Genomic DNA, 114,668 nt, shown 5'->3' on the forward strand with positions numbered 1-114,668 from the left:
ATTCTGGCCGAATACGCCGAATCGCATTTGTAACCCTTCACCCAAAACCGGGCGGCCCACCAGCCGCCCGGTTTTTTTATGCCTGGACACAAATCCAAATGTGGGAGCGAGCTTGCTCGCGAATGCGGTATGCCAGTCACCATAGATGTAGCCTGATGCACCGCCTTCGCGAGCAAGCTCGCTCCCACAGGATGCAACGGTGATTTCATAATCAATGATGCGGAAATTTGACCCGCAGGTTTACAATCGTCGCTCCTGATCAGGAGTAATCCCGTGCTGACTCATCTCGATTCCCAAGGTCGCGCCAACATGGTCGACGTCACCGAAAAAGCCGTGACGTTCCGTGAAGCGACGGCCCAAGCGCTGGTGCGCATGCTCCCCGAAACGCTGCAGATGATCGTCAGCGGCGGCCATCCCAAGGGTGACGTGTTCGCCGTGGCGCGCATTGCCGGCATTCAAGCGGCGAAGAAAACCAGTGATCTGATTCCCCTGTGCCATCCGCTGATGCTCACCGGCGTCAAAGTCGAACTCAGTGCTGATGGCGACGACACCGTGCGCATCGTTGCTCGCTGCAAGCTGTCCGGGCAGACCGGCGTTGAGATGGAAGCGTTGACCGCTGCCAGTGTTGCCGCCCTGACCATTTACGACATGTGTAAAGCCGTCGATCGCGGCATGACCATTGAAAGCGTGCGTCTGCTGGAGAAGGTCGGTGGCAAGAGCGGGCACTTTCAGGCGGAGCAGCCATGAACCTGACCGTGAAGTTTTTTGCCCGTTACCGCGAAGCGCTGGGCGTGGATTCGGTAAGAATTGAAGGTGATTTCGCCACCGTCGAGGACGTTCGCGCATTGCTCGCGCAACGTGACGGCGCCGAGGTGTTGAGCGAGCAGAACCTGATGTGCGCACGCAACGAAGACCTCTGCCAACTCGATGAGCCGGTGGTCGATGGCGACGAAGTGGCGTTTTTCCCTACCGTGACCGGGGGCTGATCCATGGCGATTCGCGTGCAGGCCACGCCGTTCGATCCGGGCGCTGAAGTCAACGCGATGCATGCGGCCAATGTCGGCGTCGGCGCGGTGGTGAGTTTTGTCGGCTACGTGCGCGACTTTAACGACGGCCTCGATGTAGCGGGGATGTTCCTCGAACACTATCCGGGCATGACCGAAAAAGCCCTCGGCAAAATCGCCAGCGAAGCCGAACAGCGCTGGCCGTTGCTGAAACTGGAAGTGCTGCACCGCATCGGCGCATTGGAGCCGGGCGAACCCATCGTGTTCGTCGGCGCCGCCAGTGCCCATCGCCAGGCTGCCTTCGATGCCTGCGCCTTTGTCATGGACTACCTGAAAACCCGCGCGCCGTTCTGGAAGAAAGAAAACACCAGTGATGGCCCGCGTTGGGTTGAGGGGCGCGACAGTGATCATGCAGCGGCGGATCGCTGGAAAAAGTAATTCCTGTAGCGTCCCTCAGTACGCCTTCGCGAGCAAGCTCGCTCCCACATTGGATCTGTGTCGTTCACAAATCCAATGTGGGAGCGAGCTTGCTCGCGAAGGGGCCATCTGTAACAGCAAAAACCTCGCAGACACTCTCTTCTCGTGGATTGACGGCTTGTACCTATAAGTCCAATATGGATTTCCAAGTACAAAAAAGTTTCAGTCTTGCCGCTCGTAGCTCCCCGCTAGCAGCTGCTCTTCTTCATCTTGCCAAACCAACAACAACCCCGCGAGAGAACGAACATGAAGAAACTACCCCTCATCACCGGTCTGGCCCTCAGCCTGTTGTCCTGCGCCAGCGTGTTCGCCGCCGAGCAAACCCTGCGCATCGGCATCGAAGCCGCTTACCCGCCATTCGCCTCGAAAACCGACAAAGGCGAAATCGTCGGTTTCGACTATGACATCGGCAATGCCCTATGCGCGCAAATGAAGGTCAAGTGTGTGTGGGTCGAAGGTGAGTTCGACGGTCTGATTCCTTCGCTGAAAGTGAAGAAAATCGACATGGCGCTGTCCTCGATGACCATCAACGAAGACCGCAAGAAGTCGGTGGATTTCACCCATAAGTACTACTTCACCTCGTCGCGCCTAGTGATGAAGGAAGGCGCCACGGTCGACGATCAATACGCCAGCCTCAAGGGCAAGAACGTCGGCGTGCAGCGCGCGACCACCACCGATCGTTATGCCACCGAGGTGTTCGAGCCGAAGGGCACTAACGTCAAGCGCTACAGCAACAACGAAGAAATCTACATGGACCTGGCAGCGGGGCGGCTCGATGCGATTTTTGCCGACACCATTCCGCTGAATGACTTTTTGTCGATGCCGCGTGGCAAGGGTTATGCGTTTGTCGGGCCTGAGTTGAAGGATCCGAAGTACGTGGGCGAGGGCGCAGGGATTGCAGTGCGCAAGGGTAATGCAGAATTGGTCAGCCAGTTGAATGGCGCCATCGATGGCATTCGCGCGAGTGGCGAGTACCAGAAGATTTCCGAGAAGTATTTCAAGTCCGACATTTACGGCGACTGATCTACCGCTTTCGCGAGCAGGCTCACTCCTACATTTGGAATGCGTTCCCCTGTAGGAGTGAGCCTGCTCGCGATGGCGTCAGAGAAATCACCGCAAATCTCTAGCCCTTCAATTCCTTCAAATGCTTGTACACCGTCGCCCGCCCCATGTTCAGCACGTTGGCCACATAGTTCGAGGCGCTCTTGCCCTTGAACGCGCCTTCGGCGTGCAGCGCCAGCACCAGTTCACGTTTGTGATCGCGGGTAAGCAGGTTCAGGCTCAGCTGCCGCTCGCGCAGCCAGGCGTGGAGGAAGGTGTTGATGCGTTCCTGCCAGTCATCGCGAAACAGTGAGTCCGGTTGCGGGATCAGTTTGCTCGGCGAGAGAAACAGGTCCAGCGCGGCCTTGGCATTCTCGAACAGCGAAATATTCAGGTTGATGCACAACACCGCCAGTGGCCGGCCTTCGCTGTCGCGCAGCACGGTGCTCAGGCTGCGAATCTTCTGGCCATCCCAATTGAGCTTTTCGTACGGGCCGATATTGCGGTCGCTGACATCCTCGCTGAGCATGTCCTCCAGTGACGAGTCGTCGCCGATCTCGCGCTTGGACAGGTTGTTGGCGATGTAGTCGACCTTTTGCGTGCGCAGGTCGTGCAGCACCACTTCGGCGTGGGGAAAGAACAGCGTGGCGATGGCGTCGGCAACAGCGCGGAAGTTATCCAGCGCCGGGTCGAATTCAGGGGCAGTCATGACAGTGGAGCTCCAGGCAGCGTCAACGCCCCCGTGATCAGGAGGCGCTGCGAGTGTGCCGCAATCCGTTGGGCGCGTCATCCGTGGACAATCAGGCGAGGCGAGCGGGGGCTAGCATGGCGCTGTCTAGCCCGAACTGCTGCAAGTGCTCGGGCAACGGCTCGCCGCGTACCAACGCCGCGCTGGCCTGGCCCATCGCCGGGGAAGTCTGAATGCCGTAACCACCCTGTGCCGCCACCCAGAACAGCCCCGGCACCTGTTGATCGAAACCGCTGAGCAAATCACCGTCGGCGACGAAGCTGCGCAGGCCGGCCCACGTACGCGTCGGACGGCGGATGGTCAGCGTGGTGGCCTCTTCGATCTGGTAGATGCCCATGGCGATGTCCAGTTCTTCCGGCTGCACATCGTGAGGCTCGACCGGGTCGGCGTTGGCGGGCGAGCCGAGAAACATGCCGGCGTCGGGCTTCATATAGAAGGATTCGTCGAGGCTGACCAGCATCGGCCAGTGATGAATGTCGACGCCTTCCGGCCCGGCGAAAATGAACGCGGCGCGGCGCTTCGGTTGCAGGCCCAGCGGTTGGGCGCCGGCCAGTGTGCCGATCTTGTCGGCCCAGGCGCCGGCGGCGTTGATGATCACTGGCGCGCTGAACGTCTGGCCGTTGGTCTGAACACTCCAGCGGCCCTCGGCATCGCGACTGAGGCCTAGCACTTCGCAATCGGTGTGCAATTCGCCGTTGTTGCGGCGAATCCCGCGCAGGTAGCCCTGATGCAAGGCGTCAGTATCGATGTCGCTGGCGCTCGGGTCATAGATCGCGCCGTGGACTTTTTCCCGACGCAGGATCGGCAGTCGCGCGCAGGCTTCGTCGGCGCTGAGCAGTTGCATCTCCGGCACGGTGGCTTTGGCGCTGAGATATTGGTTGTTGAGTTCGGCGGCATCACCGGTGAAATCCACGGTCATTTCACCGCGTGGGGTGAGCAGTGGGTGTTCGCAGAAACCGGCTGGCGGGTGGTCAAAAAACGCCCGGCTGGCCTGGGTCAGCGCGCGAACTTGTGGCGTGCCGTACGCGGCGGTAAACAGCGCGGCGGAGCGCCCGGTGGAGTGATACGCCGGGTGGGATTCACGTTCGAGCACGATCACTTTGCCGTGCGGCGACAGCCAGAAACCGGTGGATGCGCCGGCAATCCCGCCGCCGATGATGATGAAATCTGCCTGGCTCATGTAGGTCTCCTGATGCTCGAAATATGAAAATACACGCAATCCCTGTGGGAGCGAGCTTGCTCGCGAAAGCGATCTATCAGTCAACACATTCGGTGAATGTCAGACCGCATTCGCGAGCAAGCTCGCTCCCACATGGATTGCATCAGGCTTAATTCTGGTGATGGAGGAGATAAACCGCATTGGCCAGGGCGATGTCTTCCAGGCCGAGGCCAATTGAACGGAAAAACACGTGACGATCGTAATCGGGGCGCTGCACTTTCTCGCTGAGCAAGTCGGCGAGGTCGCCGACAATCGAATCCTTGCTCCAGCCATGCTGTTCACTGGCAATCAGCATCTCACCTGCCGAACCCGGCGTGGTCAGACGATAGTCGCAGAACACCTGCATGTCGTTGAGGCTCTGCGGCGGCACTTCATGGGCACGCGGGGCGTTGGTGCTGATCGAGGTGATCAGGGCTGATTTGCTTAGCGCGGCCGGATCGATCACCGGGCCGGCGGACGAGGTGCACAGCATGATCACGTCCGCCTCGACGAGGGCGGCTTCACGGCTGTCAACGATCCTCAGGTTGGGAGTGATGGCTTTCAACAGTGCCTTGGTTTGAGCGTCGGCGGACAGGCTTGGCGAATACAGGCTGATGTTCTGCCAGTCGCGCAGACCTTTCACATAATGCAGATGCGCCTGCGCAACCTTGCCACTACCGATGATTGCCAGTCGCGTGGCGTTTGTCGGAGCGAGGGTGTCGACCGCCACAGCCGTGGTCGCGGCGGTGCGCGCGGTGGTCAGTTCAGCGGCATCGCAGAGCAGCAGTGGCTGACCGGTTTTCATCGACATCAACAATGTCCAAGCCGTCACCAGTGCACCTTGTTCGCGAACGATATACGGCGAAGTTTTCACGCCGTACACGCCGTCTTCGGCCAGCACGCCCAGGTAATTGATGAAGTCGCCGGCACCTTGCGGAAATTCCACCAGTTGCTGCGCCGGTTGCACAGCGTTACCCGCCGCAAGATCACGGAACAGCTTGCGCAGGATTTGCGGCACATCAATGCGCGCCAGCAGCTCACGGGCCTGATGCTGGTCGATCACGTAGGGCGTACTGGACATATCAGGCTCCGAAAACGAAAAATAAACTTATTTGTCTATTATGGACTTTTAGTTTTCTCTCGCAAGCACCTGATGAAACACCGGGCGAAAAAAAAGCGCAGTCCGTTGCCGGCTGCGCTTTTCTTTAAACGTCGTTTACTGCGGACGCTTGCGTTCAACCGCGCGCAACAGATGCGTCGGCGGCGTTTCACAGCTGATCTTGCGACCGAGCTTCTCTTCGATGGACGGCAACTGGTAGGAGTCGTCCTCACCGGCGAAGCTGATCGACACACCGTCGGCGCCGGCACGACCGGTACGACCGATGCGGTGCACGTAGTCGTCCGGGACTTCCGGCAGGGTGAAGTTGATCACGTGGCTGATGCCGTCGATGTGGATGCCGCGACCGGCCACATCAGTGGCGACCAGTACGCGAATCTTGCCTTCGCGGAAACCCTCCAGGGTCTTGATGCGTTTGTGCTGCGGCACATCGCCGGACAGTTGCGCGGCGTTGATGCCATCGCGCACCAGGCGTTCTTCGATGCGGCGCACTTCGTCCTTGCGGTTGGCAAACACGATCACGCGTTCCCAGCCGTTATCGTTGACCAGGTTGTAGAGCAGTTTGTACTTGTCGGCACCGGCCACCGCATAGATGTGCTGCTCGACGTTTTCGTTGGCAACGTTGGTGATTTCGATTTCGACGATCGCAGGGTCAGTGGTCCACTGCTTGGCGAGGTTCATCACGTCTTCGGTGAAGGTCGCGGAGAACAGCAAGGTCTGGCGTTCGGACTTCGGTGGCGTCTGGCGAATGATCTGACGTACCTGCGGGATGAATCCCATGTCGAGCATGCGGTCGGCTTCGTCCAACACCATCACTTCGACCATGTCCAGGTGCACGTCGCCACGCTGGTTGAAGTCGAGCAGACGGCCGGGTGTGGCGACGAGGATGTCGCAGTGACGCGCTTCGAGGTGCTTGAGCTGCTTGTCAAAGTCCATGCCGCCAACAAACGTCATGACGTTGAGGCCGGTGTACTTGGTCAGGTCAGCGGCGTCCTTGGCGATTTGTACCACCAACTCACGGGTCGGCGCGATGATCAGCGCACGGGGTTCGCCCATGTAGCGTTCTTTCGGCGGCGGGGTCTGCAGCAGTTGGGTGATGATCGAGATCAGGAACGCGGCGGTTTTACCGGTGCCGGTCTGCGCACGGCCAATGGCGTCTTTGCCGGCGAGGGTGTAACCCAGCACCTGCGCCTGAATCGGCGTGCAGTACGGAAAACCCAGATCCTGGATGGCGTGCATCAGTTCTGGAGACAGCTTGAAATCGTGGAAGCGAGTTTTGCCTTCCTGTGGCTCGACGACGAAATCCTCGAGTTTCCACGGAATAACCGCTGCCTTGGGCTTCGGTTCGCGGCGCGGTCTGGCCGGTTTCGGCGCTTCGCTGCGGGCAGGTTCGGCGGCGATTGGCGCGGCCGGTGCAGGTTGTGGTTCTGCCTTCGGTGCCGCTACGTGAGCGGGGCGCTCGGCCTGTGGCGCATCGTTGCGATGACCGGGGGCGTGCGACGGCGCACTGGGAACTGGTGCGAGCTGCTCAGCCTCGCTTTTACCGAACATCTTCTTGAGTGCTTTGAGCACGGTCATCTCATCAATTGGTTAAGGAATGTACGCCGGCCAGTGTAATGCAAGAAACGGGCGCGGCGTAGTGGGAGGGATCAAAGGGCGGTTTTAATCTCGACGCTTAGCGCAAACGTTCGCTCAACCAGGCACCGATGTCGCGAATTTCCTCGGGTAACACTTCGTGCTCCATTGGGTATTCCTGCCATGTCACGGTGACACCATGCTTCACCAAATGCTCATAAGCACTGCGCCCCATCGAGTTTTGCACCACGCCATCGAACTGGCCGTGCAGGCATATCGCGGGGATCCGCTGCTGACTGGCTGACAGCTCCATCTCATCACTGAAGGTCGGCGCATATGTCGACAACGCCAGCACGCCGCCCAATGGCCCCTGCCATTTCACAAATGCAGTGTGCAACACCACCGCGCCACCTTGGGAAAACCCGGCGAGAAAAATTCGCGAGGCGTCTATTCCGCTGGCGCGCTCGTTTTCGACCAATTCGATGATGCGATCCGCCGACGCTTCCAGCTCATCACGATCGATCGCGCGCGCCGGGCTCATGGCTTTGATGTCGTACCAGCTTGGCATGGCATATCCGCCATTTATCGTCACTGGACGAGTTGGCGCCTGTGGCAACACGAAGCGCGTGCTCAGCAGGCTTTCCTGCAATGCCTCGGCCACCGGCAGGAAGTCGTAACGGTCGGCGCCGAGGCCGTGCAGCCAGATCACGCAGGCGTCTGCGGGCTTAACAGGCTGAAGAATCAAGGGCTCGGTCATGTCTGCTCCAAAAATGTGCGGGCGCTCTCATTAAGTGCGTGGTTCGAGTGCGCGTCCGGTTGATCCGTTAAGAAGATGTCGCAAGGTTACAAGTTTTGCTATTGACCTGTCGCCGAATCGATTCGGTGAGCGGTGTGGTACGGGCTTTGCTATGGCTTGAACCGTGCAACCGATCTTGCGTGGGCGGTAACACTATCAGTGTACGACCCGCGACGGGATTGCAAAGAATCCGGTGATGGATGTTCGCCAATGGCCGCTACGGGCTTAGCGAATGTGAAAGGGCTACAGCCCGTTCGGCCGATTGGTGAGAAGTGAGTTGTCCATGATGTGGATTTTCTCCTACTAGACTCATAGCGAAGGTCTTACGTCGGTTGACCCCAAAAAAAGCCAACACGGGTCAACAACGCCTCAAAAGGGTGCGACTGGACTCAAGCTCCGACACAACAAGAGCAAAACTGGAGGTTTGAATGAAGATGTTGAAATCCACTCTGGCGATCGTGACTGCAGCAACAGTTCTCGGCGTCAGCGGGTTCGCTCAGGCGGGTGCAACCCTGGATGCCGTGCAGAAGAAAGGTTTCGTGCAGTGTGGCGTGAGCGACGGTCTGCCGGGCTTCTCGGTACCGGACGCAACCGGCAAGATCCTCGGGATCGACGCTGACGTCTGCCGCGCTGTGGCCGCTGCCGTATTCGGCGACGCGACCAAGGTCAAATTCAGTCAGTTGAACGCCAAAGAGCGCTTCACCGCGCTGCAATCGGGCGAGATCGACATCCTGTCGCGCAACACCACCATGACCAGTTCGCGTGACGCGGGCATGGGCCTGAAATTCCCGGGCTTCATTACCTACTACGACGGCATCGGTTTCCTGGTGAACAACAAGCTGGGCGTGAAAAGTGCCAAAGAGCTGGACGGTGCAACCATCTGCATCCAGGCCGGTACCACCACCGAGCTGAACGTTTCCGACTACTTCCGTGGCAACGGTCTGAAATACACCCCGATCACCTTCGACACCTCCGATGAAAGCGCCAAGTCGCTGGAATCCGGTCGTTGCGACGTGCTGACCTCCGACAAGTCCCAACTGTTCGCCCAGCGCTCCAAGCTGGCCTCGCCGAAGGACTACGTGGTTCTGCCGGAAACCATTTCCAAAGAACCGCTGGGCCCGGTCGTACGTAACGGCGACGACGAGTGGCTGGCCATCGTGCGTTGGGTTGGCTACGCGCTGCTCAACACCGAAGAAGCCGGCATCACTTCGAAGAACGTTGAAGCTGAAGCCAAGTCGACCAAGAACCCGGACGTTGCCCGTATGCTCGGCGCTGACGGCGAGTACGGCAAAGACCTGAAACTGCCGAAAGACTGGGTTGTGCAGATCGTCAAACAAGTCGGCAACTACGGCGAAATCTTCGAGAAAAACCTCGGCAAGAGCACTCCGCTGGAAATCGACCGCGGCTTGAATGCCCTGTGGAACAACGGCGGCATTCAGTACGCACCACCAGTGCGCTAATGGTTCTATCGCCCGGCGGGCCAACCGCCGGGTGATGTTCTTGTTCCATTTCTTCCGGGGCACTTCATGCAAAATTCAATCGGCGCACCAAAGCAGAGGCTCAGCCTCAGCGATCCACGAGTGCGTGCGTGGCTATTCCAGATCATCACCGTTGTGGCGGTGGTCTCGCTGGGCTGGTACTTGTTCGACAACACGCAAACCAACCTTCAGCACCGGGGCATTACTTCCGGTTTCGGCTTTCTGGAGCGCAGTGCCGGATTCGGCATCGCTCAACACCTGATCGACTACACCGAAGCGGACAGCTATGCCCGCGTCTTTGTCATCGGTCTGCTCAACACCCTGTTGGTAACCGTGATCGGCGTGGTTCTAGCGACGATCCTCGGTTTCATCATCGGTGTGGCACGGCTGTCGCAGAACTGGATCATCAGCAAACTGGCGACCGTGTATGTGGAAGTGTTCCGCAACATTCCGCCGCTGCTGCAAATCCTGTTCTGGTACTTCGCGGTATTCCTGACCATGCCGGGACCGCGCAACAGCCATAACTTCGGTGACACCTTCTTCGTCAGCAGCCGTGGCCTGAACATGCCGGCCGCGTTGGCCGCTGATGGTTTCTGGGCGTTCGTGATCAGCATCGTGGTGGCCATCGTCGGCATCGTGCTGATGTGCCGCTGGGCCAACAAGCGCTTTGAAGAAACCGGCGTGCCGTTCCACAAGTTCTGGGTCGGTCTGGCGATTCTGCTGGTGATCCCGACCTTGTGCGCACTGATCTTCGGCGCTCCGCTGCACTGGGAAATGCCTGAACTCAAAGGCTTCAACTTCGTCGGCGGCTGGGTGCTGATCCCGGAACTGCTCGCCTTGACCCTGGCCCTGACCGTGTACACCGCGGCGTTCATCGCTGAGATCGTGCGCTCCGGGATCAAGTCGGTCAGCCATGGCCAGACCGAAGCGGCGCGCTCGCTCGGCCTGCGCAACGGCCCGACCCTGCGCAAGGTGATCATTCCGCAAGCCCTGCGCGTGATCATTCCGCCCCTGACCAGCCAATACCTCAATCTGGCGAAGAACTCCTCGCTGGCGGCCGGTATCGGTTACCCGGAAATGGTGTCGCTGTTCGCCGGCACCGTGCTCAACCAGACCGGTCAAGCCATCGAAGTGATTGCCATCACGATGAGCGTGTACCTGGCGATCAGTATCAGCATCTCTCTGCTGATGAACTGGTACAACAAGCGCATTGCGCTGATCGAGCGGTAAGGAAAAGCGCATGAGTACTCATACTTTCAAACCCGACATGCCCCCACCGAACAGCAGCATCGGTGTGGTGGCATGGATGCGCGCGAACATGTTCTCCAGCTGGCTCAACACCCTGCTGACCCTGTTTGCGTTCTACCTGATCTACCTGGTGGTGCCACCGATCCTCAGTTGGGCGATTGTCGATGCCAACTGGGTCGGCACCACTCGCGCCGACTGCACCAAGGAGGGCGCCTGCTGGGTGTTCATTCAGCAGCGTTTTGGCCAGTTCATGTACGGCTACTACCCGACGGAACTGCGCTGGCGCGTCGACCTGACCGTGTGGCTGGCGGTGATCGGCGCGGCGCCATTGTTCATCTCGCGTGTGCCGCGTAAAGCGATCTACGGGCTGAGCTTTCTGGTGCTGTATCCGATCATTGCCTTCACCTTGCTGCACGGCGGTTTTGGTCTGAGCAATGTGGCGACCAGCCAGTGGGGCGGCCTGATGCTGACCCTGGTTATCGCCACTGTCGGTATCGCCGGTGCGTTGCCGCTGGGGATTGTGCTGGCGCTGGGCCGTCGTTCGAACATGCCGGCGATTCGTGTGGTCTGCGTGACCTTCATCGAGTTCTGGCGCGGCGTGCCGTTGATCACTGTGCTGTTCATGTCCTCGGTGATGCTGCCGCTGTTCCTGCCTGAAGGCATGAACTTCGACAAACTGCTGCGGGCACTGATCGGCGTGATCCTGTTCCAGTCGGCCTATGTGGCCGAAGTGGTGCGTGGCGGTCTGCAAGCGATCCCTAAAGGTCAGTACGAAGCGGCCGCGGCGATGGGCCTCGGTTACTGGCGTTCGATGGGCCTGGTGATCCTGCCGCAAGCCCTGAAGCTGGTGATCCCGGGCATCGTCAACACCTTCATTGCGCTGTTCAAGGACACCAGCCTGGTGATCATCATCGGCCTGTTTGACCTGCTCAACAGCGTCAAACAAGCCGCTGCCGATCCGAAATGGCTGGGCATGGCCACCGAAGGCTACGTGTTCGCCGCCCTGGTGTTCTGGATTTTCTGTTTTGGTATGTCGCGCTATTCCATGCATCTGGAACGCAAGCTCGACACTGGCCACAAGCGTTAGGAGTCTGTAAATGAGTGAAGCAATCAAAAAGCCTGTAGGTCCTGAAGGCATTATTCAAATGCAGGGCGTCAACAAGTGGTACGGCCAGTTCCACGTGCTCAAAGACATCAACCTCAACGTCAAACAGGGCGAGCGTATCGTCCTGTGCGGCCCATCGGGTTCCGGCAAGTCGACCACCATCCGCTGCCTCAATCGTCTGGAAGAACACCAGCAGGGCCGCATCGTCGTCGACGGCGTGGAGCTGACCAACGACCTCAAGCAGATCGAAGCGATCCGCCGCGAAGTCGGCATGGTGTTCCAGCACTTCAACCTGTTCCCGCACCTGACCATTTTGCAGAACTGCACCCTGGCTCCGATGTGGGTGCGCAAGATGCCCAAGCGCAAGGCTGAGGAAATCGCCATGCATTACCTGGAGCGCGTACGCATTCCGGAGCAGGCGCACAAATTCCCGGGGCAGCTGTCCGGTGGTCAGCAACAGCGTGTGGCGATTGCCCGCGCGCTGTGCATGAAGCCGAAAATCATGCTGTTCGACGAACCGACCTCGGCGCTCGACCCGGAAATGGTGAAAGAAGTGCTCGACACCATGATCGGTCTGGCTGAAGACGGCATGACCATGCTCTGCGTGACCCACGAAATGGGCTTTGCCCGCACTGTGGCCAACCGTGTGATCTTCATGGATAAAGGTGAAATCGTTGAGCAAGCGGCGCCGAATGACTTCTTCGATAATCCGCAGAATGAGCGGACTAAGTTGTTCTTGAGTCAGATTTTGCATTGATGGTTTGTGCGTAAAAACAACCCGGCCTTGTGCCGGGTTTGTTTTTTGTGGGTCAGGAAACGGTCAGGGTTTCGTGTTCCTTGTGCACTGTGTGCGTGAAACCTCGCAGGTCTGCGCCTTCAGCCAAGGTCTGGATATCGACGAGCATGTAGGGATGACGATCCAATAAGCGCATCAGCAGCACCAATGCTTTGGGGGAAGTAACTCGCCCCGTTCGTAGCGAGAGAATGCGTTATGCCCGCCACCAGAGAGCAGTTGCACTGTCTCTTTCTGCGTCAGGTGCAATTTGCGTCGAATTCGTTTCATCTCGGCGCCGATCATTTGTCTGCCAGCGAGAACCAACTCGTCACCGGCATCACAATAACGCTCAGCACTATCGGTGTCGAAATCCCATTCCACTTCACCGCACTTCTGGCACTCCCAACCAGATAGATCGTCTACACGGCGCTCCATGCCTTTGACACTCAGGGTTTCTCCGCGACCCTGGAAATGCCTCATTCCCTCACGTGCACCGCAGCTGACACATTGCTGGGTTTTCATGGGTTTTTCTCCTTGAAGGAGATTACCGGTGGGCTGCCGCCGGGGCGATAGGTCACCTTGATGTAAATCTCCTGATCTCGTGAATTGATGTGATACACGTCTTGCCAGATTCGATGATCGTCATAAGTCGTCATCGATTTGTACAACATCCTGGTTTGTAGCTCGAAAACGATCTCTAGCATTTCGCTGAGGTTGAAGCCGAGCTTCTCAGCTGATTTAACCGAAGCTTTGGTGAAAGCTTTTTGACCTAACCGCCTCACCTCAGCCTTGATCACCGCCAATTCGTAATGGGGTGTGTTCTTTTCCATAAGAAACCAAAACCCTGTCCCTGAAATTACCCTTAAAGGGTAATTTTGACCAATCGAAAATCCCGCTCCATGTGTCTCCGATTGACCCTAGGTGGTTGCCGTCCTACACGGGTATGACTAACATGTCAGAAAATTCATCCTATGATTGGATGAAAGGGAAAATCCTATGTCAGACATTTCTCCACTCGTTAAGCGATCCCTGGTCGATCAGGCTCTGGATCAGCTTCGTCAGCGCATCAACAGCGGTGCCTGGCAGGTTGGCGAGCGTTTGCCGACCGAACCCGAACTGTGCGCCGAGCTGGGTATCAGCCGCAACACCGTGCGCGAAGCCATGCGCGTGCTGGCGTTTTCCGGACTGATCGAGATTCGTCAGGGCGATGGCAGTTACCTGCGCGCCGTGGTCGATCCGCTCGACACGCTCAAGGCCTTGTCGCGCTGCTCGCTCGATCAGGCGCGGGAAACCCGGCACATCCTCGAAGTCGAGGCCATCGGCCTGGCAGCGTTGCGCCGTACCGACGAGGACCTCGTCGCCTTGCGTGAAGCGCTCGGCACCAGCGGCAGCCACTACCACGGCGATCTCGACACCTATATCGCCTGCGATCTGGTGTTCCACCGTCGTCTGGTCGATGCCGCGCACAACCCGACCCTCAGCGAGCTTTATCGCTATTTCTCCAGCATCGTCGGCGCGCAATTGCGCCAGACCCTGAATATCGTCCCGCGCCGTCAGGAAGTGTTCGACTTGCATATCGAGTTACTCGATGCGGTCGAGCAACGCGACCCGGAACGGGCCAAAGCTTTGTCGAGGCAGTTGATCAATGAACCTTGAAACCGAGAAATCCATGTCCCGCAGTGAGCTATCCACAACCCCAAAGCGCACGGCAGAGCTTGAAGAGCTGCTGATCGACGCCGAGGCTGACGACGAGCAAGTGCAACAAAGCCACCCGCTGGTGCGCCGGCCGTGGTTGTTGCTGCTCGGCTTGATTCTGGTCGCGCTGAATTTGCGTCCGGCGCTGTCGAGCATGGCGCCGCTGCTCAGTGATGTGTCGAAAAGCCTCGGTTTGTCGGCGGCTCAGGCCGGTTTGCTGACCACACTGCCAGTGCTGTGCCTGGGATTGTTCGCCCCACTGGCACCGATTCTGGCGCGGCGTTTTGGCGCTGAACGGGTGGTGTTGGGAATTCTACTGGCACTGGCCGGCGGGATTATCTTGCGCAGCAACTTCGGCGAGATCGGCCTGTTCGCTGGCAGCGTATTGGGCGGCGCGAGTATCGGCATCATCGGAGTTTTGCTGCCGGGCATCGTCAAGCGCGACTTCGCCAAACACGCCGGCACCATGACCGGCGTGTACACCATGGCGCTGTGTCTGGGCGCGGCGATGGCGGCCGGTTCCAGTGTGCCGCTGAGTGAACATTTCGGTCACAGTTGGGCGATGGGCCTGGGTTTCTGGGTGATTCCGGCGCTGGTTGCAGCGGTGTTCTGGTTGCCGCAAGTCGGGCAGAAACATGGCGCGCACAACGTCGCCTACCGTGTGCGCGGGCTGCTGCGTGATCCGTTGGCCTGGCAGGTGACCTTGTACATGGGCCTGCAATCGTCGCTGGCCTACATTGTGTTCGGCTGGTTGCCGTCGATCCTGATTGGTCGCGGCCTAACGCCGACCCAGGCCGGCCTGGTGTTGTCCGGTTCGGTGATCATCCAGCTCGCCAGTTCGTTAGCCGCACCGTGGCTGGCGACGCGCGGCAAGGATCAGCGTCTGGCGATCGTCGTGGTCATGGCGCTGACCCTTGGCGGTCTGTTCGGTTGCCTGTACGCGCCGATCGAAGGCCTGTGGGGCTGGGCGATTCTGTTGGGGCTGGGGCAGGGCGGTACGTTCAGTCTGGCGTTGACATTGATTGTGCTGCGTTCGCGCGATTCCCATGTCGCGGCGAACCTGTCGAGCATGTCTCAGGGTTTCGGTTACACGTTGGCGTCGATGGGGCCGTTTGCGGTCGGCGTGGTGCATGACTGGACCGGCGGCTGGAATGCCGTGGGCTGGATCTTCGGCATCATTGGCACCGGTGCGATCATCGCCGGCCTCGGCGCCGGGCGTGCGTTGTACGTGCAAGTGCAAAGCGAAAAAATCTGACACATAACCCTTTTTTGGGGCCAGTGATATCCAATGTGGGAGCGAGCTTGCTCGCGAAGACGGTGGTTCAGGCAAAGATCATGTTGAATGTGCCGGCCTCTTCGCGAGCAAGCTCGCTCCCACAGTTTTTGGGGCACCTTGAAGATCTTGCGTGGTATTCGGTTTACGAATGCCGATAGTGTTTCTGCGCATTGCAGATTATGGTGCTGGCACTCTGTACCTATTTTGGAGTTTGCCCATGAGCGAAGCCCACGCCGCGTTGATCACCCGCTTCTACCAGGCCTTCCAGCGCCTCGATGCCGAAGCCATGGCCGCCTGCTACACCGACGACGTCGTGTTCAGTGATCCGGCCTTCGGCGAACTGCGCGGGCGCGATGCCGGCGACATGTGGCGCATGCTCACCACTCGAGCCAAGGATTTCTCGCTGACTTTCGACAACGTCCGCGCCGATGAGCGCAGCGGTGGCGCACATTGGGTCGCGACCTACCTGTTCAGCCAGACCGGCAACATCGTCATCAACGATATCCAGGCCCGCTTCGTCTTCCGTGACGGCAAGATCTGCGAACACCACGACCACTTCGATCTGTGGCGCTGGTCGCGTCAGGCCCTCGGTTTCAAAGGCCTGCTGCTGGGCTGGACACCGCTGGTGCGCAACGCCGTGCGCGCCCAGGCGTTGAAGGGACTGAAGGCATTTCAGGCCGGTCGCTGATAAGATCGCCGCCTGTTTCCTACACGTCTTGATCCCGAAGTGACCAGCCTTAGCGAAAAATCTGTCGAAGTTGCCGAACCCGTGAGCAAGTCCTGGTTCGTCTACCTCGTTCGCGCCGCCAATGGCTCGTTGTACTGCGGGATCAGCGACGATCCGGTGCGTCGTTTCGCCAAGCATCAAAGTGGCAAAGGCGCACGGTTCTTCCTCTCCAGCCCGGCGATGGCGCTGGTTTATACCGAACTGTGCCGCGACAAGAGCGATGCGCTGCGCCAGGAACGTTTGATCAAAAAACTCAGGAAGAGCGCGAAGGAATGTCTGGTCGCGTCTTATCAATCTGACTGATTGGTTTTCTTCAGTCTGGCCTGTCGTACCTGACGCTGGCATTCGTTTACTTGCCAGGCCGCGAAGGTCCAGAAATCTGCAAGCGTTTCAACGATCAGCACATCGGCAGCGATGTCACCGGTGTGGGTCGCGGCGTGTTCGACCTAGTGCGCGATTTCGACCCACGGGCCACACCGATCCGCTGCGCGCCAATGCACACCACGGCACCATTCCGCGTTTCAAACGCAATCTGTTGTTGCGTGCTTCATTCCATCGGCCGGATGCAGCGCTCAAACGATGGGCCGGTTGTTACTTTCAGCGCAAGCGCAATGTGTTGTGGCAGGTGTTGGAGCTTGAGCACCCGCCCGCGTTGAATATGCGGCGCAACGTGGGAGGAGGCTTTGTGATGTTGCTGCCTGATGGTAAGCAGCTGCACTTCGACGAAGAGGAGGTCGAGCACGTCATGGATTACGACGTGGCACAGAATATCTACGGGGTGCCGGATTACTTGGGTGGGATGCATGCGTTGCTGCTCAACGAGTCGGCGACGCTGTTTCGTCGTCGGTATTTCAATAACGGTGCGCATGCGGGGTTTGTGTTTTACACCAACGATCCGAACCTGACGGAGGAGGACAATGCGATGCAAGCGAAAATTGCCGGCAGTAAGGGCGTAGGGAACTTTCGGTCACTGTTCGTCAACATTCTCGGTGGGAGCGACAAAGTGATTCAAATCATCCCAGAGGGGGATTTGCGACCCAAGACGAGTTTGAGCGAATCAAGAACATTACCCGTAACGATGTTATCGCGGCGTGGCGGATGAATCCGGCACTTGCCGGTGGGATGCCGGAAAAAGCGGCTGGATTTGGAGATATTGAAAAAATTGATCGTGTTTTCATGAATAACGAAGTGCGCCCTATTGCTCAGTTGTTTATGCAAATCAATAACTGTTTAAGATGGGATAGAGTGGTTGGGTGGCGCTGACTTTTTCTCGTGTGGTAGAAGAGAAGTGATTGGAAGGTCTTGGGTCTCCCAATCACTTCCAGCGTGTAATCAAAGATTTTTTTCGGTCATGGCTCTGATTCCTGAGAGTGAGGGTTGGCTCGCTGTCATAATTCCATTTTTGAAAAACAACACTCCGTTCTGACCATTGTCTCCATATTTTTCTGATATTAATCTAGGATCTGTCAGGAGGGTGTGAACTTTGAGAATGGTTAAACGGTCACCATAGTCTATCTGGCAACCGTAGACTTCATCACTTTCTTCCTCTGAAGGAGAGTATTTCACTGTATACATTATTGCTAGCACAGACTCATTTTTTTCGATATATAGTGTGAGGAGATTTTCTTCGATTTCAGGTATTTGCACTCGATAGTACATATGTGCTCACTTTTAGTATGATGGAGTTGTAGAAATTCCAATGTGATTCTCTAAAAAAAAATAATACCTGTCACTGTCAGATCTGACAGGTTATTAGACCGAATTGTAATTATGCTGCGACGAATTGGTAATGATTGAGTAGGGTGTATTTATAGGCTTATTTGCTAAAATATCAGTATAAATCTGCTGAGGTAATACGATGCGTGTGAGTTGCAAGTCATGCGGGGAAAAGGGAAGGATTGTGTCTCGTGAAGAACTATCGTTAGAGTTTGCGCGACTTTACTGTCAATGCGGTTCTGTGGCATGTCGTCACACTTGGATAGCTAATTTGATGTTCTCCCATACGTTGAGTCTATCGGCTAAGGCGATTGATCGGCTGTTGTTTGATCGCTTGCGAAGTCTGTCGCGTGAAAAGCAGCGGGATTTGTTTGAACAATTGAATTCAGTCGTTTTGGGAGCAGCTGCTGTTGCGTTTGCGGTGTCGCGGGTGTTGATCAGGCAGTGATCGCTATATAAGTTCGTCAGTTATTTCTAATTGATCCTAAAAGCTGTCAACTATGACAGTGGTGGCCGGCTTTTCGACGTGTGAGTATTTGGGCTGTTCAGGCTGATGACCCTGAAGAGTACGAAATATTATCGAGGAACAAAAATGCTTAGCATAATAGATTTGAAAATCGAAAGCTCTGTTGATACAGAGGCTACGGTGCAAGAGCGCTTTTCTAAACAGTATCCCGACTGTAAGTTTGTTAGTGTTCGTCTGGATTGGAAGAAGAAAGTTGCGGTTGTTACCTATGAGGAGAGAGAGCGACCATTTATGGGGGGTATATTTAAAACTAGCGGTTAAGGGTGAGGTGCAGTCTAAGCACTCGCGCGAATAGGGGGGGGTAGTAGCGGCCAGAGAACAACTCTCACCGCTACGCACTCCTATTCAGTGGGCACTAACTTATCCAGCACCTGATTGACTGCCATTTCCGCCACCATGACGACTTGGGCAATGCCTTGCAGGGTTTTGCGGTGGGGACCTTCAAGCACTGCTGCAAAGTCGTTGAGCATCACGCTGGCGGATCCCAGGGTTTCGCACGCATCGACCAGCAACGGTTCGGTGCCGGATTGTGGGTTGGCCATGTAGAGGCGGTTGGGTTGGTAGGGCGTGGCCATGATCTGGGCGGTGGGTGGCCCTAGATAGTGGTTCAGTGCGCGTTCGGCGGCTTCGTTGAGTTTTTTCGAATCGAGGGATTCGTAGGGGGACGTCGGATTGGTGATGGTTGCCGGGTCTATTACCGGCGGGTTTGGCGTTACTTTGAACATTATCTGGGTCCTTAAGTAGGAGCCAACACCACTTCTCTACTAAAAGGAGGGGTGGCAGCTGTGCGCAGGTTAGTAGACCGGGGACCCAGGGAAGCCGGCGCGCTCGAGAGCGCCCTACGCACAGCCACCATAAAGTGCAGGCGAAAAATGCCTGACTTTTGATGCGCTATGCGCCCTGGATAGACCTCGGGCTACTAAACCCGATCACTGATGGGCAGTGACAGGTTCACGTTACCGATGGGATCCAAGGCGCACAAGCCGGCGGATTCTGGCGTACGCGTAGGCAGAGGCGCAAGAATTTGTGGGCCTTTGCGCGTAACACTGAGTGTCTTTAAACGGATGCGAAAAATGGCGTGTAATAACCGTTGAGGTCTATGGCTTTACCTGTCAGGCAGTACGCTGGCGCCATGTCTGGATGGCGCGATCCCTTTGGCGCTCTTATCAATCTGACTGATTGGTTCCCATCAGGCAGATCTGTAGGCTGCTAAGCAAATGCACGCTAAGCTGCTGGCTCACTATCTGAGCGGCGGAGCCGAGCATGTCCGAGTTGATTCTGCATCATTACCCGACCTCCCCATTTGCCGAGAAGGCCCGCCTGCTGCTGGGCTTCAAAGGCTTGTCGTGGCGCTCGGTGCATATCTCGCCGGTGATGCCGAAACCGGATCTGACCGCCCTGACCGGCGGCTATCGCAAGACCCCGGTTTTGCAGATTGGCGCTGACATCTATTGCGACACGTCGTTGATCGCTCGTCGTCTCGAGCAAGAGAAGGCTTTGCCAGCGTTCTTCCCCGAGGGTCAGGAGTTCACCACCGCCAGTTTCGCCACGTGGGCTGACTCGGTAGTGTTCCAGCATGCGGTGAGTCTGGTGTTCCAGCCGGAATCTGTGGCCGTGCGTTTTGCCAAGTTGCCGCCGGAGGCGATCAAAGCGTTTATTGCCGACCGCGCCGGTTTGTTCTCGGGCGGCAGTGCCACACGTCTGTCCGCCGAACAGGCCAAGCATCAGTGGCCGACGATCATGGCGCGTCTGGAGCAGCAGTTACAGCGCGAGCAAGGCGACTTCCTGTTCGGCGAACCGTCGATTGCTGACTTCGCATTGGCGCATCCGCTGTGGTTCCTCAAGGCGACGCATGTCACGGCGCCGCTGGTGGATGAGTATCCGGCGGTTTCGGCGTGGCTGAGTCGAGTGCTGGGCTTTGGTCATGGCGCGGCGAGTGCGATGACGTCGGAAGAGGCGCTTGAGGTCGCACGCAACGCTACACCGGCGGCATTGCCGGATGAGCAGTTTGTTGATCCGAACGGCTTCAAGGCTGGCCAGCAGGTGGCAGTCTCGGCGACGGATTACGGGGTTGATCCGGTGGTGGGTGAGTTGCTGTTTGCCGGCAGTGAAGAGCTGATCATTCGTCGCGAAGACGAGCGTGGCGGCGTGGTGCATGTGCACTTCCCGCGATTCGGCTTCCGCATCGAAGCCCGCTGATCTCTCAAGTCTGATGCAAAACTTTGTAGGAGTGAGCCTGCTCGCGATAGCGGTGTGTCAATGGCGGATTTATCGACTGACACACCGCTATCGCGAGCAGGCTCACTCCTACAGGTTATTTCAGGGCGGCGAGAATCTCGTCCGGGTCAAATCCGCGAATCAACGTGCCATTCACGTCGATCAACGGAATCCCGCGTCCACCCAATGCCTCATACGCCTTGCGCGCCTCTGCATCCTTCTCGATATCGAACTCCTTGAACGCAATTCCTTTGCTGTCGAGAAAGCGTTTGGTCTGCTTGCAGTAGCCGCACCAGTCGGTGGCGTAGAGCACGACATTGGCCTGCGCCCGCGTCTGCTCCGAGACCATTTGTGACGGGTTGAATACCCGCTCAATCTTGCCCCAGTTCTGATAGACCACCACGACAAGCAGTACCAGCAGAACCTTCTTTAGCACATTGCCGAGCATCAGTTGCGGCGCTTCAATTGATCGGTGAGCGACGTTGGCAGGCCCTTGATCACCAGGGTGCCAGCCTCTTCGTCGTATTCGATCTTCGAGCCCAGCAGGTGCGCTTCAAAGCTGATCGACAGGCCTTCGGCGCGGCCGGTGAAGCGGCGGAATTGATTCAGGGTGCGTTTGTCCGCCGGGATCTCCGGCGACAAGCCGTAATCCTTGTTGCGGATGTGATCGTAAAAGGCTTTCGGACGCTCTTCGTCGATCAGCTCCGAGAGCTCTTCCAGGCCCATCGGTTCGCCGAGTTTGGCTTGGCTGCTGGCGTAATCGACCAGGGTCTTGGTCTTCTCGCGGGCGGAGTCTTCCGGCAGATCTTCGCTTTCGACGAAGTCGCTGAACGCCTTGAGCAGCGTGCGGGTCTCGCCCGGGCCGTCGACACCTTCCTGGCAACCGATGAAGTCGCGGAAGTACTCGGAGACCTTTTTGCCGTTCTTGCCTTTGATGAACGAGATGTATTGCTTGGACTGCTTGTTGTTCTGCCACTCGGAAACGTTGATCCGCGCCGCCAGGTGTAACTGGCCGAGGTCGAGGTGACGCGACGGGGTCACGTCCAGCTCATCGGTCACCGCCACGCCTTCGCTGTGGTGCAGCAGGGCGATGGCCAGGTAATCGGTCATGCCTTGCTGATAGTGGGCGAACAATACGTGACCGCCGACCGACAGGTTCGACTCTTCCATCAGCTTCTGCAGGTGCTCGACCGCGACTTTGCTGAACGCGGTGAAGTCCTTGCTGCCTTCCATGTATTCCTTCAGCCAGCCGCTGAACGGGAACGCGCCGGACTCCGGATGGAACAGGCCCCAGGCTTTGCCCTGTTTGGCGTTATAGCTTTCGTTGAGGTCGGCGAGCATGTTCTCGATGGCTGCAGACTCGGCCAGTTCCGTGTCACGGGCGTGCAGAACTGCGGGCGTGCCGTCGGGTTTTTTGTCGATCAGGTGGACGATGCAATGACGGATCGGCATGGGCTTCTCGGCTGTAGGAAGGGAGGAGGGCTGGCTCCCCCGAAAAAGCGCTAAGTGTACCGCAACCACTGGTTTTGGCGCGGGTTGTAGGGCAAAACCGGGGCGCGCACTGACGCATATGCAGTTTTTTACCGATTTAGCGCAATAAAGCTGACCAAATGGGTAGCTAGAGGCGGATATTTCCCCGTCTCTGTGCTAGTTTTGCCCGGTCTTACGCGAAGTCACTGCGTTAAGCGTGCAATCAGCATTTGTCAGGTCGAACCAAACCCTGATTTCGGTATCTATAACCCGACTCGTCGTGGTTATCGCCGAGGGTGCCAGATCCAGAAGATCGGGCTCGATGGCTGACACTGCACTCTGCAATCCATATGAATTTGATAGGGAAGGAACACTACATGGCTCTTACTAAAGACCAACTGATCGCCGACATCGCTGAAGCTATCGACGCGCCGAAAACCACCGCGCGTAACGCTCTGGACCAACTGGGCCAAATCGTTGCCGATCAGCTGGAAAACGGCGGCGAAATCACCTTGCCAGGTATCGGCAAGCTGAAAGTGACCGAGCGTCCTGCCCGCACTGGCCGTAACCCTTCGACTGGCGCTGCCATCGAAATCCCTGCTAAGAAAGTGATCAAGCTGGTTGTGGCCAAAGGCCTGACCGACGCTGTGAACAAGTAAGACGCAGCAATAAAAAACCGTGCACCGGAGTGATCCGGGCACGGTTTTTTTGTGCCTGCGATTTGGCAAGCACTTAGATCCCATGTGGGAGCGAGCTTGCTCGCGAAGGCAGTGTGTCAGTCAGAGTTGAATTGACTGATGCTCCCCATTCGCGAGCAAGCTCGCTCCCACAATTGATTTGTGTCCGGTGATGCGGTGTTTAGCGAACCCAGCGCTCGCGGCGCCAGATCTGCTGCTCGGACTTGGTCTGGAAGGTCCAGGCCACAAAGCGGCTCTGCTTCTGGCCCTGAGACATCTCGACGACCTGGCTTTCCAGCACCCCGGCTTTTTTCAGTGCGGTTTCGATGGCCGGCAAGTTCGAAGCTTTCGACACCAGCGTGCTGAACCACAGCACCTTGTGCTGGAAGTTGGCGCTCTCGGCGATCAGTTGCGTCACGAAACGCGCTTCACCGCCTTCACACCACAACTCCGCCGACTGACCGCCGAAGTTCAGCACCGGCAGTTTGCGTTTCGGGTCAGCCTTGCCCAGTGCGCGCCATTTGCGCTCGCTGCCCTTGGTCGCTTCGTCCATCGAGGCGTGGAACGGCGGGTTGCACATGGTCAGGTCAAAGCGCTCGCCCGGCTCCAGCAAGCCAATCAGGATGTGCTTGCGGTTTTCCTGCTGACGCAGCTGGATGACTTTGTTCAGGTCGTTGGACTGAACGATGGCTCTGGCGGCCGCCACAGCAGTCGGATCAATCTCCGAGCCGAGGAAGTGCCAGCGGTATTCGCTGTTACCGATCAGCGGATACACGCAGTTGGCGCCCATGCCGATGTCCAGCACGTTGACGATCGCGCCGCGCGGGACCTTGCCGTCGTTCATGCTCGCCAGCAAATCGGCGAGGAAGTGCACGTAATCGGCACGGCCTGGAACTGGCGGGCAGAGGTAGTCTGCCGGGATGTCCCAATGCTGGATGCCATAGAACGACTTGAGCAGCGCCCGGTTGAACACGCGCACCGCATCGGGGCTGGCGAAGTCGATGCTTTCCTTGCCGTACGGGTTGGTGATCACGAACTTCGCCAGTTCCGGCGTGGTTTTGATCAGCGCCGGGAAGTCGTAACGACCCTGATGGCGATTGCGCGGGTGCAGGCTGGCCTTTTCACGCGGCTCGACGGTCTTGGCCGGGGTCGCGGAATCAGGCTTCTTGCGCGCAGGTTTGGGTGTGCGGGGGGCGTTCATGGGCGTGATCGATTCGGGTATGGCTGAAAGTGGCGGGTATTGTCCCACATCCAGCCGCTGCGAACTCAATATCAGCAACACCACCGATCTCTGTGGGAGCGAGCTTGCTCGCGAAAGCGTCCTCTCAGTCAACATCACTTTCGCCTGACACGGCCTCTTCGCGAGCAAGCTCGCTCCCACAGGGATTGGCATTGGATGAAGGAAAGTAGGCAATAAAAAAGGCGCGTCACCCGATCGGGTGGCGCGCCTTTTTAATGCGATTTACCAGTTACAGACTGGCAATCCGCGCGTGCTGCTCGGCCAGTTTGCCCAAGGCTTGTTCAGCCTCGGCCAGTTTGGCGCGTTCCTTCTCGATGACTTCGGCCGGGGCCTTGTCGACGAAACCGGCGTTGGACAGTTTGCCGCCAACGCGCTGGACTTCGCCCTGCAGACGCAGGATTTCCTTGTCCAGACGCGCCAGTTCAGCGCCCTTGTCGATCAGGCCGGCCATCGGCACCAGCACTTCCATCTCGCCAACCAGCGCGGTGGCGGACAGCGGCGCTTCTTCGCCAGCCGCCAGAACGGTGATCGATTCCAGGCGCGCCAGCTTCTTCAGCAGCGCTTCGTTCTCGGTCAGACGGCGCTGGTCTTCAGCGCTGACGTTCTTCAGGTAGATCGGCAGTGGCTTGCCCGGGCCAATGTTCATTTCGCCACGGATGTTACGCGTGCCGAGCATCAGTTCCTTGAGCCATTCGATGTCGTCTTCGGCAGCCGGATCGATGCGCTCTTCGTTGGCCACTGGCCACGCTTGCAGCATGATCGTTTTGCCCTGAATGCCGGCCAGCGGCGCGATGCGCTGCCAGATTTCTTCAGTGATGAACGGCATGAACGGATGCGCCAGGCGCAGTGCCACTTCCAGTACGCGAACCAGCGTACGGCGAGTGCCGCGCTGACGTTCAACCGGTGCGTTCTCGTCCCACAGCACAGGCTTGGACAGCTCTAGGTACCAGTCGCAGTACTGGTTCCAGATGAACTCGTACAGCGCTTGTGCTGCCAGGTCGAAACGGAATTGATCCAGCTGACGGGTCACTTCGGCTTCAGTGCGTTGCAGTTGCGAGATGATCCAGCGATCCGCCAGCGACAGCTCGTAGGCTTCGCCGTTCTGGCCGCAGTCCTCGCCCTTGTCCAGAACATAACGCGCGGCGTTCCAGATCTTGTTGCAGAAGTTGCGATAGCCTTCGACGCGGCCCATGTCGAACTTGATGTCGCGACCGGTCGAGGCCAGCGAGCAGAAGGTGAAGCGCAGGGCGTCGGTGCCGTAGCTGGCGATGCCGTCGGCGAACTCGTCGCGGGTCTGCTTCTCGATCTTCTTCGCCAGTTTCGGCTGCATCAGGCCGGAGGTGCGTTTCTGCACCAGTTCTTCCAGTTCGATACCGTCGATGATGTCCAGCGGATCCAGAACGTTGCCCTTGGACTTGGACATTTTCTGGCCCTGGCCATCGCGCACTAGACCGTGCACATAAACGGTCTTGAACGGCACCTGCGGAGTGCCGTCCTCGTTCTTGATCAGGTGCATGGTCAGCATGATCATCCGGGCAACCCAGAAGAAAATGATGTCGAAGCCCGTCACCAGCACGTCGGTGGAGTGGAATTTCTTCAGGAACTCGGTCTGCTCAGGCCAGCCCAGGGTGGAGAACGTCCACAGACCCGAACTGAACCAGGTGTCGAGTACGTCGTTGTCCTGCTGCAGGGCAACGTCCGGACCGAGGTTGTGCTTGGCACGCACTTCGGCTTCGTCGCGACCGACGTAGACTTTGCCCGACTCGTCGTACCAGGCCGGAATCCGGTGACCCCACCACAGCTGACGGCTGATGCACCAGTCCTGGATGTCGCGCATCCACGAGAAGTACATGTTTTCGTACTGCTTGGGCACGAACTGGATGCGGCCATCTTCAACGGCAGCAATCGCAGGCTCTGCCAGCGGTTTGGTCGACACGTACCACTGGTCGGTCAGCCACGGCTCGATGATGGTGCCGGAGCGGTCGCCTTTCGGCACTTTCAAGCCGTGGTCGTTGACGCTGACCAACAGGCCGGCGGCGTCGAACGCAGCCACGATTTGCTTGCGCGCTTCGAAACGCTCAAGGCCGGCGTACTCAGCCGGAATCGCGCCATCGATGCTGTCGTTCAGCGTACCGTCGAGGTTGAACACCTGGGCGGCTGGCAGCACGTTGGCGTTCTTGTCGAAGATGTTCAGCAGCGGCAGGTTGTGGCGCTTGCCGACTTCGTAGTCGTTGAAATCGTGGGCCGGGGTGATTTTCACGCAGCCGGTGCCGAATTCAGGATCGCAGTAATCGTCGGCGATGATCGGGATGCGGCGGCCAACCAGTGGCAGCTCGACAAACTTGCCGATCAGGCCTTGGTAGCGCTCATCGTTCGGGTTCACCGCGACGGCGGAGTCGCCGAGCATGGTTTCCGGACGGGTGGTCGCGACGATCAGGAAATCGTTGCCATCAGCGGTTTTCGCGCCGTCGGCCAGCGGGTACTTCAGGTTCCACAGGAAACCTTTCTCGTCGTGGTTTTCCACTTCGAGGTCGGAAATCGCCGTGTGCAGTTTGGTGTCCCAGTTGACCAGACGCTTGCCGCGATAGATCAGACCGTCTTCGTGCAGGCGCACGAACGCTTCTTTGACCGCTTCCGAGAGGCCGTCGTCCATGGTGAAGCGCTCGCGGCTCCAGTCGACGGACGAGCCGAGGCGGCGGATCTGACGGCTGATGTTGCCGCCGGACTGATCCTTCCACTCCCAGACCTTCTCGAGGAATTTCTCGCGGCCCAGATCGTGACGATTCTGGCCGGTGGCTTCCAGTTGACGCTCCACCAGCATTTGCGTAGCGATGCCAGCGTGGTCGGTGCCCGGCTGCCACAGGGTATTGCGACCCTGCATGCGGCGGAAACGGATCAGGGCGTCCATTATCGCGTTGTTGAAACCGTGACCCATGTGCAGGCTGCCGGTGACGTTCGGCGGCGGGATCATGATGGTGTAGGAGTCGCCCGCGCCTTGCGGGGCGAAGTAGTTCTCGGACTCCCAGGTGTTGTACCAGGAAGTTTCAATGGCGTGCGGCTGGTAGGTCTTATCCATGCGCGGCGGGACCCTATTGGCATTAATTCAGGAAAAGCCGACGAGTATAGCGGGGCATGGGGCCGAGGGCGAGCGGGGGAGGCCTGGCGGGGATCTAAATGTAGGAGTGAGCCTGCTCGCGATGCAGGCGCTGCGGTTTTTCAGGAAAACCGAGGTGCTGCTATCGCCAGCAGGCTGGCTCCCACAGGGGTTGGGGGGTTATTCGTATTGGCTGAGCAGTCGTTCCATGCGTGCGTCGAGGCGGCGCTTGATTTCGGTTTCGATGTGCGGCGCGAAGTCGTCGATCACGTCTTGCATGATCAATTGCGCGGCGGCGCGCAGTTCGCTGTCCAGGTGGAGCAGGGCGTCCGGGCCTTTATTCGCGTGGGGCGCAGGTTGCGCGGCCGGCGCCGGAGTTGGAGCGGGTTGCGGTTCGACTGCGACTGCGGCCGGTTCGGCGCCGACAGAGTCAAACAACATCGGAATCTGTTCCTGTTCGCCATCGTCGACCGTGTCGGTCAACAGCGGTGGTTGCAGGTTGTCATCGCCGAGCAACTGGCGGATCGATTCAAGATCATCCAACAGGTGTGCGGACTTTTGTTGCGGTTTCGGAGTGTCCATTGGAATGCTCAGAGTCGCTGTAAACGGTGGTCTTGCAGAGGATAGCCCTGTTCGCGGTAGAAACGGAAACTCTCCCGCGCGGCCGCCCGAATTGTCGGATCTTCCACCACCACTTCCGCCACACGGGCGAATTTGCTGGCGAAGGCCGGGACTTTCAGGTCGAGGTTGACCAGCAAATCCTGGTGCTGACCGCAGTCATCACCCAATCCCAACACAATCAAACCGTCCGGTTCGCTGTCAGCCGGGCCATGCGGCACGAACGTTTCGCCCTTGAATGCCCACAAGCGCGCATCGAGATCGTCGCGCTGAGCGGCATCGCTGCAATGCAGGTAGATGCGATGGCCCATGCGCCAGGCTTTCTCGGTGAGCTTGCAGGCAAAGTCCAGGCGCGCCGAAGGGTCAGCGCTGGGCAGGATATAGAAGTCGACTTTGGTCATTGCGGTTCCAGAGCAGCAAGCGGCGTCACCCGAAGGTAACGCCGCCCGTCAGCGGGTTCAGGCTTTGGCGCGATCCAGCAGGTACTGGGTCAACAGAGGCACCGGACGACCGGTTGCGCCTTTGTCCTTGCCGCCGCTGGTCCATGCGGTGCCGGCGATGTCCAGGTGCGCCCAGTTGAGGTTCTTGGTGAAGCGCGACAGGAAGCACGCAGCAGTGATGGTGCCGGCTTTCGGCCCGCCAATGTTGGCGATGTCGGCGAACGGGCTGTCCAGTTGCTCCTGGTATTCGTCGAACAGCGGCAATTGCCAGGCGCGGTCGTCGGCAGTCTGGCCAGCGCTCAACAGTTGGCTGATCAGTTCGTCGTTGTTGCCCAGCAGGCCCGAGGTGTGTGCGCCCAGTGCCACGACGCAAGCGCCGGTCAGGGTGGCGATGTCGATCACCGCTTGCGGCTTGAAACGCTCGGAGTAGGTCAGCGCATCGCACAGCACCAGACGGCCTTCGGCGTCGGTGTTGAGGATTTCCACGGTCTGGCCGCTCATGGTGGTGACGATGTCGCCCGGACGCGAGGCATTGCCGCTCGGCATGTTTTCCGCGCAGGCGAGGATGCACACCAGGTTGATTGGCAGTTTCAGCTCAAGCACGGCACGCAGGGTACCGAACACGGAGGCTGCGCCGCCCATGTCGTACTTCATTTCGTCCATGCCGGCACCCGGTTTCAGGCTGATGCCGCCGGTGTCGAAGGTGATGCCTTTACCGACCAGTGCGTACGGTTTCTCGGATTTCTTGCCGCCGTTGTATTGCATGACGATCAGGCGCGGCGGTTGCTCGCTGCCCTGGCCGACGGCGTAGAACGAGCCCATGCCCAGGGCTTTGATCTTCTTCTCGTCGAGGACTTCGACTTTCAGATCCTTGAACTCTTTGCCGAGGTTCTTCGCTTGTTCACCAAGGAAGGTCGGGTGGCAGATGTTCGGCGGCAGGTTGCCCAGATCGCGGGTGAAGGCCATGCCGTTGGCGATCGCGGTAGCGTGATTCACCGCGCGCTGCACTTCGGCCTGAGCAGCCTTGATGGTCAGCAGGGTGATTTTCTTCAGGGCGCGCGGTTCGGCTTTCTGGCTCTTGAACTGGTCGAAGGTGTATTCGCCATCAACCAGGGTTTCTGCCAGCAGACGGGTTTTACCGTAGCTGTCGCGGTTTTTGACAATGATTTCATCCAGTGCCAACACGGCGTCGCTGCCGCCCAGACCTTTCAGGGTGTTGAGAATGCCGGCAACGATTTTACGGAATGGACGGTCGCCCAGTTCCTCATCCTTGCCCACGCCGACCAGCAACACGCGCTCGGCTTTCAGGTTCGGCAGGCTGTGCAGCAGCAGGCTTTGACCGACTTTACCAGCCAGATCGCCACGCTTGAGGACGGCGCTGATCGCGCCACCGCTCAGTTCGTCGACCTGTTTGGCGGCGACACCGAGTTTGCGGCCTTCGCCGACGGCAACCACCAGGGTGGCGGTTTTCAACGTTTCTGGGCTAACGCTTTTTACAACCAGTTCCATGTCCGGATCCCTGAATGAATGGTCAACACGCAGGCGTTCGACGGTGTCCGCAGTCGCCTGCTTATAGAGAGAAGAGGCGCAGGCCAAAGCCTGCGACAAGGGCCGCAGTTTGAACCCCGCTCCCCGCGCCTGACAACCCTAGGGGGCGTTCTCAATTAGTTTTCACACCGCGTTGTCGCCTTAAAGCCAGCCAGGCAAGGCGCAGGCCGCTGGGAATGGTTGTTCCCTTTCCAAGGCCTGCAACGCAGGCTGGCCGGCTTTAAGGCACAACCCGAAGGGCCGGGCCTGCTGTTGTGCAGGGCTGCGTTGCTCGAAGCTTATTTGGAATGACCAAACCACGCTTCTCGCGCCTTGCCCAGCACAACAGCAGACCCGGCGCGGTGTGAAAACTAATTGAGAAAGCCCCCTAGGTTGTACGATCTGCAAAGGATTACAGACATGGATGAGTGTGCGCAGTGACAGGCGCCCTCAATCACAGGATAATGCCGCATCTTTTTTCGACGGCTCTGCGTTGCGGGCCGGTCGATGTGTTTGCTTGTTTGGCCGCCTTAGCCTGACAACCCTGGAGTGTCTGGTTTGATCGTCTTCCGTTATCTGTCCCGCGAAGTCCTGTTGACCCTCAGCGCCGTGAGTGCTGTGCTGCTGGTCATCATCATGAGTGGTCGCTTCATCAAATATCTGGCTCAGGCCGCTGCCGGCCAGCTCGATCCGGGCTCGTTGTTCCTGATCATGGGCTATCGCCTGCCGGGTTTCATGCAGCTGATTCTGCCGCTGGGTCTGTTCCTCGGGATCCTGCTGGCCTACGGTCGCCTGTATCTGGAAAGCGAGATGACCGTGCTCTCGGCCACTGGCATGAGTCAGCAGAAGCTGTTTCGCATGACGCTGTTCCCGGCGACGCTGGTGGCACTGGTGGTGGCATGGCTGAGCCTGGGCCTGGCCCCGCAAGGCGCCAATCAATTCCAGTTGCTGCTGAACAAGCAAGACGCCCTGACCGAATTCGACACCCTCGAGCCGGGTCGCTTTCAGGCCCTGCGTGATGGTACTCGGGTCACCTATACCGAGACCCTGAGCGACGATCGCGTCAATCTGGGCAGCGTATTCATTTCGCAGAAAAACCTCGGTGCCGATCAAAAGGATCGCGGGATTTCCGTGCTGGTGGCCGAAAGCGGTCGCCAGGAAGTGCGCCCCGACGGCAACCGCTATCTGATCCTCGATAACGGCTACCGCTACGACGGCAGCCCGGGTCAGGCCGATTACCGCGCCATTCACTACGAAACCTACGGTGTACTGCTGCCCAAGCCGGACGTCAGCGAAGAAGTCACCGATCGCGACGCCATGCCGACCTCGTCTCTGCTGGGCAGCGATGACATCCGCTCCAAAACCGAACTGCAATGGCGTGTGTCCCTGCCGCTGCTGGTGTTTATCGTGACCCTGATGGCGGTGCCGCTGTCGCGAGTCAATCCGCGCCAAGGGCGTTTCCTCAAGCTGCTGCCGGCGATTCTTCTTTATATGGCTTACCTGACCATTCTGATTGCCGCCCGCGGCGCCCTTGAAAAAGGCAAGATCCCGCCAGCCCTGGGCCTGTGGTGGGTGCATGCGATCTTCCTGTTCATCGGTCTCGGTTTGCTCTATTGGGAGCCGCTGCGTCTGAAGATGGCCAGCCGTCGCGCTGCAGCGCTGGAGGTGACCCGTGGTTAAACTCGACCGCTACATCGGCAGCAGCGTGTTCATGGCGATCATCGCCGTGCTGGCAATCATTCTCGGTCTGGCGACCTTGTTTGCCTTCATCGATGAGATGGGCGACGTCAGCGATACCTACACCCTCGTCGATGTCCTCAGCTTCGTGTTGCTGACCGCGCCACGCCGTCTCTACGAAATGCTGCCGATGGCGGCGTTGATCGGTTGCCTGATCGGCCTTGGCAGTCTGGCCAGTAGCAGTGAACTGACCGTCATGCGCGCCGCTGGCGTGTCCATCGGCCGTATCGTGTGGGCTGTAATGAAGCCAATGCTGGTGCTGATGCTGGCCGGTGTGCTGATCGGCGAATACGTCGCGCCGGCGACCGAAAGCATGGCCCAGGCCAATCGCTCGCTGGCGCAAGGCAGCGGCGACGCGCAAAGCGCCAAGCACGGTATGTGGCACCGTCAGGGTGAAGAGTTCATCCACATCAACGCCGTGCAACCCAACGGCCTGCTGTATGGCGTGACCCGTTATCACTTCGACAAAGAGCGTCACCTGCTGAGTTCGAGTTTCGCCAAGAAGGCCGAGTTCGACGGCAACAAGTGGCAGCTCACCGACGTTGCCACCACGCTGTTCCATGAACGCAGCACCGAAGTCGTCAATACCCCGAGCGAGCAATGGGACGTGGCGTTGAGCCCGCAATTGCTCAGCACCGTGGTCATGGCACCGGAATCGCTGTCGATCAGTGGTTTGTGGGGCTACATCCACTATCTGTCCGAGCAGGGCCTGAGCAACGGCCGCTACTGGTTGGCATTTTGGGTCAAGGTGTTGCAGCCGCTGGTGACCGCAGCACTGGTGCTGATGGCGATCTCCTTCATTTTCGGTCCGCTGCGCTCGGTAACCCTCGGTCAGCGGGTGTTTACCGGCGTGCTGGTGGGCTTCACCTTCCGTATCGTCCAGGATTTGCTCGGCCCGTCGAGCCTGGTGTTTGGTTTCTCGCCGCTGTTTGCGGTGCTGGTGCCGGCCGGGGTCTGTGCGCTGGCGGGTGTCTGGCTGCTGCGAAGAGCCGGTTGATGACAGGCGATTGACCTGTGTTTTAAACCTCGAAAACGCCTCGGTCGACAGATCGGGGCGTTTTTGCATGCAATCCGGGTGACAGGCGAACGTGACGCTTGCGCCGTGTATCAGGTACAATTCCCGGCTATTTTTCGGCGGGCCATGCCTGCAGCCTTTTTGAGTGTTGATCCGTGAGTGATTTGAGTCATATCCGCAATTTCTCCATCATCGCCCACATTGACCATGGCAAGTCGACGCTGGCCGATCGCTTCATCCAGATGTGCGGCGGCCTGGCCGAGCGTGAAATGGAAGCCCAGGTGCTGGACTCCATGGACCTGGAACGTGAACGCGGGATCACCATCAAGGCCCACAGCGTCACCCTGTATTACACCGCCAAAGACGGCATCAAGTACCAGCTGAACTTCATCGACACCCCGGGCCACGTCGACTTCACCTACGAAGTCAGCCGTTCCCTGGCTGCGTGTGAGGGTGCCTTGCTGGTGGTCGATGCCGGTCAGGGCGTTGAAGCTCAGTCCGTAGCCAACTGCTACACCGCGATCGAGCAGGGCCTTGAAGTCATGCCGGTGCTGAACAAGATCGACCTGCCGCAGGCTGATCCTGATCGCGTAAAAGACGAAATCGAGAAAATCATCGGCATCGATGCCACCGACGCCGTTACCTGCAGCGCCAAAACCGGTCTGGGTGTCGACGAAGTACTCGAGCGCCTGGTGCATACCATTCCTGCGCCGACCGGCAACATTGAAGATCCGCTGCAAGCGTTGATCATCGACTCGTGGTTCGACAACTACCTGGGCGTTGTTTCCCTGGTACGTGTACGTCATGGCCGCGTGAAGAAGGGCGACAAGATCCTCGTCAAGTCCACCGGCAAGATTCATCTGGTCGACAGCGTGGGCGTGTTCAACCCTAAACACACCGCCACCACTGATTTGAAAGCCGGCGAAGTGGGCTTCATCATCGCCAGCATCAAGGACATTCACGGTGCACCGGTCGGTGACACCCTGACCCTGGCCTCGACCCCGGACGTTGAAGTGCTGCCCGGCTTCAAACGCATTCAGCCACAGGTTTACGCCGGTCTGTTCCCGGTCAGTTCCGACGACTTCGAGGACTTCCGCGAAGCGCTGCAGAAGCTGACCCTCAACGACTCGTCGTTGCAGTACACCCCGGAAAGCTCCGACGCACTGGGCTTCGGCTTCCGTTGCGGCTTCCTTGGCATGTTGCACATGGAAATCATCCAGGAGCGCCTCGAGCGCGAGTACGACCTGGACCTGATCACCACTGCGCCAACGGTAATTTTCGAGCTGGTGCTGAAAACCGGTGAAACGATTTACGTCGACAACCCATCCAAGCTACCGGATGTGTCGTCGATCGAAGACATGCGCGAGCCGATCGTGCGGGCCAACATTCTGGTGCCGCAAGAACACTTGGGCAACGTCATCACCCTGTGCATCGAGAAGCGTGGCGTTCAAGTCGACATGCTGTTCCTCGGCAATCAGGTGCAGGTCACCTACGACCTGCCGATGAACGAAGTGGTCCTGGACTTCTTCGACCGTCTCAAATCCACCAGCCGCGGCTATGCTTCGCTGGATTACCATTTCGATCGTTACCAATCGGCTAATCTGGTGAAACTGGACGTGCTGATCAACGGCGACAAGGTCGATGCCCTGGCGTTGATCGTGCACCGTGACAACTCGCACTACAAAGGTCGCCAGTTGACCGAGAAGATGAAAGAACTGATTCCTCGTCAGATGTTCGACGTAGCCATTCAGGCCGCCATTGGTGGTCAGATCGTTGCCCGGACAACCGTCAAGGCGCTCAGAAAGAACGTATTGGCCAAATGCTACGGCGGTGACGTCAGCCGTAAGAAGAAACTGCTCGAGAAGCAAAAGGCCGGTAAGAAACGCATGAAGCAGGTCGGCAACGTGGAAATTCCACAAGAAGCCTTCCTCGCAGTGCTCAGGTTGGATAGTTAGGTCCTATGTCACTAAATTTCCCGCTGTTGCTGGTCATCGCCGTGTTCGTCTGCGGCCTGTTGGCGTTGCTTGATCTGTTGATCCTGGCGCCGCGTCGGCGTGCTGCCATTGCCTCCTATCAAGGCAGTGTCAGCCAGCCTGATGTAGTGGTCGTTGAAAAACTGAACAAAGAGCCGCTGCTGGTCGAATACGGCAAGTCGTTTTTTCCGGTGTTGTTCATCGTGCTGGTGCTGCGCTCGTTCCTTGTGGAACCGTTTCAGATCCCTTCGGGCTCGATGAAACCCACCCTGGACGTCGGCGACTTCATTCTGGTGAACAAGTTTTCTTACGGGATCCGTCTGCCGGTGATCGACAAGAAAATCATCGAAGTGGGTGATCCGCAGCGCGGTGATGTGATGGTGTTCCGCTATCCAAGTGATCCGAACGTCAATTACATCAAGCGTGTAGTCGGCTTGCCGGGCGATACGGTGCGTTACACCGCTGACAAGCGTCTGTTCATCAACGGCGAGTCGGTGGCCGAACAGTTGGTCGGCCCGGAGCCAGGCATGCTCGGCAGCGCCGAGTTCTACAAAGAAAAGCTCGGCGCTGCCGAACACCTGATCCGCAAGGAAATGAGCCGTTACCGCGCCACGCCGGACCATACCTGGACCGTGCCGGCCGGGCACTACTTCATGATGGGCGACAACCGCGACAACTCGAACGACAGTCGCTACTGGGATGATCCGAACATTCCCAAGGATCTGCTGGGCATGGTTCCAGACCAGAATATCGTCGGCAAGGCCTTCGCGGTCTGGATGAGCTGGCCGGAATCAAAACTCAGTCACCTGCCGAATTTTTCGCGGGTTGGCCTGATCAAGTAATTACACACGGCGCTGTTGACCACAGCGCCGAATGCATTTTTGGAGCCGGCACAATCGGCTTCGCAATCGCCAGGATTTAATTTTTGAACACAGCGTTAATTGTCCCAGGCCTGCGCCGCATCCCGGCGATGGCAGTGGAATTCAGCCACGAACTCAGCGTGGGTAAACCGTGAGCGTTTCTCTAAGCCGTCTCGAGCGCCAGCTCGGTTACACCTTCAAGGATCAGGAGCTGATGCTGCTGGCCCTGACGCACCGAAGTTTTGCCGGGCGCAACAACGAGCGTCTGGAATTCCTCGGCGATGCCATCCTCAATTTTGTCGCCGGCGAGGCACTGTTCGATCGCTTCCCGCTGGCCCGCGAAGGCCAGTTGTCGCGTTTGCGCGCACGCCTGGTAAAAGGTGAGACGCTGGCCGTACTGGCTCGCGGTTTCGACCTTGGCGATTACCTGCGACTGGGTTCCGGTGAGTTGAAAAGCGGCGGTTTCCGTCGCGAATCGATTCTGGCCGATGCCCTCGAAGCCTTGATCGGCGCGATCTACCTTGACGCCGGCATGGACATGGCGCGCGAGCGCGTGCTGGCCTGGCTGGCCGGCGAGTTCGAAGGCCTGACGCTGGTCGATACCAACAAGGATCCGAAGACCCGCCTGCAGGAACACCTGCAATCGCGAGGTTGTGAACTGCCACGCTACGAAGTGGTGGATATCCAGGGCGAGCCGCACTGCCGAACCTTCTTCGTCGAGTGCGAAGTTGTCTTACTGAATGAAAAAAGCCGAGGTCAGGGTGTAAGCCGTCGTATTGCCGAACAGGTAGCGGCCGCCGCAGCACTGATTGCCCTGGGCGTGGAGAATGGCAATGACTGATACAAACGCAACTCGCTGTGGCTATGTTGCCATCGTCGGCCGTCCCAACGTCGGTAAGTCGACGCTGCTGAACCACATCCTTGGCCAGAAGCTCGCCATTACCTCGCGCAAGCCGCAGACCACTCGCCACAACATGCTCGGGATCAAAACCGAAGGTGACGTGCAGGCGATCTACGTCGATACCCCTGGTATGCACAAGGGTGGCGAAAAGGCCCTGAACCGTTACATGAACAAAACCGCTTCGGCAGCGTTGAAAGACGTCGACGTGGTGATCTTCGTCGTTGACCGCACCAAGTGGACCGATGAAGACCAGATGGTGCTGGAACGCGTGCAGTACGTCACCGGCCCATTGATCGTTGCGCTGAACAAGACCGACCGCATCGAAGACAAAGCCGAGCTGATGCCGCACCTGAGCTGGTTGCAGGAACAGCTGCCGAACGCGCAGATCATTCCGATTTCCGCGCAGCACGGGCACAACCTCGATGCGCTGGAAAGGGTTATCGCTGATCATCTGCCGGAGAACGATCACTTCTTCCCGGAAGACCAGATCACCGACCGCAGCAGCCGTTTCCTCGCCGCTGAACTGGTACGCGAGAAAATCATGCGCCAGATGGGCGCCGAGCTGCCGTACCAGATCACCGTCGAAATCGAAGAGTTCAAGCAGCAGGGCAAGACCCTGCACATTCATGCTTTGATCCTCGTTGAGCGTGACGGCCAGAAGAAGATCATCATTGGCGACAAGGGCGAGCGTATCAAACGCATCGGCACCGAAGCGCGCAAGGACATGGAGCTGCTGTTCGACTCCAAGATCATGCTCAACCTGTGGGTCAAGGTGAAGGGCGGCTGGTCCGATGACGAGCGTGCGCTGCGTTCGCTGGGTTACGGCGACCTGTAAGTACACGGTTGTCGCAACACCGAAAAAACCTGTGGGAGCGAGCTTGCTCGCGAAGGCGTAGTGCCAGACGACATATTTGTTGACTGACACCCTGCTTTCGCGAGCAAGCTCGCTCCCACATTGGTTTTGGGGTGAATAAAAAACCGCGTTTTTATCAATGAGAGCTCCATGTCGCAAAACCCGCCTCCCGCCCAACCCGCCTACGTCCTGCATTCTCGCGCCTACCGCGAAACCAGTGCGTTGGTGGACTTCCTCACGCCGCAAGGTCGGCTGCGGGCGGTGTTGCGCAGTGCGCGGGGCAAGGCCGGGACATTGGCGCGGCCGTTCGTGGCGCTGGAAGTCGAGTTTCGTGGCAAGGGCGAGCTGAAGAACGTCGGGCGCATGGAGAGCTCTGGCACCTCGGCGTGGCTCAACGGTGAAGCGCTGTTCAGCGGTCTCTATCTCAATGAATTGCTGATTCGCCTGCTGCCTGCCGAAGACCCGCACCCGGGTGTCTTCGATCACTACGCCGCGACCTTGCTGGCATTGGCCGAAGGTCGTCCACTGGAGCCGTTGCTGCGCTCCTTCGAATGGCGGCTGCTGGACGATCTCGGTTACGGCTTTTCGTTGAATACCGACGTCCATGGCGAACCTGTTGCGCCGGATGGTCTTTATCGTCTGCAAGTGGATGCCGGGCTTGAGCGGGTCTTTCTGCTGCAACCCGGCCTGTTCAACGGCGTCGAATTACTGGCCATGGCCGAAGCCGACTGGACCGCCCCCGGCGCGCTCTCCGCCGCCAAGCGCTTGATGCGTCAGGCACTGGCTGTTCACCTGGGCGGTCGCCCTCTCGTCAGTCGCGAGCTGTTTCGCAAGCCCTAAGGGTCTGTTTACGTCTGGACGCGGCGCAACGGGCGCTGGCTGCGCGCAGGGCCGCGTTGCTCGGAACTCATTTGGCGCAACCAAACTTCGTTCCTCGCGCCTTGCCCTGCACTCAGCCAGCATCCCGTTGCCGCCGCGCCCAGACGTAAACAGACCCTTCACCGTGTATGCTGTGCGCCGAATCTTTTTCTTCAGGAGCGCGCATCCGTGACCACCAGCAATCGCATTCTTCTTGGCGTGAACATCGACCACGTCGCCACCCTGCGTCAGGCTCGTGGCACGCGCTACCCGGATCCGGTCAAGGCGGCATTGGACGCGGAAGAGGCGGGGGCCGATGGCATCACCGTGCACCTGCGTGAAGACCGTCGGCATATCCAGGAGCGCGATGTCTTGCTGCTCAAGGATGTGCTGCAAACCCGCATGAACTTCGAAATGGGCGTCACCGAAGAAATGATGGCGTTTGCCGAACGCATTCGTCCGGCGCACATTTGCCTCGTCCCGGAAACCCGTCAGGAGCTGACCACTGAAGGTGGCCTGGATGTGGCGGGACAGGAAGAGCGCATCAAGGCAGCGGTTGAACGTCTGTCGAAGATCGGCAGCGAAGTGTCGCTGTTCATCGATGCCGACGAGCGCCAGATCGCAGCGTCGAAGCGTGTCGGTGCGCCGGCCATCGAACTGCACACCGGCCGTTACGCCGATGCCGAAACCCCGACCGAAGTGGCAGAAGAGCTCAAGCGTGTCGCCGATGGCGTGGCGTTTGGTCTGGCCCAAGGCCTGATCGTTAACGCGGGTCACGGCTTGCACTACCACAACGTTGAAGCCGTAGCGGCGATCAAAGGCATCAACGAACTGAACATCGGCCATGCGCTGGTGGCGCATGCGTTGTTCGTGGGCTTCAAGTCTGCGGTAGCAGAAATGAAGGCGCTGATCCTGGCTGCTGCCAAGCCTTAAGCTTCAACTCAAAACCCTTGTAGGAGTGAGCCTGCTCGCGATATCGGTGTGTCAGACAAAATTAATTGACTGACCCACCGCTATCGCGAGCAGGCTCACTCCTACATTTGATTTGGGGTGTTGATTAGAGCGGGGCAGGTTCTTGAGCGGGTTTCGACTTGTCGATACCGGGCACATGCAGATTGCCCTCAGCCACTTGATCACCCTCAAGTTGCGGCTGCGTCACCCAGGTCAAAATGTCGTAGTAGCGACGAATGTTCGCCACAAAGTGCACCGGCTCGCCGCCTCGGGCGTAGCCATAACGCGTCTTGCTGTACCACTGTTTCTGCGACAGGCGCGGCAGGATCTTCTTCACATCCAGCCATTTGTCCGGGTTCAGCCCTTCCTTGGCCGTCAGCTTGCGCGCGTCATCCAGGTGGCCACTGCCGACGTTGTAGGCCGCGAGGGCGAACCAGGTGCGATCCGGCTCCTTGATCGAATCGTCGAGCTGATCCTTCATATAAGCCAGGTACTTGGCGCCGCCCATGATGCTCTGCTTCGGATCGAGGCGGTTGGACACGCCCATTGCCTGTGCCGTGTTCTGGGTCAGCATCATCAGCCCGCGCACGCCGGTCTTCGAGGTAACCGTCGGCTGCCACAGCGATTCCTGATAACCAATGGCCGCCAGCAGACGCCAGTCGACTTTCTCTTTCTTCGCGTAATTCTTGAAGTGCTGTTCGTATTTCGGCAGGCGCTGCTGCAAGTGCTGGGCGAAGGTCGTGGCGCCCATATAGCCGAGAACATCGACGTGGCCGTAATAGCGATCCTTCAAGCGTTGCAGGGTGCCGTTCTTCTGCACTTTGTCCAGGTACGCGTTGATTTCGTTGAGCAGGCTGTTGTCTTCGCCCGGGCCGACCGCCCAGCTCTGGCTGCGCGCATCACCGAGGTCGAAGGCCACACGAATGTTGGTGAAGTACACCTGATTCATCGCCACTTCGTTGGAATCGACCAAGGTCAGGTCGATCTGGCCTTCATCGACCATGCGCAGCAGGTCGACCACTTCAACCGCGTCGGACTCTTCATACTCGATGCCGGGGAATTTCTTTTTCAGCTCCGCCAGTTGCTCGGCGTGGGTGCTGCCCTTGAGCACCATGATCTTCTTGCCGACCAGATCGCCAGGATCGGTCGGCCGTGACTGGCCGTTGCGATAGATGATCTGCGGGGTGACTTCAAGGTAGGAGTGCGAAAAGCGCACCTGCTGCTTGCGCTGATCGCTGCTGACCAGACCGGCGGCGGCCAGCACCGGGCCGTTCGGTTTGCCGATCTGATCGAAGAGGTCGTCGAGGTTGTCGGCGGTCTCGATCTTCAGCTCGACACCCAAATCGTCGGCGAAACGCTTCACCAGCTCGTATTCGAAGCCGGTTTCACCGCTGCGATCCTGAAAGTAGGTGGCGGGGCTGTTACGGGTAATCACCCGCAGCACACCATCCTCCTTTACGCGCTCGAGTGTGTTGGGTTTATCAACACAGCCACCAAGCATCAGGAAGAGTCCGGTTGCGATCAGCCATTTGGCGTACCGCGGACGCAAAGCCGTTGGGAAAAACATCTGCGCAGTATACGCAAACGGCTGCGGGCGCCATATCTCGACAGTGCAGGGCGAGTCTGCTAGCGATCACAAAACTGCACGAAACCCCGCAGAAACGGGGCTTGACGGCATTTTGTTACAGTAAAAATAAGCTGCCTCTGAATCGCTGATTTACCTGACTCTGAAGTCGGAAACACAGATTGATACCCGAGTGCAACCGTGCGTAGCGTTTCGGGTGATGTTGAGGGCGGTTTAGGCTAGAATGCACGGCCTCAAAGCACACCCCTTCCCGAGGCTGTCCCGAAGATGTTGATCCTGCGCGGCGCTCCTGCCCTTTCTGCCTTTCGCCACAGCAAACTCCTTGAGCAACTGAGCCAGAAGGTTCCAGCTGTCAGTGGCCTGTATGCTGAATTCGCTCACTTCGCCGAAGTCACCGGCGTCCTGACCGGCGACGAACAGCAGGTGCTTGCGCGCCTTCTGAAGTACGGTCCAAGCGTTCCGGTACAAGAGCCTACCGGCCGTCTGTTTCTGGTGTTGCCGCGTTTCGGCACCATTTCGCCATGGTCGAGCAAGGCCAGCGACATCGCCCGCAACTGCGGCCTGAGCAAGATCCAGCGTCTGGAGCGCGGTATCGCCTTCTACGTCGCCGGTCAGTTCAGCGAAGCTGAAGCGCAGCAGATTGCCGACGTGCTGCATGACCGCATGACCCAGATCGTCCTGGCCAACCTCGAACAGGCCGCCGGTCTGTTCAGTCACGCCGAGCCGAAGCCGCTGACTGCAATCGACATCCTCGGTGGTGGTCGCGCTGCGCTGGAAAAAGCCAATACCGAGCTGGGCCTGGCTCTGGCCGAAGACGAGATCGACTATCTGGTCGACGCCTTCAATGGCTTGAAGCGCAACCCGCACGACATCGAACTGATGATGTTCGCCCAGGCCAACTCCGAGCACTGCCGCCACAAAATCTTCAACGCCAGTTGGGATATTGATGGTGAGAACCAGGAAAAAAGCCTGTTCGGCATGATCAAGAACACCTACGTGATGCACAGTGAAGGCGTTCTGTCGGCTTATAAGGACAACGCCTCGGTGATCGTCGGCAACGTTGCCGGCCGTTTCTTCCCGAATCCTGAAACCCGCCAGTACGGCGCGGTGCAGGAGCCGGTGCACATCCTGATGAAGGTTGAAACCCACAACCACCCGACCGCAATTGCTCCGTTCCCGGGCGCATCGACCGGTTCCGGTGGCGAGATCCGCGACGAAGGTGCAACCGGCCGTGGCGCCAAGCCAAAGGCTGGCCTGACCGGTTTCACCGTGTCCAACCTGCAGATCCCGGGCTTCGAACAGCCGTGGGAAGTGCCGTACGGCAAGCCTGAGCGCATTGTTACCGCGCTGGACATCATGATCGAAGGCCCGCTCGGCGGCGCTGCGTTCAACAACGAATTCGGTCGTCCGGCCCTGACCGGTTACTTCCGTACCTTCGAACAGTCGATCACCACCCCGCACGGTGACGAAGTTCGTGGTTACCACAAGCCGATCATGCTCGCTGGCGGCATGGGCAACATCCGTGAAGAACACGTCAAGAAAGGCGAAATCGTCGTTGGCTCCAAGCTGATCGTCCTCGGCGGCCCGGCGATGCTCATCGGTCTGGGTGGCGGTGCCGCGTCCTCGATGGCCACCGGCACCAGTTCGGCGGATCTCGACTTCGCTTCCGTGCAGCGTGAAAACCCTGAAATGGAGCGTCGCTGCCAAGAAGTCATCGACCGTTGCTGGCAACTGGGTGACAAAAACCCGATCAGCTTCATCCACGACGTGGGCGCGGGCGGTCTGTCCAACGCCTTCCCGGAACTGGTCAACGACGGCGACCGCGGTGGCCGTTTCGAACTGCGCAACATTCCCAACGACGAGCCGGGCATGGCCCCGCACGAAATCTGGTCCAACGAATCCCAGGAACGTTACGTTCTGGCGGTCGGCCCGGAAGACTTCGAGCGCTTCCAGGCGATCTGCGAACGTGAGCGTTGCCCGTTTGCCGTAGTGGGCGAGGCGACTGCCGAGCCGCAACTGACCGTGACCGACAGCCACTTCGGCAACAACCCGGTGGACATGCCGCTGGAAGTGTTGCTGGGCAAAGCCCCGCGCATGCACCGTTCGGTGGTTCGTGAAGCTGAGTTGGGCGATGACTTCGATCCGTCGAACCTCGACATCAGCGAGTCCATCGAACGCGTTCTGCATCACCCGGCCGTGGCGAGCAAAAGCTTCCTGATCACCATCGGCGACCGCACCATCACCGGCCTCGTGGCCCGTGACCAAATGGTTGGCCCATGGCAGGTTCCGGTGGCCGACGTTGCTGTCACCGCCACCAGTTTTGACGTTTACACCGGTGAAGCGATGGCGATGGGCGAGCGGACTCCGCTGGCACTGCTGGACGCTCCGGCGTCGGGCCGCATGGCCATCGGCGAAACCCTGACCAACATCGCTGCCTCGCGTATCAACAAGCTCTCCGACATCAAACTGTCGGCGAACTGGATGTCGGCTGCCGGCCACCCGGGCGAAGACGCGCGTCTATACGACACCGTGAAAGCGGTCGGTATGGAACTGTGCCCTGAGCTGGGCATCACCATTCCGGTGGGCAAGGACTCGATGTCCATGGCCACCCGCTGGAACGATAACGGCGAAGAAAAAACCGTGACCTCGCCGATGTCGCTGATCGTGACCGGTTTCGCGCCAGTGGCTGACATCCGTCAGACCCTGACCCCGGAACTGCGCATGGACAAGGGCACCACCGACCTGATCCTGATCGACCTCGGCCGCGGTCAGAACCGTATGGGTGCTTCGATCCTTGCTCAGGTTCACGGCAAGCTCGGCAAATATGCGCCGGATGTCGATGACGCCGAAGACCTGAAAGCCTTCTTCGCCGTGATCCAGGGCCTCAACGCCGACGGTCACCTGCTGGCTTACCACGACCGTTCCGACGGTGGTCTGCTGACCTCCGTGGTGGAAATGGCCTTCGCCGGCCACTGCGGTCTGAGCCTGAACCTCGACAGCGTTGCCGAGTCTTCGGCGGAAATCGCCGCGATCCTGTTCAACGAAGAGCTGGGCGCCGTGATCCAGGTTCGTCAGGACGCCACGCCAGATATCCTCGCGCAATTCAGCGCGGCCGGTCTGGGCGACTGCGTATCGGTGATCGGTCAGCCGATCAACAATGGCCAGATCAACATCACCTTCAACGGTGACACCGTGTTCGAAGGTCAGCGTCGTCTGCTGCAACGTCAGTGGGCCGAGACCAGCTACCAGATCCAGCGTCTGCGTGACAACGCCGACTGCGCCGAACAAGAGTTCGACGTGCTGCTGGAAGAAGACAACCCGGGCCTGAGCGTCAAGCTCAGCTACGACGTCAACCAGGACATCGCCGCGCCTTACATCAAGAAAGGCATCCGCCCACAGGTTGCCGTGCTGCGTGAGCAGGGCGTCAACGGTCAGGTGGAAATGGCCGCCGCGTTCGACCGCGCCGGTTTCAACGCGATCGACGTGCACATGAGCGATATTCTGGCCGGCCGTGTCGACCTGAACGAGTTCAAAGGTCTGGTGGCCTGCGGTGGTTTCTCCTACGGCGACGTTCTCGGCGCCGGCGAAGGCTGGGCCAAGTCGGCACTGTTCAACAGCCGCGCCCGCGACGCGTTCCAGGGCTTTTTCGAACGTAACGACAGCTTCACCCTCGGCGTGTGCAACGGTTGCCAGATGATGTCCAACCTGCACGAGCTGATTCCGGGCAGCGAATTCTGGCCGCACTTCGTGCGTAACCGCTCCGAGCAGTTCGAAGCGCGCGTGGCGATGGTTCAGGTTCAGGAGTCGAACTCGATCTTCCTGCAAGGCATGGCCGGTTCGCGTATGCCGATCGCCATCGCTCACGGTGAAGGTCACGCCGAGTTCTCCAGCGAAGAAGCCCTGCTGGAAGCCGATCTGTCCGGTTGCGTGGCGATGCGTTTCGTCGACAACCACGGCAAGGTCACCGAAGCCTACCCGGCCAACCCGAACGGTTCGCCGCGCGGGATCACCGGCCTCACCAGCCGCGACGGTCGCGTGACGATCATGATGCCGCACCCGGAGCGTGTGTTCCGCGCGGTGCAGAACTCGTGGCGTTCGGAAGACTGGACCGAGGATGCTCCTTGGATGCGCATGTTCCGTAACGCGCGCGTCTGGGTGAACTAAGGCCTGTGTACAAGCTGGCGTTTTTTGTTCCTGACAGTCATGTCGAGGTGGTCAAAGGGGCAGTGTTCGCTGCCGGTGGTGGGCGGATCGGTGACTATGACCACTGTGCGTGGCAGGTGCTTGGGTCTGGCCAGTTTCGACCGTTGGACGGCAGTCAGCCGTTCATTGGCGAGGCGGGGCAGGTTGAGCGGGTTGAGGAATGGAAGGTTGAGCTTGTGGTGGCGGATGAGTTGATCGTGGCTGTTGTGGCGGCGCTCAAGTTGAGCCATCCCTACGAGACGCCGGCTTATGAGGTGTGGCGGCTGGAAGATTTCTGATCTTTCTTGCTGCTGAAACAAGAAACCCGCAGATGAGTGATTGTCTGCGGGTTTTTTGTTGCCTGCGATTTTGTGGGCGAAGGGGTTCCAATGTGGGAGCGAGCCTGCTCGCGAAGGCGTCGGATCAGGCAATGATGTTCTGACTGATCGGGTACATATCCGTTGCTGCGGTAACGGCTGCTTAGGGTTCCGCCCTTACGGCGGGTCACCTTTTCCAAACGCCGAAAAGGTAACCCAAAAGGCTTGCCCCAACGTTCGGCCCACTCGCTGAGGCTCGGGGTTCCTTCGCTCCGGGATTGATCCGGGCGCATCGCCTCCGGTTTGCTTCGCTGCACCTCCTCTCGATGTGTTTGGCTTCGCCAAACGGTCGCTGCGCTCCCACCCCCCGGATCAATCCCGGAACGAAGCCTGCCGACGGGGCGGGTGGATCAAGATCAAAAGCTGCAGCCGAGCTAACGCTCATCCTGTTGAGTGGTAAAGAGCACGGGGTGTTCGGTTTTTGATTTGTGTTGGAGCTGCCCCTCATCGGAACGCCGCCCACCCAGCCCTCTCCTGAGGGAGAGGGGGCCGATTTTTGGGCTTTTCAGGATATGAGTTCGACTTGGTATTTCACGTCGGCGTACATCCACCAAACACCTCGTTCAGTCCCCTCTCCCTCTGGGAGAGGGCTAGGGTGAGGGTTTGTTTTTGTCTGTTTAATGATGTGTCGAATAACCAGAACCTTCCCACAGGGTTTTCAGGTTGTCCGTCGGACGTCGGGTCTCTAGTCTTTGGTTGTCACCGCAAATCGGTGATCGGGCGTGAGAACCCGGTAAGAGGTTTTAATCAAACGTCAGTAGCACCATAATCGCCGCCAGCTCATTTGCTGCTGGTGATGTTCTATGGCGGCTGTGTGCGGGCGGACTTCGGTTCGGCCGGGTTGATCTCTTACCGGTTTCTCACTCCGCACATAGCTGCCACCTCTTCGTCGCGTGAGAAACGACCAGTGATGGCTCAATCATTGATTAGAGATCATTGCAATGACTAAGCCCGTACCCGATCCACCCGAAACCAAAACCCCACTCGAAGAAGCCCTTCGCGCCGAAGACCAGGCCCGAAACCGCGAAGCCATCAAACGCGCCCTCGACTTCTATCTGTGCCCCGACCCCGCAAAGCCCTGCCGACCGAGCACCATGTTCATGGTCCGCCCAGAGGTCGACACCGAAAGCCTGCTCGCCCACGCCTGCGAATCGTTAGCTTCGGCAAGCACCGCCGCCAGCAACTTCGCCAATGAGCTAAGCGGTTCGCAGCGCAGCACGGTATTAGGTATCCAGCAAATCGTCATGCTCGCCGAACTGGCGGTAAATCGCGCACTGGATCGGGTAGACCCGCAAATCTGATCTATACGGGGACATCGCAAACAGGTTCGCCCCATTTGGATAGGGGCGAGCCTGCTCAAACGCATGACTTTGCAGATTGACGTTCGCGGCTCAACTCAGTGGCAGATGTGGCGTTGACCGTTCATCGCAAACAGCCCTTGACCTGTAATTTCTGACAGTGGTGCGATACCTCCAACTCCTGTCAGATAAGCCTTCCATCCAAAACGGGTAAGAAGGAACTTAGATATGTCTGCTGAAAAAAATGTTGTGCCAGTAATCGCCTATGTGAAAGACGAAAACGGCCTAGAAATTCCCAACGGTGGCGCCACTTTTGCAACTTCTGTGCACTTGAGCGGGATTGCAGTTGCTGGAGAGAGAGTTGAAATCCTGGACGCTTCTGTTGTGAAGGGGCAAGTAATCGCCAGTGGTACAGGAAGCTGGGCGCTGCACCTGACAGGTCTGGCGCTGGGTGCTCATTCGATTGCGGCCAGAGGAAGCGCTGGTATGTCACAGGCTCGTACGTTTACCGTTGTTGCAGCCAAGTAGCTGCCGAAAAAAAGCCGCTGTGCTTGATAGCGCAGCGGCTTTTCCTTGATCAGCAAGGCTGTTTGATTTTGCTTTGGCTTAAACCTTTGTACTGACCTCACTGCGATTGACCAGCGCTTCAAGTGCTCCACTCAAACTCGCAGCTTTGTCACCCACCAGCAAATGCCAGACCCCACCCTCCAACTGGCTGACACCCTGACAACCCAGCTCCTTCAACTGCGCCTCGGACAGCGCATTGCCATCCGCCAACAGCAAGCGAATCCGGCTCATGGCAATGCAATCCAGTTGCAGCACGTTGTCGCCACCACCCAGCGCATTCAGCCATTGCTGAGCTTCGGTGCCTGCGACCACAACCGCTTTCGGCTCTTCGACAACCTCTACAGGTTCAGCAAGAACCGCACGCCCCAAGGCCGGCATCGCCAGGCGAATCTCATCAGCAATGCTGTCGGCCAGCGGACCGACCACCACCTGCAAACTGCCACCCTTGCCCGGACGCACAACGGCCATCGCACCCAATGCTTTCAGGTCTGCATCGGATGCCTTGTTGCGATCCACCATTTCCAGTCGCAACCGCGTAGTGCAGGCACCGACAGTCACAAGGTTGTCTGCACCACCGAGTGCCTTGATGTAAGCCCCGGCGCGTTCGTTTTCCGCGAAAACCGCTTTTTCAGCCGTCGCCACATCCTCACGCCCCGGCGTCTTCAAGTTGAAGCGACGAATGCAGAAATCAAACACCGCGTAATACACCACGGCGTAAGCCAGCCCGACCGGAATCACCAACCAGCCATTGGTCGACCGACCCCAACCCAGCACCATGTCGATGAAGCCGCCAGAGAAGGTAAAACCCAAATGGATGTTCAGCGCATTGGTGATCGCCATCGACAACCCGGTCAGCAGCGCATGCAGCAGATACAACAACGGCGCCAGAAACATGAAGGCGAATTCAATCGGCTCGGTCACCCCAGTCAAAAACGACGTCAAAGCCATCGACAGAAAAATCCCGCCCATCACCTTGCGCCGTTCCGGCAGGGCGTTGCGATACATCGCCAGACACGCGGCGGGCAGGCCGAAGATCATCATCGGGAACATGCCGGTCATGAACTGGCCGCCCTTCGGATCACCGGCAAAGTAGCGCGACAGGTCACCCGTCACCAGAGCCCCGGTAGTTGGATCGGTGAAATTGCCGAACACGAACCACGCCATGTTGTTGAGGATGTGGTGCAGGCCGGTGACGATCAGCAGGCGGTTGAACACGCCAAACACGAACGCGCCGATACTGCCGCTTTCCATCATCAGCGCACCAAACGCGTTGATGCCGTGCTGGATCGGCGGCCAGATATAGCCGAACACGACACCGAGGCCGACCGCCGCGAACCCGGTGACAATCGGCACAAACCGCCGGCCACCGAAGAACGCCAGGTATTCCGGCAGCTTGATGTCCTTGAAGCGGTTGTACAGCGCGCCCGCCATCAGGCCGCTGACAATCCCGGCGAGCATGCCCATGTTGATGCTCGCATCGAGCACCTTCAGCGTGGAGATCATCACCAGATAACCGATCACTCCGGCAAGACCGGCGGTGCCGTTATTGTCCTTGGCGAAACCGACGGCGATGCCGATGGCGAAGATCATCGCCAGGTTGGCGAAGATCACTTGGCCGGCATCGTGGATGATCGCGATGTTCAGCAGGTCGGTATCACCCAGACGCAGCAGCAGGCCGGCAATCGGCAGGATCGCGATCGGCAGCATCAGCGCGCGGCCGAGGCGTTGCAGGCCTTCGATGAAGAGTTGGTACATGGCGTTTGTCCTTTTTGTTTTTGTTAGCGCAGAGGCCAATGTTGATGACAGGCGTGACGCACGGCGGCGGCGCTGCTCAGCTTGAGCAGGTCGCGACTCAGGCGCTGACATTCGGCTTCGTGCAGTTGACGCACGCGGTCCTTGATTTCACCGATCTGCACCGGGCTGACCGAAAGTTCGCTCACGCCGAGGCCGATCAAAACGGGTGTGGCCAGCGGGTCGGAGGCGAGGGCGCCGCAGACGCCGACCCAACGCTTGTGCACTGCCGCGCCTTCGCAGGTCATGGCGATCAGGCGCAGCAGCGCCGGGTGCAGGGCGTCGACCCTAGCGGCCAAGCCGGCGTGGTCGCGGTCCATGGCCAAGGTGTATTGGGAGAGATCGTTGGTGCCGATGGAAAGGAAGTCCGCATGTTCGGCCAGTTGTTCGGCCTGCAATGCGGCGGCAGGGACTTCAATCATCACGCCGATTTCCGGGCGTTGGGTGATCTTCAGCTCCAGGCACAACGCATCTACGCGTTGGCGGATGTGCAGCAACTCATCCACTTCGGTGACCATCGGCAACAGGATCCGGCAGCGGCGCAGCGGGCTGACTTGCAGCAGCGCGCGCAGTTGCTGGTCGAGGATTTCCGGGCGCGCCTGAGCCAGACGAATGCCGCGCAGGCCGAGCACCGGGTTGGCCTCGACCGGCAGCGGCAGGTAGTCGAGTTGCTTGTCGCCGCCGACGTCGATGGTGCGGATGATCACCGGGTGCTCGCCCATCGCGTCCAGTACGCCTTGATAGGCCGCACGCTGTTCTTCGACATCCGGCGCGGTCTGACGATCGACGAACAAAAACTCAGTGCGCAACAGACCAACGCCATCAGCGCCGTTGGCGAAGGCATCTACCGCTTCACCGCTGGAGGCAACGTTGGCGACGACTTCGATGGTCACGCCGTTGCGGGTTTCTGCAGGCAGGTGAGCCTTGGCTTGCTGTGCGTCGCGGCGCTGCTGACGGTCGAGTTGCGCCTGCTGAACTTCAGCCAGGCGTTCGGCATCTGGCGTCAGTTCGAGGCGTCCTCCGTCGGCATCGAGCACCACCGCTTGGCCTTGTCGCTGATCAAGCAAGGCAGAACCCAACGCCACCATGCACGGCAGACCTTTGCCGCGAGCGAGAATTGCCACATGCGACGTCGCGCCACCCTCGGCCATGCATAACCCGGCAACGCCTTGCGCACTGAGTTGCAGCAGATCCGAAGGCGTCAGTTCATGCGCCGCGACGATGGCACCGGCCGGTACGTCGTAATGCCACGCTTCACCAAGCAATGCCCGCAACACCCGTTGCTTGAGGTCACGCAGATCGTTGGCGCGCTCGGCCAGCAGCGCGCTGCCGGTGTGCTGCAGCATTTCGCACTGCACGTCGATTGACTGGCTCCAGGCGTGAGTGGCTGCAGTGCCTTGTTCGATGGACTGTTGCGAAGCATCAAGCAGCGCCGGATCTTCCAGCAGAGCCAGATGCGCGGCGAAGATCGCTTCTTCGTCGGCATTCCTGTGTTTTTTCGCTTGCGCGAGGGTGGCGTCGATTTCGTTGCGGACCTGAGTCAGCGCCGTGTCGAGCACCTGCTGTTGCCGTAGCGGATCATGATTGCCCGCATCCGCTGGCAAACTGATCGCGTTCAAACGAAACAGCGGCCCGCCAACCAGTCCTGGCGCAGCGCAGACACCGTGCAACACGCCAGCCTCGGCCGGGCGCTTAAGAGTGGCAGCATTGACCGGCGCCGCAGCGTGATGATCACCCGGCAGCGCGGTGGCCAACGCCGTAAGCAACGCTTGCAACGCCGCTTCAGCGTCCGGCCCCTGGCAACTGACCTGCACCTCATCCTGCTCGCCAACGGCCAGGCCCATCAAACCGATCAGGCTGTTGCACGGCGCCGATTTGCCGGCGAAGTGCAGTTGCGACTGGCTCTTGAACCCTTGCGCAGTCTGCCGAATCAACGCAGCCGGGCGGGCATGCAAACCACCGCGATGGGCCACCAGAACATGGCCAAGAACCTCAGGCCCGTCGATGACTGCTGCGCTCGCCGCCAGACCGTTGCGCGCAATAATGTGCAGCAACGGCTCGCCGACTTTCACTGCTTTGAGCGTAATCGGCCGCACCTGAAAATCCTGGCTGTTGGTCAGGATCAACAGGCTGACCAGGCTTTTGCATTGCTGGCCGACCTTGTCCAGGTCATAGCGCAACAACGGCTGGCCCTTGCTGACGCGGGTGCCATCCTTGACCAGCATCGAGAAGCCTTCGCCGTTCAACTCAACGGTGTCGAGGCCCAGATGCAGAAGGATCTCCGCGCCGTTGTCGGCACGCACGGTGAGCGCGTGGCCGGTGCGGGCAACGTGAATGATCATTCCGGCGCACGGCGAATACAGCGTGTCGTTGATCGGGTCGATAGCAATGCCGTCGCCCATGGCGCCGCTGGCGAACACCGCGTCCGGGACTTTGGCGAGCGTGAGCACCGGGCCGCTGAGCGGGGCGCTGAGGGTCAGCTCTTTATTGTTGTTGTGCATGGCTCGGTCTCATCGGTTATATCTCGGTTCGATGTCCCCTATAGGAGCAGCCTTCGGCAGCTCCTACAGGCTTGCTTCAATTAATGCGTGCGGGTCACTTTGCTCAGGTGGCGCGGCTGATCCGGGTCCATGCCACGGGCCACCGCCAGACCGGCGGCCATCACGTAGAAACTCTGGATCGCCAGAATCGGATCAAGGGCCGGGTGTTCGGCGCGGGTCAGGGTCAGGTCGCGCTCGGTCACGTCATCCGGCGCGGCCAACAACACACGGGCGCCGCGCTGACGCATTTCTGCCGCGAGGCTCAACAGGCCAGCCTGCTCGGCACCGCGTGGGGCGAAAACCAGCAACGGATAGTGTTCGTCGATCAGTGCCATCGGGCCGTGACGCACTTCGGCGCTGCTGAAGGCTTCGGCCTGAATCGCCGAGGTTTCCTTGAATTTCAGCGCCGCCTCTTGGGCGATGGCAAAACCGGCACCGCGACCGATGACCATCAAACGCTGGCAATCGCGCAGTGCTTCGATGGCCACGCTCCAGTCCTGTTTCGCCGCTTCGCGCAGGCCTTCCGGCAGGGCGTTGCCGGCTTCGAGCAATTCGCTGTCCTCTTTCCAGTGCGCGACCAAACGGGCGCTGGCGCTGAGGGTGGCGATAAAACTTTTGGTCGCGGCGACGCTGCTTTCAGTCCCGGCGAGCAGGGGAACGCTGAATTCACACGCGGCTTCCAGTGGCGAATCGGCGGCGTTGACCATCGACACACTGAGCGCGCCACGCTTGCGCAACAGGCGCAGGCTGTTGACCAGATCCGGGCTTTGCCCCGACTGGGAAAAGGCGAACGCGACCTGACCGCTGACCTTCAACGGCGCCTGCTGCATGGTCACCACCGACATCGGCAACGACGCCACCGGTACGCCGAGTTGCTGCATGGTCAGGTAGGCGAAGTAGCTCGCAGCGTGGTCGGAACTGCCGCGCGCCACAGTCATTGCCACTTGCGGTGGCTGACGGCGCAGGCGCCCGGCAATTTCGATCATTTGCGGGTCGAGCTGTTGCAGTTGGGCTTGCACGGCCTCGAACGAGGACAGCGCCTCCTCAAGCATTTTTGAAGTCAATGTCTTCTCCTTCGACCATGACGGCGGTCAGTGTGAGTGAGCGATCCAGCCGCACGCAGTCGGCCCAGGCCCCTGGTTGCAGGCGCCCGCGTTCGTTGATGCCGAGGTAGTCGGCGGGAAATTGCGACAGGCGCTGCGAGGCCTCGGCGAGCGGCAAACCAATCTTCACCAGATTGCGCAGGGCCTGATCCATGGTCAGGGTGCTGCCGGCCAACGTGCCGTCGGGCAGGCGTACGCCGCCCAGGCATTTGGTCACGGTGTGGCTGCCGAGCTTGTATTCACCGTCGGGCATGCCAGCGGCGGCGGTCGAATCGGTGACGCAATACAGGCACGGGATCGAACGCAAGGCCACGCGGATCGCACCGGGATGCACGTGCAGCAAATCCGGAATCAGCTCGGCGAATTTGGCGTGGGCCAGCGCGGCGCCGACGATGCCCGGCTCGCGGTGATGCAGCGGGCTCATGGCGTTGTAGAGGTGGGTGAAACTGGTCGCGCCGGCATCGAGGGCGGCGACGCCTTCTTCGTAACTGCCGAGGGTGTGGCCGATCTGCATGCGCACGCCACGGCTGCTCAGCTCACGGATCAAACCGTCGTGGCCGGCGATTTCCGGGGCGATGGTGATCACCCGGATCGGCGCCAGTGCCAGATATTCTTCGACTTCGGCCATTAACGCGGTGTGGGCGAAGTTCGGTTGCGCGCCGAGTTTTCCCGGATTGATGTACGGGCCTTCGAGATGTACGCCGAGGACTCGCGCGGCACCTTGCGGACGCTGTTCGCAGAACTCTCCGACTTCTTTCAAGACACTGGAGATCTCGGCGCTCGGCGCGGTCATGGTGGTGGCCAGCAGCGAGGTGGTGCCGAAACGCACGTGGGTTCTGGTGATCGTCTCGAAGGCGCTGGCGCCTTCCATGATGTCTTTGCCACCGCCGCCGTGGACGTGCAGATCGATGAAACCCGGCAGCAGATACGGCAGGTCATTGTCGGCCGGATCGCAGGGCACGCCTTCGATCGACACGACTTTGCCGTGTTCGTGGACCAGCCGGCCGCGAATCCAGCCGCTGGCGGTAAGGATGTTGTCTTCGGACATTTTGGTTCTCGCTTGTGACTGCGCTTATCGACGCAGCTCTTTATCTACGAAGCTCTGCAACAAAGTCGTAGTAGTCGTTGCGGCAATAGGTGTCGGTGACTTCGATCGGGGTGTTGTCTTCGAGGTAGCCGACCCGGGTCATCAGTAACATCGCGGTGCCGGGGGCAATGCCGACCAGCGCGGCGAACTCGTCAGAGGCGTTGATCGCCTGGATGTGCTGCAGGGCGCGGACGATCGGCTTGCCGATGCCGTCGAGGTATTCGTAGAGCGAATCGCCGACCAGTTGCGGCTTGGGCATGATCGAGGCGGGCAGGGTGCTCATTTCGATGGCCATCACCGTGTCATCGGCTTTGCGCAGACGCTTCATGCGCGCGACCTTGTCGTTGGGCGACAGGCTGAGGCGGATCAGTTCTTCGTGGGTCGGCAGGGTGACTTCGCGTTCCAGCCATTGCGAACTGGGCACGAAGCCCTTGAGGCGCAGCATCTCGCTGAAACCCGAAAGGCGCGACAGCGGTTGTTCGAGGCGAGGGGTGATGAAGGTGCCGGAACCTTGCAGGCGACGGATCAGGCCTTGATCGAGCAGGACTTCCAGCGCCTTGCGCGCAGTCACCCGGGAGATGCCCAGTTGCTCGCTGAGGTTGCGTTCCGAAGGCATCGCCTGTTCGGACTTCCACTGCCCGGCATGAATCGCTGCTTCCAGATTGCGCGCTAGCTGCAGGTACAGCGGCGTCGGCTGAGAGTCGTCCGGGCGTAGGGTATGAAGGTCGTTCATGTAGGGCATTTCCGTCGCGAGTATAGGATTGTTGTGGCTCGCTTGTGGGGCGGAAATTAATACCACTTGAATACCATGTCAACGCGCGAAAATAGGCTTTGGCCCAATGGAATGGCGGGTTTTAGGGGGTGTGGTTTCAAGTGGTATTAGTGTTGGCCTATAAAAAGCAAAAGATCGCAGCCTGCGGCAGCGCCTACAGTTGAGAGTGGTATCACCTCTGTAGGCGCTGCCGCAGGCTGCGATCTTTTGGTTTATTTTTTTGCAGGTGACCAGTGGTCAGGGTTTAAGGGCGAATTTCGACCATCGTGCCGTCCGGCACCAGGTTCCATACTTCGCGCATATCAACGTTGCGCATGGCGACACAGCCGTCAGTCCAGTCGAGGGTGTGGAACAGGTCTTCCGGGGTCTCTTCCGAATCCGGCGTGCCGTGGATCATGATCATCCCGCCGGGCTCGACGCCTTCACGCCGGGCGCGGGCCGAATCGCTGATGTTCGGGTAGGAAATGTGCATCGACAGATTGAATTTGTCGCTGGTCTTGCGCCAGTCGATCCAATAGAAACCTTCTGGCGTGCGCTTGTCGCCCTCTATCAGCTTCGGGCCTTTCTTCGCGCCTTTGCCCAAGGAAATGCGATAGGTCTTCAACGGCTTGCCGTCGGCGATCAACTGCAGTTGATGGGCCGCTTTGAGCACCAGGACTTTCTCGATGAGCGGGGTATTCGACGGCGTCACGGTGGTCACGAAGGACGCTTGGGAGACGGTAACGAACGACAGGCAAAACAGGGCAAGCAACCAGCGCATTGAAACGATTCCCCAGGGAGTGACGCGGATAACCAACATTTTATATGTATGTGTACAGGTAGGAGCTGCCGAAGGCTGCGATCTTTTTGTCGGCCATCACGCCAATGTCTTGATTAAATAATGACCGGCTGCGCCAACGGAGGAATCGATTCCGACCGAACCGGATACGCCTCGATACGCCGATCAGCGAAGAAGCATTCTAAGGTACGTCCCACCGTGCGGAAAGCCAGCTCGTCCCAGGGAATGTCGGCTTCGTCGAATAGTTGTACTTCGAGGCTCTCGGGGCCGGCGGCAAAGTCCAGGTCGACCAGTTCGGCGCGGAAGAACACATGCACCTGACTGATGTGCGGTACGTCGATCAGCGTGTAGATACTCAGGTTGCGCACCCGGGCGCAGGCTTCTTCGGCAGTTTCGCGTACGGCGGCCTGCTCGATGGTCTCGCCGTTCTCCATGAAGCCGGCGGGCAAGGTCCAGTAGCCGAGACGCGGCTCGATGGCGCGGCGGCAGAGCAACACTTTCGTGCCCCAGGTCGGCACGCAACCGGCGACGATATTGGGGTTTTGATAGTGAATGGTCTGACAGCTGTCACAGACAAATCGCAGCCGCGAATCGCCTTCGGGAATGCGCTGGGTGACCGGGTTACCGCAGTGGCTGCAAAATTTCATGCTGGGCTTCCTGAATGCTGCGCCTATCTTGGCGTGCAGCGGTGCCGGTCGGCAAGTTGTCGTTTCGCGACACGGCGGGTTTCGGGGGCTTGGGCGCTTGCAACGATTGGTGCATGATGCAGAGTAAGGCACAGATCGAGAACACTCATGCTGGACGAGCTACTGCATAGGGTTAGCAACCACACACCGCGCACGCTGGAGACCGACACCCGTTTCCCCGAGGCCGCCGTTCTGGTGCCGATCACCCGCAGTGACGAGCCGGAACTGGTACTGACCCTGCGCGCCAGCGGGCTCTCGACCCACGGCGGCGAAGTCGCGTTCCCCGGTGGCCGTCGCGACCCGGAAGACCCCGACCTGATCTTCACCGCGCTACGCGAAGCCGAAGAAGAGATCGGCCTGCCACCCGGCCTGGTTGAAATCATCGGCCCGCTCAGTCCGCTGATCTCCCTGCACGGCATCAAGGTCACGCCTTATGTCGGCGTCATCCCTGATTTTGTCGAGTATCTGGCCAACGATGCCGAGATTGCTGCGGTGTTCACTGTGCCGCTGGAATTCTTCCGCAAAGACCCCCGTGAACACACGCACCGCATCGACTATCAGGGTCGCAGCTGGTACGTGCCGAGCTACCGCTTTGGCGAGTACAAGATCTGGGGGCTGACGGCGATCATGATCGTCGAGTTGATCAATCTGCTCTATGACGCCAAGATCAGCCTGCACCAACCGCCGAAAAGCTTTCTTGATATTTGAACGCATCAATACCTGAGCCATCGGCAGAATGGCCATTCACCGTGAGCCCTGAGGAAAACAAGATGAAATACCGCTTGGGCGACGCCCGTGTCGAGACCCATCCACAAAGCTGGGTTGCCCCCAATGCCGTACTGGTGGGCAAGGTCAAACTCGAAGAGGGCGCCAACGTCTGGTTCAACGCCGTGCTGCGCGGCGACAACGAACTGATCCTGATCGGCAAGAACAGCAACGTCCAGGACGGCACGGTGATGCACACCGACATGGGCTTTCCGCTGACCATCGGTACCGGCGTGACCATCGGCCACAACGCCATGCTCCACGGCTGCACCGTCGGCGATTACAGCCTGATCGGCATCAACGCGGTGATTCTCAACGGCGCGAAGATCGGCAAAAACTGCATCATTGGCGCCAACTCGCTGATTGGCGAAGGCAAGGAAATTCCGGATGGTTCGCTGGTGATGGGCTCGCCGGGCAAAGTCGTGCGCGAACTGACCGAGCCGCAGAAGAAGATGCTCGAAGCCAGCGCCGCCCACTATGTGCATAACTCGCAGCGCTATGCCCGCGATCTGGTTGAGCAGGAAGAATGAACACAGCCGAAAGACCGGTCGCCTCGCCGTGCGTGAATATTTGTGCGCTGGATGAGGATGACATTTGTACTGGCTGCCAGCGTACGGTCGCGGAGATCACCCGCTGGGGCCGTATGACCAACGACGAGCGCCGCGTGGTGCTGGGGTTGTGTCATGAGCGGGCGAAGGCGAGTGGGTTGGTGTGGATGATCCCTTCGAAATCGTGATCGGCTTGAGGGTGCCCTCACCCTAACCCTCTCCCAGGGGGAGAGGGGACTGACCGAGGTGTCTTTCGCTATACGCCGACCTGAACGATTGAGTCGAGCTCAGGTTTGAAAAGCCCCCGATCGGCTCCCTTTCCCCTCGCCTGAAGGAACGGGATTGTTCGAGCTGCACCGAACTGCGTTATCGAGTCGAACTCGGGAGTCGATTCAACGAAGATCTGCTCCCTTTCCCCCTCGCCCCCTTGGGGGAGAGGGCTGGGGTGAGGGGGTAGCTCTTGATCTGCCGGTCCAGTAATCTGTGCGCCAATCTGACAGGTCACCTCCATGATTTTCCTCATCGCCTACATCAGCAGCGTTGTGCTGATCAACTTCGCCTTCTCCACCGCGCCACACCTGGACATCATCTGGTCGGCCTGGGGCGGCTTGGTCTTCGTGCTGCGCGATATGGTGCAAACCCGCTTTGGCCACGGCGCGATCGTCGCGATGCTGGCGGCGCTGGTGCTGTCTTATGTCACCTCCGATCCTTCCATTGCTCTGGCCAGTGCCACGGCGTTCGCGGTCTCCGAGTGCATCGACTGGCTGGTGTTCAGCATCACCAAACGGCCGCTGCGCGACCGCTTGTGGATCAGTTCGGCGCTGAGTATTCCGCTCGATACCTTCATCTTCTTCGGCATGATCGACCTGTTGACGCCGCCGGTGATCATCACCGCTCTGGCTTCTAAATTCGCTGGCGTCACTGCCGTCTGGCTGATCATGGCCTGGCGCGAGCGTAAACAGGCCGTCGCCGGCTGAAGCCAAAGCCTCAGGTTCATGTAAAATGCCGCGCTTTCTCCCCATGGAAAGCGCGTCTGGCGTTGCTTTCCTCGATGATCCGCTTCTTTGAGGACCTGAGATGACCCGTATCGGAACTCCATTGTCGCCAACCGCGACCCGCGTATTGCTGTGTGGCTGTGGTGAGTTGGGCAAGGAAGTGGTGATCGAGCTGCAACGCCTGGGCGTTGAAGTGATTGCCGTCGATCGCTACGCCAATGCGCCAGCCATGCAGGTTGCCCATCGCAGTCACGTGATCAATATGCTCGACGGCGCTGCCCTGCGTGCCGTGATCGAAGCCGAGAAACCGCACTTCATCGTGCCGGAAATCGAAGCGATCGCCACCGCCACGCTGGTCGAACTGGAAGCCGAAGGCTTCACCGTGATCCCGACCGCACGCGCTGCGCAACTGACCATGAACCGCGAAGGCATCCGTCGTCTGGCTGCTGAAGAGCTGGATCTGCCGACCTCGCCGTACCATTTTGCCGACACCTTCGAGGACTACAGCAAAGCCGTTCAGGACCTGGGCTTCCCATGCGTCGTCAAACCAGTCATGAGTTCGTCGGGCAAAGGCCAGAGCCTGCTGCGTAGCGCTGATGACGTGCAGAAGGCATGGGATTACGCGCAAGAGGGTGGTCGCGCCGGCAAAGGCCGGGTGATCATCGAAGGTTTCATCGATTTCGATTACGAGATCACCCTGCTGACCGTGCGCCACATCGGCGGCACCACGTTCTGCGCGCCGGTCGGTCACCGTCAGGAGAAGGGCGACTATCAGGAATCCTGGCAGCCGCAAGCCATGAGTCCGATTGCCCTGGCTGAGTCCGAGCGCGTTGCCAAAGCGGTAACTGAAGCGCTGGGTGGCCGTGGTCTGTTTGGCGTTGAGCTGTTTATCAAAGGTGATCAGGTGTGGTTCAGCGAAGTCTCGCCGCGTCCGCATGACACCGGCCTGGTGACCTTGATTTCGCAGGATTTGTCGCAGTTCGCGCTGCACGCTCGGGCAATTCTAGGCCTGCCGGTGCCGCTGATCCGTCAGTTCGGGCCGTCGGCTTCGGCGGTGATTCTGGTGGAAGGGCAGTCGACGCAGACCGCATTCGCCAACCTCGGCGCTGCTCTGAGCGAGCCGGATACGGCGTTGCGTCTGTTTGGTAAGCCGGAAGTGAATGGCCAGCGCCGCATGGGCGTGGCGCTGGCGCGGGATGAGTCGATCGAGGCTGCTCGTGCCAAGGCGACCCGTGCTGCTCAGGCTGTTGTGGTCGAGCTTTAAACCGCGTCGCGACATTCGCGAGCAGGCTCGCTCCCACAGGGAAATGCATTCCAATGTGGGAGCGAGCCTGCTCGCGAAGCTTTTGATCTTCTGTCAGGCAACCTGATTCAGGTCGTTATTGCGGGTTTCCTTCAAACACAACACCGCAATCAAACTCAGCACCGCCGCCCCCGACACATACCCGCCGACATAACCCAATCCCCCCATCGCCACCAGTTTCTGCGCAAAGAACGGCGCCGCCGAGGCCCCGACAATGCCGCCCAGGTTATACGCCGCCGAAGCGCCGGTATAACGCACGTGGGTCGGGAACAGTTCAGGCAACAGCGCGCCCATCGGTGCGAATGTCACCCCCATCAAAAACAGCTCGATGCACAGAAACAGCGCCACGCCCCAGGTCGAACCCTGAGTCAGCAACGGCTCCATCAGGAACCCGGAAAGAATCGCCAGCACGCCACCGATGATCAGCACCGGTTTGCGCCCGTAACGGTCGCTGGCCCAGGCTGACAAAGGTGTCGCGGCAGCCATGAACAGCACGGCAAAACACAGCAGCCCGAGGAAGGTTTCGCGGCTATAGCCAAGTGTGGAAACCCCGTAACTCAGGGAGAACACCGTCGAGATATAGAACAGCGCATAACAGACCACCATCGCCGCCGCGCCCAGCAATGTCGGCGCCCAGTGCTGACTGAACAGCTCGACCAGCGGTATTTTCACCCGCTCCTGGCGAGCGATGGCGTTGGCGAACACCGGGGTTTCATGGAGTTTCAGGCGTACATACAGGCCGACCATCACCAGCGCTGCGCTGAGCAGAAACGGAATCCGCCAGCCCCAACTGCGGAACTGCTCGTCAGTGAGAGTCATGGCCAGGGTCAGGAACAGCCCGTTTGCTGCGAGAAAACCAATCGAAGGCCCGAGCTGCGGGAACATGCCGAACCACGCACGTTTGCCCTTCGGCGCGTTTTCCGTGGCGAGCAGGGCGGCACCGCCCCATTCGCCACCCAATCCCAACCCTTGGCCGAAACGCAGCACGCACAGCAGAATCGGCGCCCATGCGCCGATGGTGGCGTAGCCCGGCAGTACGCCAATCAGCGTCGTACACACGCCCATCAACAGCAGCGAGGCCACCAGCGTCGACTTGCGCCCGATACGGTCACCGAAGTGGCCGAACAGCGCCGAACCCAGCGGTCGAGCGAGGAAGGCAATGCCGAAGGTCAGGAACGCCGACAGCATCTGCGCGGTGCCAGAGGTCTGTGGAAAGAACACCGGCCCGATCACCAAAGCGGCGGCGGTGGCGTAAACATAGAAGTCGTAGAACTCGATGGCCGTGCCGATAAAACTTGCCGTGGCCACGCGGGTGGCGGAGTTGGTCGGCTGGGCAGGCGCGGTGGCGCTGTAAGCGGTACTGGTCGTCATGCGGTGATCCCTGACAGTCATGAGCTCCATTGGAGCGAATTATTATGGTCGAGCACCCAGGGATGTGGGATGAGGCGCGGTCGCTGTTTCAGGTAGGAACAGTCGCCGGAGTACAACAGAAATGGCCGAAACCTGTTGGGTGCGGGGTAAGCACAAGGTTTGGCGGGGGCTTGGATAAGCGTTTCGATTATAGGAAGGAGGCTAACAATCAAACAAGAGCAAAAGATCGTCCGAACGCGGCCCGATCTTTTGATTTTTATCGGGCAGGCACCAAAGCAGGCACAGAAGAGGTATGCCAAATCAGCACTTTGCTAACCCGGTTCTCTTCAGTCTCAAGAATCTCCAGCCGATAACGCCCGATCTTCAAGCAAACGGCACTTTCCGGAATCGTCTCCAATGCTTCAGTCACCAGCCCATTCAGCGTTTTCGGCCCATCGCTCGGCAAATGCCAACCCAGGCACTTGTTCAACTCGCGGATCGACGCGGCACCGTCAATGACCATGCGGCCATCGCCCTGCGGATGAATATGCGGATTATCCAGACTGTGCTCACTTTCAAACTCGCCGACGATTTCTTCGAGAATGTCTTCCAGCGTGACGATGCCGAGCACTTCGCCGTACTCATCCACGACCATGCCGAGGCGCCGCTGCTGCTTGTGGAAGTTCAGCAGTTGCAGTTGCAGCGGCGTGCTTTCCGGCACGAAGTACGGTTCGTAACTGGCGGCCAGCAGTGCTTCGCGCGACAGATCGCCGTTGTTCAGCAGGTGCCGGATCTGCCGGGTGTTGAGCACCGCTTCAACCTGATTGATGTCGCTATGGAACACCGGCAGGCGTGTGCGCTTGTTATGCCGCAGTTGTTCGATGATTTCTTCGATCGAGTCATCGAGGTTGATGCCGTCGACGTCACTGCGCGGCACCAGAATGTCGTTGACCGTAATATTGTCCAGCGCATGAATGCCTGAGACCGGGTACGCGCGCACTGGATGCTCTGGATCGTCGTAGCGATCGACGGGAGAGTCATCTTCGCTTTGCTGCACGACCTGAACCTTGCGCGCAAACGGACTCATCAGCAAACCGCTGATACGGCTGAACAGCCAGGCAAACGGATAAACAATCTTCAGCGGCACCGCCAGCAAGCTATTGCCGAACGCCAGCACCGCATCGGGGTAACGCTGAGCGACGGTACGTGGGAAGTAATCGGCGAACACCAGCAGGATTGCCCCGGCACCGAGGCACGCAGCCCATGGGCCGTTTTCTTCGCAGAGGAAAATCGCCAGCAGTGTCGCGATGACGACCGCGAGAGCGCGGCACAGGGTGTTGCAGAGAATAAGGCTGTCGAGCGGGAAGCTCAGCTTCGCCAGCGGCTTATCGTTGGCGCGCGAGGCGATGCGTTGCGCGAGCAGGTGCTGCTGCGCGATTTCGACGGCGGTAAACAGCCCCGACCATAAAATCAGCAGGACAAATACCGCGAGCATCGGCCCTAGGGGCAAACCGTCCATTTATGCCGCCCGTCAGATGTGCAGGATGTATTCACGAACCAGTTTGCTGCCGAAATACGCCAACATCAGCAGGCAGAAACCGGCGAGGGTCCAGCGAATCGCCTTGTGACCGCGCCAGCCGAGACGATTGCGGCCCCACAACAACACGCTGAAGACGATCCAGGCCAGGCAGGCCAGCAGGGTCTTGTGCACCAGATGCTGGGCGAACAGGTTCTCGACGAACAGCCAGCCGGAAATCAGCGACAGCGACAGCAGTGTCCAGCCGGCCCAGAGGAAACCGAACAGCAGGCTTTCCATGGTTTGCAGCGGCGGGAAATTCTTGATCAGCCCGGACGGGTGCTTGTGTTTGAGCTGGTGGTCTTGCACCAGCAGCAACAAGGCCTGGAACACGGCGATGGTGAACATGCCGTAGGCGAGGATCGACAACAGAATGTGCGCGAGGATGCCCGGCTCTTCGTCGATGATCTGCACGGTGCCGGTCGGCGCGAACTGCGCCAGCAGCACGGTGATCGCGCCCAGCGGAAATAGCAGCACCAGCAGGTTTTCCACCGGGATTCGCGAGCAGGCAATCAGTGTCAGCGCGATCACTGCCGCGGCAATCAGGCTCGAGGCGCTGAAGAAGTCCAGGCCCAGACCGATCGGGGTCAGTAGGTGCGTGAGCAGACTGGCAGCGTGGGCCACCACGGCGAGAGCGCCGAGGCTAACCAGCAGGCGTTTGTTCGCCTTGGCACCAGTGGCCAGGCGAGTGCTCTGATAAAGGGTCGCAGCGGCATATAGAAGGGCGGCGGCGAGAGTGGTCAATAAACTGGGTGACAAGGGGAGCATAAATCCTGTTAGGCAGGCCCGAAAGGGGCTGAGTTTGGCATAGAACCGCCATGGCACGAAAGACTCAGGAAGCTGACAGCGAGGTGTCCGCCAGCCGCAGTCTTCGCTATAATCCGCGACCTGCCCACGCCGCAGGCTCGCCGAGCACATGTTGATTCCGGTCTGGGCCGCCATTACCCCGGTCTACACAGGGCCTGAAAGGATCGCGCAATGTTTGAAAACTTAACCGACCGTCTCTCGCAGACGCTGCGCCATGTCACCGGCAAGGCGAAGCTGACCGAGGACAACATCAAAGACACCCTGCGTGAAGTGCGCATGGCGTTGCTCGAAGCCGACGTCGCCCTGCCGGTGGTCAAGGACTTCGTCAATTCGGTCAAGGAGCGCGCTGTCGGCACCGAGGTGTCGCGCAGCCTGACGCCGGGCCAGGCGTTCGTGAAGATCGTCCAGGCCGAACTCGAAAGCCTGATGGGCGCGGCCAACGAAGATCTGAACCTGAGCGCTGTGCCGCCCGCCGTGATTCTGATGGCCGGTTTGCAAGGTGCGGGTAAAACCACCACCGCTGGCAAACTGGCGCGCTTCCTTAAAGAGCGCAAGAAGAAGTCGGTCATGGTCGTGTCGGCGGACGTCTACCGTCCTGCGGCGATCAAGCAGCTGGAAACCCTGGCCAACGACATCGGCGTGACGTTCTTCCCGTCCGACCTGAGCCAGAAGCCGGTCGACATCGCCACCGCAGCTATTAAAGAAGCAAAACTGAAATTCATCGACGTGGTCATCGTCGATACCGCCGGTCGTCTGCACATCGACGAAGAGATGATGGGTGAGATCAAGGCGTTGCACGCCGCGATCAACCCGGTCGAAACCCTGTTCGTGGTTGACGCCATGACCGGTCAGGATGCGGCCAACACGGCCAAGGCCTTCGGTGATGCACTGCCGCTGACCGGTGTGATCCTGACCAAGGTCGACGGCGACGCCCGTGGCGGTGCCGCCCTCTCGGTACGCGCCATCACCGGCAAGCCGATCAAGTTCATCGGTATGGGCGAGAAGAGCGAAGCGCTCGATCCGTTCCATCCTGAGCGTATCGCCTCGCGGATTCTCGGCATGGGCGACGTGCTCAGCCTGATCGAACAGGCTGAAGCGACGCTCGACAAGGACAAGGCCGACAAACTGGCCAAGAAGCTGAAGAAGGGCAAGGGCTTCGACCTAGAAGACTTCCGCGATCAGCTGCAACAAATGAAGAACATGGGTGGCCTCGGCGGGCTCATGGACAAACTGCCGAGCATCGGCGGCGTCAACCTGTCGCAAATGGGCAATGCCCAGAACGCCGCAGAGAAGCAGTTCAAGCAGATGGAAGCCATCATCAACTCCATGACCCCGGCCGAGCGCCGCGACCCTGAGCTGATCAGCGGTTCGCGCAAGCGTCGGATCGCCATGGGTTCCGGCACCCAGGTGCAGGACATCGGTCGCTTGATCAAGCAACACAAGCAGATGCAGAAGATGATGAAGAAATTCTCCGCCAAGGGCGGTATGGCGAAAATGATGCGTGGCATGGGCGGAATGTTGCCCGGCGGCGGCATGCCAAAAATGTAAGGTGTCCCGTCTCATCCATTTCACTCGCCAAAAGTGAGTGAAATGGGTGAGACGGGATACTGGAATCTCGCCGGTCGTCGCACCGGCGCAGGCCCCGCAAGGATGCGGGATCGACAGCAAACCCGCACTCGGCGGGAGCTGACTGGCCGTTTTCATCGACGGCTCTATATGCAGATCTGCACGGCATGCCATAGGCGCCGGAAAAAGTCATTTGCAAAAGTCCGGATATTCCTTAGAATATGCGGCCTTTCGGGCACCCATGCCCGCTGTGCATTTAGATTTGCAGCACCGACTACAGGAACGATGTTCACATGCTAACAATCCGTCTTGCCCTTGGCGGCTCCAAAAAGCGCCCGTTTTACCACCTGACCGTAACCGACTCGCGTAACCCGCGTGACGGCTCCCACAAAGAACAGGTTGGTTTCTTCAACCCTGTTGCACGTGGTCAGGAAACCCGTCTGTCCGTGAACCAAGAGCGCGTAGCCTACTGGCTGAGCGTTGGTGCACAACCTTCTGAGCGCGTTGCTCAGTTGTTGAAGGAATCTGCCAAGGCTGCGGCCTGAGCAATATGAACGCGACGCCTGCTGTTGCCGATGATTTGATCGTTATTGGCAAAATTTATTCTGTTCATGGCGTTCGCGGCGAAGTGAAGGTTTATTCCTTTACTGATCCGACTGAAAACCTGTTGCAGTACAAAACCTGGACGCTCAAGCGCGAAGGCAATGTGAAACAGGTCGAGCTGGTCAGTGGACGCGGGAACGACAAGTTTCTGGTCGCAAAGCTCAAGGGTCTTGATGATCGTGAAGAAGCTCGTCTTCTGGCCGGTTATGAGATCTGCGTGCCGCGCAATCTGTTCGCTGAATTGACCGAAGGCGAGTACTACTGGTACCAGCTGGAAGGTCTGAAGGTCATCGACACCCTTGGGCAATTGCTCGGGAAAATCGATCATCTTCTGGAAACCGGCGCCAATGATGTAATGGTCGTCAAGCCTTGCGCTGGCAGCCTGGATGATCGCGAACGCCTGTTGCCCTATACGGAGCAATGCGTGTTGGCTGTCGACCTGGCCGCGGGCGAGATGAAGGTGGATTGGGACGCGGACTTCTAAACGTGGCTAATTTGCGCGTAGAAGTGATCAGTTTGTTTCCCGAGATGTTTTCCGCCATCGGCGACTACGGCATCACCAGTCGTGCGGTCAAACAGGGGCTCTTGCAGCTGACCTGTTGGAATCCGCGAGATTACACGACGGATCGGCATCACACTGTGGACGATCGCCCGTTTGGCGGTGGTCCGGGCATGGTGATGAAGATCAAGCCCCTGGAAGATGCTCTGGTTCAGGCCAAGGCAGCAGCCGGGGAGGCGGCGAAGGTGATTTACCTGTCCCCCCAAGGCCGTCAACTGACTCAGTCGGCGGTACGCGAGCTGGCACAATCGGATGCATTGATCCTGATTGCCGGCCGCTATGAAGGCATTGACGAGCGCTTTATTGAGGCTCATGTCGATGAAGAGTGGTCGATTGGCGACTATGTACTGTCTGGCGGCGAGCTGCCGGCCATGGTCCTGATCGATGCGGTTACACGACTGCTGCCTGGAGCTTTAGGGCATGCGGATTCCGCTGAGGAAGATTCCTTTACGGATGGTCTGCTGGATTGCCCGCACTACACCCGACCTGAGGTGTATGCGGATCAGCGTGTTCCCGACGTGTTGCTGAGTGGCAATCACGCGCATATCCGGCGTTGGCGTTTACAGCAGTCCCTTGGTAGGACCTTTGAACGACGCGCCGATCTTCTGGAAAGCCGCTCGCTTTCTGGAGAAGAGAAGAAGCTGCTCGAGGAATACATCCGCGAGCGGGACGATAGTTAACAACGTATCGATGGTAGATCGAACGATTTACCTTAGGAGCACAGCATGACCAACAAAATCATCCTTGCACTCGAAGCAGAGCAGATGACCAAAGAAATCCCTACCTTCGCCCCAGGCGACACTATTGTCGTTCAGGTGAAAGTGAAGGAAGGCGATCGTTCCCGTCTGCAAGCGTTCGAAGGCGTTGTAATCGCCAAGCGTAACCGCGGCGTGAACAGTGCGTTCACCGTTCGTAAAATCTCCAACGGTGTTGGCGTAGAACGTACTTTCCAGACCTACTCCCCGCAGATCGACAGCATGGCTGTTAAACGTCGCGGTGACGTACGTAAAGCCAAGCTGTACTACCTGCGCGACCTGTCGGGTAAAGCAGCTCGCATCAAGGAAAAACTGGCTTAAGCCCAGCTTCCGATGCAGAAAAAAGCAGCCTACGGGCTGCTTTTTTGTTGCCTGCAATTTATTCACCGTACTTTCGTTTCAGGCCAGAACCATGACTCCCCGCGACCAGGAAATCCAGCGCCGTACCGAACTCTCGGTAACTCGCGTAACCAAAGCCGTCTTCCCGCCGACCACCAACCACCACAACACCCTGTTCGGCGGCACAGCGCTGGCATGGATGGACGAAGTGTCGTTCATCACCGCCACGCGTTTCTGCCGCTTGCCGCTGGTGACCGTGTCGACTGACCGTATCGACTTCAACCACGCGATCCCGGCCGGTTCCATCGTCGAGCTGGTCGGGAAGGTGATCAAGGTCGGCAATACCAGCCTCAAGGTCGAGGTGGAAGTGTTTGTCGAGAGCATGAGCTGTGATGGCCGCGAGAAGGCGATTCATGGGCAGTTCAGTTTTGTTGCTATTGATGATGACAAGCGGCCGGTGCCGGTGCTGCCCGGGTTTGCTGCCTGATCCAGATTAGAGTCGAGCCTTTCGCGAGCAAGCTCGCTCCCACAGGAAGTGTGTCGTTCACAGTTTTTATGTTCGACACGAACCCTGTGGGAGCGAGTTTGCTCGCGAAGGCGTCAGCTCAGGCGCCGCTGGCCTCAGGCTGAATCAACGCCAGCAGCGTCCACCCGGATCCTGGTTTCAAAGCAGTCTCCGGCGTCACCACATGCACCCACCCGCTGTCATCGCGCATAAACAGCAAGGTCGCACGATTACCATGCAGCGCCCGGTAATCCTCCCAGCCAAAACCATCCGTCAGCGTCGTGCTGTATAACTCCGCACCCTGACCCATCTGGCTGGCGAGTTTCGCGTAAGTAAACGCCTCGCTGCCCAACTGATTGCCACGATGTTCAAGGCTGGCGCGGTGCTTGTCACTGCGGCGGCTTTCATGGCCGCTGGCCAGACCGAACAGGCGCTGATGGCCGAAATCATGCCGAAAGCGCATCGCCGCCAGGGTATTGAGTTCACCCGACGGCGACAGCGCCAGCAAATGCCCCAGTCCGACCAGATCCAGATGCGCATCGGCATGTTGCGAGGCCGGATTGCCGAAGTAAGTCGGTAATCCTTCCATGCGCGCCGCACGAATATTTTCCCAGCTCGAATCGGTCAGCAGCACGCGACTGCCCAGTTGCTGCAACGACTTGGCCAAATCGCGCGCGGGGCTGTTGGCGCCGACGATCAGAAATCCGCTCGGCGCCGGCTCCGCGACCTTGAGCAGTCGGGCCAGTGGCCGCGCAGTCGCACTTTGCAGGACCACAGTGCCGATGATCACCGCAAACGTCAGCGGCACCAGCAGCAATGCTCCCTCGTGCCCGGCCTCATGCAGGCGAATCGCGAAAATCGCCGACACCGCCGCTGCAACGATCCCGCGCGGCGCAATCCAGCACAGCAACGCGCGCTCACGCCAACTCAGGCTGGAACCGGCCGTGCTGAGCAGAACGTTCAGCGGTCGAGCGATCAGTTGAATCACCAACAGCAGAATCAGCACCAGCGGCCCCAGTCCGATCAGCGCGTACAAATCCAGGCGCGCCGCCAACAGGATGAACAGCCCGGAAATCAGCAGCACACTGAGGTTTTCCTTGAAGTGCAGGATGTGCCGTACATCCACACCTTTCATGTTCGCCAGCCACATGCCCATCAGCGTTACCGCCAGCAGGCCGGATTCATGCATCACTTCGTTGGCGGCAATGAAAATCCCCAGCACCGCCGCCAGCGAGGCGAGGTTATGCAGATACTCCGGCAGCCATTGCCGGCGGATCACGGTGCCGAGCAGCCAGCCACCGACAATGCCGAACACCGCGCCGCAGAGAATCACCCCGCCAAAGGTGAACAGGCTCTGCTTGAGGCCATGACCTTCAGCGCTGGCAATGATGAAGCTGTAAACCACCACGGCGAGGAGAGCGCCGATCGGGTCGATGACAATGCCCTCCCAGCGCAGAATGTTGGCGATCGAGGCTTTCGGCCGCACCACGCGCAGCATCGGCACGATGACGGTCGGGCCGGTGACCAGTGTCAGGCTGCCGAACAGGATGGCCAGCATCCAGTCGAAGCCGAGCAGAAAATGCGTGGCGACCGCGATGACGATCCAGGTCGAGATCGCGCCAATGGTCACCAGACGATGGACGACGCTGCCGATCTCCTTCCACTCCGAAAGGTGCAGGGTCAAGCTGCCCTCAAACAGAATCAGCGCGACCGCCAGCGACACCAGCGGCATCAGCAGCGGCCCGAACATCTCCTGTGGATCAAGCCAGCCCAGCACCGGGCCGACCAGAATCCCCGTCAGCAACAGAAACAGAATCGCCGGCAACTTCAGGCGCCAGGCCAGCCATTGGCAACCCAGCGCGGCCGCGCCGATCCCGCCAAATGCCAAGAGTATTTGCTGCTCGTTCATTGATGCTCCCTGTTCCTTGAATTAGCGGGCTATGAAAGACTAGCGCCCATTCCTACAGTTCACTCTACATTTGCGCACAGTCTTGAGGCTGTGTGACTTGAGCGCCCATGCCTGCCATCGACCATCCACTGATTGATCAATTCCTCGACGCTTTATGGCTGGAGAAAGGCCTGTCCGATAACACCCGTGGCGCTTATCGCAGTGATCTGGCGCTGTTCAATGGCTGGTTGCAGGAGAAAAACCTGGAACTGATCAATGCCGGCCGTGAGCTGATCCTTGATCACTTGGCCTGGCGTCTGGAGCAGAACTACAAACCGCGCTCCACTGCCAGATTTCTTTCCGGGGTGCGTGGCTTTTATCGCTATTTGCTGCGGGAAAAGATGATCAGCGTCGACCCGACATTGCGCGTCGACATGCCGCAACTCGGTAGGCCATTACCCAAATCGCTGTCGGAAGCCGACGTCGAGGCGTTGCTCAAAGCGCCGGACCTGAGCGAAGCCATCGGTCAGCGAGACCGCGCCATGCTCGAAGTGTTGTATGCCTGTGGTTTGCGCGTGACAGAACTGGTCAGCCTGACGCTGGAACAGGTCAACCTGCGTCAAGGTGTGTTGCGGGTGATGGGCAAGGGCAGCAAGGAACGGCTGGTGCCCATGGGCGAAGAGGCGATCGTCTGGGTCGAGCGCTATATGCGTGATGGTCGTAGCGAATTGCTCGGTGGCCGCCCCAGCGATGTGCTGTTTCCCAGTCAGCGTGGCGAGCAGATGACCCGCCAGACCTTCTGGCACCGGATCAAGCACCAGGCCAAGGTTGCCGGGATCGGCAAGTCGCTGTCGCCGCACACCTTGCGCCATGCGTTTGCCACACACTTGCTCAACCATGGCGCGGATTTGCGCGTGGTGCAGATGTTGCTCGGCCACAGCGACCTCTCTACTACACAGATCTACACCCACGTCGCCCGCGCTCGATTGCAGGATCTGCACGCCAAACACCACCCGCGCGGCTGAGCAACAATCCTTGTAGGAGTGAGCCTGCTCGCGATAGCGGTATTCCTGACAACACAGTGCTGAATGAAGGACCGCTATCGCGAGCAGGCTCACTCCTACAGGTTCTCCAGTGCTCTCAAAATCTATGGCGACAGGCGCATTCGGCCACCGTGACCTTATGTGTTAGGCTTTGCCGGTTTGCACGATGGACGGTTATGACCCGGTGTTCCGGCACGGGCGTTCTGATCGTTCCATTTGTCCGCCTTCAGGAGTTCTCATGCGTCTGACCCAGATTTTCGCCGCCGCAGCCATTGCGTTGGTCAGCACCTTTGCCGTCGCCGATGACGCGGCCGACAAAGCCATTCGTCAAAGCCTGGAAAAACTCGAACTCGAGGTTCCGGTAGAAAGCATCAGCGCCAGCCCGTTGCCGGGCATGTACGAAGTCAAGCTCAAGGGCAGCCGCGTGCTCTACGCCAGCGCCGATGGCCAGTACATCGTGCAGGGTTACCTGTTCCAGCTCAAGGACGGCAAACCGGTCAACCTGACCGAGAAGACCGAACGCCTGGGCATCTCCAAACTGATCAATGCCATCCCGGTGGCCGAAACCGTGGTCTACCCGGCCGTGGGCGAAACCAAGTCGCACATCACCGTGTTCACCGACACCACCTGCCCGTACTGCCACAAGCTGCACGCCGAAGTGCCGGAGCTGAACAAGCGCGGCATCGAAGTGCGTTACGTTGCGTTCCCGCGCCAGGGTCTGAACTCGCCGGGTGACGAGCAACTGCAAGCCGTGTGGTGCTCGAAAGACAAGAAAGCCGCCATGGACAAAATGGTCGATGGCAAGGAGATCAAGGCCGCCAAGTGCGATAACCCGGTTTCCAAGCAGTTCGCCCTAGGTCAGTCGATCGGCGTGAACGGCACACCGGCCATCGTTTTGGCTGACGGACAAGTGATTCCGGGCTACCAGCCTGCGCCACAAGTCGCCAAACTGGCGCTGGGCGCGAAGTGATTCGCATCGTCACGGTCAGCCGTGACGATCATGGTCCGGCAGCTGCATCGCCGGGCCATCAATAGAGAGCCGCGAGCACGCGGTTGTTTTCCGGCCGACCCCGCGTCGGCCGTTTTATGGGGAGTTCACAGTGAATCCGGTCAAAGTAGGCATCTGTGGGTTAGGGACCGTCGGTGGCGGTACCTTCAACGTACTTCAGCGCAACGCCGAGGAAATTGCTCGTCGTGCCGGGCGTGGAATCGAAGTGGCACAAATTGCCATGCGCACGCCAAAGCCTCAGTTCCAGACGACCGGTATTGCGATTACCAACGATGTCTTCGAAGTGGCCACGAACCCTGAGATCGACATCGTCATAGAGCTGATGGGCGGCTACACCGTTGCCCGCGAGCTGGTACTCAAGGCCATCGAGAATGGCAAGCATGTGGTCACCGCGAACAAGGCTCTGATTGCCGTTCACGGTAATGAAATTTTCGCCAAGGCTCGCGAGAAAGGCGTAATCGTCGCATTCGAAGCGGCCGTGGCCGGTGGCATTCCGGTGATCAAGGCGATCCGTGAAGGCTTGTCCGCCAACCGCATCAACTGGGTGGCCGGGATCATCAACGGCACCGGTAACTTCATCCTCACCGAAATGCGCGAGAAGGGCCGTACCTTCGAAGACGTGCTGGCCGAAGCCCAGGCACTGGGTTACGCCGAAGTCGATCCGACCTTCGACGTTGAAGGCATCGACGCCGCGCACAAACTGACGATTCTGGCCTCCATCGCGTTCGGCATTCCGCTGCAATTCGACAAGGCTTACACCGAAGGCATCACCAAACTGACCACCGCCGACGTCAACTACGCCGAAGCGCTGGGCTACCGCATCAAGCACCTCGGCGTGGCGCGCAGCACTGCCGCCGGCATCGAGTTGCGCGTGCACCCGACGCTGATCCCGGCCGATCGCCTGATCGCCAACGTCAACGGCGTGATGAACGCGGTGATGGTCAACGGTGATGCGGCTGGTTCGACGCTGTTCTACGGCGCTGGCGCCGGCATGGAGCCAACCGCCTCGTCGGTAATTGCCGACCTGATCGACGTGGTTCGCGCCATGACTTCCGACCCGGAAAACCGCGTACCGCACCTGGCATTCCAGCCGGATTCGCTGTCGGCCCATCCGATCCTGCCGATCGAAGCCTGCGAAAGCGCCTACTACCTGCGCATCCAGGCCAAGGACCATCCGGGTGTACTGGCTCAGGTGGCGAGCATCCTCTCGGAGCGCGGCATCAACATCGAGTCGATCATGCAGAAGGAAGTTGAAGAGCAAGACGGTCTGGTGCCGATGATCCTGCTGACCCACCGCGTGGTCGAGCAACGTATCAACGATGCGATCGCCGCCCTCGAAGCCCTGGCCGGCGTGAATGGTCCGGTTGTCCGGATCCGCGTCGAGCACCTGAACTAAGTCGTTGTCCTGCACCCGTCCCGTGCACGGGGCGGGTGTCGTGAACACTCTCCATTGGAGTCAGTCATGCGTTACATCAGTACCCGCGGCCAGGCACCGGCCCTGAATTTCGAAGACGTCCTGCTGGCCGGTCTCGCCACCGACGGCGGTCTGTACGTTCCGGAAAACCTGCCACGTTTCACTCAGGAAGAAATCGCTTCGTGGGCCGGCCTGCCGTATCACGAGCTGGCCTTCCGGGTGATGCGTCCGTTCGTTACCGGCAGCATTCCGGATGCCGATTTCAAAAAGATCCTTGAAGAAACCTACGGTGTGTTCTCGCACAGCGCCGTGGCGCCGCTGCGTCAGTTGAACGGCAACGAATGGGTGCTGGAGTTGTTCCACGGCCCGACTTTGGCGTTCAAGGACTTCGCTCTGCAACTGCTCGGTCGTCTGCTCGACTACGTGCTGGAAAAACGCGGTGAGCGCGTGGTCATCGTCGGCGCCACCTCGGGTGACACCGGCTCGGCGGCCATCGAAGGCTGCAAGCACTGCGAAAACGTCGACATCTTCATTCTGCACCCGCACAACCGTGTGTCCGAAGTGCAGCGTCGCCAGATGACCACGATTTTCGGCGAGAACATCCACAACATCGCCATCGAAGGCAACTTCGATGACTGCCAGGAAATGGTCAAGGCGAGCTTCGCCGACCAGAGCTTCCTCAAAGGCACGCGTCTGGTGGCGGTGAACTCGATCAACTGGGCGCGGATCATGGCCCAGATCGTCTACTACTTCCACGCGGCCCTGCAGTTGGGCGGTCCGGCGCGTTCGGTGTCGTTCTCGGTGCCGACCGGCAACTTTGGCGACATCTTCGCCGGTTACCTGGCGCGCAACATGGGCCTGCCGATCAACCAGTTGATCGTCGCCACCAACCGCAACGACATCCTGCACCGCTTCATGAGCGGCAATCAGTACGTCAAGGAAACCCTGCACGCCACGCTGTCGCCGTCGATGGACATCATGGTCTCGTCGAACTTCGAACGCCTGCTGTTCGACCTGCACGGTCGCAACGGCGCGGCCATCGCCGGTCTGATGGACACGTTCAAGCAGGGTGGTGGTTTCAGCGTCGAGCAAGAACGCTGGACCGAAGCCCGCAAGCTGTTCGACTCGCTGGCCGTGGACGACGCGCAAACCTGCGAAACCATCGCCGAAGTTTACGAGCAGACCGGTGAAGTGCTGGATCCGCATACCGCGATCGGCGTCAAGGCCGCGCGCGAATGCCGTCGTAGCCTCGATATCCCGATGGTGATTCTCGGCACCGCACATCCGGTGAAATTCCCGGATGCGGTAGAGAAAGCCGGTGTAGGAAAAGCGCTCGAGCTACCTGCACATCTTTCTGATTTGTTTGAGCGAAACGAGCGTTGCACCGTTTTGCCAAACGAGCTGAAAGCCGTGCAAGCCTTTGTCAGCCAGCATGGCAACCGCGGCAAGCCGCTTTAAGCCGGTAAAAGCTGTCACATTTTGAAGCCCGTCTCCTGACGGGCTTTTTTGTTTCTGCTGCCACACTGTGCGGGTTTTCACCCACGAAGGACGGGTGAGTCGATCACGAAGGAAGTGGCAATGCTGTTTTATAGAGGTTTGAAACCGGCACTGAGTGGGCTGTTCTTGTTCGGATTACTGTCTTTGATGCGCAGCAGCGAGGCGGCGCAACTGGCGCTGCATGACGATGCCGCGACTTCCAGGGTCCAGCCCATCGAACTGGCTGCGCACGAGCGTCAGTGGATTCGAGACAACCCCGAGGTGAAGGTGACGTCGTTGCAGTACCCGTTGTATCTGTTCCAGGATGAGCACGGGCAGTGGAGCGGCTTGAATAATGATGTACTCAAGCGCGTGACGGCGATGACCGGGTTGCGTTTTGTGCATCAGGAGTCGTTTTCCACCGATCACATGCTCGAACGTCTGGAAAGCGGATCGGCGGATATCAGTACGACCCTGGCCATGAGCGAGGAGCGCAAGGCGTTTCTGGATTACAGCCATGCATTTGGTGGTGCGGGCTGGGTGTTTGTCGGCCGCGCTGACGCGCCCCGGCTGGAGGCTTTTGAGCAATTGAGTCAACGGGTGTTGGTGCTGCCGGCCCGGCATGCGCTGGAAGACATGATCCGGCGTGACTTCCCGTCGATCGAGATTCGCTCGGTCAAGACCTACGCTGAGGCGCGAGCACTGGTCGAGAGCGGTGAAGCTTACGCCACCATCGAGAACGAAATCGGCGCTCAGCTGTATCCTTTGGGGTTGCTCAAGGTGGGCGGTCTGGTCGAAGGTAAATGGGAAGCGGATAACCTGGCCGTGCGTAAAGGCATGCCAGTGCTCTTGAGTATTCTCAACAAGGCCCTTGAGGCTTTTCCTGCGGCGGAGTTACGGGCGATCCGCCTGAAATGGCTGGAGGGGGTTGCACCGGTGCCCGTGCCGTCGGTCTGGCAGCAGATGCTCGAATGGGGTTGCTGGGGCATGGGCGGACTCGGCGTGTTTGGCCTGCTTTTCCTGATATGGAATCGGCGACTGACGGCCGTGATCAAACTGCGTCGCGCGGCGGAAAAGGATCTGGGTGATCAACTGGCGTTTCAGCACGCGCTGATCGACTCCATGCCCGACCCGGTGTTCGTCCGTGATCTGCAAGGGCGGCTGATCATGTGCAATCGCAGCTATGAGGAGGCCTTGTCGATTCGACTGGATCAGGTGCTGGGGAAGTTGCTGATCGAGGTTGACGCGCTGCCGCAGGCTACGGCGCTGATGCTGCACGACGAGTTCCTGGTGCAGTTGCGTACCCGCAAGTCGCGCTTCAGCAAGCGCCGATTGCAATTCAAGAGTGGTCCCCGCGAGGTCTATCAGTGGACAGTGCCGTTCTACAGCGCCGACGGCAAACTGCGTGGACTTTTGGGGGGCTGGACGGACATCACCCTGCGTCGTACAGAGAGCGGGTGTCGATGTCTGCAATGAAGATGGGAAATGTCCTATAAGACGCGACTACTTTTCCGATGGGAGGCTTAGGACGGCTGCCCTAGAGTGACAACAACTGCGGTGAGAGTCCGCGATTGTCGCCTCCAGAGGTCGCTTATGCGCTCGCTTAAAGTCCTGATACTTGAACCCAATCCGTTCCAGCTGATGGCATTGCATCAAATGCTCAATGCCATTGGCATCTATGACGTGCTGACGGCACCGTCGCTGGCCTCTGCGCTGTCGTCGCTGGGCCATCGCGGCGCGGTCGACATCGCCATTTGCGATCCGCAACTCAAGGGTGGCGATGGCCTGGCGCTGATTCATCATCTGGCGACACGGCATGAGGCGCGTGCGTTGATCCTGCTGGGGGCGGTCGCGCCAAGCCTGCTGAACGATCTAGAGCCTTTGCTGTGTGAACACCGCCTGCGGCTGCTGGGGCGCCTGCAAACCCCGGTGTCGGCGGTGCTGATGCGCGGTTTGCTCGACAGTTACCTGAGCGCCGCTTCGCCAACTCTCCAGGTTTGACGGGGACGGTTATTTTTCTGTCATCTTCGCCGTGCATGCTCTGACAGACCGGTGACTCCAGGAGCGGAGCGATCGGTATGCAGAACTTTCTTCTCGGGCCGGTGGTCATTTATTGTGAACACGCCCCAGGCACACAGTTTTCGGACTATTGAGTGGAGATCGAGATGGAAAGTATCAGTCTATTGCTCGGTGAGGCTCTGAGCCCGTATCAGGTTTCGTTGTCTCCAAACGGTTCCCATGGCGAATGCCTGGTGACCTTGAAGAACAGTCACGGCGCCATTGTGGTGGAACGCGAATTCAATCAGGCACAACTGACTGACAAGCGCCAGTTGACCGATGTCGTTGACGGCTTGCACCGCGACGTTCTGATTGCGGAGGGAAGGCTGGAACCCTGTGTGATCGCGGCATTGCGCAACGCCGCGCTGGATAAACGTGCGGCGCTGTAAAGATGAAATATTTTTTGTGGGAACCTTCCTGCATCCCTGTCAGTCAGACCCGGTAACAGCAGGATCAAGCATTGTGCTCCGGTGCTTGTCGCTTGCTGCTACGGGTCTTTATGTAGGCCACGTTTAACCCCGAGTCGTCTCCCCACTTCTCGGGGTTTCTTTTGTCTGCGATTTGCTCATGGCGCCGCTTGTTGCTCGAAGAACGATCGGGCCTGTTCGAGGTAGTCACTTCGCATCGCGGGGTCCAGCCAGTCGGCGTACAACTGGTTCAGTTGATCGTGGGGAAGGGTGCGCAGCAGTTGGTTTATTTCGCTGATTGCCTGACGGCCCTGGTGTGTGTCGGAGCAGCCGATGTAGCCCGACAGGTATTTACCGGTGCCGCGGATCGGATAAAACAGCAATTCGTCTTCGGCGATTTGCGCCAGATGAGCCTGATAACGAATTTCTGGCCAATAGCCCAGCACCACCTGTAATCGTCCCAGGCGCTGCATCAGCAGCAGATTGTTCAGGGCCTCGTTGCCGTAATGAGGCGTCAGGGCGTCCGTGGGGGCCTGGCGCAGCAAGTCATCGACTATTGCACCGTAACTGCGTTCCGCCACGACACCGATTTTCACTTGGCCATTGGCTAGCAGCGATGCCAGATCGATTTCACCTTCCACGAGAAACGGTGCCAACACTTCGCGATCTTTCTGACGCACCACCAGCCCATTACTGACGGCGCGGAAGGCCGGGATGGAATACGCGATCCATTGCGCGCGCTCCTTGCTCCAGATCAGCGACGGGTCGCAGGTGAAGGAGGCTTCGTGAAGCATCTGGATGCCTCGGGCTCGATTGACTCGCATCAACTTGTGTTCGTATTGCGGCATGCCGGCAATCAGCATCGGCATGAGGTGATCAATGACACCCTGGCCTTTTTTCGGGCCTTCAAAAATGGTCAGGGGCGGCAGGTCGCGCAGTAACCAGGTCAGCGTCGGTTTCGCCTGCGCGCCGGTCGACAGCATGAGCAAAAACAACAAGCCGAACAACCGCCACGTCCACCAGTGATGGGCGCGGTTGGTGTGCGATGTCTGCCGGCGTTTCAGCTTAAATGGCTCCGTCTTCGCGCAACTTGGCGATCTGGCGCTCGTCGTAGCCAAGATCGTGAAGTACCTGCGCATTGTGTTCACCCAATTGCGGTCCGACCCATTCCGAACTGCCGGGTGTCTCTGAGAGTTTCGGCACGATGCCCGGCATCTTGAAATCTTTGCCGCCGGGCAGCTTGGCCTGCAGGAACATCTCTCGGGCCAGGTACTGCGGATCGCTGAACATGTCCTCGGCGCTGAAGATCCGGCTGGCCGGTACTTCGGCCTGATTGAGCAGGTCGAGCACGGATTGCAGCGGCAACGAATTGACCCAGCGATCGATCACGCCGTACAACTCGTCGCGACGATTGTCACGCCCGTCGTTGCTGGCCAGCGTAGGGTCATTGGCCAGGTCTTCACGGCCGATGATCAGCATGAAGCGTTTGAAGATCGCGTCACCATTGGCGCCGATCTGCACGTGTTTGCCATCGGCGCTGGTGTGGATAGAGGAGGGCGTGATGCCGGGCATGATGTTGCCGGTGCGCTCGCGGATAAAACCGAACACGTCGAACTCCGGCACCATGCTTTCCATCATCGCGAAAATCGCTTCATACAACGCGACATCGACAACTTGTCCGGTGCCACCATTGACCTCACGATGACGCAGCGCCATCAGCGCGCCGATCACGCCCCATAGCGCGGCAATCGAATCGCCAATGGAAATTCCGGTGCGCACCGGTGGGCGGTCCTCGAAACCGGTGATGTAGCGCAAGCCGCCCATGGACTCACCCACCGCACCGAAGCCGGGCTGATCCTTCATCGGCCCGGTCTGGCCAAAACCGGACAGGCGCACCATCACCAGTTTCGGGTTCAACGCGTGCAGGGTTTCCCAACCCAGGCCCAGTTTTTCCAGGACACCGGGGCGGAAGTTCTCGATGAGGATGTCGGCTTCACTGAGCAGTTTTTTCAGGATCGCCAAGCCGTCAGGGTGTTTGAGGTTCAGCGTCAGCGACTTTTTATTGCGTGCCTGGACGAACCACCACAACGACGTGCCTTCATACAGTTTTCGCCACTTGCGCAATGGATCCCCGCCGTCGGGCGACTCGATCTTGATTACTTCAGCGCCGAACTCGCCGCAAATACGCGAGGCAAACGGCCCGGCAATCAATGTACCCAATTCAATGACTTTCACACCGCTGAGCGGTTTGTTGGCGAACGGCATACTGAATCCTGTAGGACAAGGCTAAGCAGATACAGCGTTTTAACATAGCCGGCTGTCAGACGCCGCAGCTTGATCGCCATCAATTCGATGATTGCCTACCGCATCGGTTAGACTTGCCGACTTTCCTCGTATCAAGAAGCCCGTTCATGGCCCAGCCGTCCACTACCTACAAATTTGAACTGAACCTCACCGACCTCGACCGCAGTGTCTACGAGAGCGTCAAGCAGACCATCGCCCGTCACCCTTCGGAAACCGAAGAGCGTATGACCGTGCGACTGCTGGCCTACGCCCTCTGGTACAACGAGCAGTTGTCGTTTGGTCGCGGTCTGTCAGACGTGGATGAACCTGCACTGTGGGAAAAGAGCCTGGACGACCGTGTTCTGCACTGGATCGAAGTTGGCCAGCCTGACGCTGATCGCCTGACCTGGTGCTCGCGTCGCACCGAGCGCACCAGCCTGCTGGCCTATGGCAGCCTGCGCGTCTGGGAAACCAAGGTGATCCCGGCGATCAAGAACCTGAAAAACGTCAACATCGCGGCCGTCCCTCAGGAAGTGCTGGAGACGCTGGCCAAGGACATGCCTCGCGTCATCAAGTGGGACGTGATGATCAGCGAAGGCACGATCTTCGTCACCGACGACCGTGGTCAGCACGAAGTCCAGTTGCACTGGCTGCAAGGTGAGCGCGGCTGAGCCTGCGCCACCACCGCAATAATCCCACGTAATCAAGAGAAGTCTCTGTCACCCCATGCGTATCGAACCTCGTCAACTGCCTGCCACTCTGCCGTTTCTCGGTGATCTGCCACCCTTGCTGACCCGCTTGTACGCGGCGCGGGGCGTGCAGTCCGAGGCGGAGCTGGACAAGAGTCTGGCGCGGTTGATCCCGTTTCAGCAACTCAAGGGCATCGACGCGGCGGTGGACTTGCTGGTGGCGGCGCTGGAGCAACGCCAGCGCATCCTCATCGTCGGCGACTTCGACGCGGACGGGGCGACCGCCAGCACGGTTGGCATGCTTGGTTTGCGTCTGCTCGGTGCGGCGCACGTCGATTATCTGGTGCCGAACCGCTTCGAATATGGCTACGGCCTGACCCCGGAAATCGTCGAGGTCGCACTGACCCGCGAACCGCAATTGCTGATCACCGTCGACAACGGCATCTCCAGCGTCGAAGGCGTGGCCGCTGCCAAAAAGGCCGGCCTCAAAGTACTGATCACCGACCACCACTTGCCTGGCGATGAACTGCCGCTGGCCGATGCGCTGGTCAACCCGAACCAGCCCGGCTGCGAATTCCCGAGCAAGGCACTGGCCGGCGTCGGGGTGATTTTCTATGTGTTGATGGCGTTGCGTGCACGTTTGCGCAGTCTCGGTTGGTACGAGAATAAGCCGCAGCCGAACATCGGTGAACTGCTCGATCTGGTGGCGCTGGGCAGCGTTGCCGATGTGGTGCCGCTGGACGCCAACAACCGGATTCTGGTGCATCAAGGTCTCGAGCGGATTCGCGCCGGGCGCGCACGGCCGGGGATCAAAGCGATCCTTGAAGTGGCCAAGCGAGACGCTGCGCGCATTACCTCCACCGATCTCGGCTTTATTGTCGGCCCGCGCCTGAATGCTGCCGGACGTCTGGATGACATGAGCCTGGGCATCGAATGCCTGCTCACTGCCGACGCCAACCTGGCCCGGGAAATGGCCGCGCAACTGGACGGCATGAACCAGGATCGCAAATCTATCGAACAAGGCATGCAGCGCGAGGCGCTGGCGCAGCTCAAGGACTTGCCGGTCGAATCGATGCCGTTTGGTCTGTGCCTGTTCGACCCGGAGTGGCACCAGGGTGTAATCGGGATTCTCGCGTCGCGGATGAAAGAGCGCTATTTCCGTCCGACCATTGCCTTCGCCGATGCCGGTGATGGCTTGCTCAAGGGCTCCGGGCGTTCGGTGCAAGGCTTCCACATTCGTGACGCGTTGAGCGTGGTGGCGGCGCAGCATCCGAACCTGATCGCCAAGTATGGTGGCCACGCAATGGCCGCTGGTCTTACCTTGCCGCAGGAGAATTTTCCGCTTTTCGCCGAGGCCTTTGACGCTGAGGTGCGTAGGCAACTTCGCGAAGAAGATCTGACCGGGCGCATGCTGACCGATGGCACGCTGGCGGTTGAAGAATTCCACCTCGAACTGGCGCGCGCCTTGCGCCATGCCGGGCCTTGGGGGCAGCACTTCCCGGAGCCGCTGTTTCATGGCGTGTTTCAGTTGGTCGAACAGCGAGTGGTCGGCGAACGGCACCTGAAAGTGGTGCTGAAGAGCGAATGTGGCTCGGTGAAGCTGGATGGTATTGCCTTTGGCGTTGACCGTGATATCTGGCCGAACCCGACGATTCAGTGGGTTGAACTGGCTTATAAGCTCGACGTTAACGAGTTTCGGGGTAACGAGACTGTTCAGTTGATGATTGCCCACATCGAACCGCGCTAAGCCCTTCGCGAGCAGGCCCGCTCCCACAGGTACGGTGTTGTCCTTTGTGGGAGCGAGCCTGCTCGCGAAAGCGTCCTTTCACACACTGAATCACTCTGAACCCTCCCTCATCCCCGGTTGTCGACTAGGCTCTAAGCACTGCTTGATTGGCCTTGTGACGTCTTGTCGAATTTTTTGCCCGCGGGGGCGGGTGCTGCATCTTTTTCCTGTCACTCGTCGACTATTCAAACAGAACCCTGGAGCCTGCCCACTGATTTGAGAGGTGCCCCATGAGTCTGCTGCTTGAACCCTTCACTCTGCGCCAACTGACCCTGCCCAACCGCATCGCGGTGTCACCGATGTGCCAATACTCCAGTGTCGACGGCCTCGCTAACGACTGGCATCTGGTACACCTCGGCAGTCGCGCGGTAGGTGGCGCGGGTCTGGTATTTACCGAAGCCACGGCGGTCACGGCCGACGGGCGGATCACCGCCGAAGACCTTGGCCTGTGGAACGACGAACAGATCGAGCCGCTGCAACGCATCACCCGCTTCATCACCGCCCAAGGTGCGGTCGCCGGGATTCAACTGGCCCACGCCGGGCGCAAGGCCAGCACCCATCGGCCGTGGATCGGCAAGCATGGCAGTGTCAAACCCGATGATGGCGGCTGGACACCGGTCGGCCCGTCACCGATTGCTTTCGATCCGCAGCACACGCAACCGAAACAGCTGGATGAAGGGCAGATCGCCGACGTCATTCAGGCGTTTGTCGACGCCGCCAAACGCGCGCTGAAGGCGGGTTTCAGCGTGGTCGAGGTACACGCGGCGCATGGTTATCTGCTGCACCAGTTTCTTTCGCCGCTGAGTAATCAGCGTCGCGATCAGTACGGGGGATCGTTCGAGAACCGCATTCGTCTGGTGCTGCAAGTGACCGAAGCGGTGAGGGCGGTCTGGCCGGAGGAGTTACCGGTGTTTGTTCGCGTGTCGGCCACTGACTGGGTGGAAGACGGCTGGAACCCGGATGAAACCGTGGAACTGGCGCGACGTCTGCACACCCTCGGCGCGGATCTTATCGATGTGTCGTCGGGCGGGACGGCGGCCAACGCGGAAATTCCGGTCGGGCCGGGCTATCAGACGCGCTTCGCAGAGCGTGTGCGCAAAGAGTCAGGCATCGCCACCGGCACCGTGGGAATGATTACCGAGCCGGCGCAGGCCGAGCATATTCTGCGCACCTGTCAGGCTGACATCATTTTCCTCGCTCGGGAGCTGCTGCGTGATCCTTACTGGCCACTGCATGCCGACGATGATCTGGGGGGCGCAAAGCGGTGTGGCCGGCGCAATATCAACGGGCAACGCATCGTGATCAGCCGATTCATGAGTCTGATTTGCGCGATTGAGTGAGTTGTGAAAAAGCAAAAAGCCCCGGTCAGTGATGGCCGGGGCTTTGTTTCTGTTGGGTGTTTTTGTGCTGACTGGGCGGATGCTATCGCGAGCAGGCTCACTCCTACAGTTGATCTGCGTCGCACACACATCTTGTTAACGACACATAACCCTGTAGGAGTGAGCCTGCTCGCGATGAGGCCCAATCAGACGCCGGAGAACCCTCAAGGGTACTTACGCTTGTCCGGCGCCGGCGGGAAATACTGGTACAACCAGGTCTCGCTCAACGTGCGATCATTGGTGCGAATAAACAACCGCAGCTCCACCGGCTCCACGCTGTCACTGGTCGGGTACCAGTCAAACAGAATCCGATAGCCCTTGATGTCATCCAGCACCAGTACGCTGAAATCCTGCACCTTGCCGTTCGAGCACGTCACCACCGGTTCGATTCCGGTGCCTTGCGGCAGTCGATCCAGACCACCGCCAGTGAAGTCCACGGCAAAACGACGCGCCCACACCGGCGGGTAATGCTCGCCCGGTGCCCAGCCTTCGGTGAATCCGCCCATGCCGGAACGGGTCGCGTGCACCCTTGCCAACGGCGTGCCCACGGGCGGCAATGCGCTCCAGTAAAGCTTGTAGCCGTAGTTCAGCGAATCCCCGGCAGCCACCGGTTTTTTCGGGGTCCAGAACGCGACGATGTTATCGAGAGTCTCGCCGGTGGTAGGGATTTCCAGCAGATCGATAGAGCCTTCGCCCCACGCCGTGGTCGGTTCTACCCACAGGCTCGGGCGCTTGCTGTACCAGTCCACGGTGTCCTGATAGTTGGCGAATTCATGGTCGGTCTGCACCAGACCGAAGCCTTTCGGATCGGTGTCGGCAAACGCATTGAATTGCAGGGTCGCCGGGTTGTTCAGCGGGCGGCAGATCCACTCGCCGTTGCCGCGCCACATCGCCAGACGATCCGAGTCGTGGATCTGCGGGTGGATGGTGTCGCACATGCGGCGCTCGTGGGTGCCACAACTGAACATACTGGTCATCGGCGAGATGCCCAATTGCTCGATCGCCGTACGCGCATTGATGTGCGCATCGACTTCCATCACCACGCGCTCGGCCTGGCAGTCGATGTCGAAACGGTAAGCGCCAGTGGCACTCGGCGAGTCGAGCAGGGCATACACCACAAATCGGGTGGCGTTCTTGTCCGGTGTCTCGAACCAGAACTTGGTGAAGTCAGGGAATTCTTCGCGTTTCTTGGCGTAAGTGTCGATCGCCAGGCCGCGCGCCGAGAGGCCATATTGGCCAGTAGCGTCTACCGCACGGAAATAGCTGGCGCCGAGGAACGACAACACATCGTGACGATCCAGCTCCGGCGCTTTGAACAGCTTGAAGCCGGCAAAACCGAGGTCACCCTTGAGCTGCTGGGTGTCGACCGAAGTGTTTTCATAGTTGAACAGCGCCGGGCGGAAATGCACCTCGCGGGCAGTGCGCGTCTTGGCGTCGACGCTGTACATGCGCACCGGCTGACGGAACCCCATGCCGACATGGAAGAACTGCACGTCCAGTTGGCCCTTGTTTTCCTTCCACAGCGAATGCTCGCCGTCGTAGCGGATCGCGTTGAAGTTCTGCGGGGTCATGGTCGCCAGGGTTGGCGGCAGCACCTGTTTGGTGTCCTGATAGGCGCTGCCAGCCAGTTGCTTGGCCTGGCGCTTCAGCGCTTCGAAGTCGAAGGCCTGCGCCTCGCCATCGGCGGCGCCGCCATTGGCCGCCCACGCACGGCTGGCCAGCAGGCCAGTGGCCGAAAGACCGGTGTAAGCCGCAATGGCCATGGACGCTTTGAGCAAATTCCTGCGATGCATAAATACAACCTGTCGTGTGCAATCCCGCGCCGTTCCTGGCACGTGCTGGATCAGAAATAACGGTTCGGACAAGCCTTCGGCCAAACGCAACGGACTATTAACAGATGCCCGCTAGCTTAAACGGTTCGCTCGCAATGCAAAATTCGTTGATTCACCGCGCCAGTGTGTCAATGAAACAAGACATGTCGGTTAAAAGTCTGACAGGGCGTTCTGATTTACACGGCATATCTGCTTTTTTCGACTAATTACTCTAAAAACCGCTTTTCAGCGCCGATTTAATTTCTATTCTATGGGCATGACCGGTGCTGACCGGTAGGGCACACGGCGCTGCTGTAAGGGGCAGGGCGATGTGGTGGTTTAGCAATTCTTTGAAGTATTGAAGGACATCGTCCATGGCAAAAATACAAGGGATCACCGACATGTTGGGCATCTTTCCTTGCCTGGGCAGCGGCCGCAAAAGGCGCCGGCTCAGCTCTGACGAAGTGAAGCTGGTGGAGCGTTATCGGGAGCTTTCGGAGAATGACCGGATTGCGATGCGGTATCTGGTGGATGCGATGCGGAGTGTTTCGCGGTTTTGAGTGGAAATTAAAAGGGGCGGACTGAAATGTTCGCCCCTTTTTTATTTGGATCAGCTACACGTTCCCAGAACCGGATACGGCCGCTGGCCGTGCATCAACTCCGGCACATCCCGCCATTTGACCCACGCCTGCTGTTGCCAGTGCAGCAGCGGCACGGTGACGCCTGCCCAATGCATCGAACTCAGGCTCGGGTGGTTTTCCACAGGGCTTGATTGGGTTTCGCGCAGCATCGGGATGACTTCATGGCTCAACCACTGGCGCAGGTGACGGTTTTCCGGGACGAAGTGATGGACGAGCAGGGCGAACAGGCCGGACTCGCTGACCATCGCGCAATCGATGATTTCGCCGTCCCGACGCAGAAGGACATGGCGACGCTGATCGGGATCGAGTTTCAGGGTGAGGCGTTCGTTCAGGGGGTAACCCATCAAGCGACCGAGATCTTGCACGCAGAACCAGGATTCGTGGTCTTGCATGAAGGCGTGGAGGAAGCGGTTGTGGCGGGTGAAGGCGGTGGGGGTGAAGAAAGCGGAGCTTTCAGAAGGAATTTTTACGTGGTTAGGCATTTTTCGACTCCAATATTGAGAATAGAGCCGCCACTCAAATGAGTGCGGTTGCGCCATGTTGATTTTCTTCCGGCTTCGACACCGGGCCGCTGATGTCACAGCCGGAAAGAAGACTATCTGCCGTGTGCTCTACGCACCAAGTCTGTTCTATCGACAATAACTGTAGGAAATGGGGCTTTTTCATGAAGGCTGCATCTGTAGGAAATGCCTGTTTTTGCACTCGCTGCAGTCCGTCTGCATCTGAATCCTGTTTTTTCGTTTATTCATGAAAACCCAAGCAATGAACTGCAGGTTTTCTTCATGTTGATCGAATTCTCGGTATCCAATTACCGCTCATTTCGGGACAGGCAAACCCTGTCCATGGCGGCGAGCCCTCGTCTGAGCAAAACACGCAATACGTTCAAAGCCTCCACGAGCACGGAAAAGCTTCCGGAGCTGTTGAAGGTTGCAGCTATTTACGGTCCGAACGCCTCCGGAAAGTCTTCACTGATCCGCGCAATGGGCATCGTCGGACGCTTGCTAACGACACCACGTGGTTCAAATGACGAAGCGCTGCCTGTTTCACCCTTTCGATTTGATTGCACTCTGAGCGATGCGCCCAGTGTCTTTGAGTACGACTTTATTCAGGGCGGACTGCGCTATCGGTTTGTCCTCGGGCTGACCGCGCAGAGGATTGTTCAGGAACAACTGACTGCTTACCCGAAAGGTAAGGAAACACTGCTTTATGACCGCCGGTTTGATGCTGAAGGTGAGCATTACCTGTTTGGTAAAACCCTTGAGGGCGGCAAGGAAGTGCATTGCGCCTGGCGCCGATTGACCAGTCCGACGATGCTGTTTATTGCACAAGCCGTCACTCATAGCAGCGAAGAGTTGAGTCAACTGCGCACTCCATTCAGTTGGTTTCAAACCGGTCTGCTAGTCATTGAACAAAACAACATGCTTGGCTTATCCACAGCCTCGATTCGCTTTCTGCGAATGGTCAAAAATCATACGAGCAACCTGCGCGATTTTCTCAGTGCGCTGGATATTCCTGTGTCTGCGATACAGCTCGACCCGGATGACGCCTGTGCAGACTTGAGCAACAGAAAACTGACCTTGAAGGAGTTCTTCGCGGCGGCTCAAAGGGACAAACTGACCCTCACGCATTCCAGCATTTCAGGCGATGCGCAGTTCGACTTCTCGGAGGAGTCTTGCGGAACCAAAAACCTGATTGGCTTCTGGTTGCCCTGGTTCATGATGAATCAGGCCGGTGGCAGTGGGATCCTCTGCGTCGACGAACTGAATAGCAGTCTTCATCCCGAAATCGTCGCTGATTTGATCGCAAAGCATCTGGACAGTGGGTTGGATACCCAACTGATTTTCACGACACACGATACCCATCTGATGAATGAAAAGATTCTGCGGCGTGACCAGTTCTGGATTACAGAACGTGATGCTCATGGCGCCACGAGCTTGTTTTCCGTACACGATTTTGAAGGCCGGGAAAGCGAGGATGTCGAGAAGCGTTACTTCGAAGGGCGTTATCGCGGGCTGCCGCTGATAAGGCAGGGGTGAGGGTAGTGAGTTCGTTCAAATCGTTTGATCGCAAGGCTTCCCGCTTCAAACCGCAGCCTAAGGTGCTGGTGTTGTGTGAAGACAGTAAGTCAGGGAAACGTTATCTGGAGGAAGCCGCGTTTTATTTTCGGGCCAAGGCCCAGGTTGAGATCGTTCACTGCGGTGTTACACATCCAAGCGGCATTGTTGAGCGAGCAGTCGTAAGGCAAAAAAGCTTCGATAAGGTGTTCTGTGTTTTGGATCGAGACACCCACATGTGCTTCGAGCGAGCGTTGAATGTGGCGAAGTCTTATCCAAAAATCCAAGTCATCGCATCTTATCCGTGCTTCGAGTTTTGGCTACTACTGCACTTTGGCTACAGTCGAAAACCGTTCAGCACAGCCGGGAAGAACTCTCCGGCTGATTTGGTGACCAAGAGCCTCAGAGCAAAACCCAGCATGGCTGACTATCAGAAAGGCAAAGACGTCAGCTACTTCGCTCAGCTACTCGGAAAGCCATTTCAGCAGGCAAGAGCGCTGGCCCCCAAAGTTCTTGAGGATGTCGCCCTCAGTGGCGAACACAACCCAAGCACTGAAATTCACCTATTGATGGATGAGTTCGAAGCCCTCTCAAAGCACCAGCCGATTGACACATAAGCCCTTTCCGAGCCCCCCAGTAGCTGAGACGAGACGAGACGTTGCTGGCAGGCGCTGGCTGAACCAAGGCCATTCAGTCGCCATCCACTGTAGGAAACAAGATTTTTCCTTGAAGGTCACAAAGTTTGCCGCGATTGGAGACAGTTTCAGCGTCAATGATGAAATCACCACTGATGGGCGCTGGAATGTTTTGGTTGTAGATGATTTGTTTGATAGCGGGGCGTCCATGGACGCGGCCTGCGCTGTTTTGCGTAAATATCCGAAGGTAGGGAATATTTACGTCGCAGCGCTAACTTGGAAGTGAATTCAATGACGACTGTATTTATTGCCGGCTCTATCAACATCAAGAACCTTGATCCGAAGGTTAAAGAGCGCATCAATAATATCGTAGCGTCAGATTTTGAGGTGGTGGTGGGTGATGCTGGGGGCGCCGATACCTCCATTCAGGAGTACCTGCTGAGTCTCGAACGATCCAGAACCACGGTGTTCTGCAGCGGTTCGGCGCCGAGGAACAACCTAGGGCACTGGCCCGCCAGAACAGTCGACTCCAAGCATTCCAAAGGGTCGAGAGCTTTCTTCACCGAGAAAGACGTCGTCATGGCCGAAGCGGCTGACTACGGCTTGATGATCTGGGATGCAAAGAGCACCGGTACGCTCAGCAACGTCATTGAATTGTTGTCGAGAAAGAAGAAGTCGCTTGTTTTCGTCAACAAGGAAAAGCAATTCAAAGTAGTCGGAGACGTTAGTCAGCTCGAAGAGTTGATTGCATTCATGTCCGATCACGCCAAGCAAAAAGCCAATGAAAAAATCAAACTGTTCGACCGTATTTCCCTGTTGAAGCACGATCAGGCAGAGTTTTCTTTTTGATGATGTTTCACGGCTTGCCTGAACCCCGGCACCTTGTCGGTGCCGGGATCACAGGCTCTTAGCGACTCACCTTCCACGCATCCCCAGCCGGCGCCTTGCCATGGTCATACGGCTTGCCAATCCACATGTAAACCAAGCCCAACCCAATCACGATCGCAGTGCTCAACACCATCGCATAGTTCACATACCACGCTGCATCCGGCGTACGTGGCCAAGCCATGTTGATGATTGCGCCAACGCCATACACCAGCGCGCCGATGTTCACCGGCCAGCCCCAAGCGCCGAGGGTGAATTTTCCGCTTGGTTTCCAGCCTTTGCTGCGGGCGTACAGCGCGGCCAGCACGATCATCTGGAACGCGAGGTAGATGCCGATGGCGGCGAAGCTGACGATGGTGGCCACGGCGTCTTGCAGGAAGAAGCCGAGGGCGATGATCAGGGCCGGCAGGACGCCGGACACGAACAGCGCGGCAACTGGTACTTGGGTGGTAGGAGAAATCTTTTTCAGCAGTCGGCTGCCGATGACCATTTCGTCGCGAGCGTAGGAGTACAGCAGACGGCTCGCCGCTGCTTGCAGGCTGATGACGCAGGAGATGAAGGAAATCATCACCACGCCCATCACCACTTTCGAACCGACCGGGCCGAAGGCGTTGTTGAGGATGGTGGTGACCGGGTCTTTGTCGGTGCCGTTGATCACCGCTTGCATGTCCGGCACGGCGAGAATCAGCGCCAGGCAGGCGAACATTGCCGCGATGCCGCCGATGTAGATGGTCATGCGCATGGCCACCGGGATTTTCGCGCTCGGGTTCGGGGTTTCTTCGGCGACATCGCCGCAGGCCTCGAAGCCGTAGTAGAGGAACATCCCCGCCAGCGAGGCAGTGAGAAACGCCGGCAGGTACGAGCCGTCGACGCGGATGTCGAAGGTGTTGAACAGCACGCTCAGCGGTTGATGGCGTTCGAATACCAGCAAGTAAACACCGACGATCACTGCGCCAACCAGTTCGCAGAGGAAGCCGAACATAGCGATACGCGCCAGCACTTTGGTGCCGCTGAGGTTGACCAGTGTGGCGAACAGGGTCAGCACCAGGGCGATGACGATGTTGGTGTTGTTGCTTGGCTCAAAACCGAGCATGGCGGCCAGATACGGGCCAGCGCCGACCGCAACGGCTGCGATGGTGACGCAGAGGGCGATGGAGTAGATCCAGCCGACCATCCATGCCCATTTCTTGCCGACCAATCGGCGTGCCCAAGGGTAAACACCGCCTGAAATCGGGAACTGCGAAACCACTTCGCCGAAGATCAGGCACACCAGCAACTGGCCGCAACCGACCAGCAAGTAGGCCCAGAACATCGGAGGGCCGCCAGCGGCAAGGCACAGGCCGAAGAGGGTATAAACCCCTACGACCGGTGACAGATAAGTGAAGCCCAAGGCGAAGTTTTCCCACAGGCTCATGCTGCGGTTGAAGTTCGAGGTGTAGCCCAGTTTGCGCAGTTGTTCGGCATCGCTGTCGGCGACGGCTGCGGCGAGATCGGGTGAGGCACTCATGTGTGATTGCTCCGTGAAATCGGCAGATTTCGGATGGCCGAGGCCGTGGCGGGGCTTTGTGGGCGCCGCCCGGTTCGGTAGTTATTGTTAGGTGTGGAATCCTGGTGGTGCGTAGTGCCGGTTTCTTTCCTGATACCGGGGTGACGCCTTCGCGAGCAGGCTCGCTCCCACATTTGGAATACTTACTCCTGTGGGCGCGAGCCTGCTCGCGAAGCTTTTAAAGGCTTAGTGCTTGAACATCACATGCCGAACCGTGGTGTAGTCCTCCAGTCCATACATCGACATGTCTTTCCCGTAACCAGACAATTTCTGACCGCCATGGGGCATTTCGCTGACAAGCATGAAGTGCGTATTCACCCACGTGCAGCCGTACTGCAACCGCGCCGACATGCGATGCGCGCGTCCTACATCTGCCGTCCACACGGAGGAGGCGAGGCCGTAGTCGGAATCGTTAGCCCATTCCAACGCCTGCGCTTCATCAGTGAACTTGGTCACTGAAACCACCGGCCCAAACACTTCGCGGCGGACGATTTCGTCGTCCTGCTGCGCATCGGCCAACACCGTCGGCTCGAAGAAGAAGCCGTTACCGTCAACAGCCTTACCGCCAGTGATCAAACGAATGTGCGGCTGCGCCACAGCACGCTCGACAAACCCGGCAACGCGGTCGAGATGTTGCGCGGTGATCAACGGCCCCAGTTCAGTCGACGGATCATCCTGCAAGCCATACTTGATGCTGCTGACCGCCGCGCCGAGCTTCTCGACGAATTTGTCGTAAATGCCTTGCTGCGCGTAGATCCGACAGGCCGCCGTGCAATCCTGCCCGGCGTTGTAGAAACCGAAGGTGCGAATGCCTTCCACCGCCGCATCGATATCGGCGTCATCGAAGATGATTACCGGCGCTTTACCGCCCAGTTCCATGTGCATGCGTTTAACGCTGTCGGCGGTGCTGGAAATGATGTTGGCGCCTGTGGCGATCGAACCGGTCAGCGAAACCATGCGCACTTTCGGGTGCGTAACCAATGGGCTGCCAACGGTAGGACCGCGACCAAACACCAGATTGAGTACACCGGCCGGGAATATTTCCGACGCCAGTTCAGCCAGACGCAACGCGGTCAGAGGCGTTTGCTCTGACGGTTTGAGCACCACGGTATTACCGGCCGCCAGTGCCGGGGCGATTTTCCAGGCGACCATCATCAGCGGGTAGTTCCACGGCGCAATGGAGGCGATCACGCCCACCGGATCGCGGCGGATCATCGAGGTGTGGCCGGGCAGGTATTCGCCAGCGGCCGAGCCGCTCATGCAACGGCTGGCGCCAGCGAAAAAACGGAACACGTCGGCAATTGCCGGGATCTCGTCGTTGAGCGCGGCACTGTAGGGTTTGCCGCAGTTGTCGGATTCGAGCTTGGCCAGTTCTTCGCCGTGGGCTTCGATGGCGTCGGCGAGTTTGAGCAGAAGTAGCGAACGGTCTTTCGGCGCGGTTTGCGACCAGTCGGCGAAGGCGTTGTCGGCAGCGCGTACGGCGGCGTCGACCTGAGCTTCAGTGGCTTCGTTGATCTCTACCAGGACCTCGCCAAGCGACGGGTTGAGCACCGGTTGCGCCGGGCCTTCGCCATTGACCAGTTGGCCGTTGATCAAGAGTTTGGTTTGCATGTCTGTTGTCCTCACTAACACTTTTATTGTTCTGGCCGAATCGAGAACCCTGTGGGAGCGAGCCTGCTCGCGAAAGCGGTGTATCAGTCGACATCAATGTTGGATGTGACGGCCTCTTCGCGAGCAAGCTCGCTCCCACAGGGGAAAGTGGTGTCTTTCAGATGTTTATTTGCCGCCGCTACCGGCAACGCTTTCGCCACCCCGGGTCAGGTAATAAGCGCCCAAAATCGGCAGCATCGTCACCATCATCACCAGCATCGCGACGACATTGGTCACCGGCACATCCCGTGGGCGGCTGAGCTGGTTGAGCAGCCACAACGGCAACGTGCGTTCATGCCCGGCGGTGAACGTGGTGACGATGATTTCGTCGAACGACAGCGCAAACGCCAATATGCCGCCGGCCAGCAGCGCCGAGCCAAGGTTCGGCAGGATGATGTAGCGAAACGTCTGCCAGCCATCGGCGCCGAGGTCCATCGAGGCCTCGATCAAACTGTGCGAAGTGCGGCGCAGGCGGGCGATGACGTTGTTGTAGACGATCACCACGCAGAAGGTCGCGTGGCCGACGATGATGGTGAACATCCCCGGTTCGATCCCCAGCGTCTTGAAGGTTGCCAGCAGCGCGATCCCGGTGATGATCCCCGGCAATGCGATCGGCAGGATCAGCATCAGCGAGATGCCCTGCTTGCCGAAGAAATCCCGGCGATAAAGCGCGGCTGACGCGAGCGTACCGAGCACCATGGCAATCAACGTGGCGACGGCTGCGATCTGCAATGAAAGCTTGATCGACTCCAGAACATCCGGCCGCGAAAACGCCACGCTGAACCAGTGCAGCGTGAAGCCCTTCGGCGGAAAGCTGAACGCGGCTTCTTCAGTGTTGAAGGCGTAAAGGAAGATGATCAGGATCGGGAAGTGCAAAAACACCAACCCGCCCCAGGCTGCGATTTTTAAGCCCAGTGAGGCCTGCCCTTGTGATGAAGAGTCAGAGCGCATCGAAAGCCCCCAGTCGTTTGACAATGGACAGGTAAACCGCGATCAACACAATCGGCACCAACGTAAACGCCGCCGCCATAGGCATATTGCCAATCGCCCCCTGCTGCGCGTAGACCATGCTGCCGACAAAGTAGCCCGGTGGCCCGACCAGTTGCGGCACGATGAAGTCGCCCAAGGTCAGCGAAAACGTAAAGATCGAACCGGCCGCAATGCCCGGAATCGACAGCGGCAGAATCACCTGCATAAAGGTCTGGCGCGGCTTGGCGCCGAGGTCGGCAGAAGCCTGCAACAGCGACGGCGGCAGACGTTCCAGCGACGCCTGAATCGGCAGAATCATGAACGGCAGCCAGATATAAACGAACACCATGAACCGCCCCAGATGCGAGGTCGACAAGGTGCTACCGCCCACCCCGGGAATCCCCAGAATGAACTGCAATACCGGCTCCAATCCAAGGTGTTGCACGAACCACTGCGCCACGCCGCCCTTGGCCAGCAGCAACGTCCACGCATACGCCTTGACGATGTAACTGGCCCACATCGGCATCATCACTGCGATGTAGAAAAACGCCTTGGTTTTGCCCGTGGTGTAGCGCGCCATGTAGTAGGCAATCGGGAACGCAACGATGGCGCTGGCGATCGACACGACGATGGCCATGCTCAGCGTGCGCAGGATGATGTCGAAGTTCGACGGCTGAAACAGTGCGGCAAAATTTGCCAGGGTCAGGTCGGGAGTGACCGCCATGGTGAAGTCGTCGAAGGTGTAGAAACCTTGCCACAGCAGCACCAGCAACGAGCCGAGATAAATCGCGCCAAACCACAGCAGCGGCGGCACCAGCAGCATCGACAGATACAGGTTCGGCTTGCGATAGAGCAGGTTGGAAAACCTGCGCAACGGCGGCGATGCAGTCATCGCGAGCGTGCTCATGTCACACCCCGCTCGCCACGGTGTCGTGCAGTGCAATCATCGCTTCCCGCGCCCAACGCGCGCTCAGGCGCTGGCCGGTCTGGTGCTGCGCGCTGCTGTCGACCCACTGAGTGTTGGCGTGGCTGATGCTCAGGGTCTGGCCGTTTTCCAGTTTCAATTCATAGCGCGTGGCGCTGCCCTGATATTGGATGTCGTGGAGTAGCCCGCTGACTTCGATTTCGTGGCTGGCCAATGGGCCTTCGGCAAACCGCACGTGTTCCGGGCGGATCGAAAACGGCTGCGGATGGCCGCTGATCTGGCGCGCCAGATCGCCACGAATCACATTCGAGGTGCCGACGAATTCGGCGACGAAAGTGGTGGTCGGTTTCATGTACAGATTGCGCGGCGTGTCGACCTGCTCGATGCGGCCCTTGTTGAACACGGCGACGCGATCGGACATTGACAGCGCTTCGGTTTGATCGTGAGTGACGAAGATGAAAGTGATGCCGAGCTGGCGTTGCAGCTTCTTCAGTTCGCTCTGCATTTGTTCGCGCAGTTTCAGGTCGAGGGCGCCAAGCGGCTCATCGAGCAACAGCACACGCGGGCGATTGACCAAGGCGCGGGCGAGGGCGACACGTTGGCGCTGACCGCCGGACAACTGCACCGGTTTGCGTGCGCCGTAACCGCCGAGGGCGACCATGTCCAAGGCTTCTTCGGCGCGTTTATGCCGCTCGTTTTTGCCGACGCCTTTGACCTTTAAACCGTAGGCGACGTTGTCGAGGACGTTCATGTGCGGGAACAACGCGTAGTCCTGAAACACCGTGTTGACGTCACGTTGATACGGCGGCAAACCGGCCGCCTCGGCCCCGTGAATGCGGATCGAGCCGGCGCTCGGTTGTTCGAACCCGGCGATCAGGCGCAGGCAGGTGGTTTTGCCCGAGCCGGATGGGCCGAGCATGGAAAAGAACTCGCCGTCCTCGATATCGATGGAAACCCGGTCGACGGCTTTTACGTCGCCGAACTGCCGGGAAACGTTGGTGAACTGGACTGCAAGCGTCATGGTGCGGTGCTCCAAAAAGGCGAAAGCCGTCGCAGCGGCCCTGCCTGGACTTCTGAAAAATCTGAATCGTTTTACGGTTTGCTTGGCTCACACATTCGGCGGACGAGATGCGATCTGCTTTTAGCTCCCTCTCCCTCCGGGAGAGGGCGGGGGGTGAGGGTGGCGGTTTCGGCCATTGCTCTGAGATCAAGAGCAAAGGCAAAAGCTACCCCCTCACCCCAACCCTCTCCCCCAGGGGGGCGAGGGGGAAAGGGAGAAGACCGCGTCGTTATTGAGAGCTAGCGGCCGCCCATGATCGCGATGTAGTCCTGGGTCCAGCGGCTATACGGCACAAACTTGCCACCCTCAGCCTGCGGGGTTTTCCAGAAGGCGATTTTGTCGAACTGGTCGAAACCGTTGGTCTTGCAACCTTCAGCGCCAAGCAACTCACTTTCTTTGCACCCCCCAGGAACGGCCGGCAACGAACCAAACCACGCCGCCACATCGCCCTGGACTTTCGGTTTCAGCGACCAGTCCATCCATTTGTACGCGCAGTTCGGGTGCTTGGCCTCGGCGTGCAGCATCGTGGTATCAGCCCAACCCGTGGCGCCTTCTTTCGGAATGGTCGAAGCAATCGGCTGCTTCTCGTTCATCAAACCGTTGACCTGATACGGCCAGGCACTCGACGCCACCACGCCTTCGTTTTTGAAGTCGCTCATCTGCACCGTGGTGTCGTGCCAGTAGCGGTGGATCAGCGGCTGCTGTGCGCGCAACAGATCAAGCACGGCTTTGTACTGATCTTCGGTCAGTTGATACGGATCCTTGATTCCCAGTTCAGGCTTGGTCGACTTCAGATACAGCGCCGCATCTGCGATGTAGATCGGGCCGTCATACGCCTGCACGCGGCCCTTGTTCGGCTTGCCGTCGGGCAGATCCTGAGCGGTGAACACCACGTTCCAACTGGTCGGCGCAGTCTTGAACACGTTGGTGTTGTACATCAGCACGTTCGGTCCCCACTGGTACGGGGTGCCGTAAGTCTGCTGGTTGACCACGTACCACGGCGCATCTTTCAGGCGCGGGTCGAGGGTGTTCCAGTTCGGGATCAACGCGGTGTTGATCGGTTGCACACGCTTGCCGACGATCAACCGCAGTGAGGCATCGCCTGATGCGGTGACCAGGTCGTAACCGCCCTTGGCCATCAGGCTGACCATTTCGTCCGAGGTAGCGGCGGTTTTCACATTGACCTTGCAGCCGGTCTCTTTCTCGAAACCGGTCACCCAGTCATAGGCCTTGTCGCTCTCACCACGTTCGATGTAACCCGGCCACGCAACGATATCCAGCTGACCTTCGCCAGCACCGACAGCCTTTAACGGCTCGGCCGCTTGCAGGCTGGCGCTGGCCAGCAGGGCCGTGGTGATTGCACTGAGCAGTGCGGTCTTGTGCACGAACATGGTTGAACCCTCTTCTTTAAATTATGGTCGGGGCAGTTGTGAACGCGGTGAAGCATGCCGTTGGCGGCTTGTTATTAGCTTAGTCAGAGATGCTGGCCGTGGCGGGCCATGATGTGCCGCACCACGCTGTAGTCCTGCAGCGAATCACTGGATAAGTCTTTGCCGTAACCGGAGCGTTTCAGCCCACCGTGGGGCATTTCGCTGACCAGCATGAAATGGCTGTTGATCCACGTGCAGCCGTACTGCAAGCGCGCGGCAACCTGCATGGCCTTGTCGAGATTCTGTGTCCAGACCGACGAGGCGAGGCCGTATTCGGAGTCGTTGGCCCAGTCGACGGCTTGCGCGAGTTCGTCGAAACGGGTCACGGTGACCACCGGGCCGAACACTTCGCGCTGAACGATTTCGTCGCTCTGTTTGCAACCGGCGAGCAGCGTCGGCTGATAGTAGAAACCGGCACCGGAGTGCACCGCCGCACCGGTCACGCGTTCGATGTGCGGCTGGCCGAGGGCGCGCTCGACGAAACTGGCGACGCGGTCGCGCTGACGGGTGCTGATCAGCGGGCCGATCTCATTATCGGCATCACGTTTGCCGGCGAAGCGCAGGCTGCTGACGGCGGCGCCGAGTTCGGCGACCAATTTGTCGTGAATCCCGGCCTGCGCGTAGATCCGGCAGGCAGCGGTGCAGTCCTGCCCGGCGTTGTAGTAACCGTAAGTGCGCACGCCATCGACCACGGCCTGGATGTCGGCGTCGTTGCAGACGATCACCGGGGCTTTGCCGCCGAGTTCGAGGTGCGTGCGTTTCAGGGTTTTCGCGGCGGCCTGGAGGATTTTCTGCCCGGTGACGATATCGCCGGTCAGCGAGACCATGCGCACCTTGGCGTGGCCGACCAAATGGCTGCCGACGCCTTCGCCGCCACCGCAGATGATGTTGATGACCCCGCGCGGGAGGATTTCGGCCAGCGCTGGCGCCAGAGCGAGGATCGACAGCGGCGTGTGTTCGGACGGTTTGAACACCAGCGTGTTGCCGGCGGCGAGGGCCGGGGCGATTTTCCACGCGGCCATCATGATCGGGTAGTTCCACGGCGCAATCGAAGCGACCACGCCAATCGGGTCGCGACGGACCATGCTGGTGTAGCCCGGCAGGTATTCGCCGCTGAGCTGACCGGTCTGGCAGCGTACGGCGCCGGCGAAGAAACGGAATACGTCGACGGTCGCGGTCAAATCGTCCTGACGCGCCAGGTGCAACGGCTTGCCGCAGTTCAGCGATTCGAGGCGGGCGAGGTGGTCGGCGTGTTTTTCCACGGCGTTGGCGATCTCGAGCAACAGGTTCGAACGTTGCTGCGGCGTGGTGCGCGACCACTCGGCAAAGGCGCGGTGGGCGGCGAGGATGGCGGCTTCGACTTGCTCGGTGCTGGCTTCGGCGATGTGCGTGAGGATTTCGCCGGTGGCCGGATTGAGAATCGGCTCGACAAAACCTTCCCCGGCGACCAGTTCGCCATCAATCAACAACGCGGTACACATCGGGGTCTGCGCGCCAGCCATTTTCCGCGATCTCTTTTCTTGTGTGGCCATTGTTGCTCCCTGAAACCCGGGAGCCGGCCGTCTTATAGATGCAGCAAGACTAGTGCGCGGCTCCGAGGTCGACAAATACTAAATACTGAAGGCAGCATTCGATTAAATAGATGGCTTGCGCCCGCCGTGGGGTTGCTCGCGTGCGACAGTCAGGAATGGGTCGACCAATGTGGGACGCGCGGTGCCACGGCGCCAGGCCAGGCCGACGTCCAAGGTCTGATTGAGGTCGGCGATCGGACGCGCTTCGATGATGTCGCCCTCCAGCGACCATGGGCGATAAGTCATGTCCGGCTGGATCGACACGCCCAATCCGGCGGCGACCAGACTTCGCACGGCCTCGGTGGACGCGGTTCTCAGAGTGATTTTCGGTTGCAGCCCGGAACCGCGCCAGAAACGCTGGGCATTGCGATCCATTTCATCGACGTTAAGTTGAATCAACGGTTCGCGGGCGACGTCGGCGAGATTGATGCTGTCGTGCTCCAGCAGTGGATGCTGGGCCGGAAGCCACAAACGGTGCGGTGAGTGAGTCAGTACTTCAGTCTGCAAAGCGTGGCGATCTTCGAGGTTGGAGAGGATCAATACGCCGACATCGATCTCGCCACTGACCAGCAAATGCTCGATGTAGGGCCGTTCGTCTTCCATCACTCTGATTTCGACATTGGGATACGCGCGCTGAAACCGGGTGAGCAGATCCGCCAGGTAATAACCGGCGACCAGACTGGTTACGCCGACGATCAACTGCCCGGCGACCTGATCGGTACTCTGTTGCAGGCTGCGTTTGGCGTTGTCCACGGTCGCCAGAATCAGGTGCGCCTGGCGTAGGAATTGATGACCTTGGTGTGTCAGCGTCATGCCCTTGGCGTGGCGGCTGAACAGGCTGACGCCGATTTCCTCTTCCAGTTGCTGGATCGCCAGGGTCAGGGTCGATTGGGATATGAACGCGGTTTGCGCGGCGGCGGAGATCGAGCCGGTCTCGGCCACGGCGATGAAGTGACGAATCTGACGCAGGGTCATCATGAGAAGGGCTACCCAGTGGGCGGTTTTTATAGATTGGCCTGAGTGTATATCTATTTTCACGAAGGGCTGCTGCAGGGCGAGCAACATCTGGAAGCACACTCGCAGGTCGGACAGGGGCACTTTCGAACTAGGCTGAGGGCCTTATAGATCCGGATAACCCCTGTTTGGAGGCGGAACATGAACACCCGTGGATTGCTCGATCAACTGCTCAAGTCCGGCCAGGATCTATTGCAGAACAAGGCTGGCGGAACGCAGAACAAACCGGCTGCCGGTGGCTTGGGCGGTTTGCTCGGCGGCGCATCAGGCTCTGGTGGCCTCGGCAGTCTGCTGTCAGGTGCAGGTGGTGGTGCATTGGCCGCAGGTGCGATGGGCCTGCTGCTCGGTAACAAGAAAGTGCGCAAGGTCGGCGGCAAAGTTGCGATCTACGGCGGCCTCGCGGCGCTGGGTGTGTTGGCCTACAAGGCTTACGGCAACTACAACGCGCAAAAAGGCACAGCGCCACAAAGCGAGCCGCAAACCCTCGACCGCTTGCCACCGGCACAAGCCGAACAGCACAGTCAGGCCATTCTCAAAGCACTGGTGGCGGCCGCCAAGGCTGACGGCCATATCGATGACCGTGAACGCCAACTGATCGAAGGCGAATTCACCAAACTCGACAACGATCAGGAACTGCAACACTGGCTGCACGCCGAGCTCAACAAACCCTTGGACCCGACCGACGTCGCCCGGGCCGCGAGCACGCCGGAGATGGCGGCAGAAATGTACATCGCCAGTGTGATGCTGGTGGATGAGGAAAGCTTTATGGAGAAGAGCTATCTGGATGAACTGGCGCGGCAACTGAAGCTGGAGCCGGGGTTGAAGGTGGAGTTGGAGAAGCAGGTGCGCATCGCATCGGTGTAAACCCGGCTGGCCCTTTCGCGAGCAAGCTCGCTCCCACAGGGGATTGCGTTCCAATGTGGGAGCGAGCTTGCTCGCCAAGGCATTTTCCGCCGCACCCCGGCGGCAATGACAGATATATCGCCTCTTTTTGCCATTACCCCACTGGCACGCCCACCCGCAATTGTCGGACAGTCCTAGCCCAGAGCCCTCCCGCGACCAAGGCGGACAGGCCCGAGGGTTACAAAGCGTCTTATAAATGAAACACCGCCCTCGGCTATACTCCCCGCATTTCGACTAGGCACGAGGAATCACTGTGAAGAACTGGACGTTGCGCCAACGCATTTTGGCGAGCTTTGCGGTGATTATCGCCATCATGTTGCTGATGGTTGTCGTCTCTTATTCGCGGTTGCTGAAGATCGAGGCCAGTGAAAACAGCGTGCGTGATGACGCGATTCCCGGCGTCTATTACAGCTCGATGATCCGTGGCGCGTGGGTCGACAGTTACATGCAGACGCAAGAACTGCTCGGACTCAAGGAAGGTCAGGGGATTTCCAGCGAGGACGCGGCCGACTACAAGGCTTTCGAGGCGCGTTTGCAGGAGCAGATGGAGAACTATCGCAAGACGATGGCGACCGACGAGGATCGTCTCGAGTTTGCCGCGTTCGAGAAGTACCACGACGCCTACCTCCAGATTCAGGATGCCGTGCTGGACCTGCACAAGCGCAACCTGGAAGCGGACGCGGTCAGGATGTTCCACGAAAAGCTGACGCCAGCCTGGTATTCCGGGCGTATGAAGCTCAACGACATCATCGGCGAGAACAAGAGAGTCGCCGATCAGGCCATGAACAACATCGACGAGGCGGTGGCGGCGGCCAAGGTCAGCATGTTCGTCTCGCTGCTGGTGGCTGTGCTGGCGGCCGGTGCCTGCGGCTTGCTGTTGATGCGCGCGATCATGGCGCCGATGAACCGCATTGTGCAGATTCTCGAAACCATGCGTACCGGCGACCTCAGTTCGCGTCTCAACCTCGACCGCAAGGACGAGTTCGGCGCCGTCGAAACCGGCTTCAACGACATGATGACCGAGCTGACTGCGCTGGTATCCCAGGCGCAACGTTCGTCGGTGCAGGTCACCACCTCGGTGACCGAAATCGCTGCCACCTCCAAGCAACAACAAGCCACCGCTACCGAAACCGCCGCGACCACCACCGAGATCGGCGCGACTTCGCGCGAGATCGCCGCTACCTCGCGCGATCTGGTACGCACCATGACCGAAGTGTCCACCGCCGCCGATCAGGCCTCGGTGCTGGCCGGCTCCGGCCAGCAAGGCCTGGCGCGCATGGAAGACACCATGCACTCGGTGATGGGCGCGGCCGATCTGGTCAACGCCAAACTGGCGATCCTCAATGAGAAGGCCGGCAACATCAATCAGGTGGTGGTGACTATCGTCAAGGTTGCCGACCAGACCAACCTGTTGTCGCTCAACGCAGCGATTGAAGCCGAAAAGGCCGGTGAATACGGTCGCGGTTTTGCCGTGGTTGCCACCGAAGTGCGGCGTCTGGCGGATCAGACCGCTGTCGCCACTTACGACATCGAGCAAATGGTCCGTGAGATCCAGTCGGCGGTGTCGGCGGGTGTCATGGGCATGGACAAATTCTCCGAAGAAGTGCGCCGTGGCATGTCCGAAGTGCAGCAGGTCGGCGAGCAGTTGTCGCAGATCATCCATCAAGTGCAGGCGCTGGCGCCGCGGGTGTTGATGGTCAACGAAGGCATGCAGGCCCAGGCCACCGGCGCCGAGCAGATCAACCATGCGCTGGTGCAGTTGGGCGACGCCAGCAGCCAGACCGTCGAGTCGTTGCGTCAGGCCAGTTTCGCCATCGACGAACTGAGCCAGGTAGCCGTCGGGCTGCGCAGCGGCGTTTCGCGATTCAAAGTCTGATGAGCGAAATCCTCGCCAAACGCAGCGCCGCGCAGGTGGCGAAGCCGGCGTTATTCCTGCTGTTTCGCATCGGCAGCGAGCGCTACGCCTTGCGAGCCACCGAAGTGGCGGAAGTGCTGCCGCGCCTGCCGCTCAAGCCAATCGCCCGGGCGCCGCAGTGGGTCGCCGGGGTGTTCGCCTATCGCGGTGCGGTGGTGCCGGTGATCGACCTCAGCGTATTGACCTTCGGTCATCCCGCCGAGGCGCGCACCAGCACCCGTCTGGTATTGGTCAATTATCGGCCGGATGAAGCGCAACCCGCGCAATGGCTCGGGCTGATTCTCGAACAGGCCACCGACACCCTGCGTTGCCATCCGCAAGAGTTTCAGCCTTACGGCCTCGACAACCGCGCGGCGCCTTACCTCGGCCCGGTGCGTGAAGATGCCCAGGGATTGGTGCAATGGGTACGGGTCAATGACTTGCTCGATGACGCCGTGCGTACTTTGCTGTTCCCCGATCCGCCGCTGAGTCCGGCGCAGCTTGAGGCGCAGTCATGAGCAGTGATCAGCGCTTTTTCGACTTTCTCAAGGAGCGCATCGGCCTCGATGTGACCTCGGTTGGCCCGGCGATCATCGAGCGCGCTGTGCGCCAGCGCACGACACTCTCGCAAGCCGCGCATGCCGATGAGTATTGGCAATTGCTGCAAGGCTCGCGAGACGAACAACAGGCGCTGATCGAAGCGGTGATCGTCCCCGAAACGTGGTTTTTCCGTTATCCAGAGTCCTTTGCCACGCTGGGCAAACTGGCGCGCAATCGCCTCGCTGAACTGAACAATATGCGTGCTTTGCGCATTCTCAGCCTGCCATGTTCCACCGGCGAAGAACCCTATTCGATTGCCATGGCCTTGCTCGATGCCGGGCTCAAACCGCATCAGTTCAAGGTCGATGGCATGGACGTCAGCCCGCTGTCGGTGGAGAAGGCGCGGCGTGCGCTGTACGGCAAGAATTCGTTTCGCGGCCAGGATCTGGACTTTCGCGAACGGCACTTCACGCCTGAGCAGGACGGCCATCGGGTCAATGACTATGTGCGTGAGCAAGTGCGTTTGCAGGTCGGCAATGTGCTCGATCCGACGCTGCTGACCAGCGAGCCAGCGTTCGATTTCGTGTTCTGCCGCAACCTGCTGATCTATTTCGACCAGCCGACGCAGAAGCAGGTGTTCGAGGTGCTCAAGCGCCTGACCCATTTCGATGGCGTGCTGTTTATCGGCCCGGCCGAGGGCAGTTTGCTCGGGCGTCTGGGCATGCGTTCGATCGGTATCCCGCAATCCTTCGCGTTCAGTCGCCACAGCGATCCGCACCCCGAGCCGTTGCCAACGCCCAAGCCCATCGTGGTGCCGGTCAGCCAACCGCCTCGCAGCACGCAGCCAGCACCAGTTCGCACTCGACCGTTTGCCGCCGTAACGCCACTGCCGACCGCCAGCAAAAGTGCCAACCCGGATGCGGCGACCCTGCTGGCCAATATCGCCGCGCTGGCCAACGAAGGCAAAAGCGCTGAAGCCCGGGCGGCCTGCGAACAGTATTTGCGTAGCCATGAACCGGTGGCTCAGGTGTTTTACTGGCTCGGTCTGCTCAGCGACGTCGCCGGCCTGACCCTCGAAGCTCAGGGCTTCTACCGCAAGGCGTTGTACCTCGAACCGCAACACCCTGAAGCGTTGATGCACCTGGCCGCGTTGTTGCAGGCTCAGGGCGATACAGCGGGTGCCAGACGATTGCAGGAGCGTGCCGCCCGCAGCGGCCGCACCGCCGACAGTGAGCGTAAACGATGATCCCGTCCGACACCTTGAACGTCACCCACGAAGACGCCCGGGCCATCGACGATTGCTGGAACCGCATCGGCATTCACGGCGACAAGTCCTGTCCGCTGCTCGAAGACCACATTCATTGCCGCAATTGTTCGGTGTATTCCGCCGCCGCCACGCGCCTGCTCGACCGTTATGCGTTGCAACAGGACGAACGCGACCCGGTGGCGATCGCTGTCGAAAGCGATGTGAAAACCCGCTCGCTACTGATGTTCCGGCTCGGTGAAGAATGGCTGGGGCTGGCGACGCGCAGTCTCGTCGAAGTCGCGCCACTGCAGGCGATTCATTCATTGCCGCACCAGCGCTCACGCGCATTGCTCGGTGTGGCCAATGTGCGTGGTGCGCTGGTGGCCTGCCTGTCGCTGGTTGAATTGCTCGATCTGGATGGCAACGCCGCGCCAGCCACCGGCGCGCGCATTATGCCGCGGATGCTGATCATCGCCGCCCGTGGCGGGCCGGTGGTGGTGCCGGTGGATGAGGTCGACGGTATTCATGCCATCGACGAGCGCATTCTTGATGCCGCCTCGCAATCCGGCGCGCAAGCCAGTGCCAAATACACCCGTGGTGTTCTGCAGTATCGCGGTCGCAGCCTGCGTTGGCTGGATGAAGAACAGCTGCTGTCCGCCGTGACCCGGAGCCTCACATGACCCCCGAGCAAATGCGCGACGCCTCGCTGCTGGAGCTGTTCAGCCTCGAAGCCGAAGCCCAGACCCAAGTGCTCAGCGCCGGATTGCTGGCCCTGGAGCGCAACCCGACCCAGGCCGATCAACTGGAATCGTGCATGCGCGCGGCGCATTCGCTCAAAGGCGCGGCGCGAATTGTTGGCATCGATAGCGGCGTCAGCGTCGCCCATGTCATGGAAGATTGCCTGGTCAGCGCCCAGGAGGGGCGCTTGTTGCTGCGGCCCGAACACATTGATGCGCTGTTGCAGGGCACCGATTTGCTGATGCGCATCGCCACACCGACCAATGCGCCGCAGCCGAGCGATATTGAAACTTATGTGGCGTTGATGGCGGGTTTGCTCGATCCGTCGACGCCGCCGACAGCGTTCGTTGCGCCGCCGATGGCCGAGTTGCAACTTCAAGCGCCGCCCGTATTTGAACTGACGCCAGCGCCGATCATCGAAGCCCCGGTCGAACCCTCTGAACCGGCGCCACGCAAAAGCAAACGCACCACCGAAGGTGGCGAACGGGTGCTGCGGGTCACCGCTGAACGCCTGAACAGTTTGCTCGATCTGTCGAGCAAGTCGCTGGTGGAAACCCAGCGCCTCAAACCGCATCTGGCGACCATGCAGCGCCTCAAACGCATGCAGAATAACGGCTTGCGAGCGCTGGAAAATCTCAACGTCCACCTCAAGGAACACGCGCTGAGCCTTGAAGCGCTGGAAGCCTTGGAGGACGCGCGCCGTTTGCTCGCCGAATCCCAGCAATTGCTGAGCGAGAAAAACGCCGAACTCGACGAGTTCGCCTGGCAGGCCAGCCAGCGCGCACAAGTGCTCTACGACACGGCGTTGGCCTGCCGCATGCGACCCTTTGCGGACGTGCTGACCGGTCAGGTGCGCATGGTCCGCGATCTGGGCCGCAGCCTCGGCAAGCAGGTGCGGCTGGAGATCGAAGGCGAGAAAACCCAGGTTGATCGCGATGTGCTGGAAAAACTCGAAGCACCGCTGACGCATTTGCTGCGCAATGCGGTCGATCACGGCATCGAAACCCCGGAACAACGGCTGCTCAAGGGCAAACCGGAAGAAGGCTTGATCCGCCTGCGCGCCTCGCATCAGGCCGGTCTGCTAGTGCTGGAGTTGAGCGATGACGGCAATGGCGTCGACCTGGAGAAGGTCCGCCGCAGTATTGTCGAGCGGCAGTTATCTCCAGCCGAAACCGCTGCGCAACTGAGCGAAGAAGAACTGCTGACGTTCCTGTTCCTGCCCGGTTTCAGCTTGCGCGACACGGTCACCGAAGTTTCTGGACGGGGCGTTGGCCTCGATGCCGTTCAGCACATGGTTCGCCAGTTGCGCGGGGCCGTGGTGCTGGAGCAAACGGCGGGAGAGGGCAGTCGCTTTCATCTGGAAGTACCGCTGACCTTGTCGGTGGTGCGCAGTCTGGTGGTGGAAGTTGGCGAAGAGGCCTACGCCTTCCCGCTGGCGCACATCGAACGCATGTGTGATCTGGCGCCGGAGGACATCGTGCAGGTCGAAGGCCGTCAGCATTTCTGGCACGAAGGCCAGCACGTCGGGCTGGTTGCGGCCAGCCAGTTGCTCAACCGCCCGGCCAGCCAAAACAGTGGCGAAACCCTTAAAGTTGTGGTGATCCGTGAGCGCGATGCGGTTTACGGGGTTGCCGTGGAGCGCTTTATTGGCGAACGCACGCTGGTGGTCTTGCCGCTCGATGAGCGTCTGGGCAAAGTGCAGGACATCTCCGCCGGCGCCTTGCTTGATGACGGCTCGGTGGTGCTGATCGTCGACGTCGAAGACATGCTGCGCTCGGTGGACAAACTGCTCAATACCGGGCGCCTTGAGCGCATCGCGCGTCACGGCAATCAAGCTGCCGAGGCGGCGCGCAAGCGGGTGCTGGTGGTCGACGACTCGCTGACCGTGCGCGAGCTGCAACGCAAACTGCTGCTCAATCGCGGCTACGATGTCGCCGTGGCGGTGGACGGCATGGACGGTTGGAACGCGCTGCGTTCGGAAGACTTCGATTTGCTGATCACCGACATCGACATGCCGCGCATGGACGGCATCGAGCTGGTCACCCTGCTGCGCCGCGACAACCGTCTGCAATCGCTGCCGGTGATGGTTGTGTCATACAAGGATCGGGAAGAGGACCGCCGCCGTGGCCTCGATGCCGGCGCCGACTATTATTTAGCCAAAGCCAGTTTTCATGACGACGCCCTGCTCGACGCAGTGGTCGAGCTTATTGGAGGAGCGCGGGCATGAAGATCGCCATCGTCAACGACATGCCCATGGCGGTGGAGGCCCTGCGCCGGGCGCTGGCCTTCGAGCCGGCGCATCAGGTGGTCTGGGTCGCCCGCAATGGTGCCGAGGCAGTGCAACTGTGCGCCGAAAACACCCCGGATCTGATCCTGATGGATCTGATCATGCCGGTGATGGACGGCGTCGAAGCCACGCGCCGGATCATGGCCGAAACCCCGTGCGCGATCGTCATTGTGACGGTCGATCGCCAGCAGAACGTGCACCGGGTCTTCGAAGCCATGGGCCACGGCGCGCTGGACGTGGTCGATACCCCGGCGCTCGGCGCCGGCAATGCCCAGGAAGCGGCGGCGCCGTTGCTGCGCAAGATCCTCAATATCGGCTGGCTGATCGGCGAGAAACCCACGCGCTCGCGTCCGACGCCGACGGCCCAGCGCAGTTCTGCGTCGTGTCAGCGACTGGTGGCGATCGGCTCATCTGCAGGCGGGCCGGCGGCGCTGGAGGTGCTGCTCAAAGGCTTGCCCAAGGATTTCTCGGCGGCGATTGTGCTAGTGCAGCATGTCGATCAGGTCTTTGCTGCCGGCATGGCCGAATGGCTGGCCAGCGCCAGTGGCCTCGATGTGCGTCTGGCCCGTGAAGGCGAACCGCCGCAGGCCGGCGCCGTGTTGCTGGCCGGCACCAACCACCATATTCGCTTGTTGAAAAACGGCACGCTGGCCTACACCGCCGAGCCGGTCAACGAGATCTACCGCCCCTCTATCGATGTGTTTTTCGAAAGTGTCGCCAGTTATTGGAATGGCGACGCGATCGGGGTTTTATTGACCGGGATGGGACGCGACGGCGCGCAAGGGCTTAAGCTCATGCGCCAGCAGGGTTACTTGACCATCGCGCAGGATCAGCAAAGCAGTGCGGTGTACGGCATGCCCAAAGCCGCCGCGGCGATTGATGCCGCGGTTGAAATCCGTGCGCTGGAAAAGATAGCGCCACGATTGCTGGAGGTTTTTCCCAAATGAACAGGTTTATCCGCAATCCTGGCCCCCGCAGTACTCAGGTGACCGCCCATGAATGACTTACAGATCGACGACATTAAAACCGACGAAAACGCCGCCATGGTGTTGTTGGTGGACGATCAAGCGATGATCGGCGAAGCGGTGCGCCGTGGGCTGTCGAATCAAGAAAACATCGACTTCCACTTCTGCTCCGACCCGCAGCAGGCCATTGCCCAGGCGGTGCGGATCAAACCGACGGTGATTCTCCAGGACCTGGTGATGCCCGGCCTCGATGGCCTGAGCCTGGTGCGCGAATACCGCAATCACCCGGCGACCAAGGACATTCCGATCATCGTCCTGTCGACCAAGGAAGACCCGCTGATCAAGAGCGCGGCGTTCTCTGCCGGCGCCAACGATTACCTGGTGAAACTGCCGGATACCATCGAGCTGGTGGCGCGCATCCGCTATCACTCGCGTTCCTACATGACCTTGCTGCAGCGCGACGCGGCGTACCGCGCGCTGCGCGTCAGCCAGCAGCAATTGCTCGACACCAATCTGGTGCTGCAACGCCTGATGAACTCCGACGGCCTGACCGGGCTGTCCAACCGCCGGCACTTCGACGAGTACCTGGAACTGGAGTGGCGCCGCTCGTTGCGGGAACAGAGTCAGTTGTCGCTGTTGATGATCGACGTCGATTACTTCAAGTCCTACAACGACAGCTTTGGTCACGTTGAAGGCGACGAAGCGTTACGCAAGGTCGCTACGGCGATCCGCGAGGCCAGCGCACGACCGTCGGATCTGCCGGCGCGTTATGGCGGTGAGGAGTTTGTGCTGGTGCTGCCGAACACCTCGCCGGGCGGCGCGCGGCTGGTCGCGGAGAAACTGCGCCAGACCGTGGCATCCTTGAAAATCCCGCACAACACCCCGGCGGAAGGGGCGAGCCTGACCATCAGTATTGGTCTGGCGACCATGGTGCCGCAGGCGGGTAGTGATTGTCGGTTGCTGATTTCGGCGGCGGATCGTGGCCTTTACCTGGCGAAGAACAATGGGCGTAATCAGGTCGGGATCGAGTAAACGCTGACCCTCACCCCAGCCCTCTCCCAATGGGAGAGGGGGCCGACCGGGGTGTCTGGCGCTGAACATCGACCTGATCGACCGAGTCGATTATGGATCTTCAAGCTTGGCGATCATGGATTCGGCAAAGCCATTTCACGTCGGCGTACCTCCCGAGCAAACCCGAATCAGTCCCCTCTACCTCTGGGAGAGGGCTAGGGTGAGGGCAGGCCCATACGCCAATTTCCGCCTGAAAGCCTTGGCGATTATGGATTCGGCAAAGCCATTTCAGTTCGGCGTACCTCCCGAATATCCCCCAATCGGTCCCCTCTACCTCTGGGAGAGGGTTAGGGTGAGGGCAAAGGTTTTAATGATCCCCACACCCGCCAGACGGGCTGCCGTCACAGCCTGATTACGTTATACTCGCCGGCTTTCAAAAGTTCGCCAATGAGTGCTGCCCGTCATGGAAATCAACCCGATCCTGAACACCATCAAGGACCTGTCCGAGCGCTCCGAAACTATTCGGGGGTATCTTTGACTACGATCAAAAGCATGAGCGTCTGACCGAAGTCAATCGCGAGCTTGAAGATCCGAGCGTCTGGAACAAACCTGAATACGCCCAGGAACTGGGCCGCGAGCGCGCTGCGCTGGCGCAGATCGTCGATACCCTCGATGAACTGAACGGCGGTCTGGCCGATTGCCGTGACCTGCTGGACATGGCCGTCGAAGAAAACGACGAAGGCGCAGTGGGCGATGTCGTCGCCGAGCTGGCCCGTCTCGAGGAAAATCTGGCCAAGCTGGAATTCCGCCGCATGTTCAGCCATGAAATGGACCCGAACAACGCCTACCTGGACATCCAGGCCGGTTCCGGCGGCACCGAAGCCCAGGACTGGGCCAACATCCTCCTGCGCATGTACCTGCGCTGGGCGGATAAACGCGGTTTCGACGCGACCATCATGGAACTGTCGGCCGGTGAAGTCGCCGGTATCAAAGGTGCGACCGTGCACATCAAGGGCGAATACGCCTTTGGCTGGCTGCGTACCGAAATCGGCGTACACCGTCTGGTGCGCAAGAGCCCGTTTGACTCCGGCAACCGTCGTCACACCTCGTTCTCCGCGGTTTTCGTCTCGCCGGAGATCGATGACAAGGTCGAAATCGAAATCAACCCGGCAGACCTGCGGATCGACACCTATCGTTCCTCCGGTGCCGGTGGTCAGCACGTAAACACCACCGACTCGGCCGTACGTATCACTCACGTACCGACCAACACCGTGGTCAGCTGCCAGAACGAGCGTTCCCAGCACGCCAACAAGGACACCGCCATGAAAATGCTGCGGGCCAAGTTGTACGAGCAGGAAATGCAGAAACGCAACGCCGCGTCGCAAGCGCTGGAAGACACCAAGTCGGACATCGGTTGGGGTCACCAGATTCGCTCGTACGTGCTCGATGCGTCGCGGATCAAGGATCTGCGCACCAACATCGAACGCAGCGACTGCGACAAGGTACTCGACGGCGATATCGACGAATACCTGTATGCCAGCCTGAAATCCGGGCTGTAAAAGACGCATTACAGGATCGGCTGATTCAACCCGATCCCTGTAGGAGCCAGCCCTGCTGGCGATCCCCGGGCCGCAAGGCCCGGGGGCAACGAACCTGATGGAATATCTAAAGACATGAGCGACCAACAACTCGACCCGCAAGCCCTGCAACAGGAAGAAAACTCCCTGATCGCCCTGCGCAAGGAAAAGCTGGCTGCCGAGCGCGCCAAGGGCAACGCCTTCCCGAACGACTTCCGCCGCGAAAACTACTGCGAAGATCTGCAGAAGAAATACGCGGACAAGACCAAGGAAGAGCTGGCAGAGGCTGCAATCCCGGTCAAGGTTGCCGGTCGCATCATGCTCAACCGTGGCTCGTTCATGGTGATCCAGGACATGACCGGTCGCATCCAGGTCTACGTCAACCGTAAAACCCTGTCGGAAGACACCCTCGCCGCGGTGAAAACCTGGGACATGGGCGACATCATTGCCGCTGAAGGCACCCTGGCGCGTTCCGGCAAGGGCGACCTGTACGTTGAAATGACCAGCGTGCGTCTGCTGACCAAATCTCTGCGTCCGCTGCCGGATAAGCACCACGGCCTGACCGACACCGAACAGCGCTACCGTCAGCGCTACGTTGACCTGATCGTCAACGAAGACGTGCGCCAGACCTTCCGCGTGCGTTCGCAAGTGATCGCGCACATCCGCAGCTTCCTGATGAAGCGCGACTTCCTCGAAGTCGAAACGCCGATGCTGCAGACCATTCCGGGCGGCGCTGCGGCCAAGCCGTTCGAAACCCACCACAACGCGCTGGACATGGAAATGTTCCTGCGTATCGCGCCAGAGCTGTATCTGAAGCGTCTGGTGGTCGGTGGTTTTGAAAAGGTCTTCGAGATCAACCGCAACTTCCGTAACGAAGGCGTTTCGACTCGTCACAACCCTGAATTCACCATGTTGGAGTTCTATCAGGCGTACGCCGATTACGAAGACAACATGGACCTGACCGAAGAACTGTTCCGTGAACTGGCGCAGCTGGTACTGGGCAGCACCGACGTGCCGTACGGCGACAAGGTGTTCCACTTCGGCGAGCCGTTCGTGCGCCTGTCGGTGTTCGACTCGATCCTCAAGTACAACCCTGAGCTGATCGCCGATGATCTGAACGACATCGACAAGGCGCGCGCCATCGCCAAGAAGGCCGGCGCCAAGGTGCTGGGCTTCGAAGGTCTGGGCAAACTGCAGGTGATGATTTTCGAAGAGCTGGTCGAGCACAAGCTGGAACAGCCGCACTTCATCACCCAGTACCCGTTCGAAGTGTCGCCGCTTGCGCGTCGCAACGACGACAACCCGAACGTCACCGACCGCTTCGAGCTGTTCATCGGTGGCCGTGAAATCGCCAACGCCTACTCCGAGTTGAACGACGCGGAAGACCAGGCCGAGCGCTTCATGGCGCAGGTGGCCGACAAGGACGCCGGCGACGACGAAGCCATGCACTACGACGCCGACTTCGTGCGCGCGCTGGAGTACGGCATGCCGCCAACGGCCGGTGAAGGTATCGGCATCGATCGTCTGGTGATGTTGCTGACCAACTCGCCGTCGATTCGCGATGTGATCCTGTTCCCGCACATGCGACCGCAAGCGTAAACGTTTCAGTTAAAAAGCCGCCTAAAACAGGCGGCTTTTTATTGCCTGTCTGGTACAAATGTATCAATTGGTTACTTTTGAATTGCAGAGGAAGTTCTGTCGTGATGGGTGCAATAGCTCAAGAAGGTGCAGCGGGTATCGCCACTGCGGTCGCTGAAAGCGTTCAGTACCAGGGTCGCAAGGCCAGCCGACAGGGCAGTGAGCAGCGTCGCCAGGACATTCTCGACGCGGCGATGCGCATTGTCGTGCGTGACGGTGTGCGTGCCGTGCGCCACCGCGCGGTGGCGGCCGAGGCCGGAGTGCCGCTGTCGGCGACCACCTATTACTTCAAGGATATCGACGACCTGCTCACCGATACCTTCGCTCAATACGTTGAACGCAGCGCGGCGTACATGGCCAAGCTGTGGGTCAACAACGAAGGTTTGCTGCGCGAAATGGTCGTCAGTGGCGACGGCAGCCCGGAGTCGCGCTCGCAGCTGGCTGATGACATCGCGCGGTTGATGGCTGACTACGTGCATCGTCAGTTGGTTAACCGTCGTGAACATTTGATGGCTGAACAGGCGTTCCGTCAGGAAGCATTGCTTAATCCGCGTCTGGCGATTCTGGTGCGTTCGCATCAGCAGATTCTGTTGCAGGGCACCTGCCAGTTGTTCCAGGTGCTGGGCTCGCGTGAACCGCAACAGGATGCCAAGGTGTTGACGGCGATTATCGGTCGGATGGAATATCAGGGCCTGCTCAACGACGCCGAGCCTTTGGCCGAAGAGGACATGCTCGGCATTCTGACGCGCTATATGCATCTGGTGCTCGCGTCGGTCTGATCCTCTGGGGAAACATTGAACCCTGTGGGAGCGAGCTTGCTCGCGAAGACGGACTGACATTCAACATTAATGTTGGCTGTGCTGACGCTTTCGCGAGCAAGCTCGCTCCCACAGGTTCGGTGGCGTATTCAAGGGCGGCGAATGTTCATAGGGAGTATTGAATGAAAGCCTGGCGTGGCGTGCTGATCGCCTTGTCGTTCCTGCTGCTCAGTGGCTGTCTGGTGACCTTCAAGGAGCCGCTGACCGCCAGTGACCCGGCGCCCAAGGGCCTGCTCGGCAAATGGTCGAGCACCAACGCCTGGGGCGAGCCGATGAACCTTGAGCTGACGCGCCTGGGCAACGACCGCTATCAGGCTGTCACGTACTTCAAGGCCAAACCCCGCGAACGCGAAGCCTATCCCTTCACTGTGTCGCGCCATGGCAGCCGCTGGTATCTGTCGGCGAAAGTCCCGGCGCAGTACGGTGGCCACTTCACCATCGCCGGCTTCGAACTCACCGACAAACACGAACTGGTGGTCTACAACCTCGATCTCGAGCAGATCAACCAGGCGATCAAACAAAAAGCCCTCGACGGTCAGGCCTTCCAGACCGACGATGGCGACGGCGTGCAAGTCGACAGTAACCTCGATAAGGTCTTTGCTTACCTCGATGATCCGGCCAATTCCGATGTCTTCGTGGAAGCCGTGCGCTACCAGCGCCAGGCCCGCGCCAAATAATTCAGTTTTCTACAGGAGTTTCGGGTGGACGATTACCAGCAGACGATACGCATGTTGTCCGATCGCATTGTGCTGGCGCAGACGCCGATTCGTGTGCTCGACGCCGTCAAGTGGGACGAGAACATTCGCAAGGGGTTCCTCAAGGCCAAAGGCAAGGAAATGCCGGCGGTGGATCGCGACTACTACCTCAATCGGCCGCTGAGTTTCGATTCGAGCAAGGTCAAGCTGGAGTTCCAGAACATCGAGCGCGACATCACCCGCCAGCTTGGCCAGTTCAACCCGGTCGGGCAGATCATGCGGCGCATGTGCAAGGAATACCGCATGGTGGTGCGCATGCTCGAAGCGCGCGGTACCGAAGATTTCGGTCTGATCTCCCAAGAGTTGTATGGCGCCGCGTCTGATGCGTTCCACGCCGGTGACCCGACCCTGGCCGACCTCGGCCTGATGATGTCCGACTACCTGAACAACATTGATGGCCGTGGCGATTTGAAGGACGAGCCGAAGATCCTCACCGCCAAGGACGCCGTGCATCTGCTGCAAACCCGTCTGAACAAAGTGTTCGGCGAGGCCGAAGAAACCATCCGCGTATTCGAGTCCGACGGCATTGTTGCCGACGCAGCGGCAGGCGCTGACTACATCAAGATCCGCACCGACGCGATGTTCAACGACCGTGACGTGCGCGCGCTGGAAGTCCACGAAGGCCTGGTCCACGTCGGCACCACGCTCAACGGTTTGAACCAGCCGATCTGCACCTTCCTGTCCAAAGGCCCACCGTCGTCGACGGTGACCCAGGAAGGCCTGGCGATCCTGATGGAAATCATCACCTTCGCCTCCTACCCGAGCCGCCTGCGCAAACTGACCAACCGCACCCGCGCCATTCATATGGTCGAGGAGGGCGCGGACTTCCTGCAGGTTTTCGAATTCTTCCGTGAGCAGGGCTTCGAGATGGCGGAAAGTTACGGCAACGCCAGTCGCGTTTTCCGTGGATCGACACCGACCGGTCTGCCATTTACCAAAGACTTGTCCTATCTCAAGGGCTTTATCATGGTTTACAACTACATTCAGTTGGCCGTGCGTAAGGGCAAGCTTGAGCAGATTCCGTTGTTGTTCTGCGGCAAGACCACGCTGGAAGACATGCGCACCTTGCGCCAGCTGGTGGATGAAGGATTGGTGGTGCCGCCGAAGTATCTGCCTGACCAGTTCCGCGATTTGAATGCGTTGTCGGCGTGGATGTGCTTCTCCAACTTCCTCAACCATTTGAGCCTGGACCGGATCGAAGCGGATTACTCCAATATCCTCTAGCCCACACAATAAACCCCTGTAGGAGTGAGCCTGCTCGCGATAGCGGTGTGTCAACCAACACAAATAGCGACTGACACAC

At 59.2% G+C, this 114,668-nt stretch carries 105 protein-coding genes and 4 pseudogenes (1 of these 109 running past the window's edge); 69 read left to right on the forward strand and 40 right to left on the reverse strand.

Annotated features, from left to right (window positions below):
* From AB4O01_RS25390 to AB4O01_RS25410, 5 genes are all read left to right on the forward strand, one after another.
* Positions 1–33: the 3' portion of a PhoH family protein gene (locus AB4O01_RS25390; protein ID WP_007914309.1), read on the forward strand. The gene continues 1,362 nt to the left of window position 1, outside the view; 33 of the gene's 1,395 nt are visible here — the last part of the coding sequence; its start codon lies beyond the left edge, outside the window; its stop codon occupies positions 31–33.
* A 240-nt stretch (positions 34–273) separates the two neighbouring features.
* A complete protein-coding gene (gene moaC, locus AB4O01_RS25395) occupies positions 274–747 on the forward strand; it encodes a cyclic pyranopterin monophosphate synthase MoaC (protein WP_093437022.1) in 474 nt (157 codons plus the stop codon).
* Complete coding sequence (locus tag AB4O01_RS25400; protein WP_093437018.1) at positions 744–986, forward strand: MoaD/ThiS family protein; 243 nt, start codon at positions 744–746, stop codon at positions 984–986. Before moaC ends, AB4O01_RS25400 begins: the two co-directional genes overlap by 4 nt.
* A 3-nt stretch (positions 987–989) precedes the next feature.
* Positions 990–1,442, forward strand: a complete 453-nt coding sequence (gene moaE / locus AB4O01_RS25405) for a molybdopterin synthase catalytic subunit MoaE (RefSeq protein ID WP_007914312.1) — start codon at positions 990–992, stop codon at positions 1,440–1,442.
* A gap of 285 nt (positions 1,443–1,727) precedes the next feature.
* Positions 1,728–2,504 carry an ABC transporter substrate-binding protein gene (locus AB4O01_RS25410; RefSeq protein WP_460089936.1) on the forward strand — a complete coding sequence of 259 codons (777 nt, stop codon included), beginning with the start codon at positions 1,728–1,730 and terminating at the stop codon, positions 2,502–2,504.
* 100 nt (positions 2,505–2,604) lie between these two features.
* Here AB4O01_RS25410 and AB4O01_RS25415 read toward each other — a convergent pair whose 3' ends face one another.
* The 5 genes from AB4O01_RS25415 to AB4O01_RS25435 form a co-directional block, all read right to left on the reverse strand.
* Entirely contained in the window at positions 2,605–3,231 is a 627-nt protein-coding gene (locus AB4O01_RS25415; RefSeq protein WP_064586076.1) for a helix-turn-helix transcriptional regulator, read from the reverse strand.
* Positions 3,232–3,322: 91 nt separating this feature from the next.
* Positions 3,323–4,450, reverse strand: coding sequence for an NAD(P)/FAD-dependent oxidoreductase (locus tag AB4O01_RS25420; RefSeq protein WP_116254617.1), 1,128 nt, complete (start codon positions 4,448–4,450; stop codon positions 3,323–3,325).
* Positions 4,451–4,598: 148 nt separating this feature from the next.
* The gene (locus tag AB4O01_RS25425) at positions 4,599–5,549 is read right to left on the reverse strand and encodes an ornithine cyclodeaminase family protein (protein ID WP_427120504.1); all 951 of its coding nucleotides are present in this window, start codon (positions 5,547–5,549) and stop codon (positions 4,599–4,601) included.
* Positions 5,550–5,684: 135 nt separating this feature from the next.
* Complete coding sequence (gene rhlB / locus AB4O01_RS25430; RefSeq protein WP_460089937.1) at positions 5,685–7,163, reverse strand: ATP-dependent RNA helicase RhlB; 1,479 nt, start codon at positions 7,161–7,163, stop codon at positions 5,685–5,687.
* Between the two features lie 97 nt (positions 7,164–7,260).
* The gene (locus AB4O01_RS25435; protein WP_460089938.1) at positions 7,261–7,917 is read right to left on the reverse strand and encodes an alpha/beta hydrolase; all 657 of its coding nucleotides are present in this window, start codon (positions 7,915–7,917) and stop codon (positions 7,261–7,263) included.
* Between the two features lie 467 nt (positions 7,918–8,384).
* On the opposite strand from AB4O01_RS25435, the gene AB4O01_RS25440 reads away from it, so the two are divergent.
* The 4 genes from AB4O01_RS25440 to AB4O01_RS25455 all read left to right on the forward strand — a co-directional run bounded on the left by AB4O01_RS25440 (position 8,385) and on the right by AB4O01_RS25455 (position 12,544).
* The gene (locus AB4O01_RS25440; protein WP_007914328.1) at positions 8,385–9,416 is read left to right on the forward strand and encodes an amino acid ABC transporter substrate-binding protein; all 1,032 of its coding nucleotides are present in this window, start codon (positions 8,385–8,387) and stop codon (positions 9,414–9,416) included.
* Positions 9,417–9,482: 66 nt separating this feature from the next.
* Entirely contained in the window at positions 9,483–10,664 is a 1,182-nt protein-coding gene (locus AB4O01_RS25445) for an amino acid ABC transporter permease (protein WP_099758062.1), read from the forward strand.
* A 10-nt stretch (positions 10,665–10,674) separates the two neighbouring features.
* Positions 10,675–11,769 carry an amino acid ABC transporter permease gene (locus tag AB4O01_RS25450; protein ID WP_093436977.1) on the forward strand — a complete coding sequence of 365 codons (1,095 nt, stop codon included), beginning with the start codon at positions 10,675–10,677 and terminating at the stop codon, positions 11,767–11,769.
* 10 nt (positions 11,770–11,779) lie between these two features.
* Positions 11,780–12,544, forward strand: coding sequence for an amino acid ABC transporter ATP-binding protein (locus tag AB4O01_RS25455; RefSeq protein WP_008080191.1), 765 nt, complete (start codon positions 11,780–11,782; stop codon positions 12,542–12,544).
* Between the two features lie 52 nt (positions 12,545–12,596).
* Here the strand turns inward: AB4O01_RS25455 and AB4O01_RS25460 are convergent.
* Positions 12,597–13,084, reverse strand: a pseudogene (locus AB4O01_RS25460) (type II TA system antitoxin MqsA family protein).
* Positions 13,081–13,392 carry a type II toxin-antitoxin system MqsR family toxin gene (locus tag AB4O01_RS25465; protein WP_077571229.1) on the reverse strand — a complete coding sequence of 104 codons (312 nt, stop codon included), beginning with the start codon at positions 13,390–13,392 and terminating at the stop codon, positions 13,081–13,083. Before AB4O01_RS25465 ends, AB4O01_RS25460 begins: the two are co-directional and overlap by 4 nt.
* A 166-nt stretch (positions 13,393–13,558) precedes the next feature.
* Here AB4O01_RS25465 and AB4O01_RS25470 point away from each other — a divergent pair, with 166 nt between their 5' ends.
* From AB4O01_RS25470 to AB4O01_RS25495, 6 genes and pseudogenes are all read left to right on the forward strand, one after another.
* Complete coding sequence (locus AB4O01_RS25470) at positions 13,559–14,218, forward strand: FadR/GntR family transcriptional regulator (RefSeq protein WP_095050963.1); 660 nt, start codon at positions 13,559–13,561, stop codon at positions 14,216–14,218.
* Positions 14,208–15,512 (forward strand): CynX/NimT family MFS transporter, encoded by a 1,305-nt coding sequence (locus tag AB4O01_RS25475; protein ID WP_460089939.1) that lies wholly within the window; start codon positions 14,208–14,210, stop codon positions 15,510–15,512. The genes AB4O01_RS25470 and AB4O01_RS25475 overlap by 11 nt, the downstream gene beginning before the upstream one ends.
* A gap of 238 nt (positions 15,513–15,750) precedes the next feature.
* Positions 15,751–16,221, forward strand: a complete 471-nt coding sequence (locus AB4O01_RS25480) for a nuclear transport factor 2 family protein (RefSeq protein WP_077571232.1) — start codon at positions 15,751–15,753, stop codon at positions 16,219–16,221.
* A 39-nt stretch (positions 16,222–16,260) separates the two neighbouring features.
* Positions 16,261–16,563: a GIY-YIG nuclease family protein gene (locus tag AB4O01_RS25485; protein WP_122609568.1), complete on the forward strand. Its 303-nt coding sequence runs from the start codon at positions 16,261–16,263 to the stop codon at positions 16,561–16,563.
* Between the two features lie 33 nt (positions 16,564–16,596).
* Positions 16,597–16,742 (forward strand): annotated as a pseudogene (locus AB4O01_RS25490) (phage terminase large subunit family protein); the annotation flags it as partial.
* Positions 16,743–16,744: 2 nt separating this feature from the next.
* A pseudogene (locus tag AB4O01_RS25495) lies at positions 16,745–17,523 on the forward strand (phage portal protein).
* 69 nt (positions 17,524–17,592) lie between these two features.
* Here the strand turns inward: AB4O01_RS25495 and AB4O01_RS25500 are convergent.
* Positions 17,593–17,919 carry a hypothetical protein gene (locus AB4O01_RS25500; protein ID WP_460089940.1) on the reverse strand — a complete coding sequence of 109 codons (327 nt, stop codon included), beginning with the start codon at positions 17,917–17,919 and terminating at the stop codon, positions 17,593–17,595.
* A 199-nt stretch (positions 17,920–18,118) separates the two neighbouring features.
* Between AB4O01_RS25500 and AB4O01_RS25505 the strand changes: the two genes are divergently transcribed.
* A complete protein-coding gene (locus AB4O01_RS25505) occupies positions 18,119–18,424 on the forward strand; it encodes an ogr/Delta-like zinc finger family protein (protein ID WP_460089941.1) in 306 nt (101 codons plus the stop codon).
* A 419-nt stretch (positions 18,425–18,843) separates the two neighbouring features.
* Here the strand turns inward: AB4O01_RS25505 and AB4O01_RS25510 are convergent, their stop codons facing one another.
* Positions 18,844–19,227: a DUF6124 family protein gene (locus AB4O01_RS25510; RefSeq protein ID WP_186625385.1), complete on the reverse strand. Its 384-nt coding sequence runs from the start codon at positions 19,225–19,227 to the stop codon at positions 18,844–18,846.
* Positions 19,228–19,765: 538 nt separating this feature from the next.
* Between AB4O01_RS25510 and AB4O01_RS25515 the strand changes: the two genes are divergently transcribed.
* Positions 19,766–20,701, forward strand: a complete 936-nt coding sequence (locus AB4O01_RS25515) for a glutathione S-transferase family protein (RefSeq protein WP_099758067.1) — start codon at positions 19,766–19,768, stop codon at positions 20,699–20,701.
* A 115-nt stretch (positions 20,702–20,816) separates the two neighbouring features.
* On the opposite strand, the gene AB4O01_RS25520 is transcribed toward AB4O01_RS25515, so the two are convergent.
* Together AB4O01_RS25520 and yejK are read right to left on the reverse strand one after the other, a co-directional pair.
* Complete coding sequence (locus AB4O01_RS25520) at positions 20,817–21,167, reverse strand: glutaredoxin family protein (protein WP_099758069.1); 351 nt, start codon at positions 21,165–21,167, stop codon at positions 20,817–20,819.
* On the reverse strand, positions 21,167–22,171 hold the full coding sequence (yejK, locus tag AB4O01_RS25525) for a nucleoid-associated protein YejK (protein ID WP_095050956.1): 1,005 nt from the start codon (positions 22,169–22,171) through the stop codon (positions 21,167–21,169). Before yejK ends, AB4O01_RS25520 begins: the two co-directional genes overlap by 1 nt.
* Before the next feature lie 395 nt (positions 22,172–22,566).
* On the opposite strand from yejK, the gene AB4O01_RS25530 reads away from it, so the two are divergent.
* Positions 22,567–22,848 (forward strand): HU family DNA-binding protein, encoded by a 282-nt coding sequence (locus AB4O01_RS25530; RefSeq protein ID WP_003221909.1) that lies wholly within the window; start codon positions 22,567–22,569, stop codon positions 22,846–22,848.
* 199 nt (positions 22,849–23,047) lie between these two features.
* Here the strand turns inward: AB4O01_RS25530 and rlmF are convergent, their stop codons facing one another.
* The 5 genes from rlmF to AB4O01_RS25555 form a co-directional block, all read right to left on the reverse strand.
* Positions 23,048–24,067, reverse strand: coding sequence for a 23S rRNA (adenine(1618)-N(6))-methyltransferase RlmF (rlmF, locus tag AB4O01_RS25535; RefSeq protein ID WP_095119373.1), 1,020 nt, complete (start codon positions 24,065–24,067; stop codon positions 23,048–23,050).
* Positions 24,068–24,335: 268 nt separating this feature from the next.
* Positions 24,336–27,182, reverse strand: a complete 2,847-nt coding sequence (locus AB4O01_RS25540) for a valine--tRNA ligase (RefSeq protein ID WP_460089943.1) — start codon at positions 27,180–27,182, stop codon at positions 24,336–24,338.
* 198 nt (positions 27,183–27,380) lie between these two features.
* Positions 27,381–27,782: a DNA polymerase III subunit chi gene (locus AB4O01_RS25545; RefSeq protein ID WP_099758071.1), complete on the reverse strand. Its 402-nt coding sequence runs from the start codon at positions 27,780–27,782 to the stop codon at positions 27,381–27,383.
* An 8-nt stretch (positions 27,783–27,790) separates the two neighbouring features.
* Entirely contained in the window at positions 27,791–28,219 is a 429-nt protein-coding gene (locus AB4O01_RS25550; protein WP_007909049.1) for a DNA polymerase III subunit chi, read from the reverse strand.
* A gap of 57 nt (positions 28,220–28,276) precedes the next feature.
* Positions 28,277–29,767 (reverse strand): leucyl aminopeptidase, encoded by a 1,491-nt coding sequence (locus tag AB4O01_RS25555; RefSeq protein ID WP_093436923.1) that lies wholly within the window; start codon positions 29,765–29,767, stop codon positions 28,277–28,279.
* A 576-nt stretch (positions 29,768–30,343) separates the two neighbouring features.
* On the opposite strand from AB4O01_RS25555, the gene lptF reads away from it, so the two are divergent.
* From lptF to pdxJ, 8 genes are all read left to right on the forward strand, one after another.
* Positions 30,344–31,465, forward strand: a complete 1,122-nt coding sequence (lptF, locus tag AB4O01_RS25560) for an LPS export ABC transporter permease LptF (RefSeq protein WP_186625606.1) — start codon at positions 30,344–30,346, stop codon at positions 31,463–31,465.
* Complete coding sequence (gene lptG / locus AB4O01_RS25565; protein ID WP_093436914.1) at positions 31,458–32,519, forward strand: LPS export ABC transporter permease LptG; 1,062 nt, start codon at positions 31,458–31,460, stop codon at positions 32,517–32,519. The genes lptF and lptG overlap by 8 nt, the downstream gene beginning before the upstream one ends.
* Positions 32,520–32,692: 173 nt before the next feature.
* Positions 32,693–34,492 carry a translation elongation factor 4 gene (lepA, locus tag AB4O01_RS25570; RefSeq protein ID WP_008083639.1) on the forward strand — a complete coding sequence of 600 codons (1,800 nt, stop codon included), beginning with the start codon at positions 32,693–32,695 and terminating at the stop codon, positions 34,490–34,492.
* A 5-nt stretch (positions 34,493–34,497) separates the two neighbouring features.
* The gene (gene lepB / locus AB4O01_RS25575; RefSeq protein ID WP_093436909.1) at positions 34,498–35,352 is read left to right on the forward strand and encodes a signal peptidase I; all 855 of its coding nucleotides are present in this window, start codon (positions 34,498–34,500) and stop codon (positions 35,350–35,352) included.
* Between the two features lie 169 nt (positions 35,353–35,521).
* Entirely contained in the window at positions 35,522–36,211 is a 690-nt protein-coding gene (gene rnc / locus AB4O01_RS25580) for a ribonuclease III (RefSeq protein WP_093436904.1), read from the forward strand.
* Positions 36,204–37,106 carry a GTPase Era gene (gene era / locus AB4O01_RS25585; protein ID WP_008056597.1) on the forward strand — a complete coding sequence of 301 codons (903 nt, stop codon included), beginning with the start codon at positions 36,204–36,206 and terminating at the stop codon, positions 37,104–37,106. Before rnc ends, era begins: the two co-directional genes overlap by 8 nt.
* Before the next feature lie 168 nt (positions 37,107–37,274).
* On the forward strand, positions 37,275–37,964 hold the full coding sequence (recO, locus tag AB4O01_RS25590) for a DNA repair protein RecO (RefSeq protein ID WP_093436899.1): 690 nt from the start codon (positions 37,275–37,277) through the stop codon (positions 37,962–37,964).
* Positions 37,965–38,171: 207 nt separating this feature from the next.
* A complete protein-coding gene (gene pdxJ / locus AB4O01_RS25595; RefSeq protein ID WP_093436895.1) occupies positions 38,172–38,915 on the forward strand; it encodes a pyridoxine 5'-phosphate synthase in 744 nt (247 codons plus the stop codon).
* A 124-nt stretch (positions 38,916–39,039) separates the two neighbouring features.
* Here pdxJ and mltF read toward each other — a convergent pair whose 3' ends face one another.
* Entirely contained in the window at positions 39,040–40,500 is a 1,461-nt protein-coding gene (gene mltF / locus AB4O01_RS25600; RefSeq protein WP_016986102.1) for a membrane-bound lytic murein transglycosylase MltF, read from the reverse strand.
* A 285-nt stretch (positions 40,501–40,785) separates the two neighbouring features.
* Between mltF and purL the strand changes: the two genes are divergently transcribed.
* The 4 genes from purL (at position 40,786) to AB4O01_RS25620 (ending at position 46,903) form a co-directional block, all read left to right on the forward strand.
* Positions 40,786–44,682 (forward strand): phosphoribosylformylglycinamidine synthase, encoded by a 3,897-nt coding sequence (gene purL, locus AB4O01_RS25605; RefSeq protein WP_460089946.1) that lies wholly within the window; start codon positions 40,786–40,788, stop codon positions 44,680–44,682.
* 5 nt (positions 44,683–44,687) lie between these two features.
* Positions 44,688–44,999 (forward strand): YqfO family protein, encoded by a 312-nt coding sequence (locus tag AB4O01_RS25610; RefSeq protein ID WP_095050948.1) that lies wholly within the window; start codon positions 44,688–44,690, stop codon positions 44,997–44,999.
* A gap of 1,019 nt (positions 45,000–46,018) precedes the next feature.
* Positions 46,019–46,378 carry a DUF6124 family protein gene (locus tag AB4O01_RS25615; protein WP_460089947.1) on the forward strand — a complete coding sequence of 120 codons (360 nt, stop codon included), beginning with the start codon at positions 46,019–46,021 and terminating at the stop codon, positions 46,376–46,378.
* A 225-nt stretch (positions 46,379–46,603) separates the two neighbouring features.
* Positions 46,604–46,903, forward strand: coding sequence for a hypothetical protein (locus AB4O01_RS25620; protein WP_460089949.1), 300 nt, complete (start codon positions 46,604–46,606; stop codon positions 46,901–46,903).
* A gap of 78 nt (positions 46,904–46,981) precedes the next feature.
* On the opposite strand, the gene nagE is transcribed toward AB4O01_RS25620, so the two are convergent.
* From nagE to AB4O01_RS25655, 7 genes are all read right to left on the reverse strand, one after another.
* Complete coding sequence (gene nagE, locus AB4O01_RS25625) at positions 46,982–48,697, reverse strand: N-acetylglucosamine-specific PTS transporter subunit IIBC (protein ID WP_460089951.1); 1,716 nt, start codon at positions 48,695–48,697, stop codon at positions 46,982–46,984.
* Positions 48,698–48,720: 23 nt separating this feature from the next.
* Positions 48,721–51,234 (reverse strand): phosphoenolpyruvate--protein phosphotransferase, encoded by a 2,514-nt coding sequence (gene ptsP, locus AB4O01_RS25630; protein ID WP_460089952.1) that lies wholly within the window; start codon positions 51,232–51,234, stop codon positions 48,721–48,723.
* 80 nt (positions 51,235–51,314) lie between these two features.
* Positions 51,315–52,337 carry an SIS domain-containing protein gene (locus AB4O01_RS25635; protein ID WP_460089953.1) on the reverse strand — a complete coding sequence of 341 codons (1,023 nt, stop codon included), beginning with the start codon at positions 52,335–52,337 and terminating at the stop codon, positions 51,315–51,317.
* A complete protein-coding gene (gene nagA, locus AB4O01_RS25640; RefSeq protein WP_460089955.1) occupies positions 52,318–53,424 on the reverse strand; it encodes an N-acetylglucosamine-6-phosphate deacetylase in 1,107 nt (368 codons plus the stop codon). Before nagA ends, AB4O01_RS25635 begins: the two co-directional genes overlap by 20 nt.
* 40 nt (positions 53,425–53,464) lie before the next feature.
* Entirely contained in the window at positions 53,465–54,196 is a 732-nt protein-coding gene (locus AB4O01_RS25645) for a GntR family transcriptional regulator (RefSeq protein WP_116254598.1), read from the reverse strand.
* 283 nt (positions 54,197–54,479) lie between these two features.
* The gene (locus AB4O01_RS25650; protein ID WP_007909004.1) at positions 54,480–54,995 is read right to left on the reverse strand and encodes a L,D-transpeptidase family protein; all 516 of its coding nucleotides are present in this window, start codon (positions 54,993–54,995) and stop codon (positions 54,480–54,482) included.
* Between the two features lie 113 nt (positions 54,996–55,108).
* Positions 55,109–55,660, reverse strand: coding sequence for an NUDIX hydrolase (locus AB4O01_RS25655; protein WP_007909002.1), 552 nt, complete (start codon positions 55,658–55,660; stop codon positions 55,109–55,111).
* Between the two features lie 147 nt (positions 55,661–55,807).
* On the opposite strand from AB4O01_RS25655, the gene AB4O01_RS25660 reads away from it, so the two are divergent.
* The 5 genes from AB4O01_RS25660 (at position 55,808) to purT (ending at position 59,271) form a co-directional block, all read left to right on the forward strand.
* The gene (locus tag AB4O01_RS25660) at positions 55,808–56,407 is read left to right on the forward strand and encodes a CoA pyrophosphatase (RefSeq protein WP_099758082.1); all 600 of its coding nucleotides are present in this window, start codon (positions 55,808–55,810) and stop codon (positions 56,405–56,407) included.
* Positions 56,408–56,469: 62 nt separating this feature from the next.
* A complete protein-coding gene (locus AB4O01_RS25665; protein WP_034154816.1) occupies positions 56,470–56,994 on the forward strand; it encodes a gamma carbonic anhydrase family protein in 525 nt (174 codons plus the stop codon).
* Complete coding sequence (locus tag AB4O01_RS25670; RefSeq protein WP_093436849.1) at positions 56,991–57,200, forward strand: DUF1289 domain-containing protein; 210 nt, start codon at positions 56,991–56,993, stop codon at positions 57,198–57,200. The genes AB4O01_RS25665 and AB4O01_RS25670 overlap by 4 nt, the downstream gene beginning before the upstream one ends.
* 321 nt (positions 57,201–57,521) lie before the next feature.
* Positions 57,522–57,989, forward strand: coding sequence for a VUT family protein (locus tag AB4O01_RS25675; protein ID WP_016986366.1), 468 nt, complete (start codon positions 57,522–57,524; stop codon positions 57,987–57,989).
* 100 nt (positions 57,990–58,089) lie between these two features.
* Positions 58,090–59,271 carry a formate-dependent phosphoribosylglycinamide formyltransferase gene (gene purT / locus AB4O01_RS25680; protein WP_003221968.1) on the forward strand — a complete coding sequence of 394 codons (1,182 nt, stop codon included), beginning with the start codon at positions 58,090–58,092 and terminating at the stop codon, positions 59,269–59,271.
* Between the two features lie 93 nt (positions 59,272–59,364).
* On the opposite strand, the gene AB4O01_RS25685 is transcribed toward purT, so the two are convergent.
* The 3 genes from AB4O01_RS25685 to AB4O01_RS25695 form a co-directional block, all read right to left on the reverse strand.
* Positions 59,365–60,681 (reverse strand): MFS transporter, encoded by a 1,317-nt coding sequence (locus tag AB4O01_RS25685; RefSeq protein WP_460089956.1) that lies wholly within the window; start codon positions 60,679–60,681, stop codon positions 59,365–59,367.
* A 256-nt stretch (positions 60,682–60,937) separates the two neighbouring features.
* Positions 60,938–62,179 carry a transporter associated domain-containing protein gene (locus AB4O01_RS25690; RefSeq protein ID WP_460089958.1) on the reverse strand — a complete coding sequence of 414 codons (1,242 nt, stop codon included), beginning with the start codon at positions 62,177–62,179 and terminating at the stop codon, positions 60,938–60,940.
* 12 nt (positions 62,180–62,191) lie between these two features.
* Positions 62,192–63,004, reverse strand: a complete 813-nt coding sequence (locus tag AB4O01_RS25695; RefSeq protein ID WP_034154823.1) for a cytochrome C assembly family protein — start codon at positions 63,002–63,004, stop codon at positions 62,192–62,194.
* Positions 63,005–63,214: 210 nt separating this feature from the next.
* Between AB4O01_RS25695 and ffh the strand changes: the two genes are divergently transcribed.
* From ffh to AB4O01_RS25725, 6 genes are all read left to right on the forward strand, one after another.
* Positions 63,215–64,591 (forward strand): signal recognition particle protein, encoded by a 1,377-nt coding sequence (gene ffh / locus AB4O01_RS25700; RefSeq protein ID WP_007908988.1) that lies wholly within the window; start codon positions 63,215–63,217, stop codon positions 64,589–64,591.
* A 311-nt stretch (positions 64,592–64,902) separates the two neighbouring features.
* Positions 64,903–65,154: a 30S ribosomal protein S16 gene (rpsP, locus tag AB4O01_RS25705; protein WP_016986371.1), complete on the forward strand. Its 252-nt coding sequence runs from the start codon at positions 64,903–64,905 to the stop codon at positions 65,152–65,154.
* Between the two features lie 5 nt (positions 65,155–65,159).
* Entirely contained in the window at positions 65,160–65,696 is a 537-nt protein-coding gene (gene rimM, locus AB4O01_RS25710) for a ribosome maturation factor RimM (protein WP_093436819.1), read from the forward strand.
* 44 nt (positions 65,697–65,740) lie between these two features.
* Positions 65,741–66,451 carry a tRNA (guanosine(37)-N1)-methyltransferase TrmD gene (gene trmD, locus AB4O01_RS25715; protein ID WP_230669539.1) on the forward strand — a complete coding sequence of 237 codons (711 nt, stop codon included), beginning with the start codon at positions 65,741–65,743 and terminating at the stop codon, positions 66,449–66,451.
* Between the two features lie 45 nt (positions 66,452–66,496).
* Positions 66,497–66,847 (forward strand): 50S ribosomal protein L19, encoded by a 351-nt coding sequence (gene rplS / locus AB4O01_RS25720; RefSeq protein ID WP_003175895.1) that lies wholly within the window; start codon positions 66,497–66,499, stop codon positions 66,845–66,847.
* Between the two features lie 91 nt (positions 66,848–66,938).
* Positions 66,939–67,352, forward strand: coding sequence for an acyl-CoA thioesterase (locus AB4O01_RS25725; protein WP_093436815.1), 414 nt, complete (start codon positions 66,939–66,941; stop codon positions 67,350–67,352).
* 118 nt (positions 67,353–67,470) lie between these two features.
* On the opposite strand, the gene AB4O01_RS25730 is transcribed toward AB4O01_RS25725, so the two are convergent.
* Positions 67,471–69,279, reverse strand: a complete 1,809-nt coding sequence (locus AB4O01_RS25730) for a cation:proton antiporter (RefSeq protein WP_099758085.1) — start codon at positions 69,277–69,279, stop codon at positions 67,471–67,473.
* Between the two features lie 107 nt (positions 69,280–69,386).
* Between AB4O01_RS25730 and xerD the strand changes: the two genes are divergently transcribed.
* The 7 genes from xerD (at position 69,387) to AB4O01_RS25765 (ending at position 76,647) form a co-directional block, all read left to right on the forward strand.
* Complete coding sequence (gene xerD, locus AB4O01_RS25735) at positions 69,387–70,283, forward strand: site-specific tyrosine recombinase XerD (RefSeq protein ID WP_093436805.1); 897 nt, start codon at positions 69,387–69,389, stop codon at positions 70,281–70,283.
* 256 nt (positions 70,284–70,539) lie between these two features.
* Complete coding sequence (gene dsbC / locus AB4O01_RS25740) at positions 70,540–71,271, forward strand: bifunctional protein-disulfide isomerase/oxidoreductase DsbC (protein ID WP_007908974.1); 732 nt, start codon at positions 70,540–70,542, stop codon at positions 71,269–71,271.
* Between the two features lie 130 nt (positions 71,272–71,401).
* Entirely contained in the window at positions 71,402–72,706 is a 1,305-nt protein-coding gene (locus AB4O01_RS25745; RefSeq protein ID WP_093436800.1) for a homoserine dehydrogenase, read from the forward strand.
* A 66-nt stretch (positions 72,707–72,772) separates the two neighbouring features.
* Complete coding sequence (thrC, locus tag AB4O01_RS25750) at positions 72,773–74,182, forward strand: threonine synthase (RefSeq protein ID WP_093436796.1); 1,410 nt, start codon at positions 72,773–72,775, stop codon at positions 74,180–74,182.
* A gap of 120 nt (positions 74,183–74,302) precedes the next feature.
* Entirely contained in the window at positions 74,303–75,676 is a 1,374-nt protein-coding gene (locus AB4O01_RS25755; protein ID WP_320335728.1) for a transporter substrate-binding domain-containing protein, read from the forward strand.
* Positions 75,677–75,793: 117 nt separating this feature from the next.
* Positions 75,794–76,201, forward strand: coding sequence for a response regulator (locus AB4O01_RS25760; protein ID WP_099758086.1), 408 nt, complete (start codon positions 75,794–75,796; stop codon positions 76,199–76,201).
* Positions 76,202–76,365: 164 nt separating this feature from the next.
* Positions 76,366–76,647 carry a DUF3509 domain-containing protein gene (locus tag AB4O01_RS25765; protein ID WP_093436783.1) on the forward strand — a complete coding sequence of 94 codons (282 nt, stop codon included), beginning with the start codon at positions 76,366–76,368 and terminating at the stop codon, positions 76,645–76,647.
* Positions 76,648–76,823: 176 nt separating this feature from the next.
* Here the strand turns inward: AB4O01_RS25765 and AB4O01_RS25770 are convergent, their stop codons facing one another.
* Positions 76,824–77,804 carry a TIGR02285 family protein gene (locus AB4O01_RS25770; protein WP_460089962.1) on the reverse strand — a complete coding sequence of 327 codons (981 nt, stop codon included), beginning with the start codon at positions 77,802–77,804 and terminating at the stop codon, positions 76,824–76,826.
* Positions 77,731–78,930: a CaiB/BaiF CoA transferase family protein gene (locus AB4O01_RS25775; RefSeq protein ID WP_099758087.1), complete on the reverse strand. Its 1,200-nt coding sequence runs from the start codon at positions 78,928–78,930 to the stop codon at positions 77,731–77,733. The genes AB4O01_RS25770 and AB4O01_RS25775 overlap by 74 nt, the downstream gene beginning before the upstream one ends.
* Positions 78,931–79,076: 146 nt before the next feature.
* On the opposite strand from AB4O01_RS25775, the gene AB4O01_RS25780 reads away from it, so the two are divergent.
* From AB4O01_RS25780 to AB4O01_RS25790, 3 genes and pseudogenes are all read left to right on the forward strand, one after another.
* Complete coding sequence (locus AB4O01_RS25780; RefSeq protein ID WP_186621970.1) at positions 79,077–79,619, forward strand: YaeQ family protein; 543 nt, start codon at positions 79,077–79,079, stop codon at positions 79,617–79,619.
* Between the two features lie 55 nt (positions 79,620–79,674).
* Positions 79,675–81,384 carry a single-stranded-DNA-specific exonuclease RecJ gene (recJ, locus tag AB4O01_RS25785; RefSeq protein ID WP_427120497.1) on the forward strand — a complete coding sequence of 570 codons (1,710 nt, stop codon included), beginning with the start codon at positions 79,675–79,677 and terminating at the stop codon, positions 81,382–81,384.
* A gap of 269 nt (positions 81,385–81,653) precedes the next feature.
* Positions 81,654–82,759: pseudogene (locus AB4O01_RS25790) on the forward strand (NADH:flavin oxidoreductase/NADH oxidase).
* Positions 82,760–82,966: 207 nt separating this feature from the next.
* On the opposite strand, the gene AB4O01_RS25795 reads toward AB4O01_RS25790, so the two are convergent.
* Positions 82,967–84,595, reverse strand: coding sequence for a glucan biosynthesis protein D (locus AB4O01_RS25795; protein ID WP_099758089.1), 1,629 nt, complete (start codon positions 84,593–84,595; stop codon positions 82,967–82,969).
* Between the two features lie 392 nt (positions 84,596–84,987).
* Here AB4O01_RS25795 and AB4O01_RS25800 point away from each other — a divergent pair, with 392 nt between their 5' ends.
* Positions 84,988–85,173 (forward strand): hypothetical protein, encoded by a 186-nt coding sequence (locus AB4O01_RS25800; RefSeq protein ID WP_007908956.1) that lies wholly within the window; start codon positions 84,988–84,990, stop codon positions 85,171–85,173.
* 50 nt (positions 85,174–85,223) lie between these two features.
* Here the strand turns inward: AB4O01_RS25800 and AB4O01_RS25805 are convergent, their stop codons facing one another.
* Complete coding sequence (locus tag AB4O01_RS25805; protein ID WP_460089964.1) at positions 85,224–85,736, reverse strand: BRO-N domain-containing protein; 513 nt, start codon at positions 85,734–85,736, stop codon at positions 85,224–85,226.
* Positions 85,737–86,036: 300 nt separating this feature from the next.
* Here AB4O01_RS25805 and AB4O01_RS25810 point away from each other — a divergent pair, with 300 nt between their 5' ends.
* The 4 genes from AB4O01_RS25810 to AB4O01_RS25825 all read left to right on the forward strand — a co-directional run bounded on the left by AB4O01_RS25810 (position 86,037) and on the right by AB4O01_RS25825 (position 88,792).
* Positions 86,037–87,290: an AAA family ATPase gene (locus AB4O01_RS25810; protein ID WP_186622144.1), complete on the forward strand. Its 1,254-nt coding sequence runs from the start codon at positions 86,037–86,039 to the stop codon at positions 87,288–87,290.
* A complete protein-coding gene (locus AB4O01_RS25815; protein ID WP_186621975.1) occupies positions 87,287–87,925 on the forward strand; it encodes an RloB family protein in 639 nt (212 codons plus the stop codon). Before AB4O01_RS25810 ends, AB4O01_RS25815 begins: the two co-directional genes overlap by 4 nt.
* A gap of 109 nt (positions 87,926–88,034) precedes the next feature.
* The gene (locus AB4O01_RS25820) at positions 88,035–88,229 is read left to right on the forward strand and encodes a hypothetical protein (RefSeq protein ID WP_460089966.1); all 195 of its coding nucleotides are present in this window, start codon (positions 88,035–88,037) and stop codon (positions 88,227–88,229) included.
* 5 nt (positions 88,230–88,234) lie between these two features.
* Positions 88,235–88,792 (forward strand): hypothetical protein, encoded by a 558-nt coding sequence (locus AB4O01_RS25825; RefSeq protein WP_460089967.1) that lies wholly within the window; start codon positions 88,235–88,237, stop codon positions 88,790–88,792.
* Between the two features lie 58 nt (positions 88,793–88,850).
* Here the strand turns inward: AB4O01_RS25825 and AB4O01_RS25830 are convergent, their stop codons facing one another.
* The 8 genes from AB4O01_RS25830 to AB4O01_RS25865 all read right to left on the reverse strand — a co-directional run bounded on the left by AB4O01_RS25830 (position 88,851) and on the right by AB4O01_RS25865 (position 98,957).
* Complete coding sequence (locus AB4O01_RS25830; RefSeq protein WP_460089968.1) at positions 88,851–90,335, reverse strand: APC family permease; 1,485 nt, start codon at positions 90,333–90,335, stop codon at positions 88,851–88,853.
* Positions 90,336–90,560: 225 nt separating this feature from the next.
* Positions 90,561–91,985 (reverse strand): gamma-aminobutyraldehyde dehydrogenase, encoded by a 1,425-nt coding sequence (locus AB4O01_RS25835; RefSeq protein WP_460089969.1) that lies wholly within the window; start codon positions 91,983–91,985, stop codon positions 90,561–90,563.
* Between the two features lie 165 nt (positions 91,986–92,150).
* On the reverse strand, positions 92,151–92,975 hold the full coding sequence (locus AB4O01_RS25840; RefSeq protein ID WP_460089971.1) for an ABC transporter permease: 825 nt from the start codon (positions 92,973–92,975) through the stop codon (positions 92,151–92,153).
* Positions 92,965–93,885 (reverse strand): ABC transporter permease, encoded by a 921-nt coding sequence (locus AB4O01_RS25845; RefSeq protein WP_007908947.1) that lies wholly within the window; start codon positions 93,883–93,885, stop codon positions 92,965–92,967. The genes AB4O01_RS25840 and AB4O01_RS25845 overlap by 11 nt, the downstream gene beginning before the upstream one ends.
* A 16-nt stretch (positions 93,886–93,901) precedes the next feature.
* Complete coding sequence (locus AB4O01_RS25850) at positions 93,902–94,939, reverse strand: ABC transporter ATP-binding protein (RefSeq protein WP_460089973.1); 1,038 nt, start codon at positions 94,937–94,939, stop codon at positions 93,902–93,904.
* A 278-nt stretch (positions 94,940–95,217) separates the two neighbouring features.
* The gene (ydcS, locus tag AB4O01_RS25855; RefSeq protein ID WP_460089974.1) at positions 95,218–96,369 is read right to left on the reverse strand and encodes a putative ABC transporter substrate-binding protein YdcS; all 1,152 of its coding nucleotides are present in this window, start codon (positions 96,367–96,369) and stop codon (positions 95,218–95,220) included.
* 83 nt (positions 96,370–96,452) lie between these two features.
* Positions 96,453–97,910, reverse strand: coding sequence for a gamma-aminobutyraldehyde dehydrogenase (locus AB4O01_RS25860; protein ID WP_095050362.1), 1,458 nt, complete (start codon positions 97,908–97,910; stop codon positions 96,453–96,455).
* Positions 97,911–98,042: 132 nt separating this feature from the next.
* Positions 98,043–98,957 (reverse strand): LysR family transcriptional regulator, encoded by a 915-nt coding sequence (locus AB4O01_RS25865; protein ID WP_093436738.1) that lies wholly within the window; start codon positions 98,955–98,957, stop codon positions 98,043–98,045.
* A gap of 177 nt (positions 98,958–99,134) precedes the next feature.
* Between AB4O01_RS25865 and AB4O01_RS25870 the strand changes: the two genes are divergently transcribed.
* The 13 genes from AB4O01_RS25870 (at position 99,135) to AB4O01_RS25930 (ending at position 114,589) form a co-directional block, all read left to right on the forward strand.
* A complete protein-coding gene (locus AB4O01_RS25870; RefSeq protein WP_093436735.1) occupies positions 99,135–99,857 on the forward strand; it encodes a tellurite resistance TerB family protein in 723 nt (240 codons plus the stop codon).
* A 292-nt stretch (positions 99,858–100,149) separates the two neighbouring features.
* The gene (locus tag AB4O01_RS25875) at positions 100,150–101,772 is read left to right on the forward strand and encodes a methyl-accepting chemotaxis protein (RefSeq protein WP_099758097.1); all 1,623 of its coding nucleotides are present in this window, start codon (positions 100,150–100,152) and stop codon (positions 101,770–101,772) included.
* Positions 101,772–102,308 carry a chemotaxis protein CheW gene (locus AB4O01_RS25880; protein ID WP_460089975.1) on the forward strand — a complete coding sequence of 179 codons (537 nt, stop codon included), beginning with the start codon at positions 101,772–101,774 and terminating at the stop codon, positions 102,306–102,308. Before AB4O01_RS25875 ends, AB4O01_RS25880 begins: the two co-directional genes overlap by 1 nt.
* On the forward strand, positions 102,305–103,576 hold the full coding sequence (locus tag AB4O01_RS25885; protein WP_320335722.1) for a CheR family methyltransferase: 1,272 nt from the start codon (positions 102,305–102,307) through the stop codon (positions 103,574–103,576). The genes AB4O01_RS25880 and AB4O01_RS25885 overlap by 4 nt, the downstream gene beginning before the upstream one ends.
* Positions 103,573–104,256 (forward strand): chemotaxis protein CheW, encoded by a 684-nt coding sequence (locus AB4O01_RS25890; RefSeq protein WP_093436721.1) that lies wholly within the window; start codon positions 103,573–103,575, stop codon positions 104,254–104,256. The genes AB4O01_RS25885 and AB4O01_RS25890 overlap by 4 nt, the downstream gene beginning before the upstream one ends.
* Positions 104,253–106,541, forward strand: coding sequence for a response regulator (locus AB4O01_RS25895; RefSeq protein ID WP_460089976.1), 2,289 nt, complete (start codon positions 104,253–104,255; stop codon positions 106,539–106,541). Before AB4O01_RS25890 ends, AB4O01_RS25895 begins: the two co-directional genes overlap by 4 nt.
* Positions 106,538–107,548: a chemotaxis response regulator protein-glutamate methylesterase gene (cheB, locus tag AB4O01_RS25900; protein ID WP_093436715.1), complete on the forward strand. Its 1,011-nt coding sequence runs from the start codon at positions 106,538–106,540 to the stop codon at positions 107,546–107,548. The genes AB4O01_RS25895 and cheB overlap by 4 nt, the downstream gene beginning before the upstream one ends.
* A gap of 48 nt (positions 107,549–107,596) precedes the next feature.
* Positions 107,597–108,598 (forward strand): response regulator, encoded by a 1,002-nt coding sequence (locus AB4O01_RS25905; RefSeq protein ID WP_093436712.1) that lies wholly within the window; start codon positions 107,597–107,599, stop codon positions 108,596–108,598.
* 442 nt (positions 108,599–109,040) lie between these two features.
* Positions 109,041–110,136 (forward strand): peptide chain release factor 2 gene (gene prfB, locus AB4O01_RS25910; protein ID WP_102900567.1). Its coding sequence is split into 2 segments (ribosomal slippage): positions 109,041–109,112 and positions 109,114–110,136, totalling 1,095 coding nucleotides; the frame shifts between segments, so codons are not numbered across the junction.
* A 114-nt stretch (positions 110,137–110,250) separates the two neighbouring features.
* Entirely contained in the window at positions 110,251–111,753 is a 1,503-nt protein-coding gene (gene lysS, locus AB4O01_RS25915; protein WP_460089977.1) for a lysine--tRNA ligase, read from the forward strand.
* 104 nt (positions 111,754–111,857) lie between these two features.
* Positions 111,858–112,571, forward strand: coding sequence for a TetR/AcrR family transcriptional regulator (locus tag AB4O01_RS25920; protein ID WP_034154855.1), 714 nt, complete (start codon positions 111,858–111,860; stop codon positions 112,569–112,571).
* A gap of 161 nt (positions 112,572–112,732) precedes the next feature.
* The gene (locus AB4O01_RS25925) at positions 112,733–113,287 is read left to right on the forward strand and encodes a hypothetical protein (RefSeq protein WP_460089979.1); all 555 of its coding nucleotides are present in this window, start codon (positions 112,733–112,735) and stop codon (positions 113,285–113,287) included.
* Positions 113,288–113,338: 51 nt separating this feature from the next.
* On the forward strand, positions 113,339–114,589 hold the full coding sequence (locus tag AB4O01_RS25930) for a flavohemoglobin expression-modulating QEGLA motif protein (RefSeq protein ID WP_175559644.1): 1,251 nt from the start codon (positions 113,339–113,341) through the stop codon (positions 114,587–114,589).
* The last annotated feature ends 79 nt before the right edge of the window (positions 114,590–114,668 follow it).

The organism is Pseudomonas sp. S2_E02, from assembly GCF_054668355.1.

Excerpts from the sequence above, each read along its gene's own strand:
- AB4O01_RS25400 (WP_093437018.1), top strand. The coding sequence starts at position 744 with ATGAACCTGACCGTGAAGTTTTTTGCCCGTTACCGCGAAGCGCTGGGC.
- moaE (WP_007914312.1), top strand. The coding sequence starts at position 990 with ATGGCGATTCGCGTGCAGGCCACGCCGTTCGATCCGGGCGCTGAAGTC.
- AB4O01_RS25410 (WP_460089936.1), top strand. The coding sequence starts at position 1,728 with ATGAAGAAACTACCCCTCATCACCGGTCTGGCCCTCAGCCTGTTGTCC.
- AB4O01_RS25415 (WP_064586076.1), bottom strand. The coding sequence starts at position 3,231 with ATGACTGCCCCTGAATTCGACCCGGCGCTGGATAACTTCCGCGCTGTT.
- AB4O01_RS25420 (WP_116254617.1), bottom strand. The coding sequence starts at position 4,450 with ATGAGCCAGGCAGATTTCATCATCATCGGCGGCGGGATTGCCGGCGCA.
- AB4O01_RS25425 (WP_427120504.1), bottom strand. The coding sequence starts at position 5,549 with ATGTCCAGTACGCCCTACGTGATCGACCAGCATCAGGCCCGTGAGCTG.
- rhlB (WP_460089937.1), bottom strand. The coding sequence starts at position 7,163 with ATGACCGTGCTCAAAGCACTCAAGAAGATGTTCGGTAAAAGCGAGGCT.
- AB4O01_RS25435 (WP_460089938.1), bottom strand. The coding sequence starts at position 7,917 with ATGACCGAGCCCTTGATTCTTCAGCCTGTTAAGCCCGCAGACGCCTGC.
- AB4O01_RS25440 (WP_007914328.1), top strand. The coding sequence starts at position 8,385 with ATGAAGATGTTGAAATCCACTCTGGCGATCGTGACTGCAGCAACAGTT.
- AB4O01_RS25445 (WP_099758062.1), top strand. The coding sequence starts at position 9,483 with ATGCAAAATTCAATCGGCGCACCAAAGCAGAGGCTCAGCCTCAGCGAT.
- AB4O01_RS25450 (WP_093436977.1), top strand. The coding sequence starts at position 10,675 with ATGAGTACTCATACTTTCAAACCCGACATGCCCCCACCGAACAGCAGC.
- AB4O01_RS25455 (WP_008080191.1), top strand. The coding sequence starts at position 11,780 with ATGAGTGAAGCAATCAAAAAGCCTGTAGGTCCTGAAGGCATTATTCAA.
- AB4O01_RS25465 (WP_077571229.1), bottom strand. The coding sequence starts at position 13,392 with ATGGAAAAGAACACACCCCATTACGAATTGGCGGTGATCAAGGCTGAG.
- AB4O01_RS25470 (WP_095050963.1), top strand. The coding sequence starts at position 13,559 with ATGTCAGACATTTCTCCACTCGTTAAGCGATCCCTGGTCGATCAGGCT.
- AB4O01_RS25475 (WP_460089939.1), top strand. The coding sequence starts at position 14,208 with ATGAACCTTGAAACCGAGAAATCCATGTCCCGCAGTGAGCTATCCACA.
- AB4O01_RS25480 (WP_077571232.1), top strand. The coding sequence starts at position 15,751 with ATGAGCGAAGCCCACGCCGCGTTGATCACCCGCTTCTACCAGGCCTTC.
- AB4O01_RS25500 (WP_460089940.1), bottom strand. The coding sequence starts at position 17,919 with ATGTACTATCGAGTGCAAATACCTGAAATCGAAGAAAATCTCCTCACA.
- AB4O01_RS25505 (WP_460089941.1), top strand. The coding sequence starts at position 18,119 with ATGCGTGTGAGTTGCAAGTCATGCGGGGAAAAGGGAAGGATTGTGTCT.
- AB4O01_RS25510 (WP_186625385.1), bottom strand. The coding sequence starts at position 19,227 with ATGTTCAAAGTAACGCCAAACCCGCCGGTAATAGACCCGGCAACCATC.
- AB4O01_RS25515 (WP_099758067.1), top strand. The coding sequence starts at position 19,766 with ATGTCCGAGTTGATTCTGCATCATTACCCGACCTCCCCATTTGCCGAG.
- AB4O01_RS25520 (WP_099758069.1), bottom strand. The coding sequence starts at position 21,167 with ATGCTCGGCAATGTGCTAAAGAAGGTTCTGCTGGTACTGCTTGTCGTG.
- yejK (WP_095050956.1), bottom strand. The coding sequence starts at position 22,171 with ATGCCGATCCGTCATTGCATCGTCCACCTGATCGACAAAAAACCCGAC.
- AB4O01_RS25530 (WP_003221909.1), top strand. The coding sequence starts at position 22,567 with ATGGCTCTTACTAAAGACCAACTGATCGCCGACATCGCTGAAGCTATC.
- rlmF (WP_095119373.1), bottom strand. The coding sequence starts at position 24,067 with ATGAACGCCCCCCGCACACCCAAACCTGCGCGCAAGAAGCCTGATTCC.
- AB4O01_RS25540 (WP_460089943.1), bottom strand. The coding sequence starts at position 27,182 with ATGGATAAGACCTACCAGCCGCACGCCATTGAAACTTCCTGGTACAAC.
- AB4O01_RS25545 (WP_099758071.1), bottom strand. The coding sequence starts at position 27,782 with ATGGACACTCCGAAACCGCAACAAAAGTCCGCACACCTGTTGGATGAT.
- AB4O01_RS25550 (WP_007909049.1), bottom strand. The coding sequence starts at position 28,219 with ATGACCAAAGTCGACTTCTATATCCTGCCCAGCGCTGACCCTTCGGCG.
- AB4O01_RS25555 (WP_093436923.1), bottom strand. The coding sequence starts at position 29,767 with ATGGAACTGGTTGTAAAAAGCGTTAGCCCAGAAACGTTGAAAACCGCC.
- lepB (WP_093436909.1), top strand. The coding sequence starts at position 34,498 with ATGTCACTAAATTTCCCGCTGTTGCTGGTCATCGCCGTGTTCGTCTGC.
- era (WP_008056597.1), top strand. The coding sequence starts at position 36,204 with ATGACTGATACAAACGCAACTCGCTGTGGCTATGTTGCCATCGTCGGC.
- recO (WP_093436899.1), top strand. The coding sequence starts at position 37,275 with ATGTCGCAAAACCCGCCTCCCGCCCAACCCGCCTACGTCCTGCATTCT.
- mltF (WP_016986102.1), bottom strand. The coding sequence starts at position 40,500 with ATGTTTTTCCCAACGGCTTTGCGTCCGCGGTACGCCAAATGGCTGATC.
- purL (WP_460089946.1), top strand. The coding sequence starts at position 40,786 with ATGTTGATCCTGCGCGGCGCTCCTGCCCTTTCTGCCTTTCGCCACAGC.
- AB4O01_RS25615 (WP_460089947.1), top strand. The coding sequence starts at position 46,019 with ATGACTAAGCCCGTACCCGATCCACCCGAAACCAAAACCCCACTCGAA.
- AB4O01_RS25620 (WP_460089949.1), top strand. The coding sequence starts at position 46,604 with ATGTCTGCTGAAAAAAATGTTGTGCCAGTAATCGCCTATGTGAAAGAC.
- nagE (WP_460089951.1), bottom strand. The coding sequence starts at position 48,697 with ATGTACCAACTCTTCATCGAAGGCCTGCAACGCCTCGGCCGCGCGCTG.
- ptsP (WP_460089952.1), bottom strand. The coding sequence starts at position 51,234 with ATGCACAACAACAATAAAGAGCTGACCCTCAGCGCCCCGCTCAGCGGC.
- nagA (WP_460089955.1), bottom strand. The coding sequence starts at position 53,424 with ATGTCCGAAGACAACATCCTTACCGCCAGCGGCTGGATTCGCGGCCGG.
- AB4O01_RS25645 (WP_116254598.1), bottom strand. The coding sequence starts at position 54,196 with ATGAACGACCTTCATACCCTACGCCCGGACGACTCTCAGCCGACGCCG.
- AB4O01_RS25650 (WP_007909004.1), bottom strand. The coding sequence starts at position 54,995 with ATGCGCTGGTTGCTTGCCCTGTTTTGCCTGTCGTTCGTTACCGTCTCC.
- AB4O01_RS25655 (WP_007909002.1), bottom strand. The coding sequence starts at position 55,660 with ATGAAATTTTGCAGCCACTGCGGTAACCCGGTCACCCAGCGCATTCCC.
- AB4O01_RS25660 (WP_099758082.1), top strand. The coding sequence starts at position 55,808 with ATGCTGGACGAGCTACTGCATAGGGTTAGCAACCACACACCGCGCACG.
- AB4O01_RS25665 (WP_034154816.1), top strand. The coding sequence starts at position 56,470 with ATGAAATACCGCTTGGGCGACGCCCGTGTCGAGACCCATCCACAAAGC.
- AB4O01_RS25670 (WP_093436849.1), top strand. The coding sequence starts at position 56,991 with ATGAACACAGCCGAAAGACCGGTCGCCTCGCCGTGCGTGAATATTTGT.
- AB4O01_RS25675 (WP_016986366.1), top strand. The coding sequence starts at position 57,522 with ATGATTTTCCTCATCGCCTACATCAGCAGCGTTGTGCTGATCAACTTC.
- purT (WP_003221968.1), top strand. The coding sequence starts at position 58,090 with ATGACCCGTATCGGAACTCCATTGTCGCCAACCGCGACCCGCGTATTG.
- AB4O01_RS25685 (WP_460089956.1), bottom strand. The coding sequence starts at position 60,681 with ATGACGACCAGTACCGCTTACAGCGCCACCGCGCCTGCCCAGCCGACC.
- AB4O01_RS25690 (WP_460089958.1), bottom strand. The coding sequence starts at position 62,179 with ATGGACGGTTTGCCCCTAGGGCCGATGCTCGCGGTATTTGTCCTGCTG.
- AB4O01_RS25695 (WP_034154823.1), bottom strand. The coding sequence starts at position 63,004 with ATGCTCCCCTTGTCACCCAGTTTATTGACCACTCTCGCCGCCGCCCTT.
- ffh (WP_007908988.1), top strand. The coding sequence starts at position 63,215 with ATGTTTGAAAACTTAACCGACCGTCTCTCGCAGACGCTGCGCCATGTC.
- rpsP (WP_016986371.1), top strand. The coding sequence starts at position 64,903 with ATGCTAACAATCCGTCTTGCCCTTGGCGGCTCCAAAAAGCGCCCGTTT.
- rimM (WP_093436819.1), top strand. The coding sequence starts at position 65,160 with ATGAACGCGACGCCTGCTGTTGCCGATGATTTGATCGTTATTGGCAAA.
- trmD (WP_230669539.1), top strand. The coding sequence starts at position 65,741 with ATGTTTTCCGCCATCGGCGACTACGGCATCACCAGTCGTGCGGTCAAA.
- rplS (WP_003175895.1), top strand. The coding sequence starts at position 66,497 with ATGACCAACAAAATCATCCTTGCACTCGAAGCAGAGCAGATGACCAAA.
- AB4O01_RS25725 (WP_093436815.1), top strand. The coding sequence starts at position 66,939 with ATGACTCCCCGCGACCAGGAAATCCAGCGCCGTACCGAACTCTCGGTA.
- AB4O01_RS25730 (WP_099758085.1), bottom strand. The coding sequence starts at position 69,279 with ATGAACGAGCAGCAAATACTCTTGGCATTTGGCGGGATCGGCGCGGCC.
- xerD (WP_093436805.1), top strand. The coding sequence starts at position 69,387 with ATGCCTGCCATCGACCATCCACTGATTGATCAATTCCTCGACGCTTTA.
- dsbC (WP_007908974.1), top strand. The coding sequence starts at position 70,540 with ATGCGTCTGACCCAGATTTTCGCCGCCGCAGCCATTGCGTTGGTCAGC.
- thrC (WP_093436796.1), top strand. The coding sequence starts at position 72,773 with ATGCGTTACATCAGTACCCGCGGCCAGGCACCGGCCCTGAATTTCGAA.
- AB4O01_RS25755 (WP_320335728.1), top strand. The coding sequence starts at position 74,303 with ATGCTGTTTTATAGAGGTTTGAAACCGGCACTGAGTGGGCTGTTCTTG.
- AB4O01_RS25760 (WP_099758086.1), top strand. The coding sequence starts at position 75,794 with ATGCGCTCGCTTAAAGTCCTGATACTTGAACCCAATCCGTTCCAGCTG.
- AB4O01_RS25765 (WP_093436783.1), top strand. The coding sequence starts at position 76,366 with ATGGAAAGTATCAGTCTATTGCTCGGTGAGGCTCTGAGCCCGTATCAG.
- AB4O01_RS25770 (WP_460089962.1), bottom strand. The coding sequence starts at position 77,804 with ATGCGCAGGTACTTCACGATCTTGGCTACGACGAGCGCCAGATCGCCA.
- AB4O01_RS25775 (WP_099758087.1), bottom strand. The coding sequence starts at position 78,930 with ATGCCGTTCGCCAACAAACCGCTCAGCGGTGTGAAAGTCATTGAATTG.
- AB4O01_RS25780 (WP_186621970.1), top strand. The coding sequence starts at position 79,077 with ATGGCCCAGCCGTCCACTACCTACAAATTTGAACTGAACCTCACCGAC.
- recJ (WP_427120497.1), top strand. The coding sequence starts at position 79,675 with ATGCGTATCGAACCTCGTCAACTGCCTGCCACTCTGCCGTTTCTCGGT.
- AB4O01_RS25795 (WP_099758089.1), bottom strand. The coding sequence starts at position 84,595 with ATGCATCGCAGGAATTTGCTCAAAGCGTCCATGGCCATTGCGGCTTAC.
- AB4O01_RS25800 (WP_007908956.1), top strand. The coding sequence starts at position 84,988 with ATGGCAAAAATACAAGGGATCACCGACATGTTGGGCATCTTTCCTTGC.
- AB4O01_RS25805 (WP_460089964.1), bottom strand. The coding sequence starts at position 85,736 with ATGCCTAACCACGTAAAAATTCCTTCTGAAAGCTCCGCTTTCTTCACC.
- AB4O01_RS25810 (WP_186622144.1), top strand. The coding sequence starts at position 86,037 with ATGTTGATCGAATTCTCGGTATCCAATTACCGCTCATTTCGGGACAGG.
- AB4O01_RS25825 (WP_460089967.1), top strand. The coding sequence starts at position 88,235 with ATGACGACTGTATTTATTGCCGGCTCTATCAACATCAAGAACCTTGAT.
- AB4O01_RS25830 (WP_460089968.1), bottom strand. The coding sequence starts at position 90,335 with ATGAGTGCCTCACCCGATCTCGCCGCAGCCGTCGCCGACAGCGATGCC.
- AB4O01_RS25835 (WP_460089969.1), bottom strand. The coding sequence starts at position 91,985 with ATGCAAACCAAACTCTTGATCAACGGCCAACTGGTCAATGGCGAAGGC.
- AB4O01_RS25840 (WP_460089971.1), bottom strand. The coding sequence starts at position 92,975 with ATGCGCTCTGACTCTTCATCACAAGGGCAGGCCTCACTGGGCTTAAAA.
- AB4O01_RS25845 (WP_007908947.1), bottom strand. The coding sequence starts at position 93,885 with ATGACTGCATCGCCGCCGTTGCGCAGGTTTTCCAACCTGCTCTATCGC.
- AB4O01_RS25850 (WP_460089973.1), bottom strand. The coding sequence starts at position 94,939 with ATGACGCTTGCAGTCCAGTTCACCAACGTTTCCCGGCAGTTCGGCGAC.
- ydcS (WP_460089974.1), bottom strand. The coding sequence starts at position 96,369 with ATGTTCGTGCACAAGACCGCACTGCTCAGTGCAATCACCACGGCCCTG.
- AB4O01_RS25860 (WP_095050362.1), bottom strand. The coding sequence starts at position 97,910 with ATGGCTGGCGCGCAGACCCCGATGTGTACCGCGTTGTTGATTGATGGC.
- AB4O01_RS25865 (WP_093436738.1), bottom strand. The coding sequence starts at position 98,957 with ATGATGACCCTGCGTCAGATTCGTCACTTCATCGCCGTGGCCGAGACC.
- AB4O01_RS25870 (WP_093436735.1), top strand. The coding sequence starts at position 99,135 with ATGAACACCCGTGGATTGCTCGATCAACTGCTCAAGTCCGGCCAGGAT.
- AB4O01_RS25880 (WP_460089975.1), top strand. The coding sequence starts at position 101,772 with ATGAGCGAAATCCTCGCCAAACGCAGCGCCGCGCAGGTGGCGAAGCCG.
- AB4O01_RS25885 (WP_320335722.1), top strand. The coding sequence starts at position 102,305 with ATGAGCAGTGATCAGCGCTTTTTCGACTTTCTCAAGGAGCGCATCGGC.
- AB4O01_RS25890 (WP_093436721.1), top strand. The coding sequence starts at position 103,573 with ATGATCCCGTCCGACACCTTGAACGTCACCCACGAAGACGCCCGGGCC.
- AB4O01_RS25895 (WP_460089976.1), top strand. The coding sequence starts at position 104,253 with ATGACCCCCGAGCAAATGCGCGACGCCTCGCTGCTGGAGCTGTTCAGC.
- cheB (WP_093436715.1), top strand. The coding sequence starts at position 106,538 with ATGAAGATCGCCATCGTCAACGACATGCCCATGGCGGTGGAGGCCCTG.
- AB4O01_RS25905 (WP_093436712.1), top strand. The coding sequence starts at position 107,597 with ATGAATGACTTACAGATCGACGACATTAAAACCGACGAAAACGCCGCC.
- lysS (WP_460089977.1), top strand. The coding sequence starts at position 110,251 with ATGAGCGACCAACAACTCGACCCGCAAGCCCTGCAACAGGAAGAAAAC.
- AB4O01_RS25920 (WP_034154855.1), top strand. The coding sequence starts at position 111,858 with ATGGGTGCAATAGCTCAAGAAGGTGCAGCGGGTATCGCCACTGCGGTC.
- AB4O01_RS25925 (WP_460089979.1), top strand. The coding sequence starts at position 112,733 with ATGAAAGCCTGGCGTGGCGTGCTGATCGCCTTGTCGTTCCTGCTGCTC.
- AB4O01_RS25930 (WP_175559644.1), top strand. The coding sequence starts at position 113,339 with ATGTTGTCCGATCGCATTGTGCTGGCGCAGACGCCGATTCGTGTGCTC.